The sequence below is a fragment of the Litoribaculum gwangyangense genome, from assembly GCF_039543505.1.
Classification (GTDB): Bacteria; Bacteroidota; Bacteroidia; order Flavobacteriales; family Flavobacteriaceae; genus Litoribaculum; species Litoribaculum gwangyangense.
In genome coordinates this window covers 461,374-576,716 of the sequence record NZ_BAABJW010000002.1, presented here as the reverse complement: position 1 = coordinate 576,716, position 115,343 = coordinate 461,374, and the positions used below count along the sequence as shown (strand labels likewise).

Sequence of the window (115,343 nt, the reverse complement as noted above, 5' to 3'; positions counted from 1 at the left end):
TAAACTTTCATATCCTTTAATATTCATTAATACATTTTGTGGAAAATATCCAGGAGGTGCTGTTAATCCAGTAAGAAGGGTTTTAATGAACTCTTCTTTGGACATATTTTGTAATGCATAATTTGTTTTTTTCTGATGTCCAAGCGTATCGGTTGTTTCTTTGCTCATCATTTTACCACAGGCAGAACCTGCACCATGATTTGGATATACAATTAAATCATCGCTTAAAGGCATGATTTTATTTCGAAGAGAATCGTATAAATAGCCTGCTAATTTTTCTTCGGTTAAATCGGCAACCACATGTTGAGCTAAATCTGGGCGACCAACATCACCTATAAATAAGGTGTCTCCAGTGATGATACCATGTTCCTTTCCGTTTTCGTCAATTAACAAATAGGTAGTGCTCTCCATGGTATGACCAGGAGTGTGGATAACTTTCACTTTGTAATTACCCACTTCAAAAATTTGACCATCTTTGGCAATGGTAGCTTCGTAAGCCGGTTTTGCACCTGGTCCAAAAACAATTTCAGCGCCTGCTTTTTTTCTTAAATCCAAATGCCCACTAACAAAATCGGCATGAAAATGGGTTTCAAAAACATATTTAATTTCAGCATTATCTATTTGAGCCCTGTCAATGTATGGATGTACTTCTCTTAAAGGATCGAAAACAGCTGCAACACCATTGTTTTCTATATAATATGCGGCGTGCGCTATACATCCTGTATAAATTTGTTCTACTTTCATATCATTATATGTTGTTGTTAATGACATAAATATAGGAAAGTAAAGTTTTAAATTTTGTGACTTAAGTTACACAAAACTAATTAGTTAAAAAAAAATGACTTTTGTCATAAAAGCCATTTTTTAAAAACCAAAAACCAAAAACCAAAAATTAAAAAATCAATTTTCAACAAAAAACTCCATATAAAAAATGAAAACTGCCATAACTATTATAAAATAACCGAATGCTTTTTTTAGTTTATTGCCGTCAATAAAATTGTTTAAGTAACTACCTATAAATATACCTACAAAGGATAAGCCTGTGAAAATTCCGAGAAATTTCCAATCGATATCCATAGTTATGGCATCTCCTAAAAAGAACCCCATTAAGGATTTAAAAGCTATAATTATTAAAGAAGTAGCGACAGCTACTTTCATTTCAACATTAGCTAGTATTACTAATGCTGGAATAATTAAAAAACCACCGCCAGCACCAATTAATCCTGTAATACCTCCAACAATTAAACCTTCAATTAAAATTAAAGGGTAATTGTATGTTACTTCACCGATAACCTTTTTTTCTTTTTCTTTCTTTAACATTGAAAACGCAGCAGGAATCATTAATACTGCAAACAATCCAAACATACCCATGCGACGGGTAAAATCAAAATCACCTATGCTAAACAATATATTTGGTAAGGCGGGTACTACATAATGTCTCACTACAGTCACACCAATAATGGCTGGAATACCAAAAACAATAGAGGTTCTCCAATCTACTAAACCCTTAAAATGTTGCTTAATACCACCAAGAAGCGCACTAGAACCTACAATAAACAAAGAATAGGCAGTAGCTACTTTTTCATTTACAGAAAATAAATATGCTAAAACAGGCACAGCAAGTATAGAACCGCCACCTCCAATTAATCCTAACGACACGCCGATAATTAAAGCACTTATGTACCCAAAGATTTCAATAACTTCCATAAATAATAATTCCTTTATTTACAGCAAAATTACATTATACACTTTGGGTGTACGGTAACAATGGTTACACTATAGCATTAAATATCTTTAATGACAATATGGTTTCTATGAAGTTCTATTTTACCCAGATTTTCTAGTTTTTTTAGTAAACGAGAAATAACAACTCTTGAGGTGTGAAGTTCGTAGGCTATTTCTTGGTGTGTATTATGAATGATATTATTGTCAGATACTCTTGCTTTTTCATTTAAATATTTTAAAAGGCGCTCATCCATTTTTAAAAATGCAATACTATCGATGGTTTCAAGCATTTCATTTAAACGGTTATGATAGCTTTCAAAAACAAAATTTCTCCAACTTTTATATTTAGTTGACCATTCTTCCATTTTTTGAATAGGTACCATAATGAGTTTGGTGTCTTTCTCGGCAATGGCTCGTATTTCACTTTTTGTTTGCCCTATACAACAAGTTAATGTCATGGCACAAGTATCACCTTTTTCCAAAAAGTAGAGTAGGAGCTCGTCACCATCGTTATCTTCCCTTAAAATTTTTATGGCACCAGAAACCAATAAAGGCATAGCTCTAACGTAATCTCCTATATCCATTAATTTCTGTCCTTCACTTACTTCTTTGAATGTTCCTACTTGGTTTATTTCATTTAAAAGAGCCTCTTCAAACAAATGGCCATAATTATCTTTTAGTTCCTGTATCATTTTATAAAGTTAAGGTATTTAGGAGTTTTATTTATGATAAAAAGTAAATATCAAAATAATTTATAAAGATAAAAAATGAGATTTTTTAAAATAGTAACTTAGGTTACAAAAGTGAAAGTAGAATTAAAAGGCATTGAGTTTTGATAAGAAAATATTTAAGGTAATCAATACTATTAAGGTATTTGTGTTTAAAGAATAAAAAGAGATAGTAGAAATATTTATGACCTATTTTAAAGCGTACAAACTTTTATAATTCAGTTTTTATATTAAGAATGTAAGTCACTAACCAATTTGGTTTATTCGTTTTTATTAAAAAAGTTCAAATCCCAAGTTTTTTCCCATTCCAAATAAGGAATATTATTTTCAAATTTAACAGGTAGCCAAACGTATCTACCATCAATAGGATTCTCGGGTTGCCACCTATCAGCAGCAAAAATGTAGGCATCTTTTTTCCCCTGAACGGGAATGATATAAGTGCTTTGAGACCAAAAGGTAGTCTCATTTTCCTCTTGTGTACCTCGACAAGGATTTCCCAGAAAAGTCCAATTACCCATGATATTATCTGCAACAGCTAATTTGCCAGGATTTGGTTTCCAACCTGTTAACCCAGAGCTGAACATAAAATAGGTGTCATATTTTTTAAAGATAGCCGGAGCTTCATTTCTTCCTCCCGGAAATACCCTGACGTATTCATTTGTTAATGTTAAATAATCATCAGATAGTTTTGAAATAAGTAAAGTTTGGTTCTCTTCTGATGCAGTTATGTGGTAAGCAGTTTCATCATCATCTACAAACAAAGTCATGTCTCTTGACATTTGTCCTATCATAAAATCACGTTTAAATATCTCTCCTTTTTTGGCTTGATCGATTCTTTTTTCTTTAGTTAACTCCAGATTTTCATTAATATCAGGAATTGTATCAAAATCTTCTTTAGATATATTTAGAGGCAGAATACCGGCATGAATTCTAAAGCTATCTATGTATTCATAAGGACCTGTTACATTATCTGAAATAGCGACTCCTGTTAAAGCTGCTTTGTAGCCTTGATCTTTCAATTCGTGGTGAAACCACATGACGAACTTGTTGGTTTTATTATTAAAAATCACCTTTGGGCGTTCAATTATACAACCCTTTTGCAATTTAGAAGTGGTATCTTTACTTACATGTAGTGCAATACCTTCATTTTTCCAATTATATAAATCTTTAGAGGAATACACTCCAACACCTACATTTGCTTTATTACCATCTTTTCCAGATAATTTATGTTCTCCAAACCAATAATAAGTTTTATTATAAAATAGAAAACCACCACCATGCGCATTGATATGCTCTCCATGATTATCTAGCCAAAGATCTCCTGGATTAAAGGCACTATATCTTCGATTAGCACAATTCATTAAGAGAAAAAGTAAACAAAAAAGTAAAGGATTAATTTTTAAGCTGAAAACTTTAAGCATAATTTATTTTATTGGTTGTATTACATAGCTAAAGGTCCTGTCTTTAGGTTCAATCTGATATTTTTCATGGGGCATGGCACCCCAACTGTTATCACCGCCAACTCCCATTTGTACTTTATCTATATTGATGTTTACAAAATCTCTTTTAACAACATCAACAGTGTGTCTTTGCTGTTTGGTATTACCCGCATCAAAATCATCATTGTATTGATGGTGTGCGCTAAAACTGAAATGCTCTAGAGCTGTTATTTTTATTCCGTTCCCATCTTGATTTAAAAAGGTTACCCATCGTGTGTCTGTTTTGTACCCATTTTCTTGTGGACGGCTGTATGGAAAATACAAATCGGAAACTTGTGCTTTATACTGACCAACTAACGCCGATGTTTTTCGGTCTTGATAATTTTCATGAGGCCCTCTTCCAAACCATTTTACTTGGTTAAATGCCTCATTAATAATAAAATTAGTTCCAAATTTTGGTAAAACGGGTAGTTTAGAATCTACATTTTTAATACTTGTATTTACCGAAATTTCTCCACTTGGGTAAATTATATAGTCCATAATTACAGAAGCATTATTAACTGATGGTAACTTAAATTCGGCATTTATATTTACCGAAAGATCATTTTTTACATTTTCAGTTAATGACAGTAATTCTTGATTTTTTGTTGCTTCTTTCCACACGCCTAATTTTTTTGGCATTTTAAATCCAAAATCATTATCTGTAGTAGCTCTCCAAAAATTTGGTGTGATTCCTTTTTGTAACATGTTTCCGTTTCCATAATCGATAGAATTCAATATGCCAGTTTTTGTATCAAATACTATTTTGAAATTTGAGTTAGATAATGTTAAAGTTGAATCTGTTTTTTGAGTTTCTATTATTTCTTCTGAGGTTGGTAAGGTTGTAAAAGTACCATTTTGAAGCTGAAATTGTTCATAAGCAACAATCTGCCCTATGGATAATAATTCTGTAGGAAAGGCTGTTTTAGTATATAAATTAAGATGGTAGTCATTTGAAGAATCCTTTAATTCAGGGATATTTATTTTAATTTTTTTAGACTGGTATGGTTCAATATCCATTCCAGGTAAATTTCCTGAAGCTATTTCAACCCCGTTTTCTAAAAATTTCCATGAAAAATCAAGAGAGTTTAAATTTGTGAAATCATATAGGTTTTTAATTTCAACTTCTCCTGTTTTAGAGTTTAATAGTTTGAATTTTATATTTTGGTATACTTTTTTTGTTTCAAATAGGGCTGGATGAGGTGTTCTATCTGGATTTACAATGCCATTTAAACAAAAATTATTATCATTTTGTAATTCTGCACCTCCTAAATCGCCACCATAAGCCCAATAGCTTTCACCAGCTTCATTTTGAGTTAATATACCTTGATCTACCCAATCCCAAATAAAACCACCTTGCATGGTTGGATACGCTTCAATAACATCCCAATAGTCTTGAAAATTGCCCAAACTATTACCCATGGCATGGGCATATTCGCATTGAATTAATGGACGTTTACCACCTTCTTTAACATAATTAATCATTTTTTGGATAGGCCAGTACATAGGTGCTTGAATATCGGTGTTTTCATAACCGGTTGCACCTTCATATTGTGTAGGTCTGGTCGAGTCATGTTCCTTTAACCAAGCATAAGTTGCAAAAAAATTATCACCATTACCCGCTTCATTACCTAAAGACCATGTCACAATACAAGGGTGATTTTTATCTCGTTCAAACATTCTAATAGTTCTATCGAGGTGGGCATTTTTCCACTCGGGCAAATATGCTGGATGGATTGCTTTTTTTTCTGGATTTTTCTCTAAATCTTGATTTGTAGCACCCATACCATGTGTTTCAATATTGGCCTCGTCAATCACATAAAAACCATATGTATCTGCCAATCTGTAAAAATGTGGATTTTTAGGGTAATGACTGCATCTAATGGCGTTTATATTATTTTGTTTCATCAGTCGCATATCTTTCAGGGTTAATGACTCGGAGACCACATGCCCCATTTTTTCATCATGATCATGAAGATTAACACCTTTAATCAAAACAGGTTTTCCATTGACTAAAAACTGACTGTTTTCTATCTTAATATTTCTAAAACCTACTTTAATTGATGTAGATTCTCCATTTAACGAAATAAGTAAAGTATATAAATTTGGATATTCTGCATTCCAAGTTTTTACACTAGGTATGGTTTTATTAAATGCTACGGTATTTTCACCTGGACTAAAATGAATAGTCTTACTTTCTGAATAAACTTCAGAATCTCCATCTAAAAGCTTAACTTCAATTAGTTTTTCAACTGAAGAATTTGTACTATTATCAACTTTTATATTAAGTTTAAGTATCCCATCTTTATAGTCATTTTCCAAATCTGAAATAACTCTAAAATCTCTCATGGATACTTTAGCCGATGCATAAACATACACATCGCGTTCAATACCTGATAGTCGCCAGAAATCTTGGTCTTCCATATAACTGGCATCCGACCACCGTACAACTTGAACGGCAATAGTATTCTTTCCAGGGTTAACTACTTTATTAATGTTGAATTCTGCAGCGGTTTTACTACCTTCATTGTAACCTACAAATTCTCCATTTACCCAAACATACATGGCACCACTAACACCGGCAAAGTGTAAATAAATATCTTTTTGAGACCAATCTTCTGGAATTTCAAAATCTCGAACATAACTTCCATTGTTATTTATGTTGTGAGGAATAAATGGTGGGTTAGCCGGAAACATATATTTAATATTCGTGTAAACAGGAATGCCAAAACCTTTCATTTCCCAGTTGGAGGGTACTGAAATCGTGTCCCAACCTCTTAAATCAAAACCTTTTTTATAAAAGTCTGTTGGACGCGCCTGTACACTATCGGCATAGTAAAATTTCCAGGTGCCATTTAAAGATTTATATAAAGAGGAATTTTCCCAACTATTGTTCGAAACAGCCATCCTTTTATCGGGATATTTATAAAATGAAGCCACTGGTGCTTCTCTGTTAATTTGAAAAATCTCAGGATTTTCCCACTCTGGATTGTCCCACGGTTCTGCTGTGTAAATAGGTCTTTCTATGAACTCTTCTTTACAGGACATTATACTTATTATGGTTAGTAAAACTATTAACTGACATCTTCTCATGTTTAAAATAATTGATTTTTAGTTGATATATTTATTTATTCGAAGCCAATTTTCGCATTGCTTCGTCCAATATTCATTGGTTCCCTTTAGGCCTAATCCAAAGCCATGCTTACCATCTTGGTAAATGTGAAATTCGGATGAGATATTATGTTGTTTTAATGACATGTAATAAAAAATGCTATTTTCTACAGGTACAGATTTATCATCCGTAGCATGTACTAAGAATGTTGGTGATGTTAATGAATCTATTCTCTTATCGTTTGAAAACTTATCTTTTAATTCATTTGATGGATTATCACCCAACAATCTTTTTCTAGAGCCTTTATGGACAATTTGATTATCCATAGAGATTACCGGGTAAATAAGCACTGCAAAACTAGGCTTGGCACTTACACTGTCATTTACTTCATATACTTTATCATTATATTGTGTTGCAAGAGTAGATGCTAAATGACCACCCGCAGAAAATCCTAAAACACCAATTTTATCAGTTTTAACTTGCCATCTTTGAGCATTTCTTCGTATAAACCTCATAGCTTCTTGTGCATCTTGCAATGGTCCTACGGATTTTTGCTCCATAATCTCGTCACTTGGCAATCTATATTTAAGAACAAAGGCTGTGATACCTAAAGTATTTAACCACTCAGCTACTTTATAACCCTCTTTATTAATAGATAAATAGGCGTAGCCGCCACCCGGGCATATTACTACTGCGGTTCCATTTGGATTTTCTGGTATAAAAGTAGTTAGGGTAGGCGTAGTTACCTTACTTATACGATTTATTATGTTATTCTCGTATTCATATGTTTCTTGATAATCTATAGATTTGATTGAATAGGGAATAGTGTCTTTCCATAATTCAATTTCTTCATTTTGTGAATTTAAAAAGGCAGTAATAAACATGTTAATTAGGACTAATATTAATAGGTTATATCTCATTATTAAAATTGAATTTTAAATCTTTTTGGTTACTTAATGGTAAATTCTAATAGGTTATTTCTAAATTCTTTATAATTAAAAACTATTTGTATACTGGTTCAGTAAGTGTCATTTCTAATATTGTGGTTGCTGGATTTAAAGAATAATCAATGTCACTAACTGTAACCGTATTATTATCATTTTTAATCCAACTGAGCTCTTTCCCATCGTAAAGGTTGATAACCTTCCTCACTTTTTTATTTCCTATTGATTGCGTTGTAAACTTCCCTGAGTTCAGGTCACGATAGCCTTCGTAAATATGACAGTAAATTTTATTATCATTAAATGAAAAACCGTATTCACCAAAAAGTGGTTGCCATGGCCCGCCTCTGGTTCCATAAATCCCATTTCCTACTTTGGATAACCAATCTCCCGTTTTTAGCAGTACTTCTTGTTGGTTATCTGGTATAACGCCTTCTCTGTCGGGAGCTACATTTAAAAGTAAATTGATATTGCGAACCACACAATTGGATAGATAGACTGCTACTTCTTCAAAGCTATAAACTTGACGATTGGGTCTGTAACCCCAACCTCCTTTTTGAAGACTAACACATTTTTCTCCATAATGCTCAAAACGAATATCTCCAGAAGTAGAAGAACCACCTTCTTCTGCCTGTACATCTCCAACCCATCCAAATCGTTCATTTACCACCATATCTGGTTGAAATTTGCGAACTAACCCCATGATACCAAGAGGTTTATCCGTATGGGCTTCCTTTATAACATATTTGTCTTTTATTGGCCATTCATTATTAGGATTTTGATATTGCCCCGAATCCCAAAACGTTCTTTCTAATTCTGGGTTCACGGTTTGACTTAGCCAACCGCCATCCCAAAACATGTAATCAATGGTTCCATAATCTTTTAACAGTGTTGTAACCTGTTCATAAACTTCTTCTTTCATAGCTTGTGCATCCTTTTTATGCCAAGCAGCTGTTTTATATCCCCAAACATTGGGTTTTACATTATTCCCATAAACATCATAATAACCAGGATATCTCCAACTCATTGGCGAATAATAAAGTCCAACGTGCAGTCCTGATGCTCTCACAGCATCTGTATATTCTTTTACAAAATCTCGCCCCAAATCCTTTTTGCTGGTCCAACTACTCGAATGTTTACTGTCGAAAAGGGCATAACCATCATGATGTCTTGAAGTTAGTACCATGTATTTCATACCTGCTTTTTTAGCTAAATCTGCCCATTTAGATGCATCAAATTTAGAAGCAGTAAAGCCGGTTTCAAGATCTCTTGCTCTTCGCTGGTAATATTCTTGACCATAAACTTCTCCATGTCTAACCCATTCGTTTCCTTCATCAAAAGCGGCGTAAACTCCCCAATGGATGAACATACCAAACCGATCATTAAGAAACCTATCCATTTTTTCATTAGATAATTGGGATACGCCATTTTCTTCTTTAAGAATTCGTTCTGGAATTGATATAAATTCTTGAATTTCTGGTTGTGGTGCTTCTCCTAAATATGTTAATTCTATTTGATCTGCATAGCCGATTCTTTTTCCGGAAGGATGTATTAATGAAATTAGTAAATTATCTGAAGCGTAAGCCGTTTGAAAATCGATGCTCACTTGAGTGTATTCTGTAAGAGAGCTGGAAACCGATTTTTCAGAACCTCCGTAATCACTTACCATTAATTGAACTTCTTCAGCTCCTGATTCCGTTTTAACGTAAGCGGAAATTCTGTAAAGGCTATTAGATCTCACTTTAGTTTCTTGAATACAGAATCCTCTTTCTGGACCAATTTTAACGGCATATTGTCCAGAGTATGCGTCAGTAGTTATTACGGAACTCTTCGTTTTCCAATATTTCCAGCCTTCTAAAGTACCTGTTTCAAAATCTGCATTCGTAATGAAATGAGTTTCGTCTTTAGCTATTGCTTTAACAGTTTGGGCTTTTAAGGGTTGATTAATTATGAAACATAGAAATAAAACCATTCCCATTCTAGATAATTTAGAATAGAATTTCACTTTTGAAAATTTATTATAATGGTTCAACTTGTTCTTTATTTAATTCGTTATAACAGTAATTGTTTTCGATTCTAAACCCTTTGAAGATGCCTCAATTGTTATATCTCCGGTTTCTCCTTTTTTGCTCTTTATTACTAGTAAACACAAACCATTGAATGCTTTTCTGTAATTTGCTTGAAAAGGTTCTGTTGAAGCAGAATTACCATTTCCTACAGCAGCAATAGTTGCTGGCCCTGAAATTTTAAAATCAACTTTATTATCTGCTAATGGGCAGAAAACTGAATTTTCATCCTCAATTTTAACTGTGATAAAGGATAGGTCATTACCATCTGCATTAATGACGTTTCTATCGGCTTTAAGCTCTATTTTATTGGGTGCTTTTGCTGTTATTATTTTATTTCGTTTGACTTCTTGTCCATCTTTATAGGCAATGACTTCAAGTTCACCAGGCTCATATTTTACATTCCAGTTTAAACGGTATGGTGAGTCAAAATATTTAGGTCTTTCTTTCCAAGCTCCAAAATTCACTGGAATTTTTGTTTTATCAATACCTTTGGTTTTTTTCCCTAGAGATTTGCCATTCAAGAATAATTCTACTTCATCACAGTTTGTATAACAATAAACGGGAATTTCATTAATACCAGAGTTTTCCCAATTCCAATGAGGCAGAATATGTACCATAGGTTCTGTAGTCCATTGACTTTGATACAAGTAAAAGCGGTCTTTAGGAAATCCTGATAAATCAACCGCTCCAAAATAAGAACTTCTTGACGGCCAATCGGTATTCCAATTCCCATGTGTTAAATTATCTTTTCCACCATAAGGTGTTGGTTCTCCTAAATAATCAAAACCAGTCCAAATAAATTCACCTAAAATATTTGGTAGAGAATCTTGAAAATGGAATTCTATATCTGGTGGATAAGCCCAGTTTGGACTATTGATATCGTAGCTATTAACTTGCAAAGATTCATGCTTGTCATACTTTTTTAAAGGTAAGTGATACACACCACGAGATGATACCGTTGAAGCGGTTTCTGAACCATATACTATCCAGTCTTGGTAGTCCTTCAACACATCGGCATATTGCGTTGGTTTATAGTTGGCACCAACCAAATCTACTTCATTAGCCAAACCATTTTTTATTGCAGTTGATAGGTTGTTAAAACCAGCAGTTGTGGGTCTGTTTGGGTCTTCTTGGTGGCAAATATTAACTAATTCTTTTGCTATTTTATAACCATTTTCTTCCTTTTGCTCTCTAATTTCATTACCAATACTCCACATAATAATGGACGGATGGTTTCTGTCACGTTTTATCATTTCCCTTAAATCCTGCTCATGCCATTCATCCCAATATTTATGATAATCATTTTCTGTTTTTGGTAATTCCCAGCAATCAAATGCCTCCGCCTGTACCAAAATGCCCATTTTATCACAAAGCGCCAATTGTTCTGGAGATGTTGGATTGTGGGAAGTCCTGATTGCATTAACACCCATTTGTTTCATAATTTCCAATTGACGTTGGGTGGCTCTATAATTTACGGCGGAGCCTAAAGGACCTAAATCGTTATGCAAACAAACTCCTTTAATTTTTTCTTTTCTTCCGTTAATAAAGAAACCTTCTCTGGTAAATTCAATGGTTCTAATTCCAAAAGTTGTTGAATAAGTGTCTATTTGTGTTCCGTTATTTAAAATACTAGATACTGCTTTATATAAATATGGCGTTTTTAAATCCCAAAGTTTTGGGTTTTTAACCTCTAATTGTTGAATAATGGACGCTTCTTTTTTATTTAATTCAATATCTGATAAAATAGAAGCTACTTCAAAATTATCTAAATCGTAAATAGATGTTTTAACCTGATAATCACCTTTAAGTTTTTGCTCATTTAGGACTTTAGTTTCAATAGTAACTTCTGCCTTTTCTTGAGTTATTACAGGTGTTGAAACATGTGTACCCCAATGTTTGATGTGTACTTGGTTTTTAATCTCTAACCAAACATTTCTATAAATACCGGCACCTGGATACCACCGAGCAGATAAAACCTCTGGATTTACTTCCACGACAATTAAATTATTTTCTCCAAAAGAAATATAAGGCGTAATATCAATTTGATAACCAATATAACCATTAGGTCTTTGATATACTTTGTTACCATTAATGTATATGGTTGAATTATTCATGATGCCATCAAATTCAAGAGTTATTAAACTTCCCTTTTTCGATGTATCAATTTTAAAATGCTTACGATACCAGGCTTTCCCAAAAATAGGCAATCCACCTGTTCTAAGATTGTATTCTGGTTTAAAAGGACCTTCAATAGCCCAATCATGGGGGAGTTCTAAAGAACGCCAATTGGAATCATCAAAGTTTTTTTTAAAAGCAGACGGATTATCAGTTTTTTGAAATAACCATTGATCGTTAAAAGAAATGCGATGTCTTTCCTGCATTTCTATAGAATCACAGGAAAGGATTAAAATCAATAATAATATGCCATATGATTTATTTACCATTATAAATTTTTAATCTTTTGTTACTTTACTTCCCCACCAATCATTGTTAGGCTGAAAATCTTTGGATAACATTTCTAGACGTTCTTTTTCCAAACTTGGTAAACGTTTTTCACGAATCTGTTTATCATAATCACTTCTTTTTATAGAATCGAATTCCAAATCTTTTGCGGGAAATTTGGCATCAACACTTAAAAGCCAATTTTTTAGTTTTTGATATAGTTTATCAGTTATTTCTGGGTATTGATTAGCAATATTATTTTGTTCATAAGGATCATCATTCAAGTTATATAACTCATTGCTTTCATCTTCATAATAGTGAATTAATTTCCAATCACTTTCCCTTATTATTGAAGATGGATCGCCTCCTTGATTTCCATAATGTGGATAATGCCAAAACAAAGGTCTTTTACCCAGATCTGCATTATTATCAATTAATGGTTTTAAACTGATTCCATCTTGATGCTGATTCGGATTTAAATCGATATTGGCGTAATCTAAAATTGTAGGGTAGAAGTCTGCACCAGTAACAGGATAATTATTTATTTCGCCGTTAGAATTTCGCCAAGGCACATAAATTAAATAAGGTTCTCGAATACCACCTTCCCAATGATAGCCTTTGCCACCTCGAAAAGGTAAATTTGATGTTGAAAAATTATCACCTGAGGAAACGCCACCGTTATCTGAAGTAAAAATGACTATCGTATTTTTATCTAATAGTAATTCTTTAAGGGCATCTAAAACAACCCCAACGGCATCGTCCATGCTTTCTACTAAGCCACCATAGATAGGATTATCTTGGTTTTGGCGTATGGGTAATTTTTTTTCCATTACAAATCCTGTTTCTTTAATACCTTGGTTTTCACATTTATCTCGATATTTCTTCCATTTTTTTTCGGTAGTTTGAATTGGTCCATGCACCGCATAAAAGGAGAGGAAGGCAAAAAAAGGATTCTCTTTATTTTGTTTTATGAAATTCACAGTTTCATTTGCTAAGCGCATAGAGAGGTTCTCACCTTGATATTTATCTTCTAATTTTGGATTTCTAAAAGGCGAAAAATAACCCCCAACAGGACTTCCTTTGTCCCAACCACCTATATTAATTTCAAATCCATGATCCTCAGGATAAGACCCCTCTTGTCCTAAATGCCATTTGCCTGCAAAAAAAGTTTTATACCCGTTAGCTTTCATGGTTTCTGCTACTGTAACATCTTCTTTTGGTAAATTGTGAACATACTCAGCTGGCAACATTTTGTCAAAACGATTCATTTTTCTCCAATCTGTTCCCGAGTTTTCCCCAATCCAATCGGTTATGCCATGTCTAGCAGTAAATTTCCCCGTCATTATACTTGCTCGAGAAGGGCTACATACTCGACTTGTAGCATATCCTTGGGTAAAAATCATACTTTTTGAAGCTAAATAATCTATGTTAGGCGTTTCGTAAAACGTACTTCCAGTATAACCTAAATCTTTTAATCCTAAATCATCAACCAGTACAAATAGAATGTTTGGTTTTTGGGGAATATCATGCATTTCATTATTGCCACCTGATTTGCATGATTTAAAAAAAAGGGCGCTTATGAAATAAATATAAATTAATTTCATGTTTAGTTATTTAATAGTTTGTTTTCCCAATATTCAACATGTTTTTTGTAAGAGGCATTTTCTGGTAAATTTCTTTTTTTTAAAGTAATTTTTAGTCTTTTCAATGCTTCTTCTTGTGCTGCATTAATTTCTTCTTCATCTTCAGGATAAACGCCTAAATCATTTTTAATTACCCATTGATTTAAGGTGTTTCGCAATTTTTCTAATTCTAATGTGTAGTCAGATTTTGTAGCTAAATTATTAATTTCAAAAGGGTCTGCTTCTAAGTCATATAACTCTTCAGTCGGCCTGATTGAATCCATAAATATTTTTTGGGCCTTATCTAATTGACCTTCTTCAAACATGACATGCATGAGAGGCAACATAGGATAGCTCATTTCTTTATAGACATTGTACTGTGTATAAGGTCTATCAGTATAGTAATTTTTTATATACTTAAATTTTTGAGATCGTAGAGCGCGAATTCTATCTACCGTTTCATCGCGACGATCTCTCATTGAAAACACATAAGTTCTGTCATCATCTTTTGATAAGAAGTTCAAACCTTGCATGTATTTTGGCCATTCAATTCCTGCCAATGCCAAAGTTGCTGCAGGAATATCAATATTGCTTACCAATTCATTTGAAACTGTCCCGGCACCATACCCGTCTGGAAATCTAACCATAAGCGGTGTGTTGGTACCTGAGTCATATAAAAATTGTTTAGCACGAACATGTGGTCTGCCTTGATCCCCAAAGAAAAATATGATGGTATTGGCTAATAAACCATCTTCCTTTAATTGCTTCATTATTTTACCAACACTGATATCAACATGCTGCACGGTTTCTAAATAGAGAGCCCAATCTTTTCTGGCTAATGGGTGGTTGGGATAATAGGGTGGTAACTTTACTAAATCAGGGTTCACCGGATGTAATGAATCTGAATGAAAGGGTCTGTGAGGATAAAATATTTGTGCCTGAGCAAAGAATTTTTGGCCTATTGTTCTTTGACTCCAATGGGTTCCTTGGTATAAGCTATCAAAATCAGCTTTGAAATTATAATCCATTTTACCTTTAGCACCATTTTTTAATCCGTTGCCATTACAAACAAAGTAATCAGCATTTTTAAAATATTCAGTTATCGGGAAAATGGAATCTGGTAATACTTTTTTCATTTGGGTTCTATGATTTTGCAACCCCAAAGTCACAGGATACATACCTGTAATTAAACCAGATCTGCTAGGAGAACAAACTGCGGTTACAGTAAACAGATTTTTATATAATATGGATTCAGAAGCCAGCTTATCAAGATTTGGAGTATAAACTAAATCATTACCATAGCATCCTAAATCTGTACCCAAATCATCCGCAACAATCCACAAAATATTATAGTTTGATGTTTCAGGTAAACGGTTATGGTTTACTTGCGATTTACAAACATTAACCAATAAAATTGTTGTAATTAATAGGTTGATTTTTAAGCTTCGTAACATATTTAATTTATGGTCTTACATTAAAATTTAAAAACTTCTGAATCGGTTCTGGCATTTTCTAAAATTTTAATAAGTTCATTCAATTTTCCTGGATTCGTTTCAGAAAGATTATTGGTTTCCCCTGCATCAGTATCTAAATCAAATAAAAAATATTTAGGGATTTCTTTTACATTATATTTAACGAGTTTCCAATTATCTTTTCTTATCGCTTGCCGTCCTTTTAGTTCATGGAATTCCCAATATAAATAATCATGTTTTTGTTGTTTTCCAGTATCTAGTAAAGTGGGTAAAAATGAAATACCATCGGTTTTAGTATCTAATTTAGTGTTTAAAATATTTGCAAATGTTGGCATGACATCCCAAAATGCTGATATATGATTGGTTTGTCTACCTTCTTTAATTTTTCCTCTCCACTTAACAATCAAGGGTACTCTTATGCCCCCTTCAAATAGATCTCTTTTATAGCCTTTTAAAATACCATTACTATCAAAGTAATCAGGGTCAGCACCTCCTTCTTGGTGTGGTCCATTATCTGAAGTAAAAATAAAGATGGTATGCTCTTCTAACCCTAAATCTTTAATTTTTTGTACAATTTCTCCAACTTGATCATCTAAAAGATTAACCATGGCCGCAAATGCCGCATGTCCATGTTCTTGTGTTCCGTAACCACCATTTTTGTATTTGTCACCTTCATCAATACCATTAAACACTTTTTCTGGATTTAATTTTCCCAAAAATTGATCCATGTAATTATTTGGGGCAAACAATTCGGCATGTGGTATGACAGATGGATAATAAAGAAAGAAAGGTCTATCTTTATTTTTATCAATAAATTGCAAGGCTTTTTGGTGTATCAATTCTGGTGCATATTGTTCTTGCTTAATTCCTGAATTCCCTTCTAGCAAAACCATTTTATCATTATCCCATAAGTGATAGGGATAATAATTGTGAGCTAGTCTTTGACAATTAAAACCATAAAACGTATCAAAACCTTGATTTAAAGGATCGCCCTCCGAACCGGGATATCCTAAACCCCATTTCCCAAAAGCACCTGTTGCATATCCATGTTCTTTTAAAAGTTTTGAAATGGTATAGGTACTATCTGGAATAGGAATTTGGCCTTCTGGCCTTACTTCTTTATTTCCTCTTACAAACGTATGTCCGGTATGCAAACCCGTCATGAGCGAAGATCTTGATGGTGCGCATACCGTTGATCCTGAGTAATGTTGTGTGAACAAAACGCCTCCTTGTGCTAATGCGTCAATATTAGGAGTTGAAAAGCGAGTTTGACCATAACAACTTAAATCCCCATAACCCAAGTCATCAGCCAAGATGTATACGATGTTCGGTTTATTAATTTGATTTGGAAGGTCTTTTTTATTTTTATTGCATGAAGTTAGTATGATTAATATAATGACTTTAACAAAAAATTTAATTTTCATAATTATATGGTTGTATTTAAAAATTTGATAATGAGTTTGCTTAGCTCTTCATAACCCTTTTCCGTATAATGTACATCTTTTTCACCAAGCCCATTTTCTTTATGAATACCTATAGATGGTATATAAATATCATTTATGGCTATATTGTGTTTTCTCATAACTGATTTAGCTACATCATTATATTTTTCTACATCCTTTTCAAATCTTCCAGGTTCATTTTTAGGAACATATGTTGTTGTAACAAAAATTAATTTCGCATTTGATTTCTTTTTAATGATGGCGACGAGAGCTTCTAAATTGGATGCATAATCAGCCGCACTAAATTCAGGGTTTCCATTCATTTTATCCCTTTGACCATATTCTTTGGAATTAGGGTGTCTATAGCATAAATCCCATAAACCCCAATTGAATTGAATGATATCCCAAGGCTCATCACCTAGCCATTCCTCAATTTTTTCTAAACCAGTACCTGTGTGCTGTGCGTTTCCCTCATTATGAAAAACAATTGCTTTATTTGAGAAATGTTGCTTAACGAAAGGAGTATAGCCAATAGATATAGAATCTCCTATGATTAAAATTTTCGGCTTATTTTTGCTACATGAAGTTAAAGGGAAAATGCTTAAAAGCATTATTACACAGATTTTATTCATGAATTTATTTTAACAGTTTATTTTACTTAAAATCTGGTTGTTCAATATCATGGTATGAACCACCTCTTATGGCTTCAAAGGTTTCTATCATTTCATTCAGCTTATTAGGATTAGATGCTGCAAGATTTTGATCCTGATGAGGATCTTCTTTTAAATTATATAATTGAAATGTATCTAAATTACCAGTTTCTATACCTTTATTAAGAAGTAATTTTGGGCCTTTATAAGGCGGAATCATAACCCAGTCTCCTTGTCTAAAGGCTGTTCTGGAGGTAGCTTCAATGATAAGGTTTTTACGTCCTTCACTCGTTTTACCTAATAATAAATCTAACATATTTTCACTATCTGTTGTGGTAACATTACTGCCGGCTAATTGAGCCATTGAAGACAGTAAGTCAACTTGAGAGATTATGGCATCAGAAACACCTGGATTAATTTTCCCTTTCCAATAAGTTATGAATGGTACGCGCGTTCCTGCCTCAAACAAACTGTATTTGCCACCACGCAATGTACCCCAGGGTTTGTGATTTCCTAACTTTTCTATAGCTTGGTCTACATAGCCATCATCTAAAACAGGCCCATTATCACTAGATACAATAATTAATGTGTTTTCAAGTAAGCCTACCAATTCTAAAGTTTTAACAAATTCCCCTACACACCAATCAGCTTCAATAATAACATCACCACGAGGCCCCATTCCTGAAGCCCCAACAAATCTGGGGTTAGGCGTTCTTGGTACATGAGGTTGTTGTAATGCATAGTATAAGAAAAAGGGTTCATTCTTATGTTTTTTTACAAAAGATTGGGCTTTTTCCAAAAAATGATCTGCCATATCTTCATCTACCCATCTCGCAGATTTACCACCTTTCATATATCCTATTCTAGAAATACCATTTACAATAGCCTCGCTATGTTGCAAATCTCCTTTAAACTTTAAAAGTTCAGGATTTCCAGTTCCTGTTGGTTCACCTTCAAAATTTTTATCATAATCAACCAAAATGGGATCGTTTGGTTCTAAATTATCCACATAACCATCTTCAATGTATACTGTGGGAACTCGATCTTGAGTAGCAGCCATAATATAGCTATAGTCAAAACCTACTTCATTAGGGCCTGGAGAAATTTGAGTGTTCCAATCAACATTTCCCGTGCCCAAGCCTAAATGCCATTTACCGACAATGCCTGTTTGATACCCCTGGTTTTTAAGGATTTTTGGTAAGGTAACTTGAGCAGTATCTATGAGTAAAGGCGCTGTTCCCGGCAGTATTTTTGCATTTTTATTCCTCCAAGGATAAGTACCTGTTAATAGGGCAAATCTACTAGGTGAGCATGTAGCAGATGTGGCATAACCATTCGTGAATTTGATGCCATTATTAGCTAAATTGTCAAAATTTGGTGTTGCTATGTCCTGAGCTCCATAAGACCTTAAATCACCATAACCCAAATCATCAGCGTAAATAAATATAATATTTGGTAGTTTTTTGGATACAGGCTCCTTTACTTCCTCTATGCGTGGATTTTTATTGTCTTTGCATGATGTAACTATGGTGAATAGGACTATAAGTATGAATACTGGTTTCTTCATTTATTTAATTTTTATTTGGATTGTTTTTTCTAATAAATCTATCTGGATGCAATTTACTGTATTCAGAATCTTCTCCTAAACCTAGAAAAATAGGGTCTAGCATTTCGCTTTCCCAGTTAAAGTAAATATTTTTTAAAAAATCAAAAGATTGAGGTTTTATATCTATTAAATTATTTTTTTCAGAAATGTCATTTTTTAAATCAAATAACATGATATTACCTTTTCTAAAGGCAATTTTTTCTCCATCTAAATCTCTACAAGCATAATCATTAGCATCAAATTTTCTCCAAAACAAGTAATCATGTGGAGTTTCGTTGCTTTCTCCTGTCAAAAATGGCACCAAGTTAACACCATCAATTTTGTTTTTGGACTTGATGGATGTTTTCGTTTGAGCTATAGCTGTTGCAAAAATGTCAAGAGAAATTATGGGTTTGTCATACACTATATTGCTTGGAATTTTTTTAGGCCACATCATAGCAAATGGCACCCTGATACCACCTTCAAAAACATCGCTTTTTCCTCCTCTTAAAACACCATTGTTAGATGCGTTATGGTTTTCTGGACCACCATTATCTGATAAAAAGAAAATTATTGTATTTTCAGTAAGAGATAATGCTTCTAATTTATTCAAAATTTTTCCAACCCCGTCATCAACAGCACTTACCATAGCTGCATATGTTTTCCTTTTCTCGTCTTTAATTGAAACATATCTGCTTAGATATTTTTCAGTAGCTTGTAATGGCGTATGAGGGGCATTATATGCTAAATACATAAAAAAAGAATCATCCTTATATTTTTCTATATAGTTCACCGCTTCTCTAGATAATGCATCGGTTAAATATTCGGTTTCCTCAACACGGGTATTGTCTCTTAAAAGTTTGGTTCTATAGGCATCAAATTGTGTATTTACCTCATATTCATCCTTCAAAGTCCATTCATCTGGGAAATATTGATGTCCTCCACTTAAAAAACCATAAAAGTCGTCAAATCCACGTTTTAAAGGGCGCAAGCTTTCATGAGCTCCTAAATGCCATTTGCCCAATGCTACCGATTTATAATTGGATTTTTTTAGGGCTTCGGCTAAGGTCTCTTCGCTTAACGGCAAACCCATTTCAGGATCGTTGGGAGCAAATAATGGATTTCTACCAAAGCCAAAGCGATCTTGATAACGCCCTGTGATCAATCCCGCTCTACTTGGACCACAAACTACATAGCTAACATAGCCATTAATAAATTTAGCCCCTTGTTTGGATATCTTATCTATATTAGGAGTTAGGATGTCTTTACACCCATTAAAACCAACATCCTCATAACCTAAGTCATCAACAAGAATAATGATGATATTTGGTTGTTGGGAGTTTTTTGATTTGCTTTGGGCATTAACTAATAGAAAGCTAACAAAAAATGAAATCATTAAAAAGAGTTTTTTTTTCATTTTAGAGAAGATTATATTAAAATTCCGAATCGGAAATTTAAAGTTTATTACAAAGCTATTATTATGTATAAATCAGCATGGGGATAAATAACTCAATATAGGGTCACTGAGAGGTCAACCATAAAATCAATTATGAAAAATTGTATATTAACCTTGGAAATGCAATAACTAAATTGATACATTTACTAAAAAGTCAATCAATTAATTTTAACAAAAAAATGTTTAACCGCTATTTAAAAAAAGTTTTTGTTTCAATATATCTCTTGTGTCCATTTTTTATGGCTTCTCAAGAGAATGATATTAATTATGTTGTTGACTTTATTACCACCAAACAGGGTTTATCCCACAATTATGCGTCTAGCATAGTAAGTGATGATTTAAACATGAAATGGATTGGTACAGAAAATGGTATTACAAAATTTAATGGGTTTGATTATGAATATATTAAGCCTAGTGATGAATATGAAGAACTATTAAATGAAAACATTGAAGTTCTTTTTTTAGATGAAGATTCAAATTTATGGATAGGAACAAAAAGTGGTGGTTTATCTTATTTGGATATAAAAAATAATCAAGTAAAAAACCTTAATTATTTAATCGATTTAGCTAATGAAGGCGATTTAAGAATTACAGCTTTATCACAAGACAGTAATGGTAATATTTGGATTGGCACATGGAGTCATGGTGTTTATATTTTAGATTTTAAGAATGAAAAATTACTAAACCAAATAAATTTTAATCAATCTGTATACAGTATTGAAATTGATTTTAAAGATAACATCTGGATTTCCACTGGTATTAGACTATTACAATTCAATGCTTCCTATGAAATAATTAACACATTTGTCCTTAAAAATCAAATAACCGATTTACTGGCCGATGTAAGCAGAAATAAGGTTTGGATTGCCGTTTCTGGCAAGAACACCAAACTATATAATTTTAATTTTTACACAGAATCCATTGAAGAAATTGAAACAGGAGTTGTAAGTAATTTTTCTAGGAAACTATCTCTAGACAAATATAATAGGCTATGGATAGGTACATGGGGAAGGGGAATTTACAGAAGTAATGAAAACCTTTCAAAATTTAGTGAAATAGAATTGATTCCAAGAAATTCTGATAAAATAAGTGGTAATTACAATACCATTTTAAATATACATCAAGACAAGAATAATGTTACTTGGTTGGCCACTGCAAATGGAGGTTTGGTTAAATTATTGGAAGGAAATGGTTTTAACAATGCCGATAAGCTCATAACAAATACTGATTTAAAAGGCTTTCTAAACTGCACCAGTATTTATAAAAGTGAGGAAAAAATATTTATTGGAACCTTCAATGGGCTATATTTTGGGGAGGATTTTGATAGCCTTTCTTTGATTGAGGAAGTTGGACGAATAAAAATTAACGAATTATATGAAAACGACAATAAGCTTTATATTGGAACCCAGGACGGGTTCCATATTTTCAATCTTTTATCCAATAAAATAATTTTTAGTTCAAAAACAAAACTTAATAAAATTACGTCTTTCTTAATTGATGAAAATATACTTTACATAGGAACCCAGCAGCTAGGTTTAGCGATTGTTGATTTAAACAAAATAACCGACAATGCTTCTTACACTATTTACTCTGAAAACCTAACTGATGACTATAAAATTGAAAGCAATCGTATAACTGCCATTAAAAAAGACCCTAATAATAATATCTGGATAAGCACTTATAACGGATTGCATTTGTATGATAAAAGCCATCATAAATTTATACATCAGTCTAATTTCTTGGAAGGAAAGTTACCCAGTGTTATTATAAATTCTACATTAATTAAGGGGAATAATATTTGGTTAGCAACCCCCAATGGTTTAATCAAGCTTAATAACAAAGATAAAAAGCTGGTTATTGATGATATCATCACTCGAAAAAATGGTTTAAATAGTGATTTTATTTGCTCGCTAACCTTTGATGAAAATTCAAATTTATGGCTTAGTACCCATACTGAAATTGTAAAGTATAATGATACCGATAAAACTATTATTAGCTATGGCGATATTAATGGTGTAAGATCAACCTCATTCAATAACAAAAGTTTTTTCAACTATAAAAATGAATTAATTTATTTTGGAGGGATTGATAATATTACCTTTTTTAATCCAAAAAACATTAAGAACTTCAATGTAATCCCAGAAATTATTTTTACTTCATTAAGAGTTAATAATGAGTTGGTTGAATATAAATCCGGCAATCAAATATTGGATAAGAATTTTAATTATGCTGACAAAATAAAACTAAGCCATAGAGATAATTTTTTTTCAACTCGGTTTATTGCCAATGATTTTTTAGGACAATTAAATATAAAATATCGTTATTCTCTGGAAGGATACCACGATCAATGGATAGATTTACAAAACAGAAACGAAATAAACTTTGCAGGATTATCACCAGGTAATTACAAATTAAAAGTGGAAGCTTCACGTGATAATCAAAACTGGAGCCAGCCAAAATCCATAGATATTGTTTTATTGGGTTCCCCTTGGACGAGTAGCTTTGCCATTATTTTATATGCTCTTTTGGTGTTAGGTGCTGTATTTTACCTAATACAGTCGAATAGTGATAAATTAAAACTTAAAAATAACTTAGAAATTGCAAGAATTGATAAAGAGAAAGAAATTGAATTAACCGAGGCGAAGCTAAACTTCTTCACTAATATATCGCATGAATTCAGAACACCTTTAACCTTAATAATAAGTCCATTGAAGGAGCTTTTGGAAAGTGAAAATTTGCCCACAAAAGTTTCAAAAAACTTGAGCTATATAGATAGAAATACAAGTAGACTTTTAAATCTAATCAATCAATTATTAGATTTTAGGAAGGCCGATCATGGGTTGCTTAAGTTGAGTGTTTCGCAAGGTAATTTTGTGAGATTTTCAAGGGAAGTGTACTTGTACTTTAAAGAAGCTGCTAAAGCTAAACACGTTAAATATAAATTTAAACCTAAACAGGAAGAAATTTTATTTCCTTTTGATAGAAATAAAATGGAAATCGTTTTATGCAATATTTTATCAAACGCCATAAAATATACCAATCAAGGCGATGAGATAATCATGAAAATTGATGTAGATTCTGAATTTTGTATCATTTCTATAAAAGATACGGGTATAGGAATGAATGCTGAAGATATGGAAAAAATATTTGATCGTTTTTTTCAAATTAAGTCCGCTAATACGGCTAGAATGATTGGGAGTGGTATTGGTTTGTCATTTTCAAAAAAGATAATTGAATTACATCACGGAAGTATCAGCGTTAACAGTAAGTTAAATGAAGGAACAGAATTTGTTATCAAACTTTCAATGAATGCCAACTTGTATGAAGGATTTATTGATGAAAATTTCCTGACTTCTGATAATATTAAAGGTTATAAAACCACCGATACTATTGAAAATATTGAGAATTTAAGCATAGAGGCTAAAGAGCATTCTGTATTAATTATTGATGATAATCCAGAAATATTAACCTATCTAAAAGATATACTTTCAGATACCTATGCCGTAATACAGGCAAACGATGGAGATTCCGGTTTTCAAAGAGCATCTAGTGAAATCCCCGATTTGATAATTAGTGATGTAATGATGCCAGGAAAAGATGGTATCACACTTTGCAAAGAATTGAAATCTCAAATCACAACATCCCATATACCTATTATCTTGTTAACTGCCAGAACTTCTACTGTTTTTGAAATTGAAGGCCTTAAAACGGGTGCTGATGATTATGTTACAAAACCATTCAATGCCAAAGTAATTAAGGCTAGAATAGAAAGTTTGCTTGAAAATAGAGAAAAGTTAAGAGCTCATTTACTCAATAAAGTTCGTTTTGAACCTACAGCTACCAAAATAGAAAATGAGGATGATACCGAGAATGCTTTCATTCATAAAGCGATTCTCTTAGTAGAAAACAATTTGCACAATACCGATTTTGGGATAGAAAATATGGTTGATGAATTATTTATGAGTCAGTCAACCTTATACAGAAAAATCAAATCGTTAACGGGACTCTCTTTAACCGCATTTATAAGGTCTATTCGTTTAAAGAAATCTGCGCAGCTTATTTTATCTTCAGATTTAAACCTAAACCAAATAGCTTATGAAGTTGGTTTTAATGACTACAAGTACTTTAAGACTTCTTTCAAAAAACAGTTCAATTGTTTGCCTTCAAAATACAAAGAGTTAATAAATAAGTAGCATATAGCCACTGTTTTAAAGCGTTTGCATTATTTGAACCCCTAATTGATTTATTTAACCTTCTGTTAACATTATATTATTTTCATCTTTGTTTATAGATTATTAACTAAACTAACTCTATAAACTAAATTTATGAAAGTACTATTATTTTATTTTCTGCTGCTAGTTCCAATTGGGCAGCTAGCATTTTCACAAAACACAATTTCTGGAACAGTAACTGATAGTAATTCTCAACCTTTGCCGGGAGCTACTATTATTAAAGTGAACACAAAAACTGGTACAACTACAGATTTTGATGGCGCATTTTCAATTGAGGCCTCACAAGGCGATGTTTTGGAAATTTCCTTTGTAGGTTTCCAAACTACTAGAATAACAGTTGAATCTGCTAAAACTTACCAAATAACGTTGCAGGAAGATACAGCTCAACTTGACGAAGTTGTTGTGGTTGGTTATGGGACCCAGAAAAAAGTAGATTTAACATCATCAGTACAATCAGTAACTTTTAAAGAAGAAGTTAATCAACCTGTTACAAATTCTGGACAATTAATGTACGGACGTTTCTCTGGTGTTCAATTAACTCAAACTACGGGAAACCCTGGGGCAGATGGATCTTCCATTGTCATTAGGGGTATCGGTACTTTTGGGGGTACAGCACCTTTAATAGTTATTGATAACATTCAATATGATGATTTATCGGTATTCAACAGTTTAGCACCAGCGGATATTGAAAGTATAACCGTTTTAAAGGATGCCTCAGCTGGAGCTATTTATGGTGCTCGAGGAGCAAATGGGGTCGTTTTGGTGACTACAAGAAGAGGAACAGCCGATAAATTTGAAATCAATTATAATAGTTATTATGGAATTCAAGAAGCCACTGTACTTCCAGAATTTTTAGGTTCATTAGATTATGCGACCTTGATGAATGAGAAGTTTAGAAACGAAGATGGACCTGGTTTTTTACCAAGATATACTTCTAGTCAATTGGAGGCCATAAGAACAGGATCGTCTCCTGATCAGTTTGCCAATACGAATTGGGCTGAGGAAATTCTAAGACAAGCTTCCATACAATCACATAACTTAGCATTTTCTGGAGGTAGTGAAAAAACTACATATAGAATTTCTATGGGTTACTTAGGTCAGGATGCCATAGTAAGAAGTAAGTTTAAAACCGAACGTTACAATTTAAGCTTTAACATAAATTCTAAACTTAAAGAATGGTTTACCCTAAACAGTAACACCAATATGTTTTGGAGACGATTAGAAGGCCCAACTGGATCAGGTTTTAATAATCAAGGACAACAAGCAGCATTTAGTGGCGATAATGGAATTCTTTATCAATTGCAAAGAACGGCTCCTACCATTCCTGTTTTTTATAGTAATGGGCAATATGGTGTCGTAGATGGGGCATGGGAAAATTCCAATGCATCATTTTTAACGCAAAACCCATTACGAAGAGGCTTCTTAGGAAATTATGTTGGTGATACATTTAATCTTAGTCAAAGAATAGGTATGTCTTTTCAACTGACCAAAGATTTATCCTTTGAAACTAGTGGAAGTGCTAATATTGAATATACCAATAACTCAGACTTTAGCCCTGTAGAATCTCTGTTTTCTTATGATGGGGTGCCAGTTATTGTAGGTACTTTAAACAACTTAGATAATGCAACCAACTTAGAGTACACATTACTAAATGAAAATGTATTAAAATACAATAAAACCATTGCTGGCAAAAACAATTTGGGCATTTTGCTAGGGCATACCGTTTCTTATTTCAGAACAGACAACTTTAGTGGTACCTTAAGTGGATTTCCAACCAACAATATAGAGGAGTTTAATGGTGGAGGTATTACTAATCCTGCTGTTTCAGGTGGGGCAGCAGAAGATGTTTTGCAATCCTTTTTTGGAAGATTAAATTATGATTTTGATGGTAAATATTTCGCACAGTTTAGTATCAGGAGAGATGGAACATCGAGGTTTGGATTAGGTAATTTGTATGGTAACTTTCCTTCGGCTTCGGTTGGTTGGAGAATTTCAGAAGAAAAATTCTTGGATAAAGCAGATTTTATTAACAACCTAAAGCTAAGAGTTAGCTGGGGTGAAAGTGGAAATAATAGAATTGGTAGATACATTTACGAGCAAACCTATAACCCTGATCAAGATTACGTTTTAGGAAATGATGTGAGTGTGGTTGGTGTTGCTGTTACAGGTATAGCTAATCCGAGTATAAGATGGGAGCTTACGGAGCAGTATGATTTTGGTCTGGATTTGAACATGTTTAAAAATAAAGTCGAGTTTGTTGCGGATTACTTCAGTAGAGATAGTCAAGATATTTTATATGATAATTTCCCAATACCAAACACTTTGGGAGTAACTAATTTAGGAGCTATTAACGCGGCATCCATGATTAACAAAGGTCTTGAATTGGCACTTAATTATAGAGATAACATAGGAGACGATATTAAATTTAGCGTTGGAGCTAATATGACGAAATTCCTCAAAAATGAAGTTACTGGATTAGGAGATGGTGGTGAGGAAACCATTACTAATACTAGTATAATCAGAATTGGTGAAGCGTTTGGTTCTTATTACGGTTTTAGAGCTATAGGAGTGTTTCAGGATTTAGATGAAATAGCCAATTCACCCACGCAGTTTGGTAATATCAATACAGGACCAGGTGACTTAAAATATGCTGATATATCAGGCCCAGATGGAGTCCCAGATGGTGTAGTTGATGATGATGATAGAACCATCATAGGAAATCCAAATCCAGATTTATTGATTAATTTCAATGGTTCTTTTGAATATAAAGGTTTTGATTTTAACTTTTTATTTCAAGGTGTAAGCGGTGTTGATAGATTGCTTATGGGTAACGGTAATTTACCTATGGCAGATGATAGAAGTAACGTATTAAAATATTGGATTAATAGATGGACACCCGAAAATCCAAGTATTAATTTACCCAGAGTTGGTGGACAGAACAATACCAGAGTATCTTCTTTCTACGTGCAAGATGCGTCATACCTCAGGTTAAAATCAATTGAACTCGGTTATTCTTTACCAACAGACGTTTTACAAAAAATAGGTATGACTAAACTTAGAATCTTTCTAGGGGCACAAAACCTATTAACCTTTACTGGTTTAGAATATTTTGATCCTGAAGGCGGATCTGGAAATCAAAGTAATAGAAACGCACCCCTATATAAAACAATCACGTTCGGTTTAAACGCAAAATTATAAGACTATGAAAAAGATATTATTAACAATTTGCATTGCAATAACGTTTTACAATTGCACACAAGATTATATAACTCGTTCCTCATTAACTCAAATAGCTGAGGATAATTTCTGGAAAAGTGAACAGGATGCCTTTTTAGCTTTAAATGGAGTATATTCAGCTTTACAAGGGAGATCAATGTATGGTGGAAACTTAAATGGTTGGCAAGGGTTCCCCTGTTTCGATGGATTGGGAGATAATTCCTTTAACAACTTCAAATGGGAAGGCTTAGGTAATTTTATGGAAGGAAATATAGACCCTTCTAATGGTCCTACTGGAGCTATTTGGAATGATTTATACCGTGGTATCGCAAGGGTAAACTCAGTAATAAAAAATGTAGAGGTGATTTCTGAAGATTTGGTGGATTTAGAAACCAAGCAAGAACTTTCAGGTCAAGCCTATTTTTTAAGAGCATTGTTCTACTTTAACTTAGCGGTTTATTGGGAGGACGCCCCTTTAATTACAGAACCACAAACCTTAGATGATGCTTATGTTCCTAAAAACACTTATGAGCAAATTACAGAGCAGATAAGGGAAGATTTAAAATTAGCCGTGGAGTACTTACCTGTAAGTCACCCTAATAATTTATATGGTTATGCTACCAAAGGAGCTGCTTTAGGCCTTTTTGCCAGAGTACAATTGTATAATAAAGTTTACGAAGGCGAATTTGGAGTATTGAATTTAACACAACAAGCCATGGGCTTAGGTTATTCTTTACACCCTAATTATGCTGAGTTGTTTACTCCGGATAATGAAACATCACCAGAGGTTGTTTTTTCAGTTCGCTTTTTAAGAGGCGCTGATACAAACAACGGAGAAATTTTTTCAGGAACCTTTAATGGGTTTCCAAAAGGCGATGTTAGACCCATGCGTAACTTGGCAAATGATTATTATTGTACGGATGGATTACCAATTACTTCGTCACCTTTATACAATCCTAGTAATAGAGGTGCAAACAGGGATCCAAGAGCAACCGCTTCCATTTACTATGGAGGGGAAGTTTATTTAACAGAACCTTTAAGAACTTTCCAGAGTAATGGTCCTACCACTTTTGGTCAAAAAAAATACATAAGAACAGGTCCTGATTCGGAAGGAAATGCTGTTTTTGGAGAAGGCTCTCAAGATTTTTATGTGATTCGATATGCAGATATTTTGTTGATGCGTGCTGAAGCTATGGCAGAAACTGGAGATGTTGCTGGTGCCCGAGCATTAATTAATCAAATTAGAGGAAGAGTTGGAATGCCAGCAGTTGAAAATGTTGAAGGTGCTGTTAACCAACAACAAATGATTGCGATAGTAAGGCATGAAAGACGTGTTGAACTTGCTTTTGAAGGTTTACGTTTCATGGATTTAAAACGTTGGGGTGAAATAGAAAACGCCATTAACAGAGCTGTTTCAGATAATGCAAGTGGCTATAATCCAGTTTATAGAGGAGGAAAGTCTGAAGTATTTCCCATTCCTCAGTCAGAATTGGATGTAAATCCACAATTAGAACAACACCCTGCTTGGAAATAATAACTAAAAAATAATTTAAGATGAAAAAGTATTTAGCAATAATAATGTGGACACTCTTAATAGTGAGCTGCGAAAAAAATGTGATAGGCGATTTTGATGGAGTTGCTGCCGATCCAGTAAATATTGGTCAAGATAATATTCAATTAACAGAAGAACAGAAACTTAGTAAAAGAGGTGTTGCCTATACAAATAAATCAAAAAGGTGGTCTCATAAAACCAGCGAGTTAAAAGCTCATTGGATGTATAGTTGGGGTAATATTCTTAGAGAAGAAATTCCTGCTAATGTAGAATATGTTCCGATGTTTTGGGGAAAAGGTTCAGTAAACCAAGAAAACCTTGATAGGGTTAAACAGCTTATAGACGATGGTAAGGTCAAATATGTGCTAGGTTTTAATGAGCCCGATGGTGCTGCTCAGGCAAACATGACGGTGGATGAGGCTATTGCCTTATGGCCGCAACTAGAAACATTAGGCGTACCTCTGGGATCTCCAGCGACGGTTAACCCAAATAATGATTGGATGCAAGAGTTTATGGCAAAAGCTGAAGCACTGAATTTGAGAATAGATTTTGTAACAGTTCATAGTTATGGTGGTCCAAATGTATTGGGTTTTATTAATAAAATGAAGGAAACTTTTAACGCTTATGAACGACCCATTTGGATAACCGAATTTGCAGTGGCTGATTGGAATGCCACTTCTCCGGCGAACAACATCCATAGTGAAGAGACTGTTATGCAGTTTATGAATGAATTGCTACCTGCTTTAGACGATATTGATTATATACATAGATACGCATGGTTTGATGGCGTAGGGAGAGCTCCTTTAGCATCATCTGCTCTTTATGATGAGGATGGTATTATTACTGATTTAGGTCAAATATATGCAGGCAATAAACCAAATGCTCAAATTGGACCAGGACAGGATACGGAATTTGAACCTGAAGTAGACCCCAATGAACTAATAGTTAATGGAGGCTTTGAAACTGGAACTATTGCACCATGGCAAGGTTTTAAAAATGGTGTGGTGATATCCGACGTTACAGAACCACATACAGGAAACTTTTCCGGAAACATACAAAACAATGATGGTTCCATGTTTCAAATTATTACGGTAGAACCGGAGAAAACATACATATTAAAATTTTGGTCGAAATGGAGAGAAACTATACCCAATTCATTTAAACCAGTTTTAAGAGACGCTACGGTATCTGGAGCGGCAGGTGTGATTTTTACTCTAAATGAAGTTCCTAAAACAGATCAATGGGAAGAAACCACTTATGAATTTACAATGCCTGCAGGTGTAACCCAATTAAGAGTGCAGTTTTACAAAGGACAAGTAAATCCAACATTCCCTCCATTTTTCTTAGATGATATTTCACTCAAACTAAAATAATAGAACTGTATATATCAACTATCAAGATTTTAAACTTGATAGTTGATATAACTGAAATTAATTAATAAACCATTAAAACTAAACATTATGAAAAAAATTACACTATTTTATCTTTTAACGCTATTCGCACTGGTCTTTGCAAATGCCCAAGTATTCAATCAAGATTATGAAAGTTTTACTGTCGGCGATCCAGGGGGTGATGCTGGTCACCAATTGTCTGGAGGCTCATCTACTATTGAGATTGCAACAGGATTGGGCAACACATCGAAAGTCTTAAAAGCTGTTCATGCAAGTGGAGCAAATGATTTGTATGTAAGAACCTCTAACATTATTGTTACTGAGGGGGAAGTTTATGACGTGTCATTTGATGTAGTAACATCAAATGGTATACATGTTGTTACTATGCGTTGTTCAAATGATGATGTAGCACCTTTTGTGCAAGTGAATGCAGATGCTCCAGCGTCTTCTACTAATGGCGCTCAAGGTGGTGCTAACCCAGGTAGGATTGTTGAAAATGCCAACAACACTTTTGGAACCACAACAGCTTCATTTACTGTACCAGCGGGATATAACAGAGCTAGGATCCAGATATACAATTTTGGTGCCGCAAACACAATGGAAATTGATAATTTTTCTGTTACATTAAATGGTACTGCATCAGTGACTGATTTAGCAAAATTCAATTTTAAATCTTATCCAAACCCTGCCAGTGAGTGTTTGAATATTTCGGCTGTTACCAATATAGATAAAATTGAAGTTTATAATCTACTTGGTCAAGAGGTGAAAAATGAGGTTATAAATAGTAGAAATGCAAATGTTAATATCTCCAGCCTATCAAATGGGGTTTATTTAGTTAAAGCCTTTATTCAAGATGCTGTAGGCACCTATAAGTTTATAAAAAAATAATAATTGATTAGTAGTTTGTTTTTTATTTATGTAGCACGTTAATAGCTGGGGTTTCTTTTTTTAATCATTAAGGGGCCCCTGTTATTTACTCATTTTTAAAATATTACTTTAATTAAATAGTAATGAAAAAACACATTTTTCTATTTAGCTTAATATTTATTTTGTTGTCATGTGGTAACAAAATAAAGAATACTGATTTGATGACATTGGCTATAGAAAAGAAAAATGAAAAGCCTAATATTATTGTTATTATAGTTGATGACGCTGGCTATGTGGATTTTGGTTTTATGGGGAGTGAAGATTTAGAGACACCAAATATAGATGCCCTAGCTAAAGCTGGTGTTATATTTACAGATGCCCATGTAAGCGCAACGGTTTGTGCGCCATCTAGAGCAGGAATTATTACCGGTAAATACCAGCAACGTTTTGGCTTTGAAGCTAATGGTACAGGAGATATCGAAAGTGGCGATATTGGATTATCCAATGATGTAGTGACTATGGCTGATGTTTTCAAGAGGAATAACTATAAAACCATAGCGATAGGAAAGTGGCATTTAGGAGCCACACCAACAGATCACCCCAGATATAGGGGGTTTGATGAATTTTATGGTTTTTTAGCTGGAGGACGCTCATATTTTCCAATGCATAATCCCTCGCGAGAGCATATGCTCCAACAAAATGGTAAACAAGTTAAATTTGACGGATATATTACCGATGTGCTAGGAAATCGTTCAGTAAGTTTTGTGGAAGAAAATAAAGACCAACCATTTTTTATGTATCTAGCTTTTAATGCTGTACATACACCTATGGAAGCAAAAGAATCGGATCTTAAAAAATACCAGAATCATCCTAGGCAACATTTGGCAGCTATGACATGGTCTTTGGATGAAAATATTGGTAAACTGCGAAACAAATTGAAAGAACTTGACATTTTAGACAACACCTTAATTTATTTTTTAAGTGATAATGGAGGCGCTCATAACAACACTTCAAAAAATGGACCTTTAAAGGGCTGGAAAGGCAACAAGTTTGAAGGAGGGCAACGCGTTCCATTTATTTTAAGTTGGCCTAGTAAAATTAAAGGCGACCAAAAATTTCATGGATTAACATCATCCTTAGATATTTTTAGCACCTCTATAGCAGCTGCAAAAATAAAAACAGAGGACAATTTAGAATTGGATGGAACTAACTTAATACCTTATTTATCTGGGCAAAAAAAAGGAAACCCACATGATGAGTTATACTGGAGAAAGTTAGATGAATCGGCAGTTAGAATTGGTGATTATAAGTTAATACACTTAAAAGATTATGGTTCAACTATGTATAACTTAGCCAATGATTTAGGAGAAACATATAATTTAGCTAGTGAAGACAGTGCTCAATTCAACCTGCTATTAAATAGCCTTAAGGAATGGGAAAGCCAGCTAGAGGATCCGCTTTGGCATGAGGGTAAACCCTGGGAAGATGTTACCTACCAAATTCATCAAAATTTAATGAACAATAAACCAGTATTGTATAAATCCCCTTCAGACAAAAATATTTCTTTATCTGAGTAATTTTCTCTTTTGAAATTCTTTATGAAATTAAGCAACAGTATTTTTATGTCGTTCATCACCTGTGTTTGTTTTGGACGAAATCTTATAATTAATGGAAATTTTGAAGCGATTGGCGCTGAATCAATGCCATATCCATGGTTGGGATATACTAATCGAATATTAATAGATTAAATAAAAATGGTTTTGTCAAAAATGTTATTATTAAAAAAAGTTATAAATCTAAGATACGTCGTTTTTTTAACGTTTCTTTTACTACAGAATAATTTGATAGCCAAGGATTATTACGTTCATCCTGAAAAGGGGAATGACTCTAATATTGGAACTTCAAAGGGAAAGGCTTTTAAAACATTAAAAACAATTTCTAAAATAAATCTTTTGCCAGGGGATAGAGTTTTACTAGCTTCTGGACAAACCTATAAAAATGGACTTATTTTTATCAATAAAAATGGAACTGTTAATAAGCCAATAATTGTAACTACAGTTGTTTGGAATGACCATGAAATTTTTAAACCCGCAATTATAGATTTTCAAGATAATTTAAACGGAATTTTAATTGAAAACTCAAGTTTTTTTAATATTTCCCACATTCAATTAACAGCTAATGGTTTTAATAAACCTTCAAAAAACACTGAAATGCTTTGTGGTATTTTAATCAACAATACCCAAGCTAAGCTCATGCAAAATATAGTTATAGAAAATATTATAATTGATAATGTATACTATGAGCATTTTGGTTATGAGAGAGGAAAAGATGAAGTTAAAACGGCTAACGGAACTCAAAAATACGGTTGGGGAATTAGGGTAATCAATCTTACGAATCATAAAATTGATAATATTACCATAAAGAATTGTACCATAAGTAATGTGTCGCATACCGGAATAAAATTAACAGGTACCAATAAGAATATTAGCAATGTTGACATAAAAGAAAACGCTATTAAAAAAACGGGTGGACCAGGAATTCAGATGTCTGGAGTAAAATCAGTTCAGGTTAGAAATAATTTAGTTTCACACTCAGGTAGTCAAGACGATAGCAGGAAATGGGGAAGAGGCAGTGGACTATGGACTTGGGGGTCATCGCATGTTTTAATTGAAAAAAATAAGTTTTTATACGCTAATGGTCCAGGAGATTCGGCCGGAGCTCATATTGATTTTAATTGCGATAATATTGTTTTACAATACAACTTAAGTGCTTATAATGCAGGTGGTTTTTGCGAAATTTTAGGGAATAATTATAATTGTTCTTATCGCTATAATATTAGTATTAATGATGGCCACAGAGTAAAAGGGGTTGATGGAGCCTTTCAAGAAGGCAAAATTTTCTGGCTTAGTGGTTATCAAGGAAATAAAAAAGTAAGAAAAGGACCTGTTAATTCATATTTTTATAACAATACCATTTATGTAAATGACTCCATTATTTCAAAAATAGCTATTGATAACTCAAGCAAGGGGATACTTATTGCCAACAATATCTTTTATCTAGAGGGTGGCGCTAAAGCTGTTTTAGGCGATCAATATAAACCAGATGAGTTATCTGGAGATTTAGCAGAAAACGTTTTCTTTAAGAATAATTTATTTATAGATAAAAATAATTGGCCAGAAGACATTGGAATTATAGATATTGAACCAATCATAGGAAATCCGGAATTTACGAACAAAGGCGGAATAAATATTGAAGATTATTTACCAACGAACCTAACTTTAGTTAAGAATAAGGGAATAAAAATTCCACTCTTGCAAGACGATAAAATAGGCTTAATACCAACTTTACAACTTGAAAGGGATATCTTGGGCAATATGATAAAAGGGAACCCTAGTTTAGGAGCTATTGAACCTTAAAAAATTCAAATAAACATTAAGATTTACATAAAATAAATTGCTTTCTCAGTTTTATTTTGCATTTCATTAAATATCACTTTTAAAAACAATTTAGGCTAGTTTTATCTAATTAAATTATTTAATTAGATTGTTTAGGAATATATTCTAAAACTCAAAGGGAGAACTTAATATTTAAACTTAGTAAATAATTATACTCTTTTTTTTCAAAATTATTAGGGCATTCCAGAAAATCTACTACTCAAATTTACGCTAAAGTAATTTAGAAAAAGGTTAGTTAAGATATGCTAAGACTTAAAGAGAAAATAAATGCGAATCGAGATAAATCTTAAAATCTAATAATGCTAGTTAATTTATAATCGTTTTGTACTACCAAATAGTAAAAATAAAACACCATTAGTTTTATCACCAAGTGTTTTTCTTAGTATAGAAAAGGCCTTTGTTATATGAGCTTCAACAGATTTAATGGAAATGTTTAAGTATTCAGCTATTTCTATATTTGTAAGCCCTTCTTGTTTACTCAAAATAAAAGTCTTTTTACACTTAGGAGGTAAATTCTCAATTTCTTTTTTTACCAATGCAATTAACTTTTCTAAAGAGTTTTCGTCTGCCTCCTCAACAACATGATTTAAAGCATCAATATATTTTTTTTCTAAAGCAGTGACAGCTTTTCTTTTGCGATAATAATCAATACATTCATTATATATAGCTCTGTATAAATAATTTTTTATTGAAAAGTCATCTTTGAGGTTCAATCTGTTTTTCCAGATATAAACAAATATATTTTGAACAACATCTTCAGATAACTCATGGTCTTTGAGCAATCCAAAAGCGTAGGCATGTAATTTTTGCTGATAAGAGTCAATCAAAAAATTATAGGCTATTTCCTTGCCTTCTTTAAGAGCTTTTATAAGTTCAATATCGTTATTGTAAACTATTCTCATTTGGAAATTAATATAATTTGATACGCTTTAATGCGAAAATATAAAAAAAAGTATCAAAAAAAGTTAGGGTTGGTAAATTTTGCTTCGCTTTAATTAAAAGTATACATCTGAGATGGCCTCAAAACAAATTGAAAAAATCATTGCAAAATACCTTATCGATCAAGCTTCATTTGAAGAATTAGATGATTTGGAACTATGGGCAACAAAACCTGAAAACGAGCAGGAGTTTATAAATTATGTTAAAGTTAATTATACAATAGACTATAATTTGAAAAAAACAGACACATTTAAGACAAAGCGTTTGATTACCAACCTTATTCAAGAAGAGAAAAGGCGCTTGAAACAAAGAAGAATACTAAATTACACTAAGTATGCTGCTGTACTGGTGGGTATTTTGGTTTCAGTGTATTTATTTAACCAAAACAAATTGAATAATTCTATCGAAAACACTCCAATAATTGTAAATACCATTCAAACAGGTACGGACAAAGCAACACTTACTTTAGAAGACGGTTCTCAGGTTGCCTTAGAGAAAGGAGATTTATATGAAACACAAAATGTTAAAAGTAATGGAGAGGAACTTGTTTATGAGGCTGGAAGTAGTAAGGAAATAGTTTATAATTATTTAACTATTCCAAGAGGTGGGCAATTTTTTGTCAAGTTATCAGATGGAACGAAAGTTTGGTTAAATTCAGAATCACAATTAAAATATCCAGTAGCATTTATAGACGGTGTTGATCGAGAAGTTGAATTAGTCTATGGTGAAGCTTATTTTGATGTATCCCCTAGTAAAAAACATAAAGGTGCTAAATTCAAAGTATTCAATCAATCTCAAGAAATAGAGGTGTTAGGCACTCAATTTAATCTTAAAGCATATAAAGACGAATCAAATATCTACACAACATTAGTTGAAGGAAAAGTGGCTGTTAATTTTGAAAATAGAATTCAAAAACTACTTCCTTATGAGCAATCAAATGTTAATCTCAAAACAAATGATTTAGTAATAACAGAAGTTGATGTTTACAACGAAATCTCTTGGAAAGATGGTGTATTTAGTTTTGAAAGAAAACCATTAAAGGAGATTATGAAGGTATTATCTCGATGGTACGATATGGATGTGGTTTTTGAAAATAAATCACTGGAAGAGGTTAAGTTTTTTGGTGTGCTTGATAAACAGCAAAATATAGAAGAAATACTGAAAACCATTAAAAAATTTAAAATAATTGAGAGCTATGAAATAAAGAACAAAGTCATAATATTAAAATAAAATAGGGAGCGAAGTCAAAATATTTTGCGGTATCCAACTTCGTCCCTGAATTACGTATTAACTAAATTAATAACTAACACTAAACAAATTTATGGAAATTAAATTTATTAATGTCCGTTCTCTTCTCCGAAAACGGTTTTTAACTCTTATTATGAGAACATTTATCTTTTTGCTATGTACAACATTTTTTGGTTTTACAACAGTAAACAGTTTTTCTCAAGAAGTTGTCACAATCGATTCTGATAAGGAAGTATCAGTTCATGAAGTTTTTAGGATTATAAAAAAACAAACCAAATATCGGTTTTTGTATCCAGAAGACTTATTTGAAGATGCACCTAAAATACAATTAAAGAAAGGCGACATACAATTATCCAAATTGTTGGAGCAAAGTTTTTCAGGAAGTAATGTTAAGTTCGAATTAACTAAAGGTAATACTATCGTTATTGAAGAAATTGAAACAATTTTTAAGGATGATAATATTAAGAAACAACAAGTACAAATTTCAGGAAAAGTTGTTGACCAAAATAATCAGCCATTGCCAGGAGCAAATATTTTAGAAAAAGGTACTAGTTATGGTACACAAACTGATTTTGATGGTGCGTTCAATTTAAATTTAAATAACCAAAATGCTACATTAATTGTTTCTTACATAGGATATAAAACGCAAGAAGTATCTGTTAATGGGCAAAGTTCTATCGATATTATCCTTATAGAAGACGCATCTGCCCTTGATGAAATTGTAGTGGTGGGGTATGGCTCTGTAAAAAAAGAGAATCTTACCGGAGCAGTCGAGTCAATAACTTCTGAACAGATTGAGAACAATATTGGCCCAAATACCAGTCAAATATTACAAGGTGTTGCGCCAAATTTAAATATTACCTTAGATAACGGAGGTATTAATGAAGAGGCTAATATTGATATTAGAGGTATAGGCTCTATAAATGGAGGTAGCCCATTAATTTTAATTGATGGTGTTCAAGGAAACCTGAATAGAATTAACCCTAGAGACATAGAGTCCATTTCAGTTTTGAAGGATGCAGCCTCGGCAGCTATTTATGGAGCAAGGGCAGCATTTGGGGTTATTTTGATCACCACGAAAAATGCAAGGTCTGGTGATATCAAAATAAATTACAATACAAACTACGGTTGGAGTTCTCCAACAATAAGAACAGATAATTTTATCACAGACGGTTTGGAATGGGCACGTTTGAGTGATAAATTAAGTCTGTTAGAGAATTCCAGTACTTATTTAGGATACACTCAGGAGGATTATGATTATTTGGAAGCCAGAAGACTAGACCCTACTTTGCCATCAGTCCTTATAAAAGATGTAAATGGAGCAGAACGCTATGTGCATTATGGTAATACCGATTGGTGGAATACTTTGTTTAGTGACCAACAATTATCGGCTGAGCATAACCTAAGTTTATCAGGAGGAACTGATAAAATGAATTTTTATCTTTCTGGTAGATATTATAAAAGGGATGGTATTTATAAAATCAATAAAGATGTATTGAATACTTATACCATTCGCGCAAAAATCGAGGCTAAACCTTATGAATGGTTAAATATAGGGAACTCAATTAATGTCTATAAAAAGGATTACTCTGAACCGGCTACCAATGCACGTAGAGTAAGTGGGTCTGATAATAGTGAAGATTGGCGTAAATTTACATTCCACGCAGCGCCACTTTACCTGCCAAGAAATCCCGATGGTTCATTTATAATAAGAGGAGCATATACAAATAATAGAGATATAGCCGATGGTACTTTTGCGGATATATTAAATGGAAAAAGTAGAGCAGAAGAAGACGATTTTGAAGTTTTTAACACAACATCTTTAGGAATACAGTTAGCTAAAGGCTTAGAGATAAAAGGGGATTACAGTTTTAGAAATCGCAACCAAAGTGAATGGGTAAGAATTATTTCTACTCCTTTTACTAATCAACCCAATGGAGAAGGGATAGCACTTTATAAAGAAAATACACAAATCTATAAAGAGTTAGAAAGAAACACATTGTACCAAGCTATAAATGCCTATGCCAATTATGAATTTAATCCTTTGGAGAATCATACATTTTCAGCCTTGGTTGGTTATAATCAAGAGTGGAACACATTTAAAAGAAATATAGCTAGTAGAAATGGTAATCTTTCAGAAAATTTAAATTCATTCAACTTAGCGACAGGGGATAATATCTTTCTAAATTCGACAGAAGAAGAATGGGCAATTCGAGCGGGTTTCTTTAGAGTTAAATACAATCTTCTTGATAAATATTTAATAGAGTTTAATGGAAGGTTCGATTTGTCCTCGAGATTCCCTGTTGATAACAGGCTTGGGCTATTTCCATCAACATCTATTGCATGGAAATTAAGTGAAGAAAACTTTTGGAGTAAACTTAAGCCTTACATTGGAACACTCAAATTAAGAGGGTCATTCGGATCATTGGGAAATCAAAATATTGGTGCCTATGATTATATTTCAACCTTAGATGTAAGACAAAGTAATTATATAGTAGATGGTTCGAGAATAAATTATTTATCAACACCTGACCCTGTGTCCTCAAATTTCACATGGGAAACTTCTGAAACTTTAGACTTCGGTTTTGATATATCTGCTTTCAAAAATAGATTTACAACCACCTTTGATTGGTATAGAAGAGATATTAAAGATATGCTAACTCAAGGAACTCAATTGCCATCTGTTTTTGGAGCTGATGAGCCACAGGAAAATGCAGCTGATTTAAGAACTAAAGGATTTGAATTATCCGTAAAATGGAAAGATCAGTTTAATATTGGAAGCAAACCATTCAATTACAATATTGGTTTTATTTTAGGTGATAGTAGAACACATATTACAAAATTTGATAATCCGAATGGTGATTTCCAACAATTTTATGTAGGTCAAGAAATTGGCGAAATTTGGGGATATACTGTTGAAGGATTTTTTCAAACGGATGATGAGTATTTAAATCATGCAGACCAAACAAGGGTTAATGAAAGAATTCAAAATAATTACCTCATTAATCATCCAGTAGCGGGTGATATAAAGTTTGCTGATTTAGATGGTGATGGTGAAATCACTTCAGGAGATAGAACATTGGCCAATCCAGGAGATTTAAAAAGAATTGGTAATTCAAATGCAAGATATAATTACGGTATTACTTTAGGTGCCGATTATGCAGGTTTCGATTTAAGTGTATTTGCTCAAGGTATTATGCAACGTGATTGGAATCCAGGAACAGATAATGGTTTTTTTTGGGGCCCTTTTGCAAGACAATATCAAAATTTCTATCCCAAAAGTGTAGAGGCTAATTCTTGGACACCAGATAACCCAAATGCCTACTTTCCAAGATTGGCGGTATATGCTGAACGTGGAGGACCTTATGAAGGTGCACAATTAGGAGTTAATTCAGATAAGTATCTTCAAAATGCAGCCTATTTAAGAATAAAAAACATTACACTTGGCTACACTTTACCTGAAAATTTATCAAATAAATTGCACGTAACAAGTCTAAGGTTATATGCTACAGGAACTAACCTTTTTACATTCTCACCTTTATATAAAAACAATCCAGACCGAACTGTAGATCCAGAACAACTAGGAAATGGCAATGATTATCCTTTCACTAAAACATATGTATTCGGACTTGATATAAAACTCTAAAAAAATAGAAATGAAAAAAATAACAATTATTTTAATATTAGCAGTTTTGTTTTCTGGGTGTAATGATGATTTTTTAGATAGAACACCACTATCAGAAATATCGCCAGAGAACTCTTTTAATACTGCGGCAGATCTTGAACTTTATACTAATAGTTTTTATAATGACTTACCTGGCGTAAGTGGTATTATAGAACAAGATAACTTGAGCGATAATGTATTGTTTAATGGTGTGCCAAGAGAGCAAACTGGAGACCGACTTATTCCGGCCGAGGCAGGAAGTAGCGGTTGGAGTTGGGGAGATTTGAGAAAGATAAATATTTTCTTTGAAAATTATGAGCGTTGTACAGATGAAGTAGCTAAAAAAGAGTATAGTGGAGTTGCTTATTTCTTCAGAGCATTATTTTATTTCAATAAATTAAAACGATTTGGTGATGTGCCTTGGTATGATACCGTCATAGGAACAGGTGATACAGATCTTCTTTTAAAACCTCGTGATTCAAGAGTGTTTATTACTCAGAAAATTATTGAGGATTTAGATAGGGCTATCCAAAATTTGAATACTAATCAATCTTCTGATAGAGTCAATAGATGGACAGCATTAGCATTAAAATCCAGAGTTTGCCTGTTTGAAGGTACTTTTAGAAAGTATCATGGTGGGCAAGGAGCAGATAAGTTACTTAATTTAGCGCAGTTGGCAGCTAAAAGAGTTATGGATGAGAGCCCGTATAGTATTTTTTCAACTGGAAATACAAACACAGATTACAGAGATTTATTTGCATCAAATGATGCTATCGAGAATGAAATCATGCTTACAAGAAGGTATAGTTTAGACTTAGATGTTATTAATAGTATTAACTATTATTTTACCTCACCAACCCAAAGTGATGTTGGGCTTACTAAATCTATAGTAGATACATATTTATTGGATAGCGGTTTGCCTTTTACCTCTCAAAGTGGTTATGAAACGTTTAATTTTCTACAAGAATCTCAAAATCGCGACCCAAGAATGGCTCAAACCATTCGTACACCCGGACACACTAGAATAGGTGGAAGCGCTTCTGTGTTGCCTGATTTTTCAGCATCAATAAGTGGCTACCAGATAGCAAAATATGTGAGTGATATATCTCAGGATGGCTTTCAGGCAGGATACCAGGATATTCCAATATTTCGATATGCAGAAGTATTGTTAAATTTTGCTGAAGCAAAAGCAGAATTAGGAACAATTACTCAAGCAGATTTAGATGCTTCCATTGGTTTATTAAGGTCTCGTGTTGGTATGCCTGGTTTAAATTTGGCTAATGCCAATGCAAATCCAGATCCAGTACTACTATCACGTTATTCTAATGTTTCAGGAACAAATACAGGAGTTATCTTGGAAGTAAGAAGAGAACGTCGAGTGGAATTGGTTCTTGAGGGGTTTAGATACGATGATTTAATGCGTTGGAAAAATGGGAAATTATTAGAGGAATATTTTACAGGTATGTATTTCTCAGGATTAGGTGCTTTCGATTTAGATGGTAATAATTCTTTAGATGTAGAACTATTTACGGGTTCATCGTCAACTGCCGCACCTCAAAAAGTGGAAATAGGAGGAGTAATTACACTTTCTAATGGAACAAATGGGAATTTAGTGCCATTTGTAGCTAGAATTAAAAAATTCGATGAATCAAAGGATTATCTATATCCTATTCCGTTGGGCGATATTCAACTAAATCCAAATTTAATTCAAAACCCAAATTGGGATTAAATAAATTGAGTAGTTAAATCATGAACTTTATTTCGTCTTTTTACAAGCTAAAAGTAATTGCTGTTATTTCGGTGGTAATAGTGGCGTCATGTTCGAAAGATGATGTTGTTAAAACTGGTTACACCCAAAATCTAGTAGCTGCTTTTAGTATTTCAGATGAAAAGCATTTGGTTGACTCAACTATTCAATTTTATAATGAATCAATAGGTCCAGAAAATAGAACATCATTTGAGTGGGATTTTGGGGATGGTAATTCTTCAACATTAAAAAGTCCAACACATTCCTATAGTGAGGTAGATAATTTCATTGTTAAATTAACGATAAAAAATGGTTCTTTAGAACATGAAACCTCTAAAGAGATTTCTATATCATTAAGCAATGACATACCAAATAGAAGCTCTTTAAAAAGTAGATTGGATGCCCTTAATGGTAAAATTATAGTCTGTGCACATCGTGCTAATTATTCAGGTGCTCCAGAAAATTCTCTAAAGTCGATTTCAGATGCTATTATTAATGGTATAGGTATGGTGGAATTGGATATTCGACAAACCAAAGATGGTGAATTGATTTTGATGCACGATGCTACTATTGATAGAACCACCAATGGTTCAGGTAATGTAAGTGATTTTTTATTGGAAGAATTGAAGCAATTCAATTTATACAAAGATAATGGAACGTTGACCAACGAGAAAATTCCAACCTTAAAGGAAGTATTAAAATTAGCAAGAGGTAAAATATACATTGATTTAGATATTGATAAAAAAGCTTCTTTTAGTAAAGTATATTCTTTGGTGGATCAATATGGTATGTTAAAACAAGTGTTGTTTTACTCATCAGAATTTAATGTTATTAAAGACATGATTAATTTGAATAATAAGAATGTTTTATTCATGCCAATTGCAAGAAACCAAAATGATTTTAATCAATATTCAAGTTTCGATATTGATGTCATACAATTTAATGTTGATGATGCTTCTGTACTGCAGCAAATCAAGAATAAAGGATGGTACATTTTTAGAAATGCCTATGTAAATACAAATACAACCCCACTAACAGATAATTACGCTCAGTTAAATGAAGTAATAAGTGTTGGTGGTAGCGTAGTTCAAACAGATAACTCAATAGAAGTAAAAACTAAATTACAATCACAAAATTTAAACGATTAAAAAATGAAAAAAAATAAAAAATTATTAATGTATGGGATGTTCCTGTTTCTTTTAGGAATTATCTCTTGTAATGATGACGATTCAGTTATCGATACGAAACCAGTAGCAGCTTTTAGTGTAAACGAAACTGATGTAGTAGAGGGAGATGCTTCTGTTTTTACAGATTTGTCTTTTGACCAAAATGGTAGTATTGCTTCATGGAATTGGGATTTTGGAGATGGCACAACATCAACCGAACAATCACCAGTCCATACTTATGCCATTGGCGAATATACAGTTGTTTTGACAGTAACAGATAATTCGGGAAATATAAATGCTAATGAATTCTCTAAAACGATAAAAGTTGTAGAGCCTTCAACAGCAACTACGGAGCCAGGAAAATTATGGGTATTTAATTTACCCGGGAAATTTGAAAGTGCCTCTCCTGCAGTTGGTGATGATGGCACCGTCTATATTGCTTGTAGCGCCAAAAATGGTCCGGATAATATGTTTGCTATAAACCCAGGTGGTTCTCTTAAATGGAGCTATGCTGCTGGGGATATAAATAGAAGCACCGTATCTATTGATGCTAATGGTAATGTGTATTTTGGTTCATATGATGATAATTTATATTCTTTTACTCCTGATGGCACACTACGATTCCAATTTGATACTGGAAGTAACCCACGGTATAATGGAGCGGTTTTTGCCCAAGATGGAACAATTTATATAAGTTCACAATCAGATAGATTATTTGCACTAAACCCCAATGGAACTGAAAAATGGAGTTTTTTATCTGGAGGTGATATAAATGCGACACCAGCTATTGGGGCAGATGGAACAATTTATATAGGTAGTACTGATGATTTTTTCTATGCCATTAATCCAGATGGTACGGAAAAATGGAAATCTGAATATGGTAGTTGGACGGCTTGTGCAACTGCAATAGGTGAGGATGGTACGGTTTATTTTTCCGGAGAGGGAAATAATTTAGACCCCACTTCAGGAGGTGTTTTAATCGCCTATAATCCTAATGATGGTTCTGAAAAATGGCGCGTAGGAAGAAGTAATAAAATATCAAGAGGAGGCCCTGTAATTTCAACAGATGGCACGCTTTATTCTGCTGGTGAGGATGGTAAACTTATTGCTTACAATACGAGTGATGGCACCATTAAATGGAGTTATGATTTATTAGGATCTTCCCTAGTGACACCTGCAATTGATAATGATGGTAATATTTATGTCGGTGATGAATCTGGCTTTTTTCATGTTATTGATCCTGATGGGAATAAAAAATGGAAAGAAATACAATTAGGTTCAAGAGTTTGGTCATCAGCAGCTATTGGATCGGATGGAACTATATATGTGGCAGCTGATCAAGCTGACGGAACTGGCAAATTATATGCTTTAAGAACAAATGCGACAGGTTTAGCTTCTGGTGGCTGGCCTATGCGTTCGAAGGACGCGAAGCATACAGGTAGATAATAATTTAATAATCACTTAATTAATTATAAATCGGACGGTTCACAAAATGAGCCGTCCTAACAACTAACATTTTAAACTTAAACATTATGAAAAAATTTTACACAGTATTCGGATTATTATTATCCATGGCCTCCTACGGGCAATTGGTTGAAAGCTGGTCTTATACCTTACCAGATAAAGTAGCATATTCTGGTCCTGCCATTGCAGATGACGGTACTATTTATATAGCTTGTGATTACGCAATACGAAATACGCTTACATATGAAACTTCACCTGAAAATGTTTTTGCTATAAACCCAAATAATACTTTAAAATGGCAAGGGCATGTAAACGAAGGTGCTTTGCAAGATAAAGTAGATCAAATTATTTCCAGTCCTTCAATAAATGCCGACGGATCAGTTTACATAAGTGGACATTTTGGAAGACGAGTACACAGATTTAATGCTTCTACAGGGGATACTTTACGTACATTTTATATGAACTCAAGAGTACGCTATTCAGCCCCCGCTTTTGCAACCAACGGTGAGGTTTATATTCTTACCCGTAACAACAATGATAGAGGTCTACGTAATTATTCTCTTGATTTAATAACAGAAAATTGGATTTTCGGTATAGGTACAGATTTTAATAGTGTTCCAGCTATTGGGTCCGATGGAACTATTTATGCCATAGCTACCAATGATAATATTTATGCGATTAATCCAGATGGTACTCAAAAATGGTTTGCAACTTATGGCTCAGGCGGGTATGCTAGTTCAGCTATAGCACTTGCAAATGATGGGACCATTTATGCTTCTGCCAAATTAAATGCAGCGGGAGATGGTGTTTTAAAGGCATATAACCCAGCAGATGGAACCGAAAAGTGGTCCGTAACTTTTACGGGTGAAAATGCCGAAAAGGGAGGTCCTGCTGTAGCTGCTGATGGCACGTTGTATTTGGGTAATGCAGGAGGGAAAATGCAAGCGTTTAATCCTGTTAATGGAGCAATATTATGGACTTATACTGCATCAGCTCCAATTGAAGTTGTACCAGCTATTGATAATTTAGGTAGAATTTATTTTGGAGATACGAGTGGTATGTTTTATGTACTTAATTCCAATGGTACAGAAGCTTACACTCCTCTAAGTTTAGGTGCTAAAATTACATCTCCTGCTGCAATACACTCAGATGGTACAATATATGTAGGAGTTGAAACAGTTTCTGGTGGTAAATTAAGTGCTTTAACTACATCAGCAACAGGTTTACAAGTTGGAGGTTGGCCTATGTATGGTAAAAACGCAAAGCATACGTCAAATGTTAATGCTATCACTTTATCAACTTCTAAAGAATCTATTAACGGATTCTCTGTATATCCTAATCCAGTAAATAATGGAGAGTTTTATGTATCAACAGCATCAAATGGAGTAAAATCTATTCAAATTTTTGATATGCTAGGGAAAAAAGTGTATTCAAAAAGTATTGAAGTAAATGAAAAAATTGGAATTTCAAATTTGAGAGCTGGAGTATATATTTTGAAGGTCGTAGAAGATGATAAGTTAGCAACAACAAAATTGGTCATAAAGTAACAAGTTCTAAAGTATTGGGATGAAACAAATACAGCCAAGATTAAATAAGGCTGTGTTTGTTTTATTTTAAATATTAGTTTATCAATCTATTTTTAAATTATGAGATTATTAAGTTCGTTAATCATCGTTTTATTATTCGTTTTTATAGGTTGTAAAAACGATTGCCCCTGTGATTCAGTTGAATCCAACAACACGAAAAAAATAATAAAACCTAATATTGAGGATAAAATTGCAAACCTAGAAGATTCTGGGAATAATCAGGTTATTGTGGTTGCACACCGTGGAGATTGGCGTCATGCACCAGAAAATTCTCTTCAAGCCATCCAAAATTGTATTGACATGGGCATTGATATGGTTGAAATAGATATACGCGAAACTAAAGATGGTCAATTGGTTTTAATGCACGATAAAACTATAGATAGAACGACAAATGGAGAAGGACTGATAAATGAATGGACTTTAGATTCACTCAAAACCTTACGTTTAGTTGATGGTTTAGGAGTTGCAACTCAACATAAAATACCTACTTTAAAAGAAGCCTTGGAAGTATCAAAAGATAAGATTTTAGTCAATTTGGATAAAAGCTATGAGATTTTTGATAAATGTTATGAGATTATTCTAGAAACTGGTACACAAAATCAAGTCATAATAAAAGGTTCAAAACAATTATCTGAAGTTAAAAAAGAATTTGGGAACTATTTAAATAAGGTTCATTTCATGCCCATAATAAGTTTACCGGATAAGGATGCTAAAACAACTGTTGAAGCGTATTTGTCTTCAAATGAAATACCTATTGCGTTTGAGTTTACTGTTGCCAATGACACCATTACATTTATCAATGAGTTTAAGGAAATTAGAGAAAGAGGCGCCAGTATATGGGTGAACGCACTTTGGCCACAACATAATGCTGGTCATGACGATGAAAAAGCAGTCCAAGATCTATCTGTTTATGATTGGTTTATTGAAAATAATATTGATATAATTCAAACTGATAGACCACAATTATTATTAAGTTATTTAAGGAGTAAAAAGCTTCATGATTAATAGCACGTTAATTATTTAGTTTAGTTGAAGATGAAATGGCGCAGTATATTGCTGCGCTTTTTCTAATTAAAAAAGTTTATATATACTTTCAAAACCATGATATACTATTTTAAAAAGTCACATCCTAAAGTAATTACCTTACAAGATGAACAGCAAAAAACGTTTTATAAAAAACTAAAATGGCAAGTGTTCATTTCCGCTACTTTAGGCTACGGTTTATATTATGTATGCCGCTTAAGTTTGAATGTAGTTAAAAAACCGATAGTAGACGCAGGAATATTAACAGAGTCAGAATTAGGTGTAATTGGTTCAGCATTATTTTTTTCTTACGCTATTGGGAAGCTTACTAATGGTTTTTTGGCAGATCACAGCAACATAAAACGCTTTATGGCGACTGGATTGTTAATATCAGCTTTGGCAAATCTAATTATGGGTTTCACAGGAACGTTCTTCTTTTTTGCTGTTTGTTGGGGAATAAATGGGTGGGTACAATCCATGGGAGCTCCTTCTTGTATTGTATCACTTTCAAGGTGGTACACAGATAAGGAAAGAGGAAGTTTTTATGGATTTTGGAGTACAAGTCATAATATAGGAGAAGCCTTAACCTATGTCTTGACTGCTGTAGTGGTGTCTTATTTTGGATGGGAATGGGGTTTTAGAGCAGCGGCGATTGTTGGGTTATTAGGAGCATTGATGATTTCCTTGTTTTTTCATGATTCACCAGAAAGCAAAGGTTTGCCTCCAGTAAATGAAGATTTCAAAAAAGAACAAGTATCTACATGGGATGAACAAAAAGGAGTACTAAAAAACCCTTATGTATGGATTTTAGCATTTGCCAGTGCCTTTATGTACATATCCAGATATGCAGTGAACAGTTGGGGTCCATATTATTTTGAAGCCGCTAAAGGCTATTCTTTAACCGAAGCAAATACTTTGGTCGCTATCAGTGCGGTTTGTGGCATTTTAGGAACAGCGTCTTCAGGATTTGTTTCTGACAAATTTTTTAAAGGACGTAGAAATGCACCAGCATTAATATTTGGACTAATGAATGTTTTTGCCTTATCTCTTTTTTTACTTCTTCCAGAAAAAATATGGTGGTTAGATGCTTTAAGTATGGTAATTTTTGGACTTGGCATAGGAGCACTTATATGCTATCTAGGAGGTTTAATGGCAGTAGATATAGCATCTAAAAAGGCTTCAGGAGCTGCTTTGGGTATTGTTGGTGTCATGAGTTATGCAGCAGCTGGCATACAAGATATAGCTAGTGGTTATCTAATTGAAAATAACAAGTCAGTTGTCAACGGAGAAGCAATTTATAATTTTGATACCATTTCTATTTTTTGGATTGGAGCTGCTTGTGTATCGGTTTTACTGGCATTATTAACATGGAAAAAAACGTAGTAATGAAAAAACGGTTTTAGTTACAGGCGGATGTGGTTATATAGGATCGCATACCATGTTTTTTATATCTTTATTTAGACTAAATGCGGACAATATTAAAAATAAATAACCTTAACGAAAGAAGATAAATATTCTTTCTTATTAAAAAGCTTAACTTATTACGCTAAATTAATGAAATTAAAAATTATATTTTTCAAATAAAGCTGGGATAATGTGAGGATATTTATAAAACAGAAAACCCTAACTAATTGATTAACAATTGTTAAGGTTTTTATTATGCGGAGAAAGAGGGATTCGAACCCCCGGAGGTGTGACCCTCAACAGTTTTCAAGACTGCCGCATTCGACCACTCTGCCATTTCTCCAAGAGTGCCTCATCAAGGTATCCCCTTGAATGCGGGTGCAAATATAGAATCCTTTTTTAATTCTTTCAAATAAAACACCAATTTTTTGAGAATATTTTTTAAAAGAAATATTAGATTCAATTAATTTAATATTGTGGTAAAAAAACACATTTCAAACCTTATTTTTGTAAAAAATTTAATAATTGTATGAATACCATCGAAAAATTAAAGTGGCGCTATGCTACTAAAAAATTTGACAAGACTAAAAGGCTTTCTGAAACACAGTTAAATACTCTAAAAGAAGCATTCAACTTAACAGCTACATCTTTTGGGTTACAAACGATCACTTTGGTTGTCATTACCGATGAGGAGTTACGAACAGCTTTAGTTCCACATTCATATCATCAAAAGCAAGTTCTAGAAGCTTCACATTTGTTGGTAATTTGTATAAAAGACGATATCACAAGTTCAGATGTGATAGATTATTATGATAATATTAAAAACATACGAAATACATCTGAACTTATTCTTAAGCCGTATAGAGATAGCTTAATTAGTACTATGGATACTATGACCATAGAAGAACGTCAGAATTGGTCTAAAAATCAGGCATACATTGCCCTTGGAAATTTAATGACTGTTTGCGCTATTGAAAATATTGATGCTTGCCCAATGGAAGGATTTGTTCCGTATAAGTATGACGAAATACTTCAACTAAAACAAAAAGGATTAAAATCAGTTTTGTTGTTACCTGTTGGTTACAGAGCAGAAGATGATATGTTCGCTGAACTGAAAAAAGTAAGGAAACCAATTTCAGAATCGGTTATTGAATTATAAGAAATAGATTATGCCAGGATTTGAATTGTTTGGCGATGCCGAAAGAAAAGAAGTAAACGATGTATTACATACTGGGGTGCTCATGCGCTACGGTTTTGATGGTATGCGAAACGGCAATTGGAAAGCCAAAGAATTAGAACTAGAACTTCAAAATTCCTTTAAAGCTGAATATGTGCAACTCGTTTCTAGCGGAACAGCAGCCGTGTCTGTAGCCTTGGCATCAGCTGGTGTTGGAGCAGGCGATGAGGTCATCATGCCAACATTTACTTTTGTGGCTAGTTTTGAAGCTATTATGATGTTAGGAGCCATACCTGTTTTGGTAGACATTGATGACACGTTAACTTTAAGCCCTGAGGCCGTCGAAAAAGCCATAACCCCTAAAACAAAAGCCATTATGGTGGTGCAAATGTGTGGTAGTATGGGTAGAATGAGCGATTTGCTAAACATATCGAGAAGACATAATTTACTTTTAATAGAAGATGCATGTCAAGCTATTGGAGGCACTTACAAGGGAAAGCCACTTGGAAGCGTTGGAGATTTGGGATGCTTTTCATTCGATTTTGTAAAAACCATAACCTGTGGAGAGGGAGGTGCGGTAATAACCAATAACAAAGCATATTATACAAATGCGGACCATTACAGCGACCATGGACATGACCATGTTGGGAACGATAGAGGCGCAGAATCACATCCATTTTTGGGGTATAATTTCCGTATATCAGAATTACATGCTGCCGTTGGTTTAGCACAAGTAAAGCGTTTAAATGAGTTCTTGGCTATTCAGAAGAAAAACTATACCATTTTAAGGGATGCCTTATCAAAAATTCCAGAAGTTACTTTCAGAACCGTTCCTGAAGGCGGTGAGGAGAGCTATGCTTTTTTAAATTTCTTTTTACCAGATTTAGAAATAGCGCGGAAAGTATCACAAAAATTTAAGGACCATGGAATAGATGCTTGTTTTCACTACTATGATAATAATTGGCATTACATAAGGAAATGGGAGCATTTAAAAGATTTAAAATCACTTTTCCCTATTTCCGATGAAGTTAGAAAAGGAATGGAATATCTTCAAACTAAAGAATATCCTCAATCTGACCACTTTATTGGCAGAAATATATCTAGCTTAATTAAACTCTCCTGGACCGAAGAAACCGTTAGGAATAGAGCAGAAAAAATGGTAGGCATTATTCAAGAATCGCTATAGTATTTTAGTTGTATGGTTTTTGTTTGGGTTCGAAAAATCAATATGTCAATTAAGTTCACTAATTTGTTACAAAAATCACTTTTGCATGAAAAATAATTACTTATCAATCCTTATTGCCTTTTTCGGTTTAATGTGCTATGCACAACAATTGCCCATTGATTTTTCCAGTTCTTCAGATAATTTTAGAGTTTTTTCTAGAAGTTCGTTTTCATTTAGCACAGACCCAACTGATGCTAATAATCCTGTTGGACAATTTATAAATGATGGTTCTGTTGAATATCAAGGTTTTTATATAGATTTAGTGCAACCCATCGATTTAGCATATCGAAACACATTGACTTTATCGTTTTATTCTTCGGATGCTAATGCTCATAATGTTATTTTAAAATTAGAACAGGGTACAAATCCTACAGTTGAAGTGCAACAAGACCTACCAAGTTCTTCAGGGAATAATTGGGTGTCGTTAACATTTGATTTTGGTGCAAATGCTGGAGTTGGAAGTGGAACTTATAATCGGTTAACTGCTTTTATTGATGGGGGTCTTTTGGTATCGGGTACTTATTTAATTGATGATATAGATTACGGGGCAACCTGGACTGAGCCCAACGCAATAGACGTTGTTTACACAGATTTGGTTTGGGAAGATAATTTCGATTCAGGCTCCACTCCAGTAGCTATAAATTCTACCAATTGGTTTCACCAAACATATGCACCTCGTGTTAATAATGATCTTGGAGGTTACACTTGGTTTAATGATGAGTTGCAACATTATACAGATAGGATGGATAACTCATATTTACAGAATGGCGAATTAAATATTATATTAAAACGAGAAGATTATACGCCATCCGCTCAACCGGGAGCAGCTTCACTGCAATTTACATCAGCAAGATTAAATTCAAAATTTTCTTTCACCTATGGTAGGGTAGATGTGAGAGCTAAGTTACCAGCACGTGCAACCTCATGGCCAGCAATATGGACTTTAGGGACGAATATAGCAGAGGTTGGTGGGTATTGGTATCAGTCTGGTGTTACAAATACCCCGTGGCCTGCTTGTGGCGAAATTGATATCATGGAACATGGTCTTCACGCTGATAATACAACCTCCAGTGCTATTCACGTACCTGGAAGATTTGGTGGTAATCCATTTACTAAAACTTTTGGATTGACGGATGTTGTGAACGATTATCACCTTTATTCTGTAAATTGGTCACCAAATAAAATTGTTTTTCTTGTAGATGATACTCCTTATTACTCGGTTACTAAAACACAAATGGAATCAAATGGTGGTTCATGGGTGTTTGATTTAGATCAGTATTTATTATTGAATGTGGCCGTTGGTGGTTTTGCTGGTACCCCAGATTTAAATGATTTTAATGACAGCTCTATGGTTATAGATTATGTAAGGGTGTATCAAAATACCACTTTAACCGTTGAGGACATATCTGAAACCAACTTCAAAATATATCCAAATCCAGCAAGAATACAACTTTTTATAAAATCGAATGTTGAAATTAGCGCGGTTGCACTATACGACATTTTTGGTAAACAGGTTATAAAAGAGTCGGGTGATGTAAAAACTTTAAATGTAGAAGGATTAAATTCAGGAATATACTTGCTTAATATTTATGCTGATAATGCAAAAATTGTTAAGAAAGTTGTTATCGATTAAACCGATTGTAACTTTACTGCAGAGGAATTAATATTGAAACTTTGGTGCCTGCGGGTTTATCTTGTTCGTACAAATCGGTAATAACTATTTTGCTTTTGCTTTTATAATTATCACTAAAATGTTTCAAACGTTCTTTAGAGAGTTTAATACCAACAGAACGTTTTTTTAATAATTTTTTCTGTTTAATTCTTGTTGATCTTTCCCGTCCAATACCATTGTCCAAAATATCAATTCTAACTTGGGAACTGCCTTTTTTTTGAACACTTAAAGTTAGTTTTCGGTTATCATTTTTTAACGAAAGCCCATGCCATATCGCATTTTCAATAAACGGTTGGGTTATTAATGAAGGTAATTTAATGGTTGATACATTAAGTGTTTCGTCTATTACGAGATCAAAGCCTATGGTATTGTTAAACCTAATATTCTCAATATTTACATAAAGCTTTATGGTTTCGATTTCCTCGGCTAGAGTACTTTCTTTTTCCATGGATGATGCTAATATTTTCCTTACCAATTTAGAAAACTTATTAAGATAGAACACGGCATTTTCCTTTTCATTATCAATGATGTAACGTTTTATTGAGTTTAAGGCGTTGAATATGAAATGCGGATTCATTTGACTGCGTAGTGCCGAAACCTTTAATTCTGCAAACTGTTTATCGTAAAGCGTTTGTTTGTTTTTAAGGCGATCTATTTCAGCTTGTTTATTAAGTCGGTCAACCTCAATTTCCAATTGTTCCTGTATCTTTTGTTTAAGGGTGGAATTTTCCTTTAACTGCTCGATTAGTTTATTTTTAGATGTATTTCTGTCGTTTAAAATCAGTTTTTGTTTATGGCCTAAACCTAAAGCAAACAGCACATTTTCGAGTATAAAACCAATGTAGAGAATACTATAAGAAGGTTCTATGGATAATCCCTTGCTTTGCAGGTTTAAATACTTTAAAAGTGAAATAATTGAGGATAGCATTAGAATAAAAGAACCAACTATAATATAATATTTAAGTGGACTTTTAATTTTAAAAAATGGAATATACATCACCAACGCATAAACTATCATGGGGATAGTAAAAATAAAATAGCCTTTTAATAATATACTATAATCTTGGCTTATCGCATATACTACCAAAACAATTAGGCAAAAGCTTATAATTGCAATTAAAGTGTATATATTATATCTGTGCCATTTTGGTAATTCAGTTTTTAAATTTAAAAACTGAAATGCGAACAAGGCATAAAAAACAAAGTATATTTCAGTAGCCACCATGGGGTAATTTATCATCCATGGGCAATATGAAAACAACTGATAAAGAAAGCCTTCCTGAAGATGGTGCAATTGCGAAAAGATGATGAAAAATGAATAACAACTGTAATACAAGTATACTTTATCTTTATGTTGAAAATAGAGTAAAAAATGAAAGACAGAGAGAATAAAAAGAATACCTATGGTAAAATATATGAAGCCATTTGAGAATGAATAATTAAAAAAATAGGATGTTAAATCTTGGTCCAAAAGTATTTAACTGTTTAAAAATTCCAAAAGTTCATTTTTTTTTGCTCGCGATACCGGTATGTTAGTACCGTCTCTCAAAATAAGATAATTGCCTTCGTTTTTTACAAACTCGCGAATGTAATTAACATTAACTAGATACGAATTGTGTACCCTAAAAAACGACCGGTTCATTTGCGCTTCAACTTCTTTTAGTTTTTTAGATAGTATTTCTTTTTGGTTGTTTTCTAAGAATATCTCGGTGTAATTACCGTCAGATTTACAATAGATGATTTCTTCCAAATTTACATATATGGTTTTACCAACCAGCGGTATCGCTAATCGCTTGGGCTGTTTAGGGAGTGTGAGATTCTCTATTAGCTTTTTAACTTCGGTACCCAATTCATTTTCTTGTTGGTTTTTTCTAACTCGTGAAATGGTTTCCAATAAATCTTCTGAGTCTATGGGTTTTAAAAGGTAATCAATGGCATGTTCTTTAAAAGCTTTTATGGCATAATTGTCGTAGGCAGTCGTTATAATTAAATCAAAATCTCTGAAATCAAGTTGATTAAGCAATTGAAAACCATCCATTTCTGGCATTTCTATATCTAAAAAAACACAATCTGGTTTTAAGTAATTAATGGCAGAAATAGCTTCTCTTGGGTTGGTAAATGTATCACACACATCTATATAATCACAAAAATTTTCAATTTCCCATTTTAAATTTTTAATGGCATTAAGTTCGTCATCTATAATTATGGCTTTTATCATTGATAATTTTTTTTTAAAAATAAAAAACAGTACTCATATGAAACTCATGATATATACAAATGGGGCAATCTAATACATCAACGGTAATTTAATATTGATAGTTTGATAAAGCAAAATAGAATTCCTTTTCAATTACAATTTACAATTTAATCTGTACAATCTATAAATTATTTCACCTGCTTTATAAATCAATAATCCTGATTTCAAACTTGTTAATTTACCTTTAATCAATACAATAAGCCAAAATTTATCCAATTAATCCAAACGAAATGAAACTAAAAAGTCTTCTAATACCAGTGCTATCTTTAAGTATTATTTCAACAGCCGAAGCCCAATTACTAAAAAAACTGAAACAAAAAGCAGAGCAAGCTGCAGAGCGCACCATCTTAAACAAAACTGATGAAATCGTTGCTCAAAAAACAGAGAAAACTATTGATGATGTTGTAGATGGTGATGATGGTGATTCCAATGAATCTGTTTCTAGTAAAGATTCTGAAACCTCTAAATCGAACGCCAAATTCGCTAATCCTGCTTTAGAGAACAATACGGCAGCCAAACGTGCTTGGTACACTACCGATGTAAGAGTGACCTCATACGATAAAGAAAAACAATCGGATATGGTGTGCTATTTTGATGCTGACGCCATTGCCATGCGTTCCCATTTTAAAGACCAAAACACAGGAAAACCTAAAACCTCTTATACAGATAGTGATGGCTACTTTATATCTTTTAATGAAAGTGAAAATCAATATACCAAAACCGCTCTTTTAGCAATGCCTGGTATGAGCATGATGGCACCCAGTATGATGGCTAGTGCTTATAAACTGCCAACCGGTGCCGTTTTTGGGGCATTCGAAGAAATGGATAAACAAGGACTGGCGGTTTACCCGTTTATGCACGTCGATTTTCCCTTTGTGTTGAAGCCCGAACACTTTAGAGACGAGATGAACTCAAGTGCTTACAGAGAATCCAAACAGTCCTGTAGAGGCAGTTTAGGCTGTACTAAGTTTAGTGTTTTAGAGGCAGGTTATGAAGGCAGTTACACCCTTTTCGACAATCAAAACCGCTTGGTTGAAATCAATATTTATATCAAAGACGACCCCTTTTTTGGTTCTGGAAAAGGAAAAATTGAATACTTCTACGAAGATGTGGAAGTAAAAGTTCCTGCCGCTGTTGAAAAGAAAATGCCTGGACAAGATTTATTTAAAAAAGGATTGGATCCTAAAAACTAGTTATTTATGAAAACTTTAGTATACATGCTATGCATTATAAGCTTACAGGCTTGCAAAAATAAAAATAGCCAAATGGCTGAAGCAATCTCAACTAATGCAACTATTGAAAAATCCAATGCAGCCGTTACACTTACCATGGAAGGCGAGACCTTTACCATGCAGCAACAAGATTTAAATCCACAACCGCCTTTAAATTTTGATGGTGATAACATACAATTCAATTTTTACACCAATGAAAGCATCGTTTCCATTGATTTCAATTTAACCAATACAGAAATTATAAAAAAAGGAAAAGCGAGTTATACCATACCTGATGCCAATTTAGAAAGTGTCAAGGTAGACCTCAGCTTCTTTAACAAAAACCGTGATGCCAGTCGTATTAACAAACGCGTTGTTTTCAAAAAGGGTGAAATAACCATCGAAAAATGTACCAAAACCGAACTAAAAATGAGTTTTAAGGGCGAAGGTTCGGGCATGACCGAACGAAACTTATCTTTTCCTATTTCAGGTTCTATTAACGCTAAATTTTAAGAAATGAAACTTGCCAATATTATTATTTTATTATTTGCCTTAACTTTTCAAGTCACTCTTGCTCAAAACTTTCAAGACAATCTAACCCATGAAGCTATCGGTGACTTTCCTAGTAATTGGGATTTGGTTGGTGGTTTGGCTTCGATAGACCAAACTGCAGGCAATAAATTCATAAGTATTCATCATGGTGGCATCATAAAACCAATTGTAAACGATCAAACTAATAATTATATAAATGGCGATTTTACTATTGAGTTAGATATTTTCTTTGATACCACCTCGTCCCTTTATGGTCAACGTTTTTATTTGCGTTTATGGGATGGTGCCTATGCTTACCAAAACAATGATATACGCTACAAACCTTTTGCAATTTACCGCGATGGACTAGAAACCGATTGGAACCAACCAGAAATGGGAAATGCAAAAAACCATTTAACAACTTTACAAACTTTAGATGCTGTATGGCGTCATCTCAAAGTAGAATGCAACTCTGGAAAATTAAAAATTCTTTTAGACGAACAATTAGTACTCTTTTTACCTAGATTTAAAATGCAGCCCACCATGGTTTCTATTGGTGGTGGTATTAACGATTCCCGATATCCTGCTAAGATTGGGTTTACAAATTTTATGCTTTATGGAAGTCAACTTTCAGAATCTTCTACAAACACATCACCCAATGAAACACAAAATGATGACACCTCTAATTCAGATGGTACTGCTACAAATTCAACCAATACAACTTCGGTAAACAATGGAGCTGAAGCAACCCATGCAGACAGTGATACCAAAACCGTAAACACGAGCGATTTTGGACCAAGTAACCCTAGCTCAACTTTAGGCACAGGAGGAATTAACCCCAATTCTGACTCATCTGGCATGGTTTCATACGATGTTGGCTTAAATAACAACACAAACAACTCAGACCTTTCAGATATTAAATATAATAGACCTTTAAAAAAGATTGAATTACAAGATCAAACCAAAGGCAATAGGATTATTCAGGTTAAGCCCACCAGTTTTATCGAAAGAAACACGTCAACTTCAACCAACTTAGGAGAACAAACCGTGGGTTCTGAAAAGTGTTCTACAACCAAATTAACGCTATCTGCTAATAATGAATCTTTTAATGAATTTGTTACTCAAAATTTTCAGGGATGGATGCTTCCTGGAGCCATATTAAAAGCAGATCATTACATATCCGATAGGAAAACGGTGATCTATGTGGACAGAAAGCCCATTACCCTTACAACCAATTTAATTAACGCACAGCAAAGTAGTTTTCAGGTGAACAACCCAGGTAATTTGAGTGAACTTCAAGATGCCGTAAGACAAATTCAAATGCTCGCAGATGCCCATGTGGCCAGTAATATCAGCTTTGATTATCATGAAATTCATTCTAAGGAGGATTTAGAATTTAAGATTTATGGAAAATACAAGGGTACTAATATTCAAGCAGAATTGGATTTGGATTTTACGCAAAACAAAGAAACCCATTATTATATGATGGACATGACGCAGAGTATGTTCACCATTTACAATTCAAAGTTCGACATGTTTAACACCTTTGTTAACGATACCAACGTGCATTACAATAATTTGCTCTATGTTTCTAGTGTAACCTATGGAAGACGTGCTATTGCTATTATTGAATCAGATCTAGATGTCAAAGATTTTAACCTTTCCATTAATGGCTATTTTTCTGCCATGAAAAAAGAAGCGTCGTTGGAATCAGATATCAGTTATTTTAACAGTAAAAATAATTTTAAAATGAAGGCGGTGTTTTACGGAGGTATTCCGGGTGCAGCTTTTGAAGCAATTGAAGCCTCCAATGAAGCGCAACGGCTTAATCTGTCTCGTTATTTTAAAGAAGGAGCAGGAGACCCAAGATATGCCTTACCAATTTCCTATAAACTCACTAATTTGGAAGGAGCAGAGATGGGTTATGGCTCTAGTTTTAACCAAACCCTTACTAGATGTGTTCCTATTAATTCCGGTACTAAACTCAAGGTTACATTAACAGATTTGCAATGTATCAATAAAAGAGATGGCGGTAATAATCCAGATGATTATGCTTTGAGAATGGCCTTAAAGTACGTTGCGAATGGTTCTGAAAAAAATGCCATCTCTAGTGAATGGGGTGGAAAATACCCGAATGATTTATGTGTTTGGGATGTACCCGTTTATGAAAACAATAAACTGGCTTGTGGCGATCAATATAGACAAATTCATTTACCAGAATCTCGGATTCAAACCAATAATATTAACAATGCAATCACATTTAATCTTACGGCTGCTGAATTGGCAGATGCCAATGCAACCATGACCCTTTATAGTTGGTTAAAAGAATACACCGATGGTAACGATTTGGTGTTATATAATAGTTCGATACAAATAAAGATTTCTGATATTTTGACCGACCTCATGTTAGGAGATCAAGCGCATGGCTTTACACTTAACTTTTTTGACGATGCAGTTTCAACATCGGGCAAATACAAATCCTATGGTTATAAATCTACTGAGGGCATGTGGTTAAGACGCTCTTGGATAAGTCACCAAGAATATAATCCTAAAGTCCTAGAGGGACCTATAGTACTGGGCACCAAAACCACGAATGATGGGAACCGTGGTGCCGCATGGATAAAATTTGAATTATTACCAGATTAAAATTTTAATTATGAAAACAAAACATATCCTCTTATTAGTTCTTACCTTTTGCTTAAGCTACAATGTAGAAGCCCAACTATTAAAAAAACTAAAACAAAAAGCCGAACAAGCTGCCGAACGTACCATCCTCAGAAAAACCGATGAAACCGTATCTAAAAAAACGGAGGAAGTTATAGATGATGTTGCCAACCCTAATACCGATAAACAAAAAGACACGAAAAAGGAGGTAGAACTTCCCGAATCTGATAAAAAACAACCTTCACAAAATGGAGTAGCCTCATCCAATACACAATCACTTGAAGCCGATTTACACTTTCAAAACAGTGTGCAACCCGAGGTTACCCAATTAGGTGGTTCTGTTACCTTTAACATGGCTGTAAACAATAAAGGTCCAGCTGCTTCTAATGATATAGTTTGTAAAGTGGTGATACCAAAAAGTTATGAAGTAGCCAATATTTCGGTATCACAAGGTAACTATGACAAGAATTCCCAATTATGGACGGTTGGTACATTGGACGCCTGGAAAAGAGCTACACTTACCGCTATGGTTATTGTTTTGGATGATAAGGATTCAATGACCACGGGGGAAATTATAAGTTGCAGTACCAAAGACCCCGATAGCACACCCAACAATGGTATCGATACAAACGGCAATGGACTTATCATCGACGATCAAGGGGATGAGGACGATGGAGATGGACAAGATGTAAAAATAAAAGAAATAAGACAGGTGGTCTCAACCAATGGAAATGGAGAAGACATTAAAATGATGTTAGAACATAAAAAGGATAAAATCATTTCTTTTTTAGATTTTGACACTATGGCGATGCGTATGGAATACCATAGTAAGGGCAAAAATCCAGACCCGGTCTATTGGGATAAAGATGGTTATATATATTCGGGTGAAAAAGGGCAATACTATAAAATACCATTTGATCAAGTTAAAAGCATGGGCAAAAACATGGTTAAAATGTTTAGCCAAGGTAGTGAGGGTATGCCAGGAGCCTTTGTTCCAAAAGTGAATGGCAAAGAAGTGAATCTAGAATTTCCTAATGAACCTATTGTGTATAATGGCTATGAATTACACGTTTACCCCAATAAATATCCTATGGTAGAGTGGGCGTTTGTGTACCACCCTAAAATTTTTAGGGGTGCTGATGATGTTAAAGAAGAATCGGTGACCTGTAGAGGGAAAGCAGGTTGTACCAAATTCACATCGACAGCAGGAGAGAGTGTAGGGTCGACAGTTTTATTCGACCACAAAGACCGATTAGCAGAAATAACGAACCCCGATGGAGCTTCTGCAGTTTATACCTACGAGCCTACAACAGTTACATTACCTGCAGCACAAGTATTCAATTTCAATTTTGGGAATTAAATTTAAAATATATGATTTAATAATTACAAGCTTATAAACCAAGATTATATTTAAAAACCATGACCCCCGAAGCATCACGTAGATTATTTTTTAAACACCTCATATTGGGTGGAATGGGCGTTTCTTTATTTCCACAGATGCTGGGTTGTAAAGACAAATCGGTAACTTTAAAAAAAGGTACTGGCAAACCGCCATTTAGTGTTTGGGAAGAAATAATAGATGCCTTAGAAAAAAGCCCAGACAACCTTATAGGGATGCGAAAAAATCTGGTATTACAAAAAGACCCCAAGGCTATTGTGGAATTTGTTAGAAATGGTTTTAAGCTAGTGCCTAGAACCACCGATTTCCTACATGATATCAGCAGGCATAGCCAATATGGCATTCATGCCGCCATGCGTAGCGGACTTTCAACACCACGAGAAAAGGCAGAGATTTTAAAAGATATGCTTGTAGAAGCCGGATTTGAAGCCAATGTTGTGGTTGAACAAACACAGATTACCATAGACGAAGCCAAAGCAATAGTTTTTAATTCGGATAGTCCCATCTTCAATCCGCCTATTTCTGATAAAAAAATAAAAGAGTGGCATAAAACATTGGAACTTGAAAGTGAAGGGACTCATTTTAATGAGATTCCCAATGCTATTACTCAAGCCAATCAATTCGCTGATAGTCTACTCAACCAACTAGACGAGAAATACATTCGAAACAGTCCGGTTCACTTTAGGTTTGATGCTGCCAATATCCCATCAGTGGTATTTAAAGAGAACGGAGAAGAAAAATATGCCCATATTTTTGACCCTAAAGTCCCTTACGGTTCTTTACATCCAACCAACAAGAACCAAAGCTTTAAAGAGGCTCCAGCACTTAACTCTATAAAGGATGATGATATTACAATCACCTTAAGCTGTAGAAATGCGTTGGATAATTGGAATGAAACCGAACTTATTAAAGGCTCCTGGAAAGCCTCTCAGCTTATTGGTAATCAGGTCAAGTTACAATTTCTAAATAATATGTCTTTGAACGATATGGCTACTCAATCCATAAGTCAGATTTCCAGTTTCACGCCTTGTTTAGCATTACAAGATTTATACAAGGACACTAAAAATTTAGAAGAACATTCTTTTTTGGGTGAACCCATCACCCTTGAAGGAGAAAGATTGCTTCAAAATTCAAATTTTGTTCAAAATGTAGACAATACAGAAAAAGGCAATCCTAAAGATGTTGTTAGTTTGGATGCGAATATAGAACCCAAAGCATTTCCAAAAGTACGAGTAACGCTTTTCCCCAAAGACAGTAATGGAAACATAGTTGAAAACCTTGGTGCCAAAAACTTCAAAATAACAGATAATGGTAGAGTCGTTACAGGTTGGTTGCAACAAAATAAAATAGTGCCACGGGTTTTACTCATGTACGATACCTCTTTAAGTATGCCAGAAGCCTACAGGGGCGAAGGGGTAAGAATTTTTTTGAACAATTTACAAGAATCTATTAAACGAGTGTATCCAACGGCACTCATTCAATTACAAGAAACTGGTTCCGATATTTTTACCTCCTTGTTAAAAGCCAAACAAACCGACAATGACTTAATATTATATGCCACCGACGGTGATTGTTTTGATGAATACGACAGCGCATTTCAACCCATTTACGATTCAGGGCCACCTGCCATATTTTTAGATGTTAGGCCTAATGGTTATATGTATAATAGATTATCCGCTAGTATGGAAATACACAGCATTCCTGCCGATGATCAAAATAAAACCATAGAGGCGGTCAAAACGCATTTAAGTGCCATGACTTTTGCGCCTTACGTTCTTACCTATCATAGCTTCGAGGAGAAAAAGAAACACCAGGTTAAGGTAGAATTGTTAGAAACCAATAAATCCGTTACACAAAATTTTGAATTTCCAGCCTATAATGATTTTAGTACAGCCAATAGAATTATTGGATTGTATCTTGAGGTTAAAATCGGAAGCAAAACACCTATTAGGAGAGTATTGGCTGGTTGGGACAATATCATTAATCGCGATTTTAAACCGAATAGATCCATGACCGAAGAAGTCCATGATATGCTTTTAGGAAGTGTGGATTTGTGCTTTGAACGTGAAGGTCCAACCCTGTCTTTACAACTTACCGAATACCTAAGAGCCATCATGAGTCATAGACAATGGCATGAAGCGGTACAGGATGGTAATTTTGAAACCGCTTTAGAACAGCTTAATAAAGGAACATTTAGTTACCCATCTCATTTTTTAAGTATGATGCAACCTTTACCCAATGGTATCAACAACCAATCAGCTACCTATCCAGAAGGCTACCGAATAGGTGTTTTAAAAATTAAACCTGCGCTTCATGGAAAATCCAGTGATGTGTCGTTTGATTATTTACCAACATCGAACTATATGACAATTACCAAAGATGGCGTGGGAGCATTTTCAGAAACTATTAGAAAAACAGCATCCTTGGCACTATTAGAACATCAGGTTTTTGAGACGAGTGCTTGGTCATCTCTAAAAAATAAGACTTTGGCATTCAATCGCGAATCCAGCAATGATGAACGGTATAGCACAAAATCTCTCGGAGAGAAGAACAATTACTTTAGGCTACGTGTTTTTGCGGGTTCAACACTTAAATTCTTTGATAGTTCTACGGAAAGTATGGCTTATTGGATGATTAATCCAACATCTGGAGAACTTTATGGCGTACTGCCAGACCAAACGGGTGGCGGTCAAAAATCAACTTACCAACAGCTTCAAGAATTGGAAGAAGTCATGAAAGGTTACAAAGATATCATGGCTAAAATGGGGCTCGGTCTTGGTGTTACGGGTATAGGAACCATGCCGCTTGGAATAGTTGCCACTTACAGTATGACTCTTGTGAAATTATACGCCCTAGCTTCTCAAGCACTTATTCTAATGAATACTACTGGCATGTCTGAAGACATCACTTTAGCATTACAAGAACTAGCCTGTAATGTGTATAAAGAGATTTTATACGATTCTTTATATTCCTTGGGTTCCGCCATGGGAACCATAGAAAATTTAATTGCTTCGTTGGGAGGTGATTTTAACTTTTTTAAATGTTAATCGATAAATCAATAGAAATGAAAAAACCAATTTTATTCATGCTAACCTGTATCTCGCTTATACTTTTATCTACCTGTAAAAAGGTAACCAACGATTTAAAAAATGAGATAGAGATTACGCAAAGTACCATAAACAATGCAGCTAAAGTGGCAAAAGAGGCTCCGAAAACCCAAGATAAGATGGAAAAGCTAAAAGAATTGCCACATTTAACTAAGGTACAATTCGAGTCTTGGTTGCCTAAAACCTTATTAGATTTACCGTTGTCTTCTTCAAGTATTAATATGTTACCGGGAGTTGGTTCTTGTGGCAGTAACTATAATATAGGCAATAAACGGATTCGAGTTATGATAATTGATGGTGCTGGAGAACGAGGGGCAAGTGCTGTTGGTACCTATATGTTTTCAAGTCAAATGGATTATGATGAAGAAACCAGCTACGGCTATATTAAATCTCGATTTGTCGATGGTATGAAACTAAAAGAAACCTATTCAAAAGGTAATGATAAATATAATATTTCGATGTTTTATGCTGAACGATTTGCTGTAGATGTTGAAACCCAAGAAGTAAAGCATGAGGACATCGATAAGATCATAAAGGAATTGAAATTACAACAATTAACCAATTTTTAAAACATCATTAAACCAATTAATTATGAAATCTAACTTTTTACTTTTAACCATTATCTGTAGTACTTTGTTTTTTAGCTGTAAATCAGACAAAAAAACTGAAACGACTTTTGAATACGAAGAAGTCATTGAAGAAAAACCTAATTACATAGAAATTACCACCAAGAGCATGGAGTTCTTTGCTCCCGACACCATTCCATCTGGTTGGAACACCTTTAAATACAATAATCAATCTAATGAGACCCATTTCTTTTTACTAGATAAATATCCTGCTGGCAAAACGGTTGAAAATGCCATAACCGATATTGCTCCTGTTTTTGAGGAAGGTATGGATTTAATTAATGAAGGTAAACCAGAAGAAGGTTTTGCTGCCTTTGGCAAATTACCCGCTTGGTTTGGAGAGATCGTATTTTCTGGTGGCTCTGGATTAATTGCGCCGAAACATACCGCTATTACGACTGTAAATTTAAAACCGGGGTATTATATCATGGAATGTTATGTGAAAATGCCTAATGGGAAGTTTCACACACTTATGGGTATGGCGAAACCACTTGTAGTTACCGAGCAAGATAGTGGTAATGAGCCTCCAAGCCCTACCGTTAATATAATATTGTCTGGTGAAGATGGCATTACTTATGATAAAGGTATTACCAAAGGAAAACAGATATTTTCAGTATTTGTAAAAGATCAAAAACCTCATGAAAATTTTATATGGCATGATATCAACTTAGTTAAGTTATCCGAATCGGCAAGTGAGGAGGCATTAGAAAAGTGGATGGATTGGTCTGATCCTAAAGGGTTAATTACTCCGGTTCCAAGTGGTGTCACCTTTTTAGGTGGTGTAAATGATATGCCAGCGGGAAGTAAAGGTTATTTTTATGCTAATTTAGAGCCAGGGAAATATGCTTTTATATCTGAAGTTCCCAATTCAAAAGAAAAGAGGCTTTTTAAAATTTTTGAAGTAATTAATTAATACTGAATATAATCAACAATCTCCAATCCATAGCCAATTAAACCAACGCGTTTGGTTTGTTCCGTATTGGAGATCAGTCTTAATTTGTGAATATTTAAATCATGTAAAATTTGAGCACCTATACCAAAGTCTCTAGAATCCATGTTGATTCTTGGGGCTTTGGAAACCTCATTGGGCTTTTGATTTTCTTTTAAAACAGCCAGTCTGTTTAAAATATTCATGGACTGTGATTCTTGGTTAATAAAGATGATGGCGCCCTTTCCTTCATCATTGATAACCTTAAACATATTGTCCAATTGCTCATCAACATTATTGGTTAAAGTACCTAAAATATCGTTATTAACCAATGTAGAATTAATACGTGTAGGCACTTCTTCATTATCTTTCCAAATACCTTTCGTTAAAGCTATATGTATTTGATTATTAGTTGTTTGTTTATAGGCTCTTAATCTAAAACTTCCAAATCTAGTTTCGATTTGAAAATCTTCTTTTCTCTCAATTAAAGAATCATGTTGCATTCTATATGCTACTAAATCTTCTATGGAAACAATTTTTAAATCTAGTTTTTTTGAGATCTCTAAAAGTTCAGGTAAACGTGCCATGGAACCATCTTCATTCATAATTTCAACAATCACACCAGCAGGTTTTAAACCCGCTAACCTAGAAAAATCAATAGCCGCTTCGGTATGTCCTGTTCTACGTAATACACCGCCTTCCTTAGCTACCAATGGAAAGATATGCCCTGGACGAGCCAGTTCAAATGGTTTGGTTTCATCATTGATTAGTGCTTTTATTGTTTTAGACCTATCACTGGCAGAAATACCCGTAGTAACACCGTTACCTCTTAAATCAACCGATACAGTGAATGCAGTTTCCATTGGATCGGTATTGTTATGAACCATCATGTTCAATTCCAACTCTTTACAGCGCGTTTCGGTTAAAGGTGCACAAATAAGGCCCTTACCATGAGTGGCCATAAAGTTTATCATTTGCGGTGTTACTTTTTCTGCAGCAGCAACAAAATCGCCTTCATTTTCACGATTTTCATCATCAACTACTATAATAACTTTTCCGTTTCTAATATCCTCAATAGCTTCCTGTATGGTGTTTAATTTAAACTTAGAAGCATTTTTTTGTGTCATGGTTTCCGCATTCATTATGCAAAGATATTGCTTATTTTAAAGATTCTAAACAAATTAGTTTTAAGTCTTCCTTTATTTTATCATTTAAAAAGATGTATGTAATAAAGTATAAAGGAAAGCCGAGTATGATTAGAAATAGGTTTGGTTTTTTTGTGCTCTTTTGAATGTGGTTGTAAAATTTAAATATGTTCAATAACGACTTGATATAATAAATTACAAATAAAACAAATGAAACAAGACTTAGTTGAATGGATGCTGAAGCCAAAGAAGGCATTTTATTGTTCTTAAAAACAAAATGCAGGATAAGCAGTATAACCCCGATTATAAATAAAATAATGGCAAATTTTGAGTGTGGTTTGTAGTCTTTTCTTATTATTGTTTCTGAAGTATCAAAATCTTCGTTTATAACTAATCCCATATCACGCAAACTATCAATAGTATTTCCTCTTGATTCCAAAACTTTTAAAGCTTCATATCTGCAGGATTCGTCATGTCCTAAAGTTTCGAAATGGTTGATAACATTGATAAGTTCATTGTTTTTATAAGATATTAAAAATCGATAATCAACACTGTCCTTAGGTTTAATTTTAAGGGCATTTTTTAAAGGTTCAATCACACTATCAAAATCAAATAACCCTTTATCAGCCGTAGCTCGTCTGGTCAAGAAAATACCCAAAGGCAACATAATCAGTGTAGAGAACCAACTTGCCAATATAGGGTTAAACCCACCTTTTTTAGCACTATTTGTAGCAAAAATACCAATGAAATGGTAAGTTAAAAATAGTACAATGGCTATAACCATGGGTAAGCCAATACCTCCTTTACGTATTAATGCTCCCAAAGGCGCGCCAACAAAAAACAGTATAACACAAGCAAATCCCAAAGCAAATTTTTCATGTAAGGATATAATGTGTTTATTAATATTTTCTTCTGAGATTTTTAGGGCTGTTTTTTTAGTGGAAATAATTTGTTTGGGGGTTGAAATAGTTCTTGAAGCGGCCTCAAGAATCTCTACTTTCTTTTTAGTATCCAATACATCCAATAAATTTCCTGTGTAAGCAGAGTCCTTGTTTTTTTCAACTGATTTTAAAAAATTATTTACAAAACTGGATCGCAATTCTAAATTTTTAGCAAATGTTACATATTCTTCCTCACTTTTTTTTACCAATGAGTCTAAGGATTTATTTAAACCAGCAACATCCAACATATTATATTTGTCGGTTTGAGATTTTTCATCAAAATCCACATTATTTAATTGCGATAAATCAATGTTGATAACCTTTTTCTCAAAAGTACTTTTAGCAAAAGGATTGGTGTTTCTATTTCTGGGGTTGTTTGAGGATAGGTCGCTGTAATAATGTCCATCTTCTAAAATAAGTTTTAATACATTAGAATTTTTTTCACTGGCAAGCTCTCCAGTTTTGGAAATAATAGTGGTTGCATTGGTTCTCCCATTGTCGCCTTTAATGTGAATCGTTACATTTTCTAAGAATTGGTCTCTATCACCACTTTTACTGGCGAATTTAATATTATAAGTTCCCACCTCGTTAAACTGCCCTTCAGCCAGTAACATGGCAGGTTTTAATTTGGCAATATTCCTCCTTAGATTATACGAATTCAACTCCGCCCAAGGAATCACATTATTTGAAAAGAAAAACGTCGTAATGGCCAATATTACAATAAAAACGCTAAGTCCAGACATAGCTCGTTGCAGCGAGATGCCAGTCGATTTCATGGCGGCAAACTCATAGTTTTCAGCAAAACTACCAAATACCATAATGGAAGCTAAAAGAATAGTGAGTGGTAATACTAAAGGGATGAGTTTGGGTAAAAAGTAGAGAATAAATTTAAATACCACAGCAATATCCAGATCTTTACCAGCCAATTCTTTTATGTAAAGCCAAATAGTCTGTAAAATAAATATCAGCATGAGTATTACAAACACACTGACAAAAGTTTTTAGGTATGTAGTTAATATGTATCGATCTAATATTTTCACAAACGCACCTAATCTAGTTTATTGATGTAGTAATCTTTGTATTTGTTGGCATCAAAGGTAAATAAGGATTTGGATAAAGGTGTATTTGTTTTGAAAGAATTAACGGTTAAAGTAGTTTTGGTGCCATTTTTTCCAATTTGGATTAAATTGTATATGTGTTTTGTTTGTGAATCAATACCCAAGAGAATATTTTTAATCTCAGAATTGGAATCAATAGGCGTTAATTTTACATATTGAATTTTTCTACCATTTACATTTTGTTCAATATCTAGAGAGTAAGTATACCCATCCTCATAAAAAGATAACATTTTGCTAGGTGTTATGGCATCATTTTCATCATCATTTTCGGATGAAATCGTCACTTCTTCATCTTCAGAACTTATACTGTAGGTATTTTTGCCATCATACAAGCGCGTTACCCCTAAGATATTCAAACGGTATTTATTACCTTGCATAACCACATCACCCTTGGTTTCTTGCTTTATGTTTTCAGAAGTATTTTCAAGCACATACTTAAAGTCCAAAGAAATATTCTCATAACCTTTCACTTTGTTAGAAACCTCGTTCAATAGTGTTTTTGCTTTGTTTTGTGAAAATGCACTTAACGAAAGTGTTATCAATAAAATACTAGTATATATTTTCATGTTTTGTGTTAAATTAAATTTCATCTTCTAAAAGTTTGTCCAAGGCTGTTAAATCTGAAACCAATACTTGCCTAGCTTTACTACCTTCAAATGGTCCAACTATACCAGCAGCTTCTAATTGATCAATCAACCTACCAGCTCTGTTGTAACCTAATTTCAATTTGCGTTGTAATAAGGAGGCAGAACCTTGTTGAGCCGTTACTATCACCACCGCTGCTTCTTTAAAGAGTTTGTCTCTGTCCGATATGTCTATATCAAGACTTGTGCCACTTTCTTCGCCAATATATTCTGGCAACATGTAAGCATCTGGGTAGGCTTTTTGCGAGCCAATAAACTCTGTTATCTTTTCTACTTCAGGTGTATCTACGAAAGCACATTGCACACGAATGACATCATTACCTTGAGTAAATAGCATGTCTCCTCTACCTATAAGTTGATCGGCTCCCGAACTATCTAAAATAGTTCGAGAATCGATTTTTGAAGTTACCCTAAAGGCGATTCGTGCAGGAAAATTAGCTTTAATAATCCCTGTGATAACGTTTACAGATGGGCGTTGTGTCGCAATAATTAAATGGATACCAATGGCTCTAGCCAATTGAGCTAAACGAGCAATAGGTGTTTCTACTTCTTTACCTGCAGTCATGATTAAATCTGCAAACTCATCAACAACCAAAATAATATACGGTAAAAATTGATGACCTTCGTTCGGATTTAATTTCCGCGCTTTAAACTTCACATTATACTCTGCTATGTTTCTGCACATAGCGTTTTTAAGAAGTTCGTAGCGATTGTCCATTTCAATACAAAGAGAGTTTAATGTATTGATTACCTTGTTGTTATCAGTAATAATGGCCTCCTCACTATCAGGGAGTTTCGCTAAATAATGTCGCTCTATTTTATTGAAAAGGGTAAGTTCTACCTTCTTGGGATCTACTAAAATAAACTTTACTTCAGCAGGGTGTTTTTTATAAAGTAAGGATGTTAATACGGCATTTAATCCAACTGATTTTCCTTGCCCTGTAGCACCAGCCATTAATAAATGAGGCATTTTCGCTAAATCTACGACAAAGGTTTCATTGCTAATGGTTTTACCCAAAGCTATAGGAAGTTGCATTTCTGAACTCTGGAATTTTTTAGAGGCAATCACCGAACGCATCGATACAATGGTTGCGTTTTTGTTTGGAACCTCTATACCTATAGTTCCCTTGCCTGGTATGGGTGCTATTATACGAATGCCTAAAGCTGCCAGAGAAAGCGCAATATCATCTTCTAAGTTTTTTATTTTTGAAATCCTTATACCGGCATCAGGCACAATTTCGTAAAGCGTTACAGTGGGCCCAATAGTAGCTTTGATGCTGGCAATGCCAATACTATAGTTTTTAAGGGTTTCGACAATTTTATTTTTATTCTCCTCTAATTCTTCTTGATTAATTTGAATCCCTTCAGAATCATATTTTTTGAGCAAATCTAGCGGCGGAAATTGATATTTAGCCAATTCTAAAGTAGGATCAAATAATCCAAAATCTTCAACCAATTTATTAGCAAGGTTATCCTTTTCTGATAGTTCTTCAGATACTTTTTCAACTTCCATTTCAATATCTAAATCCTCATCTATATCTTTAGTAGAAACTTCAAACTCTACGGGTGTTATTTTTGACGATTTTGTTTCTGAAGCGTTATTGGTGTCATCTGATAGGTCAAAGGCAGATTTGATAGCTTCAGCCTCGTCGGATAAATTATTGTCAAATGAAACTATGTTCTCGTCATCTAGTCCTGAAAATTCATCTTTAATATTATTCTTTGCCGATTTAAAAAGATGCGTAAAACTCTCAAATGTCACTTTGAAACGAATTGCTAAATAGGTTATTAAACCAAATAGCAATAATAGAGAAGTTCCTATTTTACCGATGTAATCTTGCAAAAATGAATTTACCTCAAAACCAATGGTACCTCCCAAAATGTCATTCTCATCTTTGAAAAAACCAAAAAAAACGGATAACCATATAACAATCAAAATACCCCAAAACCAATGCTTTCTAAGTTTTGATTTATTGAGGTTCATTAGCACATATACTCCAGATATAAAAATGAGTCCAGAAAATATAAACGATGCCATGCCAAAACCTCGCTGAATAAAAAAATCACTGAGCCAAGCCCCTGATTTACTTAACCAGTTCTGGGTTTTTATGTCACGAGAAGTAAAGTTGGATAAACTACTTTGGTCTGCTTCACCTGTAAAAAAGAATGATACAAAAGCGATAAAAAGTATCAGGCCAAAGATAACTAGAAAGCTTCCTAAAACCAATTTTTGTTGGCTAGATAGCTTAAAACTAGGGAGTTTAAATTTTTTTCTAGGGTCTCTTTTAGTCTTGGTTTTGCTTTTAGCCATTAATGTTTTTTAGTTTAAACAAAAATACAAATTACTAACGTTAATCCTAGAGCGATTAGTATTTTAAAAAATCTTTGGTAGATATATGATTAAGCCAATAATAGACGCAAAAATGGATGCTATAAATACGGCACCAGCAGCAATGTCTTTTATGAGTCCTATTTTGTTGTGATGCTCTGGGTGAATAAAGTTTGCAATTTCTTCCACAGCTGTATTTAGACCTTCAATACTCATAACCAAACCAATAGCTAAAAATTGGATAATCCATTCGGTGTAAGAAATATTAAAAAAGAATCCCATTAAGGTTAAAATGATGGCTATAACGAACTGAATTTTGATACTGGCTTCAGTTTTTAATAACAAAATGGCACCTTTAAAAGCATATCCAACACTTTTAAGGCGATTTTTTAAAAAGGATTCTTTTTTAGTCATTAAGCATTCTATGAATACAAGGCCTCTAAAGCGGCTTTATAATTTGGTTCTTGGGCTATTTCAGGAACTTGTTCTGTATATAGTACGGTTCCTTTGGAATCTGCGACAATAACGCATCTTGAATGTAAACTATCAAAACCACCACTTGTCATTATCAGTCCATAATCTTTACCAAACTTACCAGTTTTAAAATCTGATAACATAACTACATTTTCTAGACCTTCTGCAGCACAAAATTGGTCTTGTGCAAAAGGCAAGTCCCTTGAAATACATAATATTTTTGTGTTTTCCAGTTCATTAGCTTCAGTATTAAATTGTCTTACTGAGGCAGAACAGATCCCTGTATTCACACTTGGAAAAATATTCAATATTAAATTACTACCCTTGTAATCATTAAGTGTTTTGGTTGAAAGATCGATTGCTACCAATTCAAAATTAGGGATTTTCGATCCAATCTCAGGTAAGCTTCCAGAGGTTTCTACGGGGTTTCCTCCTAATGTTATTTGTGCCATTTTAAAATTTTTAAATTTTTGATAAAAATAGTAATAAATGATTTTAACCTTACACTACATTTATTAAAATTTAGCCAAATTTATTCAGAGCCTATTATCGTTTGAGTTTATTGATTTTCGTTTTGTCATAAGTTTTATCAATTACAATATAATTTATTAAGATGTTATGATTATGGTTTTTTCTCTTGGTTATTCGTATTTTTACGTTATTCTAAAATTAAAAAACAACGTTTATAATGGATAGTAAAACTTTTGATCTTAACGATTCAGATGCAAGCAAATGCCCCTTTTTAAGTGGTAAACAACAAACTGTTGGAGGAGGCGGTGTAAAGAACAGAGATTGGTGGCCAAACGAACTAAAATTAAATATTTTAAGACAACATGCAACCAAATCAAATCCGCTTGGTGAAGACTTTGATTACGCGAAAGCGTTCAATAGCATTAACTACGATGAATTAAAACAAGATTTAACCAAGTTGATGACAGATTCTCAAGATTGGTGGCCAGCAGATTATGGACATTATGGAGGTTTTATGATTAGAATGGCTTGGCATAGTGCGGGAACCTATAGAGTTGGTGATGGTAGAGGAGGCGCTGGTACTGGTAATCAACGTTTTGCACCTATTAACAGCTGGCCAGATAATGGTAACTTAGACAAAGCAAGATTGTTATTATGGCCTATAAAAAAGAAATATGGCAATAAAATTTCTTGGGCAGATTTAATGATATTAGCAGGTAATGTGGCTTTGGAATCTATGGGATTCCCAACGTTTGGTTTCGCAGGAGGAAGAGAAGATATTTGGGAACCTGAGCAAGACGTATACTGGGGAAGTGAAACGGAATGGGGAGCCAATGAGAATCGTTACGGAAATAGTGGTGATTATCAAACCCGTGACTTAGAAGATCCCCTAGCTGCTGTAATGATGGGTTGGATTTACGTAAACCCAGAAGGTCCCGATGGGAAACCAGATCCTATAGGTTCTGCCAAAGACGTAAGAGAAACATTTGGGCGTATGGCCATGAATGATGAAGAAACCGTTGCATTAATTGCTGGAGGTCATACTTTCGGGAAAGCCCATGGTGCCGCAGATCCAGGTAAATATGTAGGTCCGGAGCCTCATGGTGCGCCTATGGCAGAAATGAGTACAGGTTGGAAAAACACCTATAAAAGTGGTGTTTTAGATGATACCATTACTAGTGGCATTGAAGGTGCATGGACGCCTAACCCAACGCAATGGGATGCCGATTATTTTGATGTGCTTTTAAATTACGATTGGGAATTGACAAAGAGTCCAGCGGGTGCTCACCAATGGACACCAACTGCTGAATCACATGCTCGCATGGCGCCTAAGGCTGGAGACCCAAATGGGAAACAAGCTTTAATGATGACAACAGCTGATATCGCGTTAAAAACCGATCCAAACTATTTAGAAATTTCTAAAAAATTCCATAAAGACCATAAAGCATTTGAAGATGCCTTTGCTCGTGCTTGGTATAAACTAACGCATCGCGACATGGGACCAATTGATCGATATTTAGGTCCAGAAGTTCCAAAAGAAGAGTTAATTTGGCAAGACCCAATTCCTAAAGTTGATTATAAATTAAGTGATGCTGAAATTACTTCATTAAAGAAAATGATTTTAGCTTCAGGGTTGAGTATTCCAGAATTGGTAAGAACTGCTTGGGCATCGGCTTCTACTTATAGAGATTCAGATAAGCGTGGTGGTGCCAATGGCGCTCGTTTAAGGTTAGAACCTCAAAGAAGTTGGAAAGTAAATAATCCTGAGGAATTGGATAAAGTATTTCATGTTCTTGAAGGTATTCAGAAAGAATTCAAAGGAACTGTTTCTATGGCAGATTTAATTGTGCTGGCTGGTACTGCGGCCATTGAAGAAGCAGCAAGCAATGCGGGGCACGATATTTCCGTTCCATTTGCTCCAGGTAGAGGAGACGCTACCCAAGAACAAACGGACATAGAACAATTCAACTATTTAAAACCTTTAGGTGATGGCTTTAGAAATTATGTGAATCCTAACTTAGATTTAAAAGCTGAAGATTTATTGGTTGATAAAGCTAATTTAATGGCTTTGTCGATTCCTGAAATGACCGTTCTTGTGGGTGGTATGCGTGTACTTGGTGCAAACTACGATGGTTCTAAACATGGTGTGTTCACGGATAATGTTGGACATCTTACTAATGATTTCTTTAAGAATTTAGTGGATATGACTTACACATGGAGCGCTACTTCAGAAGACGAAACGTATTTTGAAGGTAGAGACCGTAGAACGGGTGAAGTGAAATTTACCGGAACTCGTGCAGACTTAATCTTTGGTTCTAATACAGAGCTGAGAGCTGTATGCGAAGTGTATGCAGCAGATGATGCCGAGGAAAAATTTGTAAAAGACTTCGTTGCGGCTTGGACTAAAGTCATGAATGCTGATAGATTCGATTTAAAATAAATTAATATAGAATTGATTAATAGGTATTAGGAATTAAGAGGCTATCATTTTTTTTATGATGGCCTCTTTTTTAACTTTTAAAACAACCAAAATGAACGAGACCGAATTGTTTTTTAACACCATCCAATCAGGAAATACTGCCAATCTTGAACTACAATTAAAAAGAAATCCTAATTTGGTAAATGCTAAAGATGGAAGAGGATTTACACCTTTAATCTTCGCTACTTATTTTGACAAAGAAGCGATGGCAAAATTATTGATTGAACACCAAGCACCTCTCGATGCCCAAGATGCTTCGGGTAATACTGCTTTAATAGGCGTATGTTTTAAAGGGAATGTGCCATTGGCTAGCTTTTTAATTGAAAAAGGTGCCAACATAAATGCTGTAAATAACCAAGGAGCAACGGCAATAATTTTTTCTTCAATGTATAATAAGCTAGATAGTGTTCAACTTTTACTAAAACATAACGCCGATAAAACTATTAAAGATAACAATGGAAAAACCGCTTTGGATTATGCCAAGGAAAAAGATTTTGATGCCATAGTTAGCCTTTTGACTTAAGTAATTTTTGAAGCCTATTTAAATTCAATAAAACGAGTCTGCTTGATGACTTTTTCCTGACGTTAACGACATTAGTTTATTTTTTTCAAAGTCAAATTTCATTTAAAAAACTAAATTTTACTTATCTCTTAACATTTTAATTTTTATTCTAAACGCTGCAAAAAGCAAGGTAGTAAAGGGGCTTAACCAGTTAAAAATAGCATATCCCGCATAATGTAAGGTATCTACCCCTAAAACCCCACTTTGGTAAGCTCCACAGGTGTTCCAAGGTACTAAAACCGAGGTTACGGTACCGCTATCCTCTAAAGTTCTACTCAAGTTTTCTGGTGCCAAGCCTTTTTCTTTAAACGCTTTGGCATACATTTTTCCAGGAACAACAATGGCTAAATATTGGTCGCTAGCCGTTACATTTAACGCTAAACAACTCGCCACGGTACTTGCAAACAACCCAAATGTGGTATGGAACAACTTTAATAGGGCTTTGCTAATGGTTGTTAAGGCACCAATAGCATCCATAATGCCACCAAAAGTCATAGCGCATAAAATAAGCCATATGGTTCCCAACATTTTTGCCATCCCACCAGATTTGAATAAATCTTGCAATGCTTCATTGTCGGTAGGTATGGAGGTGTCAATAGTAATGGCATTCATAATGCCTTTATAACCAGTAGTAAAATCCAATTGTGCTCCGCCTCCAATAGACGTTACAATATCTGGTTGAAAAATAAGCGCTGCCATACCACCTAAAAGGGTACCAATTAACAAGGCTATAAGAGGAGATGTTTTTTTAACAATCAAAATTATAACGATTACGGGTACAACAAATAACCAGGGGCTTACATTTATGGAAGATTCAATGGATTTCAAAATAGCATTTGTATCGGCAGTTCCACTGGTATCTAAATTAAAACCAATAATAATGAAGACTATAAGCGTCACAATGATAGTCGGAACCGTGGTATTAAGCATATACCGTATATGGGTAAATAAATCGGTTCCCGCCATGGCAGGGGCCAAATTGGTGGTGTCGCTCATAGGCGAGATTTTATCACCAAAATAAGCACCTGAAAGAATCGCGCCAGCGGTCATTCCTAAAGGCACTCCCAATGCATCTGCAATGCCAATAAGGGCAATACCAACGGTCGCAGAAGTGGTCCAACTACTACCAGTAGCAATGGAAATAATGGCGCAAATAATAACACAGGACATTAAAAATATAGTAGGGTTTAAAATTTGTAAACCATAATAAATCATGGTGGGAATGATACCACTTATTAACCAAGTGCCCGCCAAAGCACCTACCAGAAGTAATATTAAAATAGAACCAGTAGTAGATTTAATGTTTTCTGCTACTTCATCAATCATTTGATTAAAGGTTACTTTGTTAAACAAACCAACAATAGCAGCCACAGCGCCCCCTAGCAACAAAATAAATTGGTTAGAACCACTTAGAGCGTCATCACCAAACACAAAAACATTGTAAGCCAACATGCCCACTAATACCAGAACAGGGATGAGAGCTTCCCAAATATTTAATTCTTTGTTTTCAACAATGTGTTCATCTTGTGGCACTCTGGGTTTGATATTTTGACTTTCCATGCAGAATATTTTTTTTGATTTGTAATGTTACGATTTTCAATGAAGCTATGCAAATGCCAAGAGTTGCTTACATTTGTTATTCGTTTAAATAATTATATGGATTCATTAACCCAAATCGTGTTAGGAGCTGCTTGTGGGGAAGCGGTTTTAGGAAAGAAAATAGGCAATAAAGCCTTATTGTTTGGAGCCATTGGTGGTACCATTCCAGATTTAGATGTTTTTGTTGGTAATTGGATTTATAACAATGAAATTGATGCAATGCTTTTTCATAGGGGTTTTATGCATTCTATTTTATTTTCTGTTTTAGGGGCATTTGTGTTGGGTTGGTTATCGTTTAAATTTTATAATACAGGAGCACGATTGCATACGACCACCCAAAAGCATTGGTTATGGCTATGGTTTTTGTCTTTGTTCACACATCCTATTTTAGATTGTTTTACACCTTATGGAACGCAGTTATTTGCGCCTTTTACAAATTACAGAGTGGCTTTCAATAATATAGCGGTAGTTGATCCTGCCTACACATTTCCGTTTTTAATTTGTATGTTAGTTTTAATGTTTTTTAATAGAACTTCATACAAAAGACGCTTTTTATTGAAAATGGGGGTTGGCATTAGTTCCGTTTATATGCTGTTCACCTTGGTAAACAAACTCTATATTGATTCTGTTTTTAATAAATCGTTGAAAGAAAACAACATACCTTTTAATCGTTTTACAACGCAACCTGCTATTTTTAATAATATTTTATGGTATGGCATAGCAGAAACGGAAAGCCATTATTTCGTAGCTGACCATTCCTTGTTTGATACCAAAAACAGTTTTTTGAATTTTAGGAAAGTGCCCAAGCAACGCGATTTAAATCCCGACAAATACAAAGATATTGAGCTTTTGGCTTGGTTTAGCAATCAATATTACAGTATTTATAAAGTAGGCGAAAATGAATACCACTATAACGATTTACGCTATCCTATTTTAGACGATAGCAATCCTGTTACTTCAGTATTTAGCCTACGGCTTTACAAAGAGGGTGAGAGGTTAAATATGAAACCCTTTGAACCCAAGTTTGAAAGTTTGGGTGACCTTTTATCGGCTTTATGGCAACGTATAAAAGGTATATAATCACTTTCAAAAGTTCTACAATACGTTAAGTTCTACCATGCATTGACGCATCATTTGGTAAGTTCTTTCAATATCGGCATCCAATCCAATTGAAAATCGAATCAACCCATCAGTCAGTCCCATAGCTTTTTGTTCATGTTCAGGAATTTCAGAAGATGTAGAACTGCCGGGAGCACTAAATAAGGTTTTATAAAACCCTAAGCTAACTGCCAAATAGCCCAAGTTTCTTTTTTGCATGAGTTCCATGAGTTCGTTTGCTTTGGCCAAGGTTCCTACATCGATAGTTAGCATACCGCCAAAACCATACTGAGGATTCATCATGCTCTTAAATAGCTCATACGAAGGATGGGATTTTAAGCCCGGATAAACAGTTTTTAACCCGTCAGCTTCAAATTTTTCAGCAAGATACGACGCATTTTTGCTATGTTGTTGCATTCGAATATGAAGCGTTCTTAAATTTTTTAAAATGGAAGCAGCTCTTAAACTATCCATCGTTGAGCCCAAGAGCATCGAGGCACCATCATTTACATTACGCAAGTTATTAATAAATTCTTGAGTGCCACAAACTACGCCACCAACCGTATCGCTAGAGCCATTTATGAATTTTGTTAAACTATGTATGACCACATGAGCACCTAAAACTGCTGGTGAAATCGATAATGGCGAAAAGGTATTATCTACTACCAATTTTAAACCATGCTTTTTGGCAATTTGAGATAAACCCCTAATATCGGCAACTTCCAAAAGCGGATTGCTAACGGATTCACAATACAAAACCTTGGTGTTTTTTGTAATGGCAGCTTCCACTTTTTCCAAATCGGTTATGTCTACAAATGAGGTTTCAATATTAAAACGCGGGATAAAATTTTTCAGAAATGCATACGTACCGCCGTAAATGGTTCTACTGGAAACGATATGATCTCCAGCACTGCATAATTGTAATAATACTGGCGTGATAGCTCCCATACCAGATGCCGAAACATTGGCGGTTTCGGTACCTTCCATGGCTGCTAGGGCTTCACCTAAATAGAGATTGGAAGGTGAGGAGTGCCGAGAATATAAATAACAACCATCCGCATTGCCTTCAAAGGTATCGAACATGGTTTTAGCCGATAGAAATGTATAAGTTGAAGAATCAGAAATGGAAGGATTTACGCCTCCAAATTCCCCAAAATATTGTAAATCCTGTATATTGTTTGCGGGTTTAAATGGCATCATGTTATAGGTTTTAGAATCTTCAAATTTCTAATATTTAAGATTAAAAAACAATGATTGTTTTAATATGATGAAAATAAAACTAAAATAATTTAAATATTTAGTTAATTTTACATTAATTTATTTGTTAATGAGTGATTTTAAGAAAATTTTTCATTTATGATATTTGATGAAACCGATAAAAATTTGCTAGAACTTTTACAAACTGATAGCAAACAAACGAACAAGGAGTTGTCCAACAAGCTTAACCTTTCGGTTACCGCTGTTTATGAGCGCATAAAAAAACTTGAAAAAGAGGGTTATATCAATAAGTATGTTGCTTTGGTAGATAAAGCAAAAATAAAAAGGGATTTTGTTGTTTTTTGTCATGTTAAACTCGTTCAGCATTCTCAAGATTTTGTAATTAAATTTGAAAAAGAAGTCACTAATCTAAATGAGGTTTTAGAGTGTTATCATGTAAGTGGCGATTATGACTATCTGCTCAAAGTCTTAGTTGAAGATATGGCTGCCTTTAGGGAATTTATGGTTAAAAAGCTAACCACAATCAACCATATTGGTAGCACTCACAGTATGTTTGTAATAAATGAAGTCAAGCACACAACACTAATTAACCTTTAGGATGAATTCATTGAGCTATAAACATTACGAATTTTTTATTCTTTTTGTTCTGATACCCGCTAGTTTTGCTATCGATTTTTCTGTTTGGATTAAAATGGTTTTAGGTGCTTTTGGTTTTCTTTATGTTGTTTATATTTTATTGAAAGTTGAAAAAGAAAAATTTATCATAGTGAATAACATAAACTGGAAATTATTTTGGATAGAAACCTTAGTAAAACTTTCTATCATAGCTTCAATTACCATACTTTTTGTTTACATATCAAATTTAGAATTGTTGTTTGTTGTAATTAAGAACAACCCGAAATTATGGTTTATAATATTATTTGTCTATAGTTTTTTCTCGGTTTATCCTCAAGAAATTATTTATAGAACTTTCTTTTTTAAAAGATACCGAGATATTTTCAAAAATAGCCGAACTCTAATTTTAGTAAATGCTATGCTGTTCTCATGGGCACATATTTTTTTCAAAAACTCATTGGTGATGATTTTGACTTTTTTAGGTGGTATTTTGTTTGCGATAACTTTCAAAAAAACTCAATCAACCCTATTAGTGTCAATTGAGCATGCTGTCTATGGTTGTTGGTTATTTACAGTAGGTATGGGAAGTATGTTAGGGTTTCCTACATAATCAATTGGGTATTTATACAGATAGCCTTACAATAATTAAATCTTTTTACTATTTTAGAGGAGCTAATATTAACTAAATTAACATATAAATGAGAAAACTAACTTACATTATTTTAGGGTTTATTATTGGAGCGGTTTTAACTTATTATTTCTGTCCACGTCATGTTGGAGAAGAAATGGGACTCAAAATTGTTAAGCCTAAAGGTGTTATTACAGTTAATGAGGCCAAAGAGTTAAACAAAAATTGGACAGACTTTAGAAAATCGGCGGTAGATTCAGCAGCTAAAAAACAGGGGAGAAACCAAGATGACAGATCAACATATTGGTCGTTGGATGTTATTGAGAATTACTTAGCTTATGCAAAAGCTGAATCTGACAGCTTAGGTTATGACATGACAGGCATTCGCATTTACTTAGGGGTTTATGGCAAAAATGCAGGACAGGCTAAAAAAGATTTGTCTACCATGTTTATTGTTCCAACTGGCAAAAAAAAGACATCTGAGGCTAGTATGAGTTTATTTTATGCACAAAAAGGTGACGAGGATTTGCCTACTGATCCATTAAATGATGGAACTGGTGGACCAAATGGTTACCCTCAATAATCATGACCGATGACTTTTTAATTAAAAACTATTCTTTATTAACTTATGCAATTGAATTTTTAGCTGCATTAACGGGTATTTTACTATTAAAGAGTTATAAGCTTAGTAATGTGAAGTATTTTATTTTTTTCCTTTGTTTTCTTACAATAGGAGATATTTCAAATAGTTATACATCTTTAATTAGAAATAATGGGATTTTAAGTTTTCTTGAAAGTACCGTCTTTATAAATAACTATTGGTGGTCTACTTTATACTGGAAAATAGGTGCTATACTTTTTTTTGTATTTTATTTTAGAAAAATCTTAAAAACGGAAGTATTTAGAAAGACACTTAAATTTTCAGGTTTTATTTTTTTAATTATTTCTATAGCATGTATTGTAATTAATTGGGAACATTTTTTTTCAAGATTCTTTCCAATAATTAGTATCATGGGAGCTCTGATAATATTTTTATGTACTTCATTTTATTTTTTTGAAGTATTGAAAAGTGATAAAATTTTAACCTTTTATAAAACAATAAATTTTTATATCAGTGGAGCTATTTTCATATGGTGGTTAATTATTACACCAATAGTATTTTACGATATTTATGGAGAACATAGAGACATGACATATATAAATTTAAGAAGATACATATATTTATTTGCTAATTTAATTATGTATTCAACCTTTACCTTTGCTTTAATATGGTGCAAACCACAGAACGATTAACTAGTACGACTTCTGAACGCTATTTATTAGTATACATGATTGCTGTATTGATTATAATTACCTCATTGGTCATTATTTTCTTTGTAGTTTTTCAAAAGCGCAAGAACAAACTACTTCTGGATAAACTCAAACAGCAACAAGCTTTTGAGGAGGAAATCGTGCTGGCCCAAACGGAGTCTCAAGAACAAACTTTAAAGAATATTGGCTGGGAGTTGCATGATAACATTGGGCAGCTGTTATCTTTCGCAAGTATGCAATTAAGTATTTTAAAAATGCAAGTTGCCGATGATGTTAAAGATAAATTTAAGGATACTTCAGAGGCCTTGAAGGAGAGTCTAAAGGAGGTCAGGGCACTTTCCAAAACACTTAATAATGAAGTAGTTTTAAACATTGGTTTTGAAAAATCCATTCAAAACGAATTAGATCGATTAAAAAAGATGAAATTCATGTCTGCTGAATTGAAGATTGACGGGGACAAAATTGAATTCACCAACAGAAAACATGAGATTATTTTATTCAGAATTATTCAAGAATTTTTATCAAATTCAGTAAAATATTCCGAGGCTAAAAACCTAAATATTACGTTGGATTATCAAAAGGAAAGTTTAAAGATTATCGCAACTGATGACGGTAAAGGCTTTCATATTAATGAGGTTGAAAAAGGATCAGGTTTAATTAATATGAAGAGTAGAGCCACTTTGATTAATGCCCATTTACAATTGCATTCAAAACCAAATGCAGGAGTTAAATTGGTTATTGAATATCCATTTCCAAATTAACCTAAAAACTTAAATATTTTTTTTAACAAGTTTAATTTTCCTCTGTAGGGCGGATAGCGAAATGAAGGATCTATCCAATTACCCCGTTTCATTACAGATTTATGGTGGGAAAAGGTATCAAAACCATGTTTTCCATGATATTGTCCCATGCCACTGCCACCAATACCACCAAAAGGTAATTTATGATTTCCAAAATGAACTAACACATCGTTAACCACACCACCACCAAAATTAAAGCTGTTTAAAATAAAATCGGCAAACGATTTATTATTTGAAAAGATATAAAGAGACAAAGGCTTGTCTAACCCATATATGATGCTTTCTATGTCTTCATAAGTTTTGTAATCTAAAATGGGCAAAATGGGTCCAAAAATTTCTTCAGACATCAAAGTGCTATCCAAACTAGGGGCATTTATTAAAGTAGGCGAAATATAATTTTCATCTTCAACAATATGACCGCCGAAAATAACATCTTGATTTTCGATTAATTTTTTAAGCCTTAGCGTATTATTTTTGTTAATAATCCTGGGTAAATCATTTGATTTTTCAGGAGTATTGCCATACATTTTGATAATTTCCTTTTTTAAATTATCTATAAGTTTCTCTTTAATATCAGATTTCACAATAACATAATCAGGAGCTATACAAGTTTGCCCACCATTAAAATATTTTCCCCAAGCCAGTCGTTTGGCAACCAAATTTAAATTTACGGTTTCGTCAATTATACATGGAGATTTACCACCAAGCTCCAAGGTTACCGGTGTTAAATTTTTAGCTGCTGCTTCTGCGACAATCTTGCCCACTTTCGTGCTTCCGGTAAAAAAAATATAATCCCATTTTTGAGCTAACAATTCCGTAGATGTTTCAACGCCCCCTTCAATTGAAATTGCCAAATCCTCTAAAAAAACATTTTTTATAATTTGTGTTATGATTTTTGAGGTACTTTGAGTTAATTCACTGGGTTTTAAAACGACTGTGTTTCCAGCCGCTATTGCCATAATTAAAGGTTCTAGAGCCAATAAAAACGGATAATTCCAAGGTGCAATTATCAACACGTTTCCATAAGGATCTTTATAAATATAATCTTTGGAAGGAAATGTTAATAGTGACGATTTAACGCGTTTGGGTTTTGCCCATTTTTTTAAGTTTTTGATAGCCAAATTCAATTCAGAAATAACCAAGCCAAATTCACTTATAAAAGTTTCAAAATTTGATTTTTTGAAATCATTATAAAGGGCATCTAAAATAGCTTGTTCTTTATCTAGTATTTCTTTCTTTAAAGATTTTAAAATGGAAAGCCTATAGTTTAGATTCTTTGTTTTTTGAGATTTGTAAAAAGCCTTTTGAATTTTTAATATTTCAGGAATGTTTTGCACGTTTTTCAGGTATAATAAATTATAAAGAGCATGCATCCCAAACTGGGTCTTTTGGTAGGGGTGCCGTAATTTTTACTAGTTCATTTTTAACGGGGTGCATGAACTCAATAGTTCTTGCATGCAAATGAATGCTCGCATCACTATTGCTCCTATCAAAGCCATATTTTAAATCGCCCTTAATAGGACAACCAATACTGGATAATTGAGACCGTATTTGATGATGCCTGCCAGTTTCTAAATTCACCTCCAACAAAAAATAATTATTTAATTGCTTTAAGACTTGGTAATGTAGAATTCCTTTTTTACTGCCTTCCACTTCATTTAAAGAGGTGTAGGATTTATTGTTTTTTGGATTTTTTTTAAGCCAATGTAATAACGTATCTTCCTTTTTTGGTGGTTGATTTTTTACAATGGCCCAATAGGTTTTTTTAATGTCTTTTGAAAGGAATAATTTATTCAACCTAGGGAGTGCTTTACTAGTTTTAGCAAAAATAACAAGACCAGTGGTTGGTCTGTCTAGTCTATGTACCGTCCCTAAATACACATTTCCTGGCTTTTTGTAAGTGTCTTTTATATAGCTTTTCACAACATTACTCAAGGGTTTGTCCCCGGTTTTATCACCTTGGACAATATCACCAGCACGTTTGTTAACAACAATTATATGGTTATCTTCAAATAAAATTTGAAGGTTATTTTTGTTGGAAATAATTTTTTCTGCCACTAAATAGTCAAATATTTTATATCAAAAGCTAATAGTAATTAACTATTAATACTGCTCATTTTCATTTGGGAAATCCACATTTTTTACATCTTCAACATATTGAGAAATGGCCTTAGTCATTTCTTCAAATAAAGTCAAATACCTACGTAAAAAACGCGGATTAAATTCGTGGGTCATTCCCAACATATCATGAAGTACTAAAACCTGTCCGTCTACACCATTACCCGCACCAATACCAATAATGGGTATAGATACGCTTTTGGCTACTTGTTTTGCTAATTTAGCAGGTATTTTTTCCAAGACAATGGCGAAACAACCAATGCGTTCTAACATTTTGGCATCTTCAATTAAGTCTAAGGCTTCTTGTTCTTCTTTAGCTCTAACAGTATAAGTCCCAAATTTGTAAATAGATTGCGGAGTTAATCCTAAATGGCCCATAACAGGAATACCTGCATTTAGGATGCGTTTAATAGATTCCTTTATTTCTTTACCGCCTTCAAGTTTTACAGAATGTGCACCACTCTCTTTCATGATTCTTATGGCAGAACGTAGGGCTTCCTTTGGATCACTTTGGTAACTACCAAAAGGTAAATCGACCACTACTAAAGCTCTATCTATAGCACGTATTACAGAAGATGCATGATAAATCATTTGGTCTAAAGTAATGGGTAATGTGGTTTCATGTCCTGCCATGACATTACTTGCAGAATCACCAACAAGAATAACATCGATACCAGCACCATCTACAATTTTTGCCATGGTATAGTCATATGCGGTTAACATAGATATTTTTTCACCATTAGCTTTCATATCCACTAATGTTTTAACGGTAATGCGCTTGTATTCTTTTTTGGCTACGGACATATGTACTTAGTTTAAGTTATAGATAACAAAAGTAGTAAAACAAATTTGTTACAATTAAAATAATTGAAAACAAGGTGTATTCTCAATAATGTAAGTTTAACAATCCGACAAATTTACACCAACAGCTAAACCGCCCTCTGAAGTTTCTTTATATTTAGTATTCATATCTTTAGCGGTTTCCCACATCGTGGAAATCACTTTGTCCAAGGGCACTTTTACATTTTTAGGATTGGTATCCAAAGCCATTTCTGCGGCATTAATGGCTTTTATGGCACCCATAGCATTTCTTTCAATGCAAGGAATTTGTACTAAACCGCCAATAGGGTCGCAAGTTAAACCTAAATGGTGTTCCATAGCTATTTCAGCAGCTACCAATACTTGTTCGGGAGTACCGCCCAGGAGTTCGCATAAAGCGGCAGCTGCCATGGAGGATGATACTCCAATTTCAGCTTGACACCCTCCCATGGCAGCACTAATGGTTGCCCCTTTTTTGAAGATGCTACCAATTTCGCCAGCCACAAGTAAAAACTGTTTTATGTGGTTAAAATCCGCCTTATGGTTTTCGATAACCAAATAATACATTAAAACGGCAGGTATAACGCCTGCACTTCCATTGGTAGGAGCAGTAACAACGCGCCCTAAAGACGCATTAACTTCGTTTATGGACAAGGCAAAACAGCTTACCCATTTTAATATCTGTCTAAATTTAACCTCAGTTTTCCTAATGGTTTCCAGCCACTCTTGAGGAGAATGGTATGGAATATCTCCTTTTAGTGTTTGGTAAGTGTCATAGGCTCTCCTTCTAACATTTAAACCTCCTGGCAAGTTCCCTTCAGTATGGCATCCTATGTAAATGCATTCTAACATGGTATTCCAAATACGATGAAGCTCAAAATCAATGGTTTCTATGGGACGGATTGATTTTTCGTTTTCTAATACAACTTCTGATATTGATTTATTTAGCTCATTACAGTATTTTAAAAGGTCATGGCCAGTCTCTATGGGATAAGGAAATGTACAGTAGAAAATGATTTTATTGGCTTTGGAAATTTTTCTTTCTTCTTGTACCACGAAGCCACCACCAATAGAGTAGTAGGTCGATTTTAAATTTCTTCCATTAATAATTGCTGAAAACTGAATGGCATTAGAATGGAATGGCAGAAATTTTCTATTGAAGACAATGTTTTTTTCTGGGTTAAAAGAAAGCGCTTTTTCATTATTAAAGCTTATAATATTAGTGCTTTTAATTTTTAAAATAATGTTTGGAATATCATCTGTTGGAATGGTTTCTGGGTTAGCACCGCTTAAACCTAACATCACTGCATAATCTGTGGCATGTCCTTTCCCTGTTAACGAAAGCGAACCAAACAAATCAACTGTAATGCTCTCAACTTTATGAAATTTATTAGTCTCTTTTAATTCTTTAATCCAGCGTTCGGCAGCTCGCCAGGGGCCGAGGGTATGTGAACTAGATGGGCCAATGCCTATTTTTAACATATCAAAAACAGAAATACACTCCATCTTTATACAATTGTAATTTGAAACAAATATAAATTGTTTTTTTAGTTCTTCGATTTTTTTACTACAGCTAATTCTTTTTCATTTGGAATAACTTATCAGTAAAATCGTATGGTTTGGTTAGTAGCTGACACTGTGTCAGTATTTTTGTCTTGGCATAAAGATTGACTTAAGTATTCCGAATCATAAAATGAACATTCAACACAATAAAAAAATATATTATGAGTAAAATTATTGGAATCGATTTGGGAACAACTAACTCTTGCGTTTCTGTAATGGAAGGTAATGAGCCGGTAGTTATTCCTAATGCTGAAGGTAAAAGAACCACACCATCTGTAATTGCTTTTGTTGAAGGAGGCGAAATTAAAGTTGGTGACCCAGCTAAAAGACAAGCCGTAACTAACCCAACAAAAACGGTTTATTCTATTAAACGTTTTATGGGTAATAAATATTCTGAATCAAAAAAAGAAGCAGAGCGTGTGCCTTATAAGGTAGTAAAAGGTGATAATGATACCCCACGTGTAGATATTGACGGTCGTTTATATACGCCCCAAGAATTATCGGCTATGATTCTTCAAAAAATGAAGAAAACTGCTGAAGATTATTTAGGAACCTCTGTATCTCGTGCGGTAATCACTGTACCAGCATATTTTAATGACAGTCAGCGTCAAGCTACTAAAGAAGCTGGTGAAATTGCCGGTTTAAAAGTAGAGCGAATTATTAATGAGCCTACTGCCGCGGCGTTGGCCTATGGTTTAGATAAAAAAGGTAAAGACCAAAAAATAGTGGTTTTTGACTTTGGTGGTGGTACACACGATGTTTCCATTCTTGAATTGGGTGATGGTGTTTTTGAAGTATTATCAACTGATGGTGATACCCATTTAGGTGGTGATGATGTAGATGAAAAAATCATCAATTGGTTGGCAGATGAGTTTCAAGCTGAAGAAAGTATGGATTTGAGAAAAGATCCTATGTCTTTGCAACGTTTAAAAGAAGCGGCTGAGAAAGCTAAAATAGAGTTGTCATCTTCTGCGCAAACAGAAATCAATTTACCTTACATTACCGCAACCGCTAGTGGACCAAAACACTTAGTACGTACTTTAACACGTTCTAAATTTGAACAACTAATAGATGATTTGGTAAAACGTACTATTGAGCCTTGTTCATCTGCCTTAAAAGCAGCTGGTTTAAGTAAAAGTGACATTGATGAAATTATTTTAGTAGGTGGTTCTACTAGAATTCCTGCAGTACAAAAAGCAGTTGAAGATTTCTTTGGAAAAGCACCAAGTAAAGGTGTGAATCCAGATGAAGTAGTATCGCTAGGAGCTGCTATACAAGGAGGTGTATTAACAGGAGATGTTAAAGATGTATTGCTATTGGATGTAACACCATTATCATTGGGTATTGAAACCATGGGTAATGTATTTACTAAATTAATTGAAGCTAATACAACAATTCCTACCAAAAAATCACAAGTATTCTCAACAGCTGCAGATAATCAGCCTTCCGTAGAAATACATGTTTTACAAGGAGAAAGAGCTATGGCAGCCGATAATAAAACTATTGGTCGTTTCCACTTAGATGGTATTCCACCAGCCCGACGTGGAACGCCTCAAATTGAAGTAACTTTTGATATTGATGCCAATGGTATCATCAAAGTATCAGCAGAAGATAAAGCGACTGGTAAAAAACAAGATATCAGAATTGAAGCCTCATCTGGATTGACTGAAGAAGAAATCCAAAAAATGAAAGCGGATGCTGAAGCTAATGCCGAGGCCGATAAAAAAGCCGCAGAAACTGCTCAAAAATTGAACGAAGCAGATTCTATGATTTTCCAAACAGAAAAGCAATTGGAAGAGTTTGGTGATAAGTTATCTGATGATAAAAAGAAACCGATTCAAGAAGCCTTAGAAGAATTGAAAAAAGCTTATGAGTCTAAAGATTTGGCAGTTATAGAGCCAGCTTTAAATAAAATTAATGAAGCTTGGAAAGTAGCCAGTGAAGAAATGTACAAAGCCCAAGCTGAAGCTCAACAAGGTGGGGCAGAGGCTCCAGGACCTGATGCAACCCAAAATGGTCAAGCAGAAGGCAGTGATGTAGAAGATGTAGATTTCGAAGAGGTAAAATAACAGAAAACTATTTAATTAAAAAAGCGCAATCATTTACTTGATTGCGCTTTTTTATGTAAAAACATTTTATTTATAACTAGGGCATGAGGAAACGTAACAGCAGCAATAAAAGAAAAGAAAATGGCATAAAACATTTTGTCATCTTTTAAAATATAAAAAACAATACTAATTCCAATTAATGACATAATCCAATAAGGTAAGGCCTTTATACAATACTTTAAAATGGTTTTGGTGTTAAACTCTTTATAAATGAAAGAAACCTGCTCAAATAGGGAAGGAATGCTATGCCAAAAAATAAAGTAAATAGTAAAACCCCAAATTAGTGTGGATACATTAAATATGATTGTGAAAATAACTAGATAAAATATTTCTTTTAAAAATAAAGCACGATAGGTTTTTGAAAAAATCATTACATAGGTTGAAATAATTAAAAAAGCTACTAAAGTGCTTATGAATGAAAATTCAATAATACCCTTTGTTATACTATAATTCGCAATTGATTCAATGATTTCTAAAACTTCACTTGTGTTTAAAATGAATAAAATTTGCAAAACCAATAGTCCATAAACGAAGTAGAAAATATTAAGAATGGATTTATGCAGATTGAGGTTTTTATTTTCCATGTGTTGCTCTCCAAAATGAAAAGCACTAAAAGCAACAAACAGTAATAATGCAAATAATGGTATAAAGTAAAAAACTGTTACAGCAAGAAAAATAGTTAATAGATATATTGCCAATACTTTTAAATAGCTGTGTTTTTGTTTTGATTTTGATAAGGTGTTTATAAGTAAAATATCATTAGACCCGTGTAAGATTCCGAAGGAAAAAATTAAAATAAAGCCCAAAACAACTTCAATTGTCCCCGTTAAGTAGGAAGTAATCCATAACCCTACAAAACTTAAGAATATTGAGATATTATATATTTTATCCATTGAAAATAAGTATTTCACAAAATTATAGTAAAATAATTGATTAAATAGTAATTTAATTGTTTAATTTTTTTTAAATTTGATTAAACAAAATTAATCATTTAAATAATTGTTATGAAAAATTTATTATTATTGGACATTACGTCTAAACTGGATCCAACCGACTATGTTGGTTTTACTTTCTTTGTTGGCTGCATGGCTATGATGGCTGCATCAGCATTTTTCTTTTTATCTTTAAATCAATTCGATAAAAAGTGGAGAACCTCTGTATTAGTTTCAGGACTAATTACTTTCATTGCGGCAGTTCATTATTTCTACATGAGAGATTATTGGGCTGCAAACATGGAATCGCCTACATTCTTTAGATATGTAGATTGGATTTTAACGGTTCCATTAATGTGTGTTGAATTTTATTTAATTCTAAAAGTTGCAGGTGCTAAAACTTCTTTAATGTGGAAGATGATAGGGTTATCTGTTATCATGTTAGTCACAGGTTATTTCGGAGAAGCTGTATTTACAGATCAAGCTGCTTTGTGGGGTGCTATTTCTGGTGTGGCTTATTTCGTAATCGTTTATGAAATTTGGTTAGGAAGTGCCAAAAAATTGGCAGTTGCTGCTGGTGGAGATGTGTTAAAAGCACACAAGATATTGTGTTGGTTTGTGCTAGTTGGTTGGGCTATCTATCCATTAGGTTACATGATGGGTACCGATGGTTGGTACAATAGTATGATCCCTGCTGGTAATATTGATGTGGCTTACAACATTGCAGACGCCATAAATAAAATTGGTTTCGGTTTGGTAATCTACTCATTAGCTGTTAAAAAACAAGATGTGAATGCCTAAATAATAGAAAAATTAATTATATAAGAAACGCAACCAAATTTGGTTGCGTTTTTGTTTATATATTTTTATTAATTTTTTTATTATGCACGCATAATAAATTTATTATATTTGTTCAAATCAACTCATATAAATGGAAACTAAACTCACCCAACTATTGAATATAAAATATCCCATCATCCAAGCACCTATGTTTCTGGTTTCCAATGTAAAAATGGTTAAAGAGGCTATGAATGGTGGTATTGCAGGTTGTATTCCCGCATTGAATTATCGAACTTTGGATGAATTGCGGTATGCTTTGAAAGAACTAAAAGCTTCCAAAGTAGAAGGTGGGTCTTTTGGTTTTAACCTCATCGTAAATAAATCAAACTTAAAATATAAAGAACAATTAAGAGTGATTTGCGAAGAAGGTTGTGATTTTATAATAACTTCTTTGGGTAGCCCTGAAGAAACCATAAACCAAGCACATAAGGTTGGTATTAAAGTATTCTGTGATGTTGTAGATTTAAAATTTGCAAAAAAGGTAGAAACTTTAGGTGCTGATGCTATTATAGCGGTTAACAATCAAGCTGGTGGGCACAGAGGGAATATTTCACCTGAATCTTTGATTAAAGAATTGAAATCTAATTGTTCAATTCCAATTATTTCAGCTGGAGGTGTTGGTTGCAAAAGGGATTTGGATAAAATGCTCAGTTATGGAGCCGATGGTGTTTCCGTTGGAAGCCCTTTTATTGCTTCTATCGAAGCCAATGTTACCGACGAATATAAACAAGCCTGCATTGATTATGGAGCCAATGATATTATAATGACGGAGCGTATATCTGGAACCCCTTGCACAGTCATAAATACACCTTACGTAAAAAAAATCGGAACAAAACAAACTTGGCTTGAATCTATACTTAACAAAAATAGAAAGCTTAAAAAGTGGGTAAAAATGATTCGCTTTTCAATTGGGATGAATGCCACTAAAAATGCAGCAACTAAAGCGACTTATAAAACCGTATGGGTAGCTGGCCCCAGTATAGAACATACCAATGCCATTCTACCAACTAAAGAAATAATTAAGCGTTTAGTCAGTTAATCCCTATAATTTTACTGTTTAGTTAGTTTGAGTATTCCAAAGTCTCCTTTACTTACCGAGAGCTAATTATGTAATATTATTCGATGCTATTTTACTTTATGAAATCACTCGAAATGATATTATTTCAATAGGATTACAGGAGTATTTCGTATTTTTGTAATGGCTAATAAAATAAATATTTATATGAAATTATCCAGAGAAGTTATCATAGAACGTTTTAATAAGATTGCAAAAAACACTTTGCTGGAAACTTTGCAGATTGAAATTGTAGATTTTGGTGACGACTTTTTAGTATTAAAAATGCCTGTGTCATCAAAGGTACATCAACCCGATGGTGTGTTGCATGGCGGTGCTACAGTTGCATTGGCTGAAACAACGGGTAGTTTTGCTGCCGAACTATTATTAGATACCAAAGAGTTTTTTGTTAGAGGTATTGAAATTTCGGCAAACCATGTTAAAAGCGTACGTGATGGGAATGTTTATGCTAAAGCTGAATTTATTCATAAAGGTCGTACAACACAGCTGTTTCAAATTAAAGTCACGGATGATAATCATAATCTAATTTCGGTTTGTAAATTAACAACCATCTCACTTCCAAGGGCTAAATAACAAATGATATTGGAAGATTTTTTTAAGCGAATTGAAGTTCAACATAGTAATAAGTTGCCGTTTGTTGTTTACAGAAAGCCAAATGATGATAGGTTTTTTTGTTTACTTCAAAGTAGTGAGGATTTGTTTTTCACTGAAGATTTTACTGATCAAGGGTTTGTGTTTTCACCTTTTGATGAATCAAAAAAAACCATACTGATTCCATTACATGTTTCAGAAAAGCTATCTTCAAAAAAAATTACCGACATGGATTTAAGTATTCCTGAAAAAGCAGGAATACAGAATAGCCAGTCTTTAGATTTAGAGAAGGAGTTTCATATGAACCTTATTAAAAAAGGTGTCGAAACTATAAACACATCAGACTTAAAAAAGGTCGTTTTATCGCGGAAGGAAAAAATCAATCTTTCAAACTCCTATCCAATTTCAATTTTTAAAAAATTATATAATAGATACAAGTCAGCATTTGTATATTGTTGGTATCACCCAAAAGTGGGGTTGTGGTTAGGCGCTACTCCAGAAACCTTACTTAAAATTGAAGGCAAACAGTTCTCCATAATGGCATTAGCTGGTACACAGGATTATAAAGGAACTTTAAACGTTGTTTGGCAAAATAAGGAAAAACAAGAGCAACAATATGTTACTGATTTCATAGTAGATAATTTAAAACCATGTGTAGAGAATATAAAAATATCAGATGTTGAAACCGTAAAAGCTGGTAATTTACTGCATTTAAAAACCATGATTTCTGCTCATTTAAAATCCGATGTCCAATTGAAACAAATAATAAAAGTATTACACCCAACCCCAGCCGTTTGTGGTTTACCACAATTGGAAGCGAAACAATTCATTATAAAACATGAAAGCTATGATCGTGAATATTACACCGGCTTTTTGGGAGAACTCAATTTTGAAACAACATCTGGATCTCGGTTAGGCAGAAGAAATATTGAAAATAGAGCCTACACTATGACTAAAAAAAGTACCCAATTATATGTAAATTTACGCTGTATGCAAATTAAAAAGCAAGAAGCTATTATATATGTTGGTGGTGGTATTACAGAAAGTTCTAATCCCGAAAGCGAATGGCAAGAGACAGTATCGAAATCTTTAGTGATTAAAAACGTGCTGTAATTCGCTTAATAGTTGCCTATTTCTTATTTTTGCAATAAGATTTAAAGTTTACATGACTTACCCAAAAATACCTTTAGCACAAACTGTTATACAGCTTTGCAAAGCTAAAAACATAAAACATATTATTATATCTCCTGGAAGCAGAAATGCTCCCTTAACTATAGGTTTTACCAACGATGCCTATTTTAAATGTTATAGTATTGTTGATGAGCGCTCGGCAGCATTTTTTGCCTTAGGAATAGCGCAACAATTACGAGAACCTTCTGCAGTTGTTTGTACTTCAGGTAGTGCGCTTTTAAATTATTATCCTGCTGTGGCCGAGGCTTTTTATAGCCATATCCCTTTGTTGGTTTTATCGGCAGATAGACCTAAGCATTTAATTGGAATTGGTGATGGGCAAACCATCAATCAGAAAAATGTATTTGAAAACCATATTTTATATTCAGCCAATTTAAAGTTGGATTTAAAAGATGAGAAGAATATCCCTGTACATGAAGAGCTACCAATTTTAAAGAATTTAGAAGATAAATTTGAGCGTTTGTTAGGTTTACAAAAAGACATTCAAACCTTTAACGAAGAAGAAATAAATACCGCCATAAATTTTGCAATAGTTAAAAAAGGTCCTGTTCATATTAATATTCCTCTAGATGAACCGCTTTATGAAACCGTAAATAAGTTAAGTGTGTCTCCGGAAGTTATAGACGTTTCGGTAAAACCCAATGAGATTGAAGATTATATTTTAAAAGATTGTTTACAGGATTGGAATGAAGCTTCTAAAAAAATGATTTTAGTTGGGGTAAACTATCCTGATACCATTGATAAAAAATGGCTAAATGAGTTAGCTGTGGATGATAGTGTTATAGTGTTTACTGAAACCACTTCTAATTTGCACCAAAATAATTTTTTTCCAAGTATAGATCAAATAATTGCACCTTTAACAGAAAACGAACAGAAACAATTACAACCTGATATTTTAATAACTTTTGGAGGATTGATTGTTTCGAAAAAGATTAAGCAATTATTAAGGAAATTTAAACCAAAACAACATTGGCATATAGATGAAAAGGAAGCCAATGATACATTTTTCTGTTTAAATAAGCATATTGAGACAACTCCAAATGAATTTTTTGAGGGGTTCTTAACGAAGATTACACATTATGTAAAAAGTGATTATAGAGCTATTTGGAATTCAGTAAAAAACAAGCGTTTAAAAAAACACGAAGAATATTTAAGTGCCATACCATTTTCTGATTTTATGGTTTTTGATAAAGTTTTAAAAACCATACCCAATAATTATATACTGCAAGTAGGCAATAGTTCTGCCATTCGTTACACACAGTTGTTTAATGTAAATAAAACACTCGATGTTTATTGTAATAGGGGTACTAGTGGAATAGATGGTAGTACTTCAACAGCTATTGGATGTGCTGTAGTGAGTAAAAAGCCAACAGTATTCATAACTGGCGATTTAAGTTTTTTATATGACAGTAATGCTTTGTGGAATAATTACATTCCTAAAAACTTTAGAATTATTGTGGTCAATAATCAAGGAGGAGGTATTTTTAGGATTTTACCGGGGCACAAAAACACAGAGAATTTCGATACCTTTTTTGAAACCAACCATCATCATACTGCTGAATATTTATGCAAAATGTTTGGTTTTAAATACAAAAGTGTTTCAGATGCGAATTCTTTAAAATCTGCTTTAAAGTCATTTTATTTAGAGGACAGCCATCCAAAATTATTGGAAATTTTTACTCCTAAAAAGCTAAATGATGAAATACTTTTACAGTATTTTGAGTTTATAAAATAATTTTTAAAAAGCGAACACGATAATTTCTTAAAAATTAGTTATATTTAAGACTGCTATCAATGCTAAATATTTTATTAAATTTTAAAAACAAATCATTATGAGTAAAAGAGATGAACTTATTGCTAAATATGCTGCAGATTTAAAAGAAAAATGTGGTGTTAATGCCGACATGGATTTATTAACCAAAGTAACTATAGGTTGTGGACCATCAATATACAATGCAGATGCTTCAACGGTGTCAGGTTCTGATGAATCAGAATTGGCTACAGTTAAAAATAATTTCTTAATAAAAAAGTTAGGATTGAAAGACGGACCAGATTTAGATAAGGGCATAGATGCAGTGATGGAGAAATATGGCAAATCTAACAGAAATAAATACCGAGCGGTTGTTTACTATTTATTAACTAAACATTTCAAAAAAGAATCAGTTTATTAATATTAAAGAAAATAGATAAGACAAGCGTCACATTATTGTGACGCTTTTTTATTTTAAAAAATGAATATCATTACCTTTGCAACATGATAAAGTTAGGAGAACTAAATACACTGGAAATACTTCGTGAAACCGATCATGGAATTTATCTTATTGATAATGAAGATAATGAAGTGTTGCTGCCAAATAGATATGTTCCTGAAAGTTTTAAAATTTGGGATAAGTTGGATGTTTTTGTGTATTTGGACAACGAAGAACGACCCGTTGCAACTACAGATATGCCATATATTATGAAGGGTGATTTCGCATTATTGCGATGCAATCAAGTTAATGATTATGGGGCTTTTTTGGATTGGGGCTTAGTAAAAGAATTGTTTTGTCCATTTAAGGAACAGGCTTTTAAAATGAAACCTGGTGGATGGTATTTAGTGCATTGTTACATTGATGAAAAAACAGATAGGTTGGTGGCGTCAAGTAAAACAAATAGGTTTCTTGATAATAAAGAACTTACAGTGAATCAATTTGATGAAGTCGATATCATAGTCTCCCATCCATCCGATATAGGAATGAATGTTATAGTAAATAAAGTACATTCGGGGCTAATTTACAAAGACAGTATTTTTCGAGATATTAGTGTAGGCGATAAGCTTAAGGGCATCGTTAAAAAAATTCGCCCAGGTAATAAATTAGATATTAGCTTAGGTAAAATAGGTTACAGAAATATTGAGCCTAATGCAGAGCGTATCCTTAAAGAATTAAATGATAATAGCGGCTATTTAAACTTATCAGATAAATCCAGCCCAGAAATTATTAAGGATATGCTACAAATGAGCAAAAAAAACTTCAAAAAAGCTATCGGATCACTTTATAAAGAACGTCAGATAGACATTAAGGATGATGGTATTTATTTAGTTTAAGTGATGATAAATCAAGATACTATAGTTGCTTTAGCTACACCTTCTGGCGCTGGTGCTATAGCGGTCATTAGACTTTCAGGAAAAGATGCTATTGCCATAGCAGAAAAGCAGTTCAAATCGGTTTCTGGTAAACAACTATCCAAGCAAAAAACGCATACCATTCATTTGGGCCATATTATTGACGTAAATAGAACAATTGATGAAGTATTGGTATCGATTTTTAAAAATCCAAATTCCTACACTGGTGAAAATGTTGTTGAAATATCATGCCATGGTTCCAATTATATTCAACAAGAAATTATACAATTATTTTTAAGAAATGGATGCCGCATGGCTTCTGCTGGCGAGTTTACGTTGCGCGCTTTTTTAAATGGTAAATTGGATTTGAGCCAAGCTGAAGCTGTGGCAGATTTAATAGCTAGCGATAATGAAGCATCCCATCAAATTGCGATGCAGCAAATGCGTGGTGGTTTTTCATCAGAAATTGCTAAACTTCGTGAAGAACTTTTAAATTTTGCTTCATTAATTGAATTAGAGCTTGATTTTTCAGAGGAAGATGTAGAGTTTGCAGATAGAACTCAGTTTAAAGATTTAATAGAAAGAATCTCATTCGTGTTAAAAAGACTGATTGATTCCTTTGCTGTGGGTAATGTGATTAAAAATGGTATTCCGGTAGCTATTGTTGGAGAGCCTAATGTGGGGAAATCTACTTTGTTAAATGCACTTCTAAATGAAGAGCGCGCGATTGTTTCTGAGATAGCTGGAACAACCAGAGATACTATTGAGGATGAAATTTCCATAGGCGGTATTGGTTTCAGATTTATTGATACAGCCGGAATTAGAGATACTATAGATGTTGTTGAAAGTATTGGCATTAAAAAAACCTTTGAAAAAATAGAGCAGGCGCAGGTGGTTATTTATTTGTTTGATAGCACGGAGTTTAACATACATAGTTTAGAGTTTAAAGTTGAACTAGAGAAGATTAAAAATAAATATCCTCAAAAACCTCTAATTGTTATAGCAAACAAAATTGATCAAATAGATGATGCTCAAATAACGATAATGAAAAGTGAAATTCCTGAAATTCACTTGCTCTCGGCTAAAACAGGATTTGGAGTTGAGCAACTCACAAATAAGCTTCTTAATTTAATTAATACAGGTGCATTGCGAAATAATGATACCATAGTCACTAATTCTCGTCATTATGATGCTTTGTTAAAAGCATTTGAAGAAATTCAAAAAGTTAAATCAGGACTTGAAACTGACTTACCTGGAGACCTGCTCGCTATTGATATTCGTCAAGCCCTCTATCATTTTGGGGAAATTACAGGTGAAATTACAAGTGACGATTTGCTTGGAAATATTTTCGCGAATTTCTGTATCGGGAAGTAACTTACTTTCTTTTGTTTGTTAATGTATTGATTTTATTGACTTTATGAGTTTTTATCTTCTCTTTTTTGTTGCTTTTTTGCTCTTTTTTAACTAAATTTGTTGTATATCTGTTGCCTTAAATACGGATTTGTTGCCCAAATCTGTTGGCTAAAAGATTGGCGAAATGATGCACCATATTGCCCCACGTTGCACCATAATGCTACATAAAGCACCATTTATGAGCAGTAATTTATACATCCCAAAAACCTGTAAACATTGCGGTAATGCTTTTACAGCACGCACAACAGTAACTAAATACTGTGGTGATACCTGTGCTAAAAAAGCCTATAAGGCACGTAAGCGTAAAGAAAAAATTCAAGCTACTCTTACAAAGGATATGCAGCAGCAAAAAGAAGCTGTCCAAATTCCAAACCTCAACACGGTAAATAATAAAGATTTTTTAAGCGTTACTGAAGCCTCACAATTGATTGGTGTAAGTAGATGGACCATTCAAAGAATGATTCAACAAGGACGTTTAAAAGCAGTCCCTTTTGGAAGAAAGCGTATTGTGGCCAGATGGCAAATAGAAAACCTTTTTAATTAGCATCCTATGAAAGTAACATTAAGACAACGTAAAAAGAATGATAAAATAAGTCTGTATTTAGATTACTATCATAAAGGAAAACGCAAAACCGAGTATTTGCGTTTATACCTTACGACTAATCCTAAAACTAAAACCGAAAGAGAGGTTAACAAGAAAACCAAGCAATTAGCAGAAACCATTTGCGCACAACGTCAAATAGAAATTCAAAATGGTATTTATGGCTTTCAGGATATTGAGAAATTAAAAGGCAGTTTTATTACTTATGTTACGGCTTTAGCTGAAAAGAAAAATACCAGCTCTGGCAACTACGGGAATTGGAACAGTATGCTAAAACACTTGAAAAACTTTTGTCCTACGGATGTAAGTTTCCAAGATTTGGATAAATCATTTGTTGAGCGTTTCAAAGAGTATTTAGATAAGGATGCTATGGCAAGAGCAGGTAAAAAATTGTCTCAAAACTCTAAATATTCATACTATGGTAAATTTTGCGCAGCTTTAAAGCAAGCGGTAAAGGATGGTATTTTAAAAGTCAATCCAGCTAATGGTGTAGATTATTTCAAACAAGGAGAACCTCAACGAGAATTTTTAACGCTTGATGAATTACAAAAAGCAGTTAACACAGAATGTGAATTACCACTATTAAAAAATGCGTTTATATTTTCAGCCCTTACCGGATTACGTTGGTCAGATATTGAAAAATTGTTGTGGTCAGAAATCCAACACTCTAAAGAAATGGGTTATTACATACGTTTCAGACAAAAGAAAACCAAAGGAGCTGAAACTTTACCAATATCAGAACAAGCCAGAGAATTATTAGGAGAAGCAGGAAAACCCGAAACAAAAGTTTTTGAAGGCTTACATTATAGTGCCTGGTCAAACCTTAAATTGCAACAATGGATGTTAAAAGCAGGTATTACTAAAAACATTACTTTTCATTGTGCCCGTCATACCTATGCCACTTTACAATTAACTTTGGGTACAGACATTTACACGGTATCAAAATTGTTAGGGCATAAAGAATTAAGAACCACACAGATTTACGCCAAAGTAATTGATGATAAAAAGAAAGAAGCTGCTAACCGTATTCAATTAGATTTATAATGAAAGGAAATGTATTTGCAAGCTTGGTATCAATTACCAACGGTTTACATAGAGACGATAGATCAGATAGAGAATTTAATTTTCAGAACTCTGAATTAAAGGAAACACCAAAAGCTGATAATGCGGTTTTTAAAGTAAACTTTAAAAGACCTTTAAACAGTAGAAAAGAATATTACTTTAAGTTGATTTCTAATGATACCGAAACCGAATTAGCAGCATTAAAATCCGAATTTCCAATCGATGCAGGAGAACCCGAAAGCAAATACAGATATACAAGACAATTTAATAAATACGATAAGTATCTAAAGGATATTGCCGCCTACATCAAAAAGCAGTCTATAAGTAACGATTTAGGCAACGATACTGATTACATAATCAATTACTTAAAAGTATCTGCAATTCGCCTATACATAGAACTACAAGAGCAATACGGACAATTTTCAGAAACTGCTTTATTCTCAATTCAAGAAATAACAGAAAAGTACTTTAATGATACTTATTTTGATACTTCAGTATTTGTAAAATTAGAAGCTGATAAAAAAGAGGTGGTTAAAAAACCATCTAAACCGAAAAGTAAACCTAAAACCTCATTTGGATATAAAAATAAAGATACATCTGACTTACTCAAAGTACTAAATGATTTTCAATTAAGGATTGATATATTGGATAATAGAACTACAGTTCAACAATTATATAATCTTTTAATAGCAAAAGATTTTACAGAAGGAAATACAGAAATTCACCTTCAATGTGAAACCACACAGTTTAGTTATATAGTAGATGTTTTAAAACCTTTTTTTACAGGATTTAATCCAACTTCAATTGAGCGTTCTGGAAAGTTTATTACTAAAACAGGAACACCTCTAAAGGCAAATAATCTTCATAAAAACAAAGTCCATAACCCAAAAGAAAAGGAAGAAATAGACAATATTATCCAACAACTGCAATAAAAAACAGTAAGATTAGTAAGAAATCTTACTGTTGTCTTACTCTCATTTTACACTCTTACTAAAATCCGATAGCCAATTTTAAACCTTTGTCCTGTTCTTGAAAACCAAGAATGACATTTGGCCAGATGTCCATTTCTATTACTTAAAATTAATTAGTTATGGACGAAATATTAGAACGTCTTAAAATTATCGAAGCACACGTTTTAGACAGAAACATTATTGTAAAAAACGTATTGACTTTCAACGAAGCCTGTAAATTTTTGGAATTGTCACAATCCCATTTATACAAGCTTACGAGTACCGGAACCATTCCGCATTACAAACCGAATGGTAAGAAGATTTATTTCAACAGAGCAGAATTAGAACAATGGTTATTGAGTAACCGTGTTGATTCACAAGATGAAATCGAACAGCAAGCTGCCGATTACTTAATTAAGAAAGGAGCGGTGAAGTTATGACTGAAATAATCGATTTACTCTTGGCGCTCTCACAAGAAATAAAGGACTTAAAAGCACGTATCGAGTTGTTACGACATTCGAGAGCGGAAGTATTAAAAGATACGTGGATAGACAACCAAGACGTATTGCAGACCTTACACATCAGTAAGCGAACCTTACAGACCTTTAGAGATAACGGAACACTGCCTTATAGCAAAGTAAAGGGTAAGTTTTATTACAAAGTGTCCGATGTAGAGCAATTGCTTCAAGATAACTACTACAACCATAATTTCAATCAAGATGGAAGTAAGTAGAGAAGCAATTTTAGATAAAACACATTACGGCTTAAAGATTTATGCCTACGTGTTAAGACACTATTATCCTGAAACAACAGTCCTTTCTGTAAAAGGAAGGGACTGCGGGATAACCCGAAATCCTTTTAATGGTGGTAAAGAAACTTTACGGATTCATATTGATGGCGTTATAGCAACACATCGAGATACAGAACTAAAAACTTTTAACGGAGATGTATTCGATTTTGCACAGTACCATTTCAGAATAACCGATGAAGAAGAATTGTTGCATAAGATTAACCAAGAGTTGCACCTAAATTTAGAAGTCAAGGAAAAAAGCGAATTAGATTGGTTGAATGGTCCAGATGATACCTGGTATGCTTACTGTAGCTTTTTCAAAGCCCCGGTTCGCAATGTGTTTCCTGCGGAAACTATGCGATTACATCAAGTATTTGCATTAATCACAAGTGATAAATACAAAAGGATTACTGAAGATTTAAGAGCAATAACCGATGTAAAAGAAGCACGTAAATTCAAAGCTAATCGCTTTGATTACGTCACTTTTTCAGGAACGTTTGAAAAGCGGAATGATAACAATTTGTTAGAACATTCCAATCTATTAACTATTGATTTCGACCATTTAGATAATCTTCAAGAGTTAAAAGCACAATTACTAAACGATGAATACTTTGAAACCGAAATGCTGTTCACATCACCTTCTGGTGATGGCCTAAAATGGATTGTCAGAATAGATGTTTCAGAGGTAACACATTCAGAGTATTTCACGGCAGTTGCGAATTACATAAAATACACCTATAACATTGAGGTTGACCAGTCAGGTAAAGACGTTTCCAGAGCGTGTTTTTTACCATACGACCCAACAGCCTTTTTACATAAAAGACACCAAGCATTATGACAAAAATATTTAATCCGAAAGAATGGTTGGAAGTTCCAGAAGAGCAATCGCAACCAACAGGCAACAACGCAACAACTAATGTTGTTGCTTTTGCTGTTAACTACATTGAAATCTATATTTCTGCAATTGAGCAATCGGGCATAGATATCACAGGAAATTATGCCACTTGGAGAGATTTAGGATTCGCTTTAGCTGAAGAATATGGAGAAACAGGAAGAGATTATTTTCACCGAATAAGCAAAAACCATGTAGGTTATGATTCAAAAGAATGTGATGAGCAATTCAATAAGTGCCTAAATGCAAAAGGTCACGGCATTACCATTGGAACGTTTTACCATTATGCGCATCAGGCAGGTATAAAACCTATGAAGCAACAAAGCAACAACGAGGTTGCAACAAAAGTTGAAACTGTTGTTGATGTACCAGAACAAGCAATGCCAACAATACCAGATGAGGTATTTAATACCTTACCGCAGTTTTTACAACAAGTTGTAAATCCTGCGAGCAGTCAAGAGGAAAAAGACATTTTGCTATTGGGAGCTTTAACGGCTTTTAGTGCCTGTTTTCCTAAACTCTTTGGTATTTACGACCAACGCAAAGTCTTTGCTAATTTATATCTATTTGTAACTGCACCTGCATCTGCAGGTAAAGGCAGGCTTAACCAAATTAAAAATTTGGTGGATCCTGTACACAAGTTAAAGCGTGAGCAAGCCAAAGTACTAAAGCAACAATTTAATACAGAAATGGCAACGTATAATATGAACAAGGGTAAAGATGAAAATTTAGAGAAACCAGGTAAGCCACCCGAAAGAATGTTGTTCATACCTGCCAATAATAGTGTTACGGGTGTCTATCAATTAATTTCTGATAATGAAGGCAAAGGATTGATTTTTGAAACCGAAGGCGATACCTTGGCACAAGCTTTTAAAAGCGATTATGGCAATTATAGCGATGGTTTTCGTAAAGCCTTCCATCACGAAACCATTAGTTATTATCGTAGAACCGACAGAGAGTATGTAGATATTGAAAAACCGTGTTTATCTACTGTATTGTCAGGTACACCCAAGCAAGTGGCAACCTTAATCCCGAATGCCGAAAATGGTTTGTTCAGTCGCTTTATATTCTATTATATGAATATAAAGCCCACTTGGAAAAATGTATTTTCAAGCAATAACAATGTTGGTTTAGATGATTACTATTCGCAATTAGGAAGTGAGTTTTTAGGCCTATATAAAACATTGAAGAATAATCCTGAAATTGAGGTAAGACTAACAACACCTCAACAACAGCAATTCAATACATTTTTTGAATCCTTACAGACTAAATACATCAACTTACAACCCGAAGAGTATATCGCAACTATTAGACGATTAGGCTTAATTGCATTTAGGCTAATGATGTTATTTACGGCATTTCGTATTATGGAAGATGGTGATGTCAATCAAGTAAAAGAATGTGAGGATGTCGATTTCCAAAATGCGCTAACTATCATTTCTATTTTAGTAAAGCATAGTAGTAAGGTGTTTAATGATTTGCCAATAGAACAAAAAGCAGTAAAACGCTTAAACCGAAAGGAACGCTTTTTAGAAAGCCTACCCAAGCATTTTAGCAGACAAGACTATTTAGATTTAGCAACCAAACAAAACATCCCACATAAAACAGCAGAAGGTTACATTACAAAGTTTGTTGATGCAGGGTTAATACATAGAGAAGCTCATAATAACTATTCAAATCCTGCAAAATCATTATAAGGAAATTGAGGAAACAAAGGAATTAAAGTATAGGTTTCCTTAAATCCTTAACTTCCTCACTTTCTGTTAATAACTGTTTATATCTTTTTGGTTTCCTTTAGCTTCCTTTTCTTAAATTAGACAAAATCTGACAAGTCTAATAAATGCTATTATGGAGTTTGGAGAATACATACGCTCATTGCGCGAAAAGCGCAATTTGCTATTAAGGGAAATGGCTGCAAATATCAATATGGATGTCGCTTATTTAAGCAAGATTGAACGAGGAAACCGTATGGCAAGACGAGAGCAGGTAATAGCATTTGCAAAAGAATTAAAAGAAGATGAAAACAAATTAATTAAGCTTTGGATGTCCGAACAGATTGTCCAGATGATAAAAAACGAAAAGGACAGTACGGAAATCCTCAAAATAGCTGAAGAAAAAATTAGTAAGATTGAAAAAAATGAGAGTTTATGAAATATTTGTTTAACTCAAGCGGTAACTGGATTGCTTTTAAAATAGATAGTTATCTTTTTAATAGTAATGCTAATTGGATTGGTTGGTTCCCTTGGGATGACGAACACGCAGTTGATAAAAAAGGTAATTATTTGGGGAGTATTTTTGATAATGACCGTTTCTACAAAATACTCAATTTTCCTTATAGAGGTTATCCTGGCTACCCGGGCTACCCTGGTTATCCTGGTTATCCTGGTTACCCTGGTTATGCAGGCTATTCTATTCGTCCACAAAATACAAAAGACTATACTGTTGAAGAATTAAAAAAATTAGAGAACTAACTTCTTAAAATATGTAAATGAAATTAGACAATTTATATTCATTAAGGCGAGATTTTGTAGTAATAGGTTTAACAGGCCGTACGGGGTCAGGTTGTACCAAGGTAGCAAATCACTTAACTTATAGCTACACTAAATTCAAAAAGCAAGATGGGTTAAGACCTCTTTCCGATTTCGACCCAAGAGATCTTTTTTATAGGAAGTATAAGATTTTAAATGAATTTATGGAGTTCAAGGGAAATTGGATTCCTTTTGAAAAAATAATGTATAAAAACGTAATTGTTTTTTATCTATTTAACAAAGAGGGAGGTAACCTAAAGTTTTTAAGAAAGATTTTAGAGAAATATTTTGTAGAAAAATTAGGTGAAGATAATTCGGATATTGTATCAAATGTATTTAAAGATATTGTTAATCTTCATTTGGAATACAAGGAATTAATAGATGATATAAAAAGTTTAGGTGAGGTAAAAGATATTAAATCTAAAGATGATTTGTCTAAACTAAATGAGATTTTCTTTAAATCAGACTTTAAACATTTTTGTCATAAATTATTTATGGCTTTAGAAAAATATGGATTTTTCAGACGTACACTTTTCTTGCATTATTTAGCATGTAATATTAGGCAAACAGGCCATCCACTTAAAGAGAAAGGGGAAGGAATTAAGCATGTTTATACAATTGCGGAGGTTATAAATAGGCTAATTAAGGCACGAAAGGCTAATAATAATGGTATGCCAACAAGAATAGTAATAGACTCTTTAAGAAACTCATTAGAGATAATGTTTTTTAAAGAAAGATATTCAGCATTTTATATGCTCGCTACTAAAGATGTAATAGGAAATTCAAAAAGAAGAATACAAAAAAGACTTGAACACATTATAGATGACGAGATAGAGAGGGAAAAGGTAGCAAATAAGCTGTTGGAGCTTGATGAAGTTGAATATAAAACAGGTGATTTTTCAAAAGGTTTATTTTCTTCCCCTGATGTTGAAAATTGTATTCAGAAAAGCGATTATCATATACTTAACTTAAAAAAAGAGGATATAAAGACGTTTTTTGATTTGCATTTAAATGAAAAATTCAAGGAACGTAATTTCATTACAAGAGAAGAGCAATTATTAAAGTTAATGGCTTTAATTGCTCAACCGGGTTTATTAACCCCGAGTTCACCAGAAAGGTGTATGCAAATAGCTCATACGGCAAAATTAAATTCAGGGTGTATTTCAAGAAATGTTGGCGCAGCTATTAGTGATGAAGATTTTTATATTAGGTCGGTAGGATGGAATGATGTTGCAAAAGGACATACACCATGTAATTTAAGGAACATTAATGATATAATTAATCCAAAATCTAAACAAGAATTAGAAGAATCAAATCATTACAGTCCGTTTGAGAAGGGGAATCACTCACAAAATGCCTCATTCAAATACAAAGGGGAGTATCCAGAGAATTTCCCAACTGCTTTGACAGATTATTTTAAAGATAGCTACAGCAAGAATAAAGATGATTTAAATGGTAAAAATTGTTCATTCTGCTTTAAGACTGTTCATAATCATTATGAAGGTGAAGCAAATCAGGTGCATACACGTTCTTTACACGCTGAAGAAAATGCAATGTTACAAATTACTAAACTTGGAGGACAAGGTATTAAGAATGGTATACTTTTTACAACAGCAAGCCCTTGTGAGTTATGTGCTAAAAAAGCCTATCAATTAGGTATTAGAACAATTTATTTTATTGACCCTTATCCAGGTATTTCAAGTGATCAGATTTTAAAAGGTGGAACAGAAACACCAACAATGATACCTTTTGCTGGAGCCATAGGTAACGTTTATCATAAATTATATGATTCTTTTATGGCTTATAAAGATGAGGTTTCTATGACACTTGACATTAAACAAAAAAATAAGTTTGGTATTCAATTTAAAAGTTTATTAAAAAGTTTAAAAAAATCAGATAAAGAAATCGAAGAGTTTCTTGAAAGTAAAAACCAATTCTCTGATGAGGATGTTATAGAATTGATTAAAAATGGACTTTTAAAAAGTGAGCAAAAAAAAGAATAATGAAATGTCAAGAATAAACGCACTTTCAAATTTCAGAAAAGATAACAATATTTTCTTTTTAGACTTGGAGTTACAAACCTTTCGCAATTATGCAAAATTTGTTGAAGACCATTTCGATAATTCTTTAACCAATCACGAAAAGGAGTATACTGAAATAATGGCTAAAATTGAAGCAGAACCTAAAAAGTATGCGGATGAATATTTAAACCATTTACAAGATACTTTGGTTGAAAAGGTAATCGAGATTGATAGGGATTTTGTACAAAGTTTTAGGGCTTCAATGATTACACAATTGTTTTCTTTTATAGAACGGACTATTCAAGACGTGTGTAATTCTTATTGTTTAATGCATAATAAAGAGTTTGGTTTGGATGATTTACGTGGTAATAGTGAATTTGAAAAAGCAAAGTTGTTTTTAACAAGAGCTGCTAAAGTTGATATTAAAGAATTAGAACCTCATTGGTCATATATAAATAATTTAAGGAGAGTGAGAAATTGTATTGTACACAATAACAGTACAGTCTTTGGTGATGAAATTAGAAAATATAATACTCTAAAATCCTTTTCTAAAGGAAGATATATTTTATTGGAGAAAAATAGGGATATTGTTTATTACAACTTGGTATTTGACAATAAGAATTTTATTAATGAAATCATTGAAAATATATTAGGTCTATTTGAAAAACTTGAAAAGTACGATGTCTATTTATAACCTATAATAACTCACTATATGTAAATACAAAAACACCTCAATACCTATGCAAGAACACTTAAAAACCAACATACTCAATTTTAAATGGCCAAGTAGTACACCTGTCATATATCTATCGTTAGAAGATATTGAGGGTAGCCATCCCATCCATAGATCAAAGTTTTCAAAGCAGATAAAAGAGGCGTTTCCAGATACAGATATATCAGGTTTAGAGCATATTTTCACCACATTTACCCAAGAAATACCCAATGCCCCAACTATCAAAATAAACTTGGTAAAGGATAAAGAACTACGCATATACAAGCAATTCCTTAAACACCAATTAAAAACCTATTTTTTAGAAAAGGGTTACATTGTAGTCAAAAACTTTGTACGTGATGTACAGGTTTGGATGCCTTCAAAAAAAGGGAATACAACAGACTATAATTTATACTATAAATTCTCATTCAAAATTCTATTTGCTACACTCACAGACTTACCAGAACTTGTAGTATCGTATGATGGTACGTCAAAAGTCCTCACAAAGTCAGTTAAGGAAATCGAGGAAACAGAGTTTATAAAGCGTTGTGTGTATGGTCAAAAAACCTTCAATTACCAAATGAATCTCGATACAGAGGACAAAGAAGAGTTTTACAACAGCATAGAATTTACTCAAGCCTTTCCAATATTCAATTTACAACTGGCAAGAGCTTTAAATATACCTATTGAAGAACCAGACAGGCCAAAGAACAGATACCAAAAGTATGTATTACTCATTACTACTTTTGCTAAAAACTACTTGTTTACAGAAGAATTTAAGGCTTTATTTCCGTTTAAGCAAGATGCATTTATAGATGTTCCTGGCAATCGCATCAATCACATTAACCCTAACTTGGGCTTATTAGAGTTTGGTAAGGATCAATATGGTAATAAAAGAAACCATTTAGTGCCTAAAAAGGCGATGAACATTCTAAACCCTTACAGGCGTCCAGGCAATCAAAATATCAAGATATTTTTCATTTGCCATACCTCACATAAGGATTCGGTATTGTCTTTCTATCAAAATTTAAAGGAAGGTGTAAATACTGAAAAGAACTATTATAAAGGATTGGAAGCCTATGTAAATATTAAGGCTACAGCTTCAAAAGAGCATTTTATTGAGTTCACTAACGAAAACGACCCAATACCCGAAATAGTTGAACAGCTTGAAAGTTTAACTTTTGACCACGAAAATGTAAAGTATGCAGCCTTTTACATCAGCCCTTTCGATAAGTTTACACCAGATCCCGACGATAGGGAAATTTACATCCGTATTAAGGAACTGTTTTTAAATGAAAGCATTGTAACCCAAGTGGTCGATTATGAAAAAATGATTGTAAACATCCAAGACCAATACAATTTTCAGTTTTCATTGCAAAATATGGCATTAGCTATTCACGCTAAATTAGGTGGTGCACCTTGGAAGCTGGCAGTAACCGATAAAAAAGAATTGGTAATTGGTGTAGGAGCATTTACCAATCAAGGAGAAAACAGAAGGTATATAGCAAGTGCATTTAGCTTTCAAAATAATGGATTGTTTAGAAATTTTGAATACTTCAATCAAAACGAAACAGAACTTTTAGCAGGTAGTATATTAAAGGCAATTAGAGATTTTACATCAGTAGCCCAAGCAGATAAAGTAGTGATTCATTTTTATAAAGAAATGAGTTACGAAGAACTACAGCCAATTATTGATGGGATGAATAAACTAAAATTAGGAGTGCCTTTATATATTCTGAATATTAATAAAACCGAAGCAGAAGATATGATTGCTTACGATGTAAATTGGGGAGATAAATTAATGCCTATAAGTGGTACATACATTCGTATAGGAGTAAATAAATTTTTGCTCTTCAATAATGCACGTTACCCAAATGATATTTATTATGCGGATACTGATGGTTATCCATTTCCAATAAAGATAAAAATAAGTAGTCCGGATGATGATGCTTTTGAAGATGTTGAGGTGATTGAAGAATTGTTAACCCAAGTGTATCAATTTAGCAGATTATACTGGAAATCCTTACGCCAACAAAATGTGCCAATTACCATAAAATATCCCGAAATGGTAGCCCAAATAGCACCTCGTTTTGAAAACGGTGTTCCAGAGGATGCAAAAGATACGTTGTGGTTTTTATAAATACTTTGCAACACCATTGCATTAAAATATTTTTATCTTTGTCTCGATGAAAGTGTTAGCACTCATATTATCTATTTATATCTTTGCGCTCAATTTAGTGCCTTGTGAAGATAATGGTATACCTGATAATGAGGTTAAAACTGAAATTTCTCAAGCGTTAGACAACGACCATCAACACCAAGGAGCAGATTTATGCTCACCATTTTGCCAATGCCACTGTTGTCATATTCACGTTACACATTTTAATGTTGTAGATTACAGTTTATCTAATACTGTTATTCCAACTCAATTATTCTATTATTTTGATGGTCTTGAAAAAGACTTCAATACTACCCTTTTACAACCACCACAGGTTTAATGAATACCTGCGTATGCAGGTATCTTATAAATTCAAGTAACCCATTTTTGTAATAGGTTGCTTATCTCTATTTATAAATTCATTATAACCATTCTTATGATTAATAAAATCATTGATTTTTCAATCAATAATAAATTCATTATTGGTTTGCTAACGCTTACCATTATTGGAGCAGGTATCTGGAGTATGACAAAAGTACCCATAGATGCCGTTCCCGATATTACCAACAACCAAGTTCAGGTAATAACGCAATCCCCAAATTTAGGTACAGAAGATATTGAGCAAATAGTTACCTATCCTGTTGAGGTGGCAATGAGCAATTTGCCCAATGTGGAAGAAATTCGCTCAATTTCACGCTTTGGTCTGTCAGTAGTAACCATCGTATTTAATGATGATATGGGTACATATCTTCCAAGGCAATTGGTAGCAGAAAAACTCAACGAAGTAAAAGAACAAATTCCTGCTGGTTTTGGCGAACCTACAATGGGGCCTATATCCACAGGTCTGGGAGAAATATATCAATACACTTTAAAAGTAGCCCCAGAGTTTAAAGACAAATATTCCATTTCAGATGTGCGTACAATGCAAGACTGGATTGTACAACGCCAAATGGCAATGGTTCCTGGGGTTGTCGAGGTCAACGCTATTGGTGGTAAAATAAAACAGTATGAAGTTGCTGTAGACCCTAACGAGCTTAAATCTATAGGGATTACCATTACAGATGTATTTGAAGCCCTCGAAGCCAACAACCAAAATACGGGAGGTGCTTATATCGAAAAAAACCACCAGGCTAATTTTATACGTGGAGAAGGTTTGGCAAGAAGTTTAAACGATATAAAAAAAATTACGGTTAAAACCATTAATAATGTGCCTATTACCATTGGTGATATAGCAACGGTTCAATTTGGTTCAGCCATTCGTTACGGAGCATTAACACAAGATGGTGAAGGAGAAGTTGTCGGTGGCTTGGTAATGATGCTTAAAGGAGCAAATTCAAATGATGTGATTGCCAATGTTAAAGAGAGAATGGTTGAAATACAAAAATCGTTACCAGAAGGTGTTGTTATTGAACCACTTTTAGACAGAAGTAAGTTAATTGGTGAAACCACTTCTACAGTTGCTAAAAACCTTATTGAAGGGGCTTTAATCGTTATTTTCGTCCTCATTTTCTTGTTGGGTAATTGGCGAGGTGGTTTAATTGTAGCATCAACTATTCCACTATCGTTACTGTTTGCATTTATTTTAATGAATGTATTCAACGTATGGGCAAACCTGATGAGTTTAGGAGCTATAGATTTCGGAATTATTGTAGATGGTGCAGTAATTATTGTGGAGTCTACTGTATTTCTTATCGCTTCCCAAGTACTTAAAAAGAAAAAAATAACAAACAAGGAGCGTGATGAGGTTGCTGCATCGGCTTCCAAAAAAATGATGAATGCAGCCTTTTTCGGTCAGCTTATTATCCTTATTGTGTTTCTTCCCATTTTAGCCTTACAAGGTATTGAAGGGAAAATGTTCAAACCAATGGCATTGACCTTTATTTTCGCAATGATTGGAGCTATGGTTTTGTGTCTTACCTACGTACCAATGATGTCTGCTTTAGTATTGAGAACACCAAAAAATGATAAATTATCTTATGGTGATAAATTTGTGCATTGGGTTGAAAATAAGTACAAACCTTTATTGGAAAAAGCCCTTTTAAAAGGCAAATTAATTACAGGGATTGCAGTGGCTCTATTTGCTGTAACAGTCTTTATGTTTACCCGAATGGGAGGTGAATTTATCCCACAACTCGATGAAGGCGATATTGCATTCCACGCCATTTTAAAACCAGGTAGTTCACTATCTGAAACAGTAGAAACCACTACCAAAATTGAGCAGATTGTAAAGGCAAAATTTCCCGAAGTTGAAAAAATAGTTAGTCGAATTGGTGTTGCAGAAATACCAACCGACCCAATGCCTATGGATTTAGCAGATGTATTTGTAATCCTAAAACCTAAAAATGAATGGACTACGGTAGAGACAAAAGATGAGCTTATTGAAGCAATGAAAGAAGCTGTTGAAATTATCCCTGGAGTCAATTATGAATTTACCCAACCCATAGAAATGCGTTTTAATGAGTTGCTTGAAGGGGTGCGTGAAGATATTGCCATTAAGTTGTACGGCGAAGACATCGAGGTCTTATCCCAAAAGGCAGAGGAAATCACTAAAATAATTGCAGGAACACCGGGTATTGGTGATATGAAAGCCGAAGCCACAACAGGCTTACCACAAATGACCATAACCTACAATAGAGATAAGTTGGCGCAATACGGGCTGCAAATCAACACACTTAACAAAATGGTGCAATCGGCATTTGCCGGAGGAAATGCAGGCGTTATTTTTGAAGGCGAAAAACGGTTTGATTTGGTAGTTCGTTTAAACCAACACAATCGTAAGGATATATCAGATATTCAAAATCTGTTTATCAATTTGCCTTCTGGGGCACAAATTCCACTTCGTGAAATAGCTGATATATCTTATAAAGCGGGACCTATGCAAATAAGTAGGGACAATACCAACAGAAGAACCTATGTAGGTATAAATGTAAGAGGGCGTGATGTAAAATCATTGGTAGAAGAAATTAAAACCAAATTAGATGCACAATTGAAATTACCCTCTGGCTATTTTGTACGCTATGGCGGTGCTTTTGAAAATTTGGAACGAGCCAGTAACCGCTTGCAAACCGTAGTACCTATTGCCTTACTGCTTATTTTCGTACTGATATACTTTGCTTTAAAATCAGTACCACAAACCTTAATGATATACATTGCTATTCCAATGGCTACCATTGGCGGTGTGGTAGCGTTGTGGCTACGAGATATGCCCTTTAGCATTTCGGCAGGTGTTGGTTTTATTGTATTGTTTGGCGTGGCCGTACTAAACGGCTTGGTAATGATAAGTGGCTTAAATGAATTGAAAGAAGAAGGCGTTACCAATTTAAAAGAACGAATTTTGGAAGGTACAAAGCGAAGAATACGTCCCATTATGCTCACTGCTTTTACTGATGTATTGGGCTTTTTACCAATGGCTGTTTCAGCATCGGCAGGTGCAGAAGTACAGCGTCCGTTGGCAACCGTAGTTATTGGTGGGTTATTGACTTCTACATTACTCACCTTATTTGTATTGCCTATTTTATATCATTGGGTAGAGAATAAATCGTTTAGGTTAAAGCTAAACAAAAAAATAGTGAGTGCAACCGCAGTACTGGTTTTAATGTTTGTGTTTTCAACTCGAAGTAATGCACAACAAATCACGGATACCTTGTCTAAAATCACTTTAAACGATGCTGTTGCTTTATCTAAAAAGAACTATCCACTATTGAAGCAAAAACAATTGGAAGTTACCAAACAAGAAAACCTAAAATCCACAGCATATGATTTTGGTTCTACTCAAATCTTTACAGGAGGTGAAGAAGTGAAAGATGGAACAGGAATCTACACAACGGTCGGTGTTGGACAATCAAATATGGATGTGTTTGGAATCGGAGCAAAACGAAAACTGCAACAACAACGCATTGAGTTGTCTCAAAAAGCATTGCAATTATCTGAATTGGAGGTAGAACTGGAAGTGAAAAAAGCGTGGGCAAAAT

At 33.8% G+C, this 115,343-nt stretch carries 86 protein-coding genes and 1 tRNA gene (2 of these 87 only partly in view); 56 read left to right on the top strand and 31 right to left on the bottom strand.

Features of this window, described 5'->3' with window-relative positions:
• The 14 genes from ABD963_RS08045 to ABD963_RS07980 form a co-directional block, all read right to left on the bottom strand.
• A protein-coding gene (locus ABD963_RS08045) for an MBL fold metallo-hydrolase (RefSeq protein ID WP_345276436.1) crosses the window boundary here: on the bottom strand, positions 1 to 744 show its 5' portion. 672 nt of this gene lie to the left of the window's left edge; 744 of the gene's 1,416 nt are visible here — the first part of the coding sequence; it begins with the start codon at positions 742 to 744; the stop codon falls past the left edge of the window.
• Between the two features lie 156 nt (positions 745 to 900).
• Entirely contained in the window at positions 901 to 1,707 is an 807-nt protein-coding gene (locus ABD963_RS08040; RefSeq protein WP_345276435.1) for a sulfite exporter TauE/SafE family protein, read from the bottom strand.
• A gap of 77 nt (positions 1,708 to 1,784) precedes the next feature.
• The gene (locus ABD963_RS08035; protein ID WP_345276434.1) at positions 1,785 to 2,417 is read right to left on the bottom strand and encodes a Crp/Fnr family transcriptional regulator; all 633 of its coding nucleotides are present in this window, start codon (positions 2,415 to 2,417) and stop codon (positions 1,785 to 1,787) included.
• A 296-nt stretch (positions 2,418 to 2,713) separates the two neighbouring features.
• Positions 2,714 to 3,814: a glycoside hydrolase family 43 protein gene (locus ABD963_RS08030; RefSeq protein WP_345276433.1), complete on the bottom strand. Its 1,101-nt coding sequence runs from the start codon at positions 3,812 to 3,814 to the stop codon at positions 2,714 to 2,716.
• A 63-nt stretch (positions 3,815 to 3,877) separates the two neighbouring features.
• Positions 3,878 to 7,024: a beta-galactosidase, LacZ type gene (lacZ, locus tag ABD963_RS08025; protein WP_345276432.1), complete on the bottom strand. Its 3,147-nt coding sequence runs from the start codon at positions 7,022 to 7,024 to the stop codon at positions 3,878 to 3,880.
• Positions 7,025 to 7,042: 18 nt separating this feature from the next.
• A complete protein-coding gene (locus ABD963_RS08020; RefSeq protein WP_345276431.1) occupies positions 7,043 to 7,963 on the bottom strand; it encodes an alpha/beta hydrolase in 921 nt (306 codons plus the stop codon).
• Between the two features lie 82 nt (positions 7,964 to 8,045).
• Complete coding sequence (locus ABD963_RS08015; RefSeq protein WP_345276430.1) at positions 8,046 to 9,989, bottom strand: alpha-L-fucosidase; 1,944 nt, start codon at positions 9,987 to 9,989, stop codon at positions 8,046 to 8,048.
• 39 nt (positions 9,990 to 10,028) lie between these two features.
• A complete protein-coding gene (gene galB / locus ABD963_RS08010) occupies positions 10,029 to 12,497 on the bottom strand; it encodes a beta-galactosidase GalB (RefSeq protein WP_345276429.1) in 2,469 nt (822 codons plus the stop codon).
• Between the two features lie 9 nt (positions 12,498 to 12,506).
• Positions 12,507 to 14,099, bottom strand: coding sequence for a sulfatase (locus ABD963_RS08005; protein ID WP_345276428.1), 1,593 nt, complete (start codon positions 14,097 to 14,099; stop codon positions 12,507 to 12,509).
• Between the two features lie 2 nt (positions 14,100 to 14,101).
• Positions 14,102 to 15,571: a sulfatase family protein gene (locus ABD963_RS08000; RefSeq protein ID WP_345276427.1), complete on the bottom strand. Its 1,470-nt coding sequence runs from the start codon at positions 15,569 to 15,571 to the stop codon at positions 14,102 to 14,104.
• Between the two features lie 20 nt (positions 15,572 to 15,591).
• Positions 15,592 to 17,013 carry an arylsulfatase gene (locus ABD963_RS07995; RefSeq protein WP_345276426.1) on the bottom strand — a complete coding sequence of 474 codons (1,422 nt, stop codon included), beginning with the start codon at positions 17,011 to 17,013 and terminating at the stop codon, positions 15,592 to 15,594.
• Between the two features lie 2 nt (positions 17,014 to 17,015).
• Positions 17,016 to 17,663, bottom strand: a complete 648-nt coding sequence (locus ABD963_RS07990) for an SGNH/GDSL hydrolase family protein (protein ID WP_345276425.1) — start codon at positions 17,661 to 17,663, stop codon at positions 17,016 to 17,018.
• Positions 17,664 to 17,685: 22 nt separating this feature from the next.
• Complete coding sequence (locus ABD963_RS07985; RefSeq protein WP_345276424.1) at positions 17,686 to 19,248, bottom strand: sulfatase family protein; 1,563 nt, start codon at positions 19,246 to 19,248, stop codon at positions 17,686 to 17,688.
• Between the two features lie 4 nt (positions 19,249 to 19,252).
• Positions 19,253 to 20,683, bottom strand: coding sequence for a sulfatase-like hydrolase/transferase (locus ABD963_RS07980; protein ID WP_345276423.1), 1,431 nt, complete (start codon positions 20,681 to 20,683; stop codon positions 19,253 to 19,255).
• Between the two features lie 263 nt (positions 20,684 to 20,946).
• Between ABD963_RS07980 and ABD963_RS07975 the strand changes: the two genes are divergently transcribed.
• The 7 genes from ABD963_RS07975 to ABD963_RS07945 all read left to right on the top strand — a co-directional run bounded on the left by ABD963_RS07975 (position 20,947) and on the right by ABD963_RS07945 (position 35,396).
• A complete protein-coding gene (locus ABD963_RS07975; RefSeq protein ID WP_345276422.1) occupies positions 20,947 to 24,915 on the top strand; it encodes a hybrid sensor histidine kinase/response regulator transcription factor in 3,969 nt (1,322 codons plus the stop codon).
• 132 nt (positions 24,916 to 25,047) lie between these two features.
• Positions 25,048 to 28,152 carry a SusC/RagA family TonB-linked outer membrane protein gene (locus ABD963_RS07970; protein WP_345276421.1) on the top strand — a complete coding sequence of 1,035 codons (3,105 nt, stop codon included), beginning with the start codon at positions 25,048 to 25,050 and terminating at the stop codon, positions 28,150 to 28,152.
• A 4-nt stretch (positions 28,153 to 28,156) separates the two neighbouring features.
• The gene (locus ABD963_RS07965; protein ID WP_345276420.1) at positions 28,157 to 29,704 is read left to right on the top strand and encodes a RagB/SusD family nutrient uptake outer membrane protein; all 1,548 of its coding nucleotides are present in this window, start codon (positions 28,157 to 28,159) and stop codon (positions 29,702 to 29,704) included.
• A 20-nt stretch (positions 29,705 to 29,724) separates the two neighbouring features.
• On the top strand, positions 29,725 to 31,095 hold the full coding sequence (locus ABD963_RS07960) for a glycosyl hydrolase (protein WP_345276419.1): 1,371 nt from the start codon (positions 29,725 to 29,727) through the stop codon (positions 31,093 to 31,095).
• Positions 31,096 to 31,182: 87 nt separating this feature from the next.
• Entirely contained in the window at positions 31,183 to 32,001 is an 819-nt protein-coding gene (locus tag ABD963_RS07955; protein WP_345276418.1) for a T9SS type A sorting domain-containing protein, read from the top strand.
• Between the two features lie 122 nt (positions 32,002 to 32,123).
• Positions 32,124 to 33,557: a sulfatase-like hydrolase/transferase gene (locus ABD963_RS07950; RefSeq protein WP_345276417.1), complete on the top strand. Its 1,434-nt coding sequence runs from the start codon at positions 32,124 to 32,126 to the stop codon at positions 33,555 to 33,557.
• A gap of 192 nt (positions 33,558 to 33,749) precedes the next feature.
• Positions 33,750 to 35,396 (top strand): right-handed parallel beta-helix repeat-containing protein, encoded by a 1,647-nt coding sequence (locus ABD963_RS07945; RefSeq protein ID WP_345276416.1) that lies wholly within the window; start codon positions 33,750 to 33,752, stop codon positions 35,394 to 35,396.
• A 350-nt stretch (positions 35,397 to 35,746) separates the two neighbouring features.
• Here the strand turns inward: ABD963_RS07945 and ABD963_RS07940 are convergent, their stop codons facing one another.
• A complete protein-coding gene (locus ABD963_RS07940; RefSeq protein WP_345276415.1) occupies positions 35,747 to 36,337 on the bottom strand; it encodes an RNA polymerase sigma factor in 591 nt (196 codons plus the stop codon).
• Positions 36,338 to 36,449: 112 nt separating this feature from the next.
• Between ABD963_RS07940 and ABD963_RS07935 the strand changes: the two genes are divergently transcribed.
• From ABD963_RS07935 to ABD963_RS07900, 8 genes are all read left to right on the top strand, one after another.
• Positions 36,450 to 37,604, top strand: coding sequence for a FecR family protein (locus tag ABD963_RS07935; RefSeq protein ID WP_345276414.1), 1,155 nt, complete (start codon positions 36,450 to 36,452; stop codon positions 37,602 to 37,604).
• 151 nt (positions 37,605 to 37,755) lie between these two features.
• On the top strand, positions 37,756 to 41,268 hold the full coding sequence (locus tag ABD963_RS07930) for a SusC/RagA family TonB-linked outer membrane protein (RefSeq protein WP_345276413.1): 3,513 nt from the start codon (positions 37,756 to 37,758) through the stop codon (positions 41,266 to 41,268).
• A 10-nt stretch (positions 41,269 to 41,278) separates the two neighbouring features.
• Positions 41,279 to 43,015 (top strand): RagB/SusD family nutrient uptake outer membrane protein, encoded by a 1,737-nt coding sequence (locus ABD963_RS07925; protein WP_345276412.1) that lies wholly within the window; start codon positions 41,279 to 41,281, stop codon positions 43,013 to 43,015.
• A gap of 20 nt (positions 43,016 to 43,035) precedes the next feature.
• Positions 43,036 to 44,181, top strand: a complete 1,146-nt coding sequence (locus tag ABD963_RS07920) for a glycerophosphodiester phosphodiesterase family protein (protein WP_345276411.1) — start codon at positions 43,036 to 43,038, stop codon at positions 44,179 to 44,181.
• Between the two features lie 3 nt (positions 44,182 to 44,184).
• Complete coding sequence (locus ABD963_RS07915; RefSeq protein WP_345276410.1) at positions 44,185 to 45,645, top strand: outer membrane protein assembly factor BamB family protein; 1,461 nt, start codon at positions 44,185 to 44,187, stop codon at positions 45,643 to 45,645.
• Positions 45,646 to 45,731: 86 nt separating this feature from the next.
• A complete protein-coding gene (locus tag ABD963_RS07910) occupies positions 45,732 to 47,210 on the top strand; it encodes an outer membrane protein assembly factor BamB family protein (protein WP_345276409.1) in 1,479 nt (492 codons plus the stop codon).
• 99 nt (positions 47,211 to 47,309) lie between these two features.
• Positions 47,310 to 48,254 (top strand): glycerophosphodiester phosphodiesterase family protein, encoded by a 945-nt coding sequence (locus ABD963_RS07905; protein WP_345276408.1) that lies wholly within the window; start codon positions 47,310 to 47,312, stop codon positions 48,252 to 48,254.
• A gap of 96 nt (positions 48,255 to 48,350) precedes the next feature.
• Entirely contained in the window at positions 48,351 to 49,655 is a 1,305-nt protein-coding gene (locus tag ABD963_RS07900) for an MFS transporter (RefSeq protein ID WP_345276407.1), read from the top strand.
• 279 nt (positions 49,656 to 49,934) lie between these two features.
• On the opposite strand, the gene ABD963_RS07895 is transcribed toward ABD963_RS07900, so the two are convergent.
• Positions 49,935 to 50,019, bottom strand: a tRNA-Ser gene (locus ABD963_RS07895).
• 186 nt (positions 50,020 to 50,205) lie between these two features.
• Here ABD963_RS07895 and ABD963_RS07890 point away from each other — a divergent pair.
• From ABD963_RS07890 to ABD963_RS07880, 3 genes are all read left to right on the top strand, one after another.
• Entirely contained in the window at positions 50,206 to 50,835 is a 630-nt protein-coding gene (locus ABD963_RS07890; RefSeq protein WP_345276406.1) for an NAD(P)H-dependent oxidoreductase, read from the top strand.
• 10 nt (positions 50,836 to 50,845) lie between these two features.
• Positions 50,846 to 52,039, top strand: a complete 1,194-nt coding sequence (locus ABD963_RS07885) for a DegT/DnrJ/EryC1/StrS family aminotransferase (protein WP_345276405.1) — start codon at positions 50,846 to 50,848, stop codon at positions 52,037 to 52,039.
• 85 nt (positions 52,040 to 52,124) lie between these two features.
• Positions 52,125 to 53,711, top strand: a complete 1,587-nt coding sequence (locus tag ABD963_RS07880; RefSeq protein WP_345276404.1) for a glycoside hydrolase family 16 protein — start codon at positions 52,125 to 52,127, stop codon at positions 53,709 to 53,711.
• A 13-nt stretch (positions 53,712 to 53,724) separates the two neighbouring features.
• Here the strand turns inward: ABD963_RS07880 and ABD963_RS07875 are convergent, their stop codons facing one another.
• A complete protein-coding gene (locus tag ABD963_RS07875) occupies positions 53,725 to 55,221 on the bottom strand; it encodes a sensor histidine kinase (protein WP_345276403.1) in 1,497 nt (498 codons plus the stop codon).
• 6 nt (positions 55,222 to 55,227) lie between these two features.
• Complete coding sequence (locus ABD963_RS07870; RefSeq protein ID WP_345276402.1) at positions 55,228 to 55,968, bottom strand: LytR/AlgR family response regulator transcription factor; 741 nt, start codon at positions 55,966 to 55,968, stop codon at positions 55,228 to 55,230.
• 269 nt (positions 55,969 to 56,237) lie between these two features.
• Between ABD963_RS07870 and ABD963_RS07865 the strand changes: the two genes are divergently transcribed.
• From ABD963_RS07865 to ABD963_RS07835, 7 genes are read left to right on the top strand one after another with little or no spacing between them, the layout of a single operon-like run.
• Complete coding sequence (locus ABD963_RS07865; protein ID WP_345276401.1) at positions 56,238 to 57,200, top strand: hypothetical protein; 963 nt, start codon at positions 56,238 to 56,240, stop codon at positions 57,198 to 57,200.
• 6 nt (positions 57,201 to 57,206) lie between these two features.
• On the top strand, positions 57,207 to 57,731 hold the full coding sequence (locus ABD963_RS07860) for a hypothetical protein (RefSeq protein ID WP_345276400.1): 525 nt from the start codon (positions 57,207 to 57,209) through the stop codon (positions 57,729 to 57,731).
• Between the two features lie 3 nt (positions 57,732 to 57,734).
• Entirely contained in the window at positions 57,735 to 60,395 is a 2,661-nt protein-coding gene (locus ABD963_RS07855; RefSeq protein ID WP_345276399.1) for a thiol-activated cytolysin family protein, read from the top strand.
• Positions 60,396 to 60,405: 10 nt separating this feature from the next.
• A complete protein-coding gene (locus ABD963_RS07850) occupies positions 60,406 to 61,773 on the top strand; it encodes a DUF11 domain-containing protein (RefSeq protein WP_345276398.1) in 1,368 nt (455 codons plus the stop codon).
• A 59-nt stretch (positions 61,774 to 61,832) separates the two neighbouring features.
• Positions 61,833 to 64,859, top strand: a complete 3,027-nt coding sequence (locus ABD963_RS07845) for a hypothetical protein (protein ID WP_345276397.1) — start codon at positions 61,833 to 61,835, stop codon at positions 64,857 to 64,859.
• Positions 64,860 to 64,876: 17 nt separating this feature from the next.
• Entirely contained in the window at positions 64,877 to 65,488 is a 612-nt protein-coding gene (locus ABD963_RS07840; RefSeq protein WP_345276396.1) for a hypothetical protein, read from the top strand.
• Between the two features lie 22 nt (positions 65,489 to 65,510).
• The gene (locus tag ABD963_RS07835) at positions 65,511 to 66,458 is read left to right on the top strand and encodes a hypothetical protein (protein ID WP_345276395.1); all 948 of its coding nucleotides are present in this window, start codon (positions 65,511 to 65,513) and stop codon (positions 66,456 to 66,458) included.
• On the opposite strand, the gene ribB is transcribed toward ABD963_RS07835, so the two are convergent.
• From ribB to tpx, 6 genes are all read right to left on the bottom strand, one after another.
• Positions 66,455 to 67,600: a 3,4-dihydroxy-2-butanone-4-phosphate synthase gene (ribB, locus tag ABD963_RS07830; protein WP_345276394.1), complete on the bottom strand. Its 1,146-nt coding sequence runs from the start codon at positions 67,598 to 67,600 to the stop codon at positions 66,455 to 66,457. The two genes, ABD963_RS07835 and ribB, sit on opposite strands and share 4 nt — an antisense overlap.
• Positions 67,601 to 67,631: 31 nt before the next feature.
• Positions 67,632 to 69,599 (bottom strand): LptF/LptG family permease, encoded by a 1,968-nt coding sequence (locus ABD963_RS07825; protein WP_345276393.1) that lies wholly within the window; start codon positions 69,597 to 69,599, stop codon positions 67,632 to 67,634.
• A gap of 8 nt (positions 69,600 to 69,607) precedes the next feature.
• Positions 69,608 to 70,243 carry an outer membrane lipoprotein periplasmic chaperone LolA1 gene (gene lolA1 / locus ABD963_RS07820; RefSeq protein ID WP_345276392.1) on the bottom strand — a complete coding sequence of 212 codons (636 nt, stop codon included), beginning with the start codon at positions 70,241 to 70,243 and terminating at the stop codon, positions 69,608 to 69,610.
• A gap of 13 nt (positions 70,244 to 70,256) precedes the next feature.
• Complete coding sequence (locus ABD963_RS07815; protein ID WP_345276391.1) at positions 70,257 to 72,632, bottom strand: DNA translocase FtsK; 2,376 nt, start codon at positions 72,630 to 72,632, stop codon at positions 70,257 to 70,259.
• A 63-nt stretch (positions 72,633 to 72,695) separates the two neighbouring features.
• Entirely contained in the window at positions 72,696 to 73,064 is a 369-nt protein-coding gene (locus tag ABD963_RS07810) for a diacylglycerol kinase (protein WP_345276390.1), read from the bottom strand.
• An 8-nt stretch (positions 73,065 to 73,072) separates the two neighbouring features.
• Positions 73,073 to 73,576: a thiol peroxidase gene (gene tpx / locus ABD963_RS07805; RefSeq protein ID WP_345276389.1), complete on the bottom strand. Its 504-nt coding sequence runs from the start codon at positions 73,574 to 73,576 to the stop codon at positions 73,073 to 73,075.
• 236 nt (positions 73,577 to 73,812) lie between these two features.
• Here tpx and katG point away from each other — a divergent pair, with 236 nt between their 5' ends.
• Positions 73,813 to 76,035, top strand: coding sequence for a catalase/peroxidase HPI (gene katG, locus ABD963_RS07800; RefSeq protein ID WP_345276388.1), 2,223 nt, complete (start codon positions 73,813 to 73,815; stop codon positions 76,033 to 76,035).
• Positions 76,036 to 76,126: 91 nt separating this feature from the next.
• Positions 76,127 to 76,597, top strand: coding sequence for an ankyrin repeat domain-containing protein (locus ABD963_RS07795; RefSeq protein ID WP_345276387.1), 471 nt, complete (start codon positions 76,127 to 76,129; stop codon positions 76,595 to 76,597).
• Positions 76,598 to 76,714: 117 nt separating this feature from the next.
• Here ABD963_RS07795 and nhaC read toward each other — a convergent pair whose 3' ends face one another.
• On the bottom strand, positions 76,715 to 78,196 hold the full coding sequence (gene nhaC / locus ABD963_RS07790) for a Na+/H+ antiporter NhaC (protein WP_345276386.1): 1,482 nt from the start codon (positions 78,194 to 78,196) through the stop codon (positions 76,715 to 76,717).
• 96 nt (positions 78,197 to 78,292) lie between these two features.
• Between nhaC and ABD963_RS07785 the strand changes: the two genes are divergently transcribed.
• A complete protein-coding gene (locus ABD963_RS07785) occupies positions 78,293 to 79,315 on the top strand; it encodes a metal-dependent hydrolase (RefSeq protein WP_345276385.1) in 1,023 nt (340 codons plus the stop codon).
• Between the two features lie 15 nt (positions 79,316 to 79,330).
• Here ABD963_RS07785 and ABD963_RS07780 read toward each other — a convergent pair whose 3' ends face one another.
• The gene (locus ABD963_RS07780; RefSeq protein ID WP_345276729.1) at positions 79,331 to 80,530 is read right to left on the bottom strand and encodes an aminotransferase class I/II-fold pyridoxal phosphate-dependent enzyme; all 1,200 of its coding nucleotides are present in this window, start codon (positions 80,528 to 80,530) and stop codon (positions 79,331 to 79,333) included.
• Between the two features lie 159 nt (positions 80,531 to 80,689).
• Here ABD963_RS07780 and ABD963_RS07775 point away from each other — a divergent pair, with 159 nt between their 5' ends.
• The 5 genes from ABD963_RS07775 to ABD963_RS07755 all read left to right on the top strand — a co-directional run bounded on the left by ABD963_RS07775 (position 80,690) and on the right by ABD963_RS07755 (position 83,866).
• Positions 80,690 to 81,148, top strand: coding sequence for an Lrp/AsnC family transcriptional regulator (locus tag ABD963_RS07775; RefSeq protein ID WP_345276384.1), 459 nt, complete (start codon positions 80,690 to 80,692; stop codon positions 81,146 to 81,148).
• A 1-nt stretch (position 81,149) separates the two neighbouring features.
• A complete protein-coding gene (locus ABD963_RS07770; RefSeq protein WP_345276383.1) occupies positions 81,150 to 81,776 on the top strand; it encodes a CPBP family glutamic-type intramembrane protease in 627 nt (208 codons plus the stop codon).
• Between the two features lie 88 nt (positions 81,777 to 81,864).
• The gene (locus ABD963_RS07765; RefSeq protein WP_345276382.1) at positions 81,865 to 82,377 is read left to right on the top strand and encodes a hypothetical protein; all 513 of its coding nucleotides are present in this window, start codon (positions 81,865 to 81,867) and stop codon (positions 82,375 to 82,377) included.
• Positions 82,378 to 82,379: 2 nt separating this feature from the next.
• Positions 82,380 to 83,087 (top strand): hypothetical protein, encoded by a 708-nt coding sequence (locus ABD963_RS07760; RefSeq protein ID WP_345276381.1) that lies wholly within the window; start codon positions 82,380 to 82,382, stop codon positions 83,085 to 83,087.
• Positions 83,063 to 83,866 (top strand): sensor histidine kinase, encoded by an 804-nt coding sequence (locus ABD963_RS07755; RefSeq protein WP_345276380.1) that lies wholly within the window; start codon positions 83,063 to 83,065, stop codon positions 83,864 to 83,866. Before ABD963_RS07760 ends, ABD963_RS07755 begins: the two co-directional genes overlap by 25 nt.
• Here the strand turns inward: ABD963_RS07755 and ABD963_RS07750 are convergent.
• The 4 genes from ABD963_RS07750 to ABD963_RS07735 all read right to left on the bottom strand — a co-directional run bounded on the left by ABD963_RS07750 (position 83,863) and on the right by ABD963_RS07735 (position 88,348).
• Positions 83,863 to 85,242 carry an aldehyde dehydrogenase gene (locus tag ABD963_RS07750; protein WP_345276379.1) on the bottom strand — a complete coding sequence of 460 codons (1,380 nt, stop codon included), beginning with the start codon at positions 85,240 to 85,242 and terminating at the stop codon, positions 83,863 to 83,865. The two genes, ABD963_RS07755 and ABD963_RS07750, sit on opposite strands and share 4 nt — an antisense overlap.
• A 19-nt stretch (positions 85,243 to 85,261) precedes the next feature.
• A complete protein-coding gene (locus ABD963_RS07745; protein WP_345276378.1) occupies positions 85,262 to 85,963 on the bottom strand; it encodes an RluA family pseudouridine synthase in 702 nt (233 codons plus the stop codon).
• A 45-nt stretch (positions 85,964 to 86,008) separates the two neighbouring features.
• The gene (panB, locus tag ABD963_RS07740; protein ID WP_345276377.1) at positions 86,009 to 86,827 is read right to left on the bottom strand and encodes a 3-methyl-2-oxobutanoate hydroxymethyltransferase; all 819 of its coding nucleotides are present in this window, start codon (positions 86,825 to 86,827) and stop codon (positions 86,009 to 86,011) included.
• Between the two features lie 96 nt (positions 86,828 to 86,923).
• Complete coding sequence (locus tag ABD963_RS07735) at positions 86,924 to 88,348, bottom strand: L-serine ammonia-lyase (protein WP_345276376.1); 1,425 nt, start codon at positions 88,346 to 88,348, stop codon at positions 86,924 to 86,926.
• A 218-nt stretch (positions 88,349 to 88,566) separates the two neighbouring features.
• On the opposite strand from ABD963_RS07735, the gene dnaK reads away from it, so the two are divergent.
• Positions 88,567 to 90,474: a molecular chaperone DnaK gene (dnaK, locus tag ABD963_RS07730; protein WP_345276375.1), complete on the top strand. Its 1,908-nt coding sequence runs from the start codon at positions 88,567 to 88,569 to the stop codon at positions 90,472 to 90,474.
• Positions 90,475 to 90,503: 29 nt separating this feature from the next.
• Here dnaK and ABD963_RS07725 read toward each other — a convergent pair whose 3' ends face one another.
• Positions 90,504 to 91,406 (bottom strand): Brp/Blh family beta-carotene 15,15'-dioxygenase, encoded by a 903-nt coding sequence (locus ABD963_RS07725; protein ID WP_345276374.1) that lies wholly within the window; start codon positions 91,404 to 91,406, stop codon positions 90,504 to 90,506.
• A gap of 111 nt (positions 91,407 to 91,517) precedes the next feature.
• Here ABD963_RS07725 and ABD963_RS07720 point away from each other — a divergent pair, with 111 nt between their 5' ends.
• The 22 genes from ABD963_RS07720 to ABD963_RS07615 form a co-directional block, all read left to right on the top strand.
• Positions 91,518 to 92,246, top strand: coding sequence for a bacteriorhodopsin-like (locus tag ABD963_RS07720; RefSeq protein WP_345276373.1), 729 nt, complete (start codon positions 91,518 to 91,520; stop codon positions 92,244 to 92,246).
• Positions 92,247 to 92,376: 130 nt separating this feature from the next.
• Positions 92,377 to 93,324: an NAD(P)H-dependent flavin oxidoreductase gene (locus ABD963_RS07715; protein WP_345276372.1), complete on the top strand. Its 948-nt coding sequence runs from the start codon at positions 92,377 to 92,379 to the stop codon at positions 93,322 to 93,324.
• Between the two features lie 183 nt (positions 93,325 to 93,507).
• Positions 93,508 to 93,933 carry a PaaI family thioesterase gene (locus ABD963_RS07710; RefSeq protein WP_345276371.1) on the top strand — a complete coding sequence of 142 codons (426 nt, stop codon included), beginning with the start codon at positions 93,508 to 93,510 and terminating at the stop codon, positions 93,931 to 93,933.
• Positions 93,934 to 93,936: 3 nt separating this feature from the next.
• Positions 93,937 to 95,064 (top strand): chorismate-binding protein, encoded by a 1,128-nt coding sequence (locus ABD963_RS07705; protein ID WP_345276370.1) that lies wholly within the window; start codon positions 93,937 to 93,939, stop codon positions 95,062 to 95,064.
• A gap of 52 nt (positions 95,065 to 95,116) precedes the next feature.
• Positions 95,117 to 96,877, top strand: coding sequence for a 2-succinyl-5-enolpyruvyl-6-hydroxy-3-cyclohexene-1-carboxylic-acid synthase (menD, locus tag ABD963_RS07700; RefSeq protein ID WP_345276369.1), 1,761 nt, complete (start codon positions 95,117 to 95,119; stop codon positions 96,875 to 96,877).
• A gap of 97 nt (positions 96,878 to 96,974) precedes the next feature.
• Positions 96,975 to 97,313 carry a DUF2853 family protein gene (locus ABD963_RS07695; RefSeq protein ID WP_345276368.1) on the top strand — a complete coding sequence of 113 codons (339 nt, stop codon included), beginning with the start codon at positions 96,975 to 96,977 and terminating at the stop codon, positions 97,311 to 97,313.
• An 83-nt stretch (positions 97,314 to 97,396) separates the two neighbouring features.
• Positions 97,397 to 98,227: a CvfB family protein gene (locus ABD963_RS07690; protein ID WP_345276367.1), complete on the top strand. Its 831-nt coding sequence runs from the start codon at positions 97,397 to 97,399 to the stop codon at positions 98,225 to 98,227.
• A 3-nt stretch (positions 98,228 to 98,230) separates the two neighbouring features.
• Entirely contained in the window at positions 98,231 to 99,619 is a 1,389-nt protein-coding gene (mnmE, locus tag ABD963_RS07685) for a tRNA uridine-5-carboxymethylaminomethyl(34) synthesis GTPase MnmE (protein WP_345276366.1), read from the top strand.
• Positions 99,620 to 99,782: 163 nt separating this feature from the next.
• Positions 99,783 to 100,202 carry a helix-turn-helix domain-containing protein gene (locus ABD963_RS07680; RefSeq protein ID WP_345276365.1) on the top strand — a complete coding sequence of 140 codons (420 nt, stop codon included), beginning with the start codon at positions 99,783 to 99,785 and terminating at the stop codon, positions 100,200 to 100,202.
• Between the two features lie 6 nt (positions 100,203 to 100,208).
• A complete protein-coding gene (locus tag ABD963_RS07675; RefSeq protein ID WP_345276364.1) occupies positions 100,209 to 101,303 on the top strand; it encodes a phage integrase SAM-like domain-containing protein in 1,095 nt (364 codons plus the stop codon).
• Complete coding sequence (locus ABD963_RS07670; RefSeq protein WP_345276363.1) at positions 101,303 to 102,253, top strand: DUF6617 family protein; 951 nt, start codon at positions 101,303 to 101,305, stop codon at positions 102,251 to 102,253. Before ABD963_RS07675 ends, ABD963_RS07670 begins: the two co-directional genes overlap by 1 nt.
• Before the next feature lie 158 nt (positions 102,254 to 102,411).
• Complete coding sequence (locus ABD963_RS07665) at positions 102,412 to 102,711, top strand: helix-turn-helix domain-containing protein (protein ID WP_345276362.1); 300 nt, start codon at positions 102,412 to 102,414, stop codon at positions 102,709 to 102,711.
• Positions 102,708 to 103,004: a helix-turn-helix domain-containing protein gene (locus ABD963_RS07660; protein ID WP_250432554.1), complete on the top strand. Its 297-nt coding sequence runs from the start codon at positions 102,708 to 102,710 to the stop codon at positions 103,002 to 103,004. The genes ABD963_RS07665 and ABD963_RS07660 overlap by 4 nt, the downstream gene beginning before the upstream one ends.
• Positions 102,991 to 103,899, top strand: a complete 909-nt coding sequence (locus ABD963_RS07655) for a BT4734/BF3469 family protein (RefSeq protein ID WP_345276361.1) — start codon at positions 102,991 to 102,993, stop codon at positions 103,897 to 103,899. The genes ABD963_RS07660 and ABD963_RS07655 overlap by 14 nt, the downstream gene beginning before the upstream one ends.
• Positions 103,896 to 105,650 carry a DUF3987 domain-containing protein gene (locus ABD963_RS07650; protein WP_345276360.1) on the top strand — a complete coding sequence of 585 codons (1,755 nt, stop codon included), beginning with the start codon at positions 103,896 to 103,898 and terminating at the stop codon, positions 105,648 to 105,650. Before ABD963_RS07655 ends, ABD963_RS07650 begins: the two co-directional genes overlap by 4 nt.
• A 151-nt stretch (positions 105,651 to 105,801) precedes the next feature.
• Positions 105,802 to 106,104: a helix-turn-helix domain-containing protein gene (locus tag ABD963_RS07645; RefSeq protein ID WP_345276359.1), complete on the top strand. Its 303-nt coding sequence runs from the start codon at positions 105,802 to 105,804 to the stop codon at positions 106,102 to 106,104.
• A complete protein-coding gene (locus tag ABD963_RS07640; protein WP_120201191.1) occupies positions 106,101 to 106,424 on the top strand; it encodes a 4-fold beta flower protein in 324 nt (107 codons plus the stop codon). The genes ABD963_RS07645 and ABD963_RS07640 overlap by 4 nt, the downstream gene beginning before the upstream one ends.
• A gap of 17 nt (positions 106,425 to 106,441) precedes the next feature.
• Positions 106,442 to 108,484: a cytidine/deoxycytidylate deaminase family protein gene (locus ABD963_RS07635; protein ID WP_120201189.1), complete on the top strand. Its 2,043-nt coding sequence runs from the start codon at positions 106,442 to 106,444 to the stop codon at positions 108,482 to 108,484.
• A 4-nt stretch (positions 108,485 to 108,488) separates the two neighbouring features.
• Positions 108,489 to 109,196 (top strand): hypothetical protein, encoded by a 708-nt coding sequence (locus ABD963_RS07630; RefSeq protein ID WP_345276358.1) that lies wholly within the window; start codon positions 108,489 to 108,491, stop codon positions 109,194 to 109,196.
• Between the two features lie 46 nt (positions 109,197 to 109,242).
• Positions 109,243 to 111,354 carry a Piwi domain-containing protein gene (locus tag ABD963_RS07625; protein ID WP_345276357.1) on the top strand — a complete coding sequence of 704 codons (2,112 nt, stop codon included), beginning with the start codon at positions 109,243 to 109,245 and terminating at the stop codon, positions 111,352 to 111,354.
• 46 nt (positions 111,355 to 111,400) lie between these two features.
• The gene (locus tag ABD963_RS07620) at positions 111,401 to 111,712 is read left to right on the top strand and encodes a DUF6660 family protein (RefSeq protein ID WP_062618764.1); all 312 of its coding nucleotides are present in this window, start codon (positions 111,401 to 111,403) and stop codon (positions 111,710 to 111,712) included.
• 96 nt (positions 111,713 to 111,808) lie between these two features.
• Positions 111,809 to 115,343 carry the 5' portion of a CusA/CzcA family heavy metal efflux RND transporter gene (locus ABD963_RS07615; RefSeq protein WP_345276356.1) on the top strand. 800 nt of this gene lie beyond the right edge of the window, so 3,535 of the gene's 4,335 nt are visible here — the first part of the coding sequence; it begins with the start codon at positions 111,809 to 111,811; its stop codon lies beyond the right edge, outside the window.

What these genes read in the sequence shown, in the direction of transcription:
- ABD963_RS07715 (WP_345276372.1), top strand. Translation starts at nt 92,377, where the DNA reads ATGGAAACTAAACTCACCCAACTATTGAATATAAAATATCCCATCATC.
- ABD963_RS07725 (WP_345276374.1), bottom strand. Translation starts at nt 91,406, where the DNA reads ATGGATAAAATATATAATATCTCAATATTCTTAAGTTTTGTAGGGTTA.
- ABD963_RS07675 (WP_345276364.1), top strand. Translation starts at nt 100,209, where the DNA reads ATGAAAGTAACATTAAGACAACGTAAAAAGAATGATAAAATAAGTCTG.
- ABD963_RS08030 (WP_345276433.1), bottom strand. Translation starts at nt 3,814, where the DNA reads ATGAATTGTGCTAATCGAAGATATAGTGCCTTTAATCCAGGAGATCTT.
- ABD963_RS07855 (WP_345276399.1), top strand. Translation starts at nt 57,735, where the DNA reads ATGAAACTTGCCAATATTATTATTTTATTATTTGCCTTAACTTTTCAA.
- ABD963_RS07980 (WP_345276423.1), bottom strand. Translation starts at nt 20,683, where the DNA reads ATGAAAAAAAAACTCTTTTTAATGATTTCATTTTTTGTTAGCTTTCTA.
- ABD963_RS07845 (WP_345276397.1), top strand. Translation starts at nt 61,833, where the DNA reads ATGACCCCCGAAGCATCACGTAGATTATTTTTTAAACACCTCATATTG.
- ABD963_RS07645 (WP_345276359.1), top strand. Translation starts at nt 105,802, where the DNA reads ATGGAGTTTGGAGAATACATACGCTCATTGCGCGAAAAGCGCAATTTG.
- ABD963_RS07965 (WP_345276420.1), top strand. Translation starts at nt 28,157, where the DNA reads ATGAAAAAGATATTATTAACAATTTGCATTGCAATAACGTTTTACAAT.
- ABD963_RS08005 (WP_345276428.1), bottom strand. Translation starts at nt 14,099, where the DNA reads ATGAAATTAATTTATATTTATTTCATAAGCGCCCTTTTTTTTAAATCA.
- ABD963_RS07705 (WP_345276370.1), top strand. Translation starts at nt 93,937, where the DNA reads ATGATATTGGAAGATTTTTTTAAGCGAATTGAAGTTCAACATAGTAAT.
- ABD963_RS07695 (WP_345276368.1), top strand. Translation starts at nt 96,975, where the DNA reads ATGAGTAAAAGAGATGAACTTATTGCTAAATATGCTGCAGATTTAAAA.
- ribB (WP_345276394.1), bottom strand. Translation starts at nt 67,600, where the DNA reads ATGACACAAAAAAATGCTTCTAAGTTTAAATTAAACACCATACAGGAA.
- ABD963_RS07960 (WP_345276419.1), top strand. Translation starts at nt 29,725, where the DNA reads ATGAAAAAGTATTTAGCAATAATAATGTGGACACTCTTAATAGTGAGC.
- panB (WP_345276377.1), bottom strand. Translation starts at nt 86,827, where the DNA reads ATGTCCGTAGCCAAAAAAGAATACAAGCGCATTACCGTTAAAACATTA.
- ABD963_RS07850 (WP_345276398.1), top strand. Translation starts at nt 60,406, where the DNA reads ATGAAAACAAAACATATCCTCTTATTAGTTCTTACCTTTTGCTTAAGC.
- ABD963_RS07640 (WP_120201191.1), top strand. Translation starts at nt 106,101, where the DNA reads ATGAAATATTTGTTTAACTCAAGCGGTAACTGGATTGCTTTTAAAATA.
- ABD963_RS07785 (WP_345276385.1), top strand. Translation starts at nt 78,293, where the DNA reads ATGGATTCATTAACCCAAATCGTGTTAGGAGCTGCTTGTGGGGAAGCG.
- ABD963_RS07890 (WP_345276406.1), top strand. Translation starts at nt 50,206, where the DNA reads ATGAATACCATCGAAAAATTAAAGTGGCGCTATGCTACTAAAAAATTT.
- lacZ (WP_345276432.1), bottom strand. Translation starts at nt 7,024, where the DNA reads ATGAGAAGATGTCAGTTAATAGTTTTACTAACCATAATAAGTATAATG.
- ABD963_RS07720 (WP_345276373.1), top strand. Translation starts at nt 91,518, where the DNA reads ATGAAAAATTTATTATTATTGGACATTACGTCTAAACTGGATCCAACC.
- ABD963_RS07650 (WP_345276360.1), top strand. Translation starts at nt 103,896, where the DNA reads ATGACAAAAATATTTAATCCGAAAGAATGGTTGGAAGTTCCAGAAGAG.
- ABD963_RS07625 (WP_345276357.1), top strand. Translation starts at nt 109,243, where the DNA reads ATGCAAGAACACTTAAAAACCAACATACTCAATTTTAAATGGCCAAGT.
- ABD963_RS07795 (WP_345276387.1), top strand. Translation starts at nt 76,127, where the DNA reads ATGAACGAGACCGAATTGTTTTTTAACACCATCCAATCAGGAAATACT.
- ABD963_RS07865 (WP_345276401.1), top strand. Translation starts at nt 56,238, where the DNA reads ATGAAACTAAAAAGTCTTCTAATACCAGTGCTATCTTTAAGTATTATT.
- katG (WP_345276388.1), top strand. Translation starts at nt 73,813, where the DNA reads ATGGATAGTAAAACTTTTGATCTTAACGATTCAGATGCAAGCAAATGC.
- ABD963_RS07915 (WP_345276410.1), top strand. Translation starts at nt 44,185, where the DNA reads ATGAAAAAAAATAAAAAATTATTAATGTATGGGATGTTCCTGTTTCTT.
- ABD963_RS07770 (WP_345276383.1), top strand. Translation starts at nt 81,150, where the DNA reads ATGAATTCATTGAGCTATAAACATTACGAATTTTTTATTCTTTTTGTT.
- ABD963_RS07810 (WP_345276390.1), bottom strand. Translation starts at nt 73,064, where the DNA reads ATGACTAAAAAAGAATCCTTTTTAAAAAATCGCCTTAAAAGTGTTGGA.
- ABD963_RS07765 (WP_345276382.1), top strand. Translation starts at nt 81,865, where the DNA reads ATGAGAAAACTAACTTACATTATTTTAGGGTTTATTATTGGAGCGGTT.
- ABD963_RS08035 (WP_345276434.1), bottom strand. Translation starts at nt 2,417, where the DNA reads ATGATACAGGAACTAAAAGATAATTATGGCCATTTGTTTGAAGAGGCT.
- ABD963_RS07860 (WP_345276400.1), top strand. Translation starts at nt 57,207, where the DNA reads ATGAAAACTTTAGTATACATGCTATGCATTATAAGCTTACAGGCTTGC.
- nhaC (WP_345276386.1), bottom strand. Translation starts at nt 78,196, where the DNA reads ATGGAAAGTCAAAATATCAAACCCAGAGTGCCACAAGATGAACACATT.
- ABD963_RS07990 (WP_345276425.1), bottom strand. Translation starts at nt 17,663, where the DNA reads ATGAATAAAATCTGTGTAATAATGCTTTTAAGCATTTTCCCTTTAACT.
- ABD963_RS07780 (WP_345276729.1), bottom strand. Translation starts at nt 80,530, where the DNA reads ATGCCATTTAAACCCGCAAACAATATACAGGATTTACAATATTTTGGG.
- ABD963_RS07735 (WP_345276376.1), bottom strand. Translation starts at nt 88,348, where the DNA reads ATGGAGTGTATTTCTGTTTTTGATATGTTAAAAATAGGCATTGGCCCA.
- ABD963_RS07880 (WP_345276404.1), top strand. Translation starts at nt 52,125, where the DNA reads ATGAAAAATAATTACTTATCAATCCTTATTGCCTTTTTCGGTTTAATG.
- ABD963_RS07870 (WP_345276402.1), bottom strand. Translation starts at nt 55,968, where the DNA reads ATGATAAAAGCCATAATTATAGATGACGAACTTAATGCCATTAAAAAT.
- lolA1 (WP_345276392.1), bottom strand. Translation starts at nt 70,243, where the DNA reads ATGAAAATATATACTAGTATTTTATTGATAACACTTTCGTTAAGTGCA.
- ABD963_RS07660 (WP_250432554.1), top strand. Translation starts at nt 102,708, where the DNA reads ATGACTGAAATAATCGATTTACTCTTGGCGCTCTCACAAGAAATAAAG.
- ABD963_RS07920 (WP_345276411.1), top strand. Translation starts at nt 43,036, where the DNA reads ATGAACTTTATTTCGTCTTTTTACAAGCTAAAAGTAATTGCTGTTATT.
- ABD963_RS07935 (WP_345276414.1), top strand. Translation starts at nt 36,450, where the DNA reads ATGGCCTCAAAACAAATTGAAAAAATCATTGCAAAATACCTTATCGAT.
- ABD963_RS07690 (WP_345276367.1), top strand. Translation starts at nt 97,397, where the DNA reads ATGATAAAGTTAGGAGAACTAAATACACTGGAAATACTTCGTGAAACC.
- ABD963_RS07905 (WP_345276408.1), top strand. Translation starts at nt 47,310, where the DNA reads ATGAGATTATTAAGTTCGTTAATCATCGTTTTATTATTCGTTTTTATA.
- ABD963_RS08040 (WP_345276435.1), bottom strand. Translation starts at nt 1,707, where the DNA reads ATGGAAGTTATTGAAATCTTTGGGTACATAAGTGCTTTAATTATCGGC.
- ABD963_RS08000 (WP_345276427.1), bottom strand. Translation starts at nt 15,571, where the DNA reads ATGTTACGAAGCTTAAAAATCAACCTATTAATTACAACAATTTTATTG.
- ABD963_RS07970 (WP_345276421.1), top strand. Translation starts at nt 25,048, where the DNA reads ATGAAAGTACTATTATTTTATTTTCTGCTGCTAGTTCCAATTGGGCAG.
- ABD963_RS07910 (WP_345276409.1), top strand. Translation starts at nt 45,732, where the DNA reads ATGAAAAAATTTTACACAGTATTCGGATTATTATTATCCATGGCCTCC.
- ABD963_RS07940 (WP_345276415.1), bottom strand. Translation starts at nt 36,337, where the DNA reads ATGAGAATAGTTTACAATAACGATATTGAACTTATAAAAGCTCTTAAA.
- ABD963_RS07900 (WP_345276407.1), top strand. Translation starts at nt 48,351, where the DNA reads ATGATATACTATTTTAAAAAGTCACATCCTAAAGTAATTACCTTACAA.
- ABD963_RS07885 (WP_345276405.1), top strand. Translation starts at nt 50,846, where the DNA reads ATGCCAGGATTTGAATTGTTTGGCGATGCCGAAAGAAAAGAAGTAAAC.
- galB (WP_345276429.1), bottom strand. Translation starts at nt 12,497, where the DNA reads ATGGTAAATAAATCATATGGCATATTATTATTGATTTTAATCCTTTCC.
- ABD963_RS07635 (WP_120201189.1), top strand. Translation starts at nt 106,442, where the DNA reads ATGAAATTAGACAATTTATATTCATTAAGGCGAGATTTTGTAGTAATA.
- ABD963_RS07775 (WP_345276384.1), top strand. Translation starts at nt 80,690, where the DNA reads ATGATATTTGATGAAACCGATAAAAATTTGCTAGAACTTTTACAAACT.
- ABD963_RS07815 (WP_345276391.1), bottom strand. Translation starts at nt 72,632, where the DNA reads ATGGCTAAAAGCAAAACCAAGACTAAAAGAGACCCTAGAAAAAAATTT.
- mnmE (WP_345276366.1), top strand. Translation starts at nt 98,231, where the DNA reads ATGATAAATCAAGATACTATAGTTGCTTTAGCTACACCTTCTGGCGCT.
- menD (WP_345276369.1), top strand. Translation starts at nt 95,117, where the DNA reads ATGACTTACCCAAAAATACCTTTAGCACAAACTGTTATACAGCTTTGC.
- ABD963_RS07760 (WP_345276381.1), top strand. Translation starts at nt 82,380, where the DNA reads ATGACCGATGACTTTTTAATTAAAAACTATTCTTTATTAACTTATGCA.
- tpx (WP_345276389.1), bottom strand. Translation starts at nt 73,576, where the DNA reads ATGGCACAAATAACATTAGGAGGAAACCCCGTAGAAACCTCTGGAAGC.
- ABD963_RS07835 (WP_345276395.1), top strand. Translation starts at nt 65,511, where the DNA reads ATGAAATCTAACTTTTTACTTTTAACCATTATCTGTAGTACTTTGTTT.
- ABD963_RS07755 (WP_345276380.1), top strand. Translation starts at nt 83,063, where the DNA reads ATGGTGCAAACCACAGAACGATTAACTAGTACGACTTCTGAACGCTAT.
- ABD963_RS07620 (WP_062618764.1), top strand. Translation starts at nt 111,401, where the DNA reads ATGAAAGTGTTAGCACTCATATTATCTATTTATATCTTTGCGCTCAAT.
- ABD963_RS07995 (WP_345276426.1), bottom strand. Translation starts at nt 17,013, where the DNA reads ATGAAAATTAAATTTTTTGTTAAAGTCATTATATTAATCATACTAACT.
- ABD963_RS07655 (WP_345276361.1), top strand. Translation starts at nt 102,991, where the DNA reads ATGGAAGTAAGTAGAGAAGCAATTTTAGATAAAACACATTACGGCTTA.
- ABD963_RS07955 (WP_345276418.1), top strand. Translation starts at nt 31,183, where the DNA reads ATGAAAAAAATTACACTATTTTATCTTTTAACGCTATTCGCACTGGTC.
- ABD963_RS07945 (WP_345276416.1), top strand. Translation starts at nt 33,750, where the DNA reads ATGTTATTATTAAAAAAAGTTATAAATCTAAGATACGTCGTTTTTTTA.
- dnaK (WP_345276375.1), top strand. Translation starts at nt 88,567, where the DNA reads ATGAGTAAAATTATTGGAATCGATTTGGGAACAACTAACTCTTGCGTT.
- ABD963_RS07925 (WP_345276412.1), top strand. Translation starts at nt 41,279, where the DNA reads ATGAAAAAAATAACAATTATTTTAATATTAGCAGTTTTGTTTTCTGGG.
- ABD963_RS07670 (WP_345276363.1), top strand. Translation starts at nt 101,303, where the DNA reads ATGAAAGGAAATGTATTTGCAAGCTTGGTATCAATTACCAACGGTTTA.
- ABD963_RS07710 (WP_345276371.1), top strand. Translation starts at nt 93,508, where the DNA reads ATGAAATTATCCAGAGAAGTTATCATAGAACGTTTTAATAAGATTGCA.
- ABD963_RS07665 (WP_345276362.1), top strand. Translation starts at nt 102,412, where the DNA reads ATGGACGAAATATTAGAACGTCTTAAAATTATCGAAGCACACGTTTTA.
- ABD963_RS07630 (WP_345276358.1), top strand. Translation starts at nt 108,489, where the DNA reads ATGTCAAGAATAAACGCACTTTCAAATTTCAGAAAAGATAACAATATT.
- ABD963_RS07930 (WP_345276413.1), top strand. Translation starts at nt 37,756, where the DNA reads ATGAGAACATTTATCTTTTTGCTATGTACAACATTTTTTGGTTTTACA.
- ABD963_RS07840 (WP_345276396.1), top strand. Translation starts at nt 64,877, where the DNA reads ATGAAAAAACCAATTTTATTCATGCTAACCTGTATCTCGCTTATACTT.
- ABD963_RS07950 (WP_345276417.1), top strand. Translation starts at nt 32,124, where the DNA reads ATGAAAAAACACATTTTTCTATTTAGCTTAATATTTATTTTGTTGTCA.
- ABD963_RS08020 (WP_345276431.1), bottom strand. Translation starts at nt 7,963, where the DNA reads ATGAGATATAACCTATTAATATTAGTCCTAATTAACATGTTTATTACT.
- ABD963_RS07680 (WP_345276365.1), top strand. Translation starts at nt 99,783, where the DNA reads ATGATGCACCATATTGCCCCACGTTGCACCATAATGCTACATAAAGCA.
- ABD963_RS07985 (WP_345276424.1), bottom strand. Translation starts at nt 19,248, where the DNA reads ATGAAGAAACCAGTATTCATACTTATAGTCCTATTCACCATAGTTACA.